Raw genomic sequence first — 112,878 nt, forward strand, 5'->3', positions numbered from 1 at the left:
CAGATACGTACTCACACCGATCAACGGTCGTGCGCTCACGCGCGCCTCCCCGGGTTTCAATGGATCCTCTTCATACCTTTGTGGGGCATGCTCACGCCAGGAATCCCCGCAGCAGTGCCGCCGTCCCCGCGCAGTGCTCCCGCATCATCTCCCGCGCCCCGTCCGAGTCCCCGTCGAGCACCGCCTCCACCAGCGCCTCGTGCTGCCGCTGTGAGTGCTCCAGGTTCCGCACCAGCAGCGGGATGCAGTCCAGCAGGTCGTTCACCGTCGCCCGTACGGCCGCGTACTGCGCCGTCAGCGACGGCGACCCGCACAGCTCCGCCAGCGTGAGATGCAGGAGCGTGTCCAGCCGCCGGTACTCCGACAGTGGCGCGTCCTGAGTGTGCGCCAGCGCCTCCCGCAGCCGCCCGGCCTGCTCCCCGGTGAGTCCGTGCGCAGCGCACAGGCCCGCCGAGCCCACCTCCAGCACCTCCCGGAACCGCAGCACGTCCTCTATGTCGACCTTCTCGATGCGCCGCCGCAGCTCGTCCTCGCCGCCCGCGTCGACGCGCGGCCGCACGAACGTGCCGCCGTACCGACCGCGCCGCGACTCCACCAGACCCTGGTCCTGGAGCACCTTCAGCACCTCGCGCAGTGTGACCCGGCTGATCCCCAGCCGCTCCGCCAACTCCCGCTCCGCGGGCAGCCGTTCGCCGCCCGGCACCAGCCCGAGGCGGACGACCTGGAGGATCTGCTCCAGTGCCTCCTCGAAGCCGTTGCCGGCCCGCACCGGCCGCAGCACCGGCGTCAACCGGTCCCGCGGGCCGCCGGGGTCGCCGTCGATTTCCGCCTGCGACATCTGGCCCCGCCCCCTTCCCAAGCAATGGTTCTCGGAAATACCTTATGACTCTCGGCGGACCGAAGGAGACTTCCCGTGGCAGACCGCACACCCCCGCTCGGTGTCGAGGAGCTGCACGCCCTCGTCGCGGGCGGCGAGATCGACACTGTCGTCCTGGCCTTCCCCGACATGCAAGGGCGCCTCCAGGGCAAGCGGTTCGCCGCGCGATTCTTCCTCGACGAGGTGCTGGAGCACGGCACGGAGGGCTGCAACTACCTCCTCGCCGTCGACACCGAGATGAACACGGTCGACGGCTACGAGATGTCCTCCTGGGACCGCGGATACGGCGACTTCGCCCTGCACCCGGACCTGAGCACACTGCGCCGGGTGCCCTGGAACGAGGGTACGGCCATGGTCATCGCCGACCTCGCCTGGGAGGACGGCTCGCCCGTGGCCGCCGCGCCGCGCCAGATCCTCCGCCGCCAGCTCGACCGCCTGGCCGCCCTCGGCCTGACCGCCCAGGTCGGTACCGAGCTGGAGTTCATCGTCTTCAAGGACACCTACGAGCAGGCCTGGGACGCGAACTACCGGGGCCTGACCCCGGCCAACCAGTACAACATCGACTACTCCGTGCTCGGCACGGGACGGATCGAGCCCCTCCTGCGCCGCATCCGCAACGAGATGGCGGGCGCCGGCCTCACCGTCGAGTCCGCCAAGGGCGAGTGCAACCCCGGCCAGCACGAGATCGCGTTCCGCTACGACGAGGCCCTGGTCACCTGTGACCAGCACGCCGTCTACAAGACCGGCGCCAAGGAGATCGCCGCCCAGGAGGGCGTCTCGATCACCTTCATGGCCAAGTACAACGAGCGCGAGGGCAACTCCTGTCACATCCATCTCTCGCTCGCGGACGAGCACGGACGCAACGTCATGGCGGGTGGGGCCGGCGAGCCCGGCGGTATGTCGGAGCTCATGCGGCACTTCCTCGCCGGCCAGCTCGCCGCCCTCCGCGACTTCTCGCTCCTGTACGCACCCAACATCAACTCGTACAAGCGCTTCCAGCCCGGATCCTTCGCCCCGACCGCGGTCGCCTGGGGGTACGACAACCGCACCTGCGCCCTGCGGGTCGTGGGCCACGGCCGCTCACTGCGCTTCGAGAACCGGCTGCCCGGCGGCGACGTCAACCCGCACCTCGCGGTCGCCGGGATGGTGGCGGCCGGACTCCACGGCGTCGAGCAGAAGCTGGAGCTTCCCGAGCCCTGTCCGGGCAACGCGTACACCGCCGAGTACGCCCACGTGCCCACCACGCTGCGCGAGGCCGCCGAGCTCTGGGAGACCAGCCCCATCGCCAAGGCCGCCTTCGGCGACGAGGTGGTCGCGCACTACCGCAACATGGCCCGCGTCGAGCTGGCCGCCTTCGACGCCGCGGTGACCGACTGGGAGCTGCGCCGCTCCTTCGAACGCATGTGAGAGGTCTTCCCTTGTCCGACCAGCATGAGCTGCAGGTACTCGATCCGGCGACCGAAGAGGTCGTGGCCACCGTTCCGGCCGCCACCACGGCCGACGTGGACGCGGCGGTCGCACGGGCCGCGCGGGCCCAGAGCCAGTGGGCCGCCCTCGCGCCCGGCGACCGCGCCCGCCTGCTGCGCCGGTTCGCCGTCACCGTCGACGAACACCGAGACGAGCTGGCGCGGTTGGAGGTGCGGGAGGCCGGACATCTCATCGGCAACGCCCGCTGGGAGGCGGGCAACGTCCGGGACCTGCTCGACTACGCGGCCGGGGGAGTGGAGCGGCTCACCGGCCGTCAGATCCCGGTCCCGGGCGGTCTGGACGTCACGATCCTCGAACCGCTCGGCGTCGTCGGCGTCATCGCGCCCTGGAACTTCCCGATGCCGATCGCCGCGTGGGGCACGGCCCCCGCGCTCGCGGCGGGCAACGCGGTGATCCTCAAGCCCGCCGAGACGACCCCGCTCACGGCGCTGCGCCTGGCCGAGCTGGCGCTGGCGGCGGGGCTGCCGGACGGGCTGTTCCAGGCGCTGCCCGGCTTCGGGCCCGTCGCCGGCAACGCGCTCGTCGAGCACCCCGGCGTCGCGAAGATCGTCTTCACCGGCTCGACGGCCGTGGGCAGACAGGTGCTCGCGAAGGGCTCCGCGCACCTCAAGCGCGTCACCCTGGAACTCGGCGGCAAGAGCCCGAACATCGTCTTCGCGGACGCCGACGTCGAAGCCGCCGCGGCCGCCGCCCCCATGTCCTTCCTCGACAACTCCGGCCAGGACTGCTGCGCCCGCACCCGCATCCTCGTCCAGCGTCCGGTGTACGAGCGCTTCCTCGACCTCCTCGCCCCCGCCGTCGAGTCGGTCCTGGTCGGCGACCCAGCCGACGAGAGCACCCAGATGGGCCCGCTGATCTCCAAGTCCCAGCTGGAACGGGTCCGTTCGTACGTCGCCGCGGACGCCCCCGGCATCCGCGGCAAGGCCCCCGAGGGCCCCGGCTTCTGGTTCCCGCCGACCGTCCTCACCGATGTCGACCCGCACGCCCGCGTCGCCGTCGAGGAGGTCTTCGGGCCGGTCGCCGTCGTCCTGCCCTTCGAGGACGAGGCCGAGGCGATCCGCCTCGCCAACGACACGTCCTACGGCCTCTCCGGCTCCATCTGGACCCGCGACGTCGGCCGCGCGCTGCGCGTCTCCCAGGCCGTCCGCGCGGGCAACCTGTCCGTCAACTCCCACTCCAGCGTCCGCTACTGGACCCCCTTCGGCGGCTTCAAGCAGTCGGGGATCGGCCGCGAACTCGGCCCGGACGCCCTGACCGCCTTCACCGAGACCAAGAACGTCTTCATCAGCACGGAGGGCCCCGCACAGTGACCGCATCCAGCGAAGACATCGTCTGCCGCCGTCTGGTCGGCCGTACCGCCGTCATCACCGGTGCCGGCAGCGGCATCGGCCTCGCCACCGCGCGCCGGCTCGCCGCCGAGGGCGCCCATGTCGTCTGCGGCGACGTCGACGAGACCCGCGGCAAGGCGGCCGCCGAGGAGGTCGGCGGGCTGTACGTGAACGTGGACGTCACCGACGCCGCGCAGGTCGAAGCGCTCTTCGAGGCCGCGTACGACACCTACGGCTCCGTCGACATCGCCTTCAACAACGCGGGCATCTCGCCGCCCGACGACGACTCCATCCTGGAGACCGGCCTGGAGGCCTGGAAGCGGGTGCAGGAGGTCAACCTGACCTCGGTCTACCTGTGTTGCAAGGCCGCGATCCCCTATATGCGGCGCCAGGGCAAGGGCTCCATCATCAACACGGCGTCGTTCGTGGCGCGCATGGGCGCGGCCACCTCGCAGATCTCGTACACGGCCTCCAAGGGCGGTGTGCTCGCCATGTCCCGCGAACTGGGTGTGCAGTTCGCCCGGGAGGGCATCCGGGTCAACGCACTGTGCCCCGGCCCGGTCAACACCCCGCTTCTGCAGGAGCTGTTCGCGAAGGACCCCGAGCGGGCCGCCCGCCGCCTGGTGCACATCCCGGTCGGCAGGTTCGCGGAGGCCGAGGAGATCGCCGCGGCGGTGGCGTTCCTCGCCAGCGACGACTCCTCCTTCGTGAACGCCACCGACTTCCTGGTGGACGGCGGCATCTCGGGGGCGTACGTCACGCCTCTCTAGACGGCGTGCGGCTTGCGCCGCGTGGCCGCGACGGCCACGCGGCGCCTCCGCGGTCCGCGTACCGCGCTCCCCGAAGGAGCGCTTATGGTGCCTGGATGAGCAGTGCGCCCCCGCCCGGCTGGTACCGCGACCCGACGTACCCGCTCACCGAACGCTGGTGGGACGGGACCGCGTGGACCGACCACCGGCGTCAGCCCGAGGTGCCCGTCCCGCCCCAGGTGCCCGCGCAGCCGCCCGACGGCCGGGGCTCCCGGCGCGTCAAGGCGGTCGCTCTCACCGTGGCCGGGGCCGTCCTGGTCGCGGCCATCGTCACGGGCGCGGTCCTCCTCGGCCACCACGGCGGCGCGGCACAGACCAGGCCTTCGCCCACCACGGCGCGTTCGGCGGCCACGGGCGCGTCGCGATCGGCCGCCCCCTCCACGTCCGCCACCGCCGCCGGGGACCCGAACGTCGTCCTGGACGACCTCAACGGCATCACCTTCCCCGTGCCGCGCGGTTGGGCCAAGCCCGAGAACGTCGCCGAGGACGACGTCGTACTGACCACTCCGGGCACCTACGACTGCCCGGGCGACCCCGGCTTCTGCCGCCACGGCCGGGTGATCTCGCGCACCGCCACGGCCGACCTCGGCACCTCGCCGGAAGCGCTCGCCAAGGGCGACATCGCCGACGCCGCGAACGCGGAGTACGACCGCGACACCCTCGGCAACCGGCCCTTCGGCGGCATCACGTCCCACCGGTTGCTGACGTCCGGCCAGATCGCGGTCGCCGGCCGCGTCGGGTACTTCGTGCGCTGGCGTGTCACCACCGCCAAGGGGCCCGGCGGCTACGTCCAGTCGCTGGTCTTCCCCTCCAGCGTGGGCTCGGGGGCGCCCGTCGTCGTCCGCTTCGCCTTCGACGCGGGCCCGGGCGGGCCCCCGCTGTCCGACATGGACAGGATCGCCAAGGGGATCCGGCCGGTCGGCGACGCGGCCACGGACGGGGGAGTGGGCAGCAGCATCGGTCCCGGGCACTGACCCGCAGGACGCCGAACCGTCAGAGGAAGGTGTGCCCCTCGCCGCGATACGTCGGCACGGTCGCCGTCACCTCGTCGCCCTCCACCAGGCGCAGCACGTCGAACCGTTCGCACAGCTCCCCGGCCTTGGCGTGGCGGAACCACACCTTGTCGCCGATGAGGAGGTCGTCGGCGGGCGCGCCCAGCAGCGGAGTCTGCACCTCGCCCGGCCCCTCCTGGGGGTCGTACCGCAGGCCCGCGGGCAGATACGGGACGGGCAGCCGGTCGCGACCCGCGGCCCCCGACGCGGGATAGCCGCCGCCCAGCACCGTCACCACCCCGACCCCCGGCCTGCGCACCACCGGCTGGGCGAACAGGGCGGCCGGACGCCCCTGGAACGAGGTGTAGTTGTCGAACAGCCGCGGCACGTACAGCCCCGAGCCCGCCGCTATCTCGGTCACCGCGTCCTCCGCGGCCGTGTACTGCACGCTACCGGTGCCGCCGCCGTTGACGAACTCCAGGTCCGGCGCGACCGCCCGGACGGCGCGCACCACGTCGGCGCGCCGCCGGGCCAGCTCCCGGCGCGCCGCGGCCTGCATCAGCCGGATGGCCCGGGAGCGCACCGGCCGCCCCGCCACCGTGTCGCCCACACCGGCGACATGGCCCTCGTACGCCATGATCCCCACCAGCCGGAAGCCGGGCGTGCGCGCCACCACGCGGGCCAACTCGGCGACCTGCGCGGGGGAGTGGAGCGGGGAGCGCCGTGCGCCGACCCGGACACGTCCGCCGAGCATCTTCAGCGAGGTGTCCAACTCCAGGCAGACGCGCACCACTTCGGTGCCGCCCTGGCGGGCCTGGTCGATGAGCCGAAGCTGGGCCGGGTCGTCGATCATCACCGTGACGGTGGCGGCGAGCTTGGGGTCGGCGGCCAGTTCCGCGTAGGCCTGCCGGTCGGCCGACGGGTAGGCGAGCAGGACGTCGTCGAACCCGGAGCGGGCCAGCCACAGGGACTCGGCGAGCGTGAACGACATGATGCCCGCGAAACCGTCCCGGCCCAGGACGCGTTCGAGCAGGGCGCGGCAGCGGACGGACTTGCTGGCGACGCGGATCGGCTTGCCGCCGGCCCTGCGGAGGAGGTCGTCGGCGTTCGCGTCGAACGCATCCAGGTCCACGATCGCGACGGGGGCGTCGAGGTGAGCGGTGGCCCGGTCGTAACGGACCCTGTCTGCGGCGCGGGCAGTCATGAACGCAGCCTGCCAGATGCGATTACCGCAGGGTAGGGGGACGATCCGGGCAGATGCCCCGGTGCCGTGGACTGGTTCCCGTTCGAGGGGCATCAACCCGTAGAGTGACGCGCACGTGGGAAGCGGTGGCTCCGCCCGGGCGCGTACGCCTGGGATGGGTGTCCGCGCGCGCGGGTATGCCTGCCAGGACGGGCGGGGCGTCCCGCACCACGCGTACCGGCCGCTCCGCAGGGGCGGTCGGACACCCCGGCGGACCCCGGGGGCGGCCCGGCCACAACGAAACGGGGGGTGCATGAGCACGGAAGCGCGCCGCGCCTCCATACCCCCGCGCCCCACGACCCCGCCCCGCCCGTCGGCCCCGCCGGACGAACCGTCCGAGGAGCCGGACCGCACGTCTTCCGCCGCGCAGGATGCGCCCTGGCCGGCGCCGCGCAACCGCACCGCCGGGACGGTCCCGCCCCGCCCCGGGCACCCGCCCACCGCGGAGGGTGCACGCGCGCCTCGGGAGGCACGATCCGCCCGTACGTCCTCGGTCCCGGCTCCGCCCCGACCGGAGTGGCCGCCCAGGACCGGGACCGTGCCCGCGCCCGGCGTGCCCGACGCGCCTCCACGGCCCAGTGGTCCGCCCCGCAGGACGCAGGCACCCCAGGAGGGGCTTGCCGCGCGCCCGGTTGCGCGACGCCCCGAGCGACCGCCGACGAACGGGAAGAACGCATCGCCGTCCACCCCGGCCGACGGCTCGCCGGAGCGGACGGACACGAACGGCTCCGCCGAGCGCTCGGGCGTGCTGGATGCGCCGGGCAGCCGGTCCGCCGCGGCCGGGTCCTCCACGAGCGTGAACACCACGTCCCAACGCCCCGACACGGGCGCCTCGTCCGTCCGGTCGGGTGCGGTCGGGTCTTCGGCTCGGTCCGCGGTGGACGGCTCCTCGGGTGCCTCGGGTCCGGCCCGCGCGTCCGGCCGGTCCGGTGTGGCCGGTCCGGTCGGCCGGTCCCGTGCCGTGGTGCGGCCGTTCCGGATCGAGGCGCCCGACTCCCTGGGGTCCGCGGGCGTAGCCGGTGACACGGCGCCGCCCGCCTCCGGTGGCGGCCCGGACACCCGGGCACGGCACACCTCCGCGCCCGGGCGGTTCCCCAGCCTCCGCCCCGACCGCGACGCCGAACCCGTCGACCCGCCCCCGCCCGCGGCCTCCGCCCGCTTCCCGGACGCGCCGCCCACGGCCGGCGTCCCCCCGCGCGGCGCCGAAGCGGATGTCGTGCCGTCGCCGCGCACCCCCCTGCCCGCCGAGGGCATCGTGGAGACGACCGCGCGTCTGGGGCACCAGCACGACGACGAGTCCCGGCACGACATCTCCAGCCGCCCTTTCGTGACCCTCGCCCGGCCCGACACGCGTGGCGTCGGCGCCGTGCGCCCCTGGCCCTTCGGTGGCCGGCCGCGGCCCCGTGCCGCCGCGGCCGCCGCCTGCCTCGTCCTCGGACTCGGGCTCATAGGCGGTGCCGTGACCGGAAGCTGGCTCACCGGAGACGGCCCGGCAGACGGGGCGCGGGGCGCGTTCACCGTCGCCGCGAGCCTGTGGCACAGCGTGCCCGTCGACCAGCTCTTCCCGCCCTCCGTCCAGGGCCCGGGCGCGGGCCCGGGCGGCTCCGACCGCAGTTGGACGCGTATCGCCGTCGCCCCGGACAGCGGCTGCAAGGACGCCTTCGACTCCCTGCTGGGCAAGGCGCTGGCCCCCGTCGGCTGTCTGCGGCTGCTGCGCGCCACCTACACGGACGCCACCCGCAGCCATGTCACCACGGTGGGGCTGTTGTTCACCCGGGCCGACGCCGCCGCCATGGCCGCCGTGAACAGCCGCTTCAAGAAGGAGGGCCTCGACCGGCGCACCGACCTGATGCCCCGTCCATACGCCGCGAAGGGCACCGTCGCCGAGGGCTTCGGCGACGCCCAGCGCGCCTCCTGGACGATCTCGGTGCGCACGGACGTCCCCGTCGTCGTCTACGCCGTCTCCGGTTTCGCCGACGGCCGTACCGTCACCGAACCACAGCCCGCCGCCGACGCCATGGCGACCGGCGCCACCACGGCACCCGCCCAGGCGGGTCTCGGCAACGAGGCGGTGGGCCTGGCCGACCGCATCGAAGGGGCCCTCCGCGAAACCGTCACCTCGGCCTCGGAGAAGCCGTCATGAGCGCCCGTACGACCGGCGCCCGCCTCCTGACCCTCCTCCTCGCCGGCTCCCTCGCCGTGCTGCCCTCCACCGCCGCGCACGCCGACGGCATCCGCGCCCAGGAGTGGGCCCTCGACGCCCTGCACAGCCAGGAGGCCTGGCAGACGACCAAGGGCAAGGGCATCACCGTCGCCGTCCTCGACACCGGTGTCGACGCCACCCACCCGGACCTCACCGGCAACGTCCTCGCGGGCAAGGACATGGTCGGCTTCGGCGCCCAGCGCGGCGACCGCCCCTGGGCCCGGCACGGCACCGCCATGGCGGGCATCATCGCCGGTCATGGGCACGGCATCGGCAACGCGGACGGTGTCATCGGCATCGCTCCCGAGGCGCGGATCCTCCCCGTCCGCGTCATCCTGGAGGACGGCGACCCCGCCCGGACGAAGGCCCGCAACTCTCGCGGCAACGCCCTCGCCGAAGGCATCCGCTGGGCCACCGACCAGGGCGCCGACGTCATCAACCTCTCCCTGGGCGACGACTCCAACTCCGCGCACCCCGAAGCCGCGGAGGACGAGGCGGTGCAGTACGCCCTGAAGAAGGGCGCCGTCGTCGTCGCCTCGGCCGGCAACGGCGGCGAGAAGGGCGATCACATCTCGTACCCGGCGGCCTACCCCGGCGTCATCGCCGCGACCGCCGTCGACCGCTACGGCACCCGCGCCTCCTTCTCCACCCGCCGCTGGTACGCCACCGTCAGCGCGCCCGGCGTCGACGTGGTCATCGCCGACCCCGACCGCAAGTACTACGAGGGCTGGGGCACGAGCGCGGCGTCCGCGTTCGTCTCGGGGGCCGTCGCGCTGATCAAGGCCGCCCATCCGGGGCTGACCCCGGCTCAGATCAAGCAGCTCCTGGAGAAGACGGCCCGCGACGCCCCCACGGGCGGCCGCGACGACTCCCGCGGGTACGGCCTGGTCGACCCCGCGGCGGCCATCAAGGCGGCGGCGAGCCTGAGACCGGAGGGGCTGCACGTGGCCGCGTACGGCCGCAGGTACTTCGGCACCGGTCCGGACCCGACCGCCGACCCGACGGACTCCCCGGGCTGGGCGGGCGCCCTGGCGGGCGGCCTCGGCGTGGCACTGCTGGTGGGGTCGGTGGCGCTGTGGCGGGGCCGCGGCAGGACGCGCCGCGCCCCGTGAGTGGGGCCACTCAGACGAACACCGAGACGGCCGCGCGCGCTGCCGCCTCCACCAGCGCGATCCCTTCGGCCTTCGTGGAGTTGCCGTTCGACAGCGCCGCCACCAGGTAGTCACGGCCGTCGGCAGTGATCCGCCCGATGCTGTTGACGTCCCACAGGCCGGTCGTGCTGCGCGGCAGCCAGCCGTTCTTCAGCGCCCAATCGGAGCCGTCGGCGGCCGCCGACACCCCCCAGTCCTGGTCCTCGGCGATGGTTCCCATGAGCCCCTGCAGATACGTCCGTGAGGCCTCGCTCAGCCGGGAGCCGTCCCCGAACACCTGCTGGAGCAGGGTGAGCTGATCGGCCGCCGTGGTCTGGGTCAGGCCCCACAGCGCGCCGTCACCGCCCGTGGTGTCCGTCAGGCCGAAGCGCTTGTTGGCGCTGTCCAGGCCGTCCGCCTGCCCGATCGCGACCCACAGCGCCGACGCGGAGGCGTTGTCGCTGTTCTCGATCATCGCGGTGGCATACGTCCTCTCCTGGGCGGTCAGATGCCGGTCCGCGTCCTGCGCCTGGAGCAGCAGCGCCGCCAGGATGTCCACCTTCACGATGCTCGCCGTGTCGAAGGTGCCATCGCCGTATCCGGCGCTTCTGCCGGAGTCCAGGTCCAGCACCGCCACGGCCACGTCCACGCCGTCCTCGACGGTCACCGTGCTCATGGCCTTCTCCAGCAGTGCGTCGCGGTCCGCCGAGGGCTCCGCCGCAGGTTCCACCGATGCCTCCCGACTCACCGAGGACGACGCCGAGGGCGTCACCGACGGCTGCGACGATACGGCTCCCGCGTCGGCGTGCGCCTGCGCGTTCACATACGCCGTCCCCGCGGCCGTACCGCCGACGACGACCGCCGAGGCCAGCGCCGCGCAGAGCAACGGGCGGCGGCGGGAGGGGCCGGCGCGGCGGCGGGGGGCTCTGTGTGTTCCAGGGGCGGCACCGGGACGGCCGGGACCCCCCGACAGGGGGCCGGGACCCCCCGATAGGGTCGGTGACCGTGGCGAACAAGAACATTCCCGACTCCGGCTTCTCCGACGACGACGGTTCCGCCGACCCCCGGCTGAGCGCGGCGCTCGCCGCCTGGGCCGAGGACCGCACCGCCGTGGGGCCCGTCCTGGAGGCTCTCAGGGGCGCCCGGCTGCTCGTCCCGGTGGTGGCGCTGCTCGGTGAGGTGGAGGAGGACGGGAACGGACTGCGCCGTGAGAAGACCAGCGAGATGGCCGTACCGACCCTGAAGGCCGCCGGCCGCACCGCCCTGCCCGCCTTCACGTCCACCGACTCGCTGGCCCGCTGGGACCCCGCGGCCCGCCCCGTCGCCGTTCCCCTGCACCAGGCGCTGCAGGCGGCCGTGCACGAGAAGGCCGACACCATCGTGCTGGACATGTCCGGGCCGGTGCCGTTCGAGCTGTCGGGCCCCACGCTGCTCGCTCTCGCGGAGGGCCGTACGACGACCGATCCGCTCGCGGACCCGGCCGTGGCCGGTGCCGTACGGGCCGCCGTGGCCGCCGAGCCGGCGGTGGTGCGTGCCTACCTCGGCCCGGGACAGGCGGACGGCATCCTGGCGCTCGTCCTGGACCCGGCGGCGGCCCCGGCCGAGGCCGCTCGCGCCGTGGCCGAGCGCATGGCCGCCGACGAAACACTGAGGGCCCGCCTGGTGCGCGGCCTCGATCTGGCAGTGCTGCCGACCGGGACGACGCCGCCGGGCGAGCCCTTGTTCAGCCGTGGATGACCGAGGGCCCTAGCCGTAGACGGGCCCGGTGTACTTCTCACCGGGCCCCTGGCCGGGCTCGTCCGGGACGATCGACGCCTCTCGGAACGCCAGCTGGAGCGACTTCAGGCCGTCGCGCAGCGGGGCCGCGTGGAAGGAGCTGATCTCCGTGGCGCTCGCGTCGAGCAGACCGGCGAGGGCGTGCACCAGCTTGCGGGCCTCGTCCAGATCCTTGTACTTGTCGCCCTCCTCGGTCAGACCGAGCTTCACGGCGGCGGCGCTCATCAGGTTGACGGCGACCGTCACGATCACCTCGACCGCGGGGACCTCCGCGATGTCACGGGTCATGGCGTCGAAGTCGGGGCTTTCGGCGGCAGCCGGGGATTCGGCGGCAGCCGGGGATTCTGCGGCAGCCGGGGATCCCTCGGGGGAGGTGTCACTCATGCCCCACACGATAGGCCCCGGCACGCAGGGTCCCGCTCACGGGAGGGGCGCCCCGGAGTCGGGGAGGCGGGGCGCCGGCGGCCCGGTACACGCCGGTTCGCACCTCTCCCGGGGAGCTGCTAACCTTGTGTGACGACCGGCCGGACACGGACGTGCCCGGCCCACAAGTGGAGGCTCCGATCTCCCACCTGACCGTCCTCCGGGACGGCGGGTCACCGGTCAGGCGGCCACCACCGTTCCGTACGGACGGTGGAGTCGCCCGAGAGCGCGCCCCGCGGTCACCGCGGCGGTGCTCCGGAATGTTCGGAGTCCCGCCTGTGTACCGTCCGGGGCATTTTTCATGTGCTGCGATGGTTGGTCCTTATGTCAACCGGACATACGCGGCTGCCCGCCAGGCGGTCGTATGGTGCTACCGAGGAGGATCCATCAGCACCGAGCCCCGCATCAACGACCGGATTCGCGTTCCCGAGGTGCGACTTGTCGGTCCCAGTGGCGAGCAGGTGGGCATTGTGCCGCTTGCCAAGGCCCTGGAGCTTGCGCAGGAGTACGACCTGGACCTGGTCGAGGTCGCGGCGAACGCCCGTCCGCCCGTGTGCAAGCTCATGGACTACGGGAAGTTCAAGTACGAGTCGGCCATGAAGGCCCGTGAGGCGCGCAAGAACCAGGCGCACACGGTCATCAAGGAGATGAAGCTCCGGCCGAAGATCGACCCGCACGACTATGACACCAAGAAGGGTCACGTCGTTCGGTTCCTCAAGCAGGGCGACAAGGTCAAGATCACGATCATGTTCCGTGGTCGCGAGCAGTCCCGCCCCGAGCTGGGCTACCGGCTGCTGCAGCGGCTCGCGGAGGACGTCCAGGACCTCGGTTTCGTCGAGTCGAACCCGAAGCAGGACGGCCGCAACATGATCATGGTTCTCGGTCCGCACAAGAAGAAGACCGAGGCGATGGCCGAGGCCCGTCAGGCGCAGGAGGCTCGCAAGGCGGAGGCGAAGGCCCACCCCGGCCGCTCGCAGAACGCCGCTGAGGCCGAGACCACTGAGGCCTCGGCCGAGGCTTCCGCCGAGGCGTGATCCCGGGGCCGAGGCCCCGGGGGAGCACCGGACGTACGGACGTACGGCCCGCTGCGAGGCGGACGTACGGACCCCGGAAAGCCCGGGACAGCAGTCCCAGGATGTAACCGATACAAGAGACGCTCCATCGTGCCCGGTTCTCACAACCGGGCACCGGAGCGCCACCGACGAGGAGAGAACGGCGCTATGCCGAAGAACAAGACGCACAGCGGTGCCAGCAAGCGCTTCAAGATCACCGGCTCCGGCAAGGTGCTCCGCGAGCGCGCCGGCAAGCGCCACCTGCTCGAGCACAAGTCGTCCCGTCTGACGCGTCGCCTCACCGGCAACGCCGAGATGGCCCCGGGCGACGCCAAGAAGATCAAGAAGCTTCTCGGCAAGTGACGCATCGGCGCCTGAGCGCCGTACGTCTGGACCGGGACCCAATCGTTTTCCGGGCCGCGTGAGGTCAACCGCGGCCCCGCTACAAGGAGTCAACAAGTGGCACGCGTCAAGCGGGCAGTCAACGCCCACAAGAAGCGCCGGGCGATCCTCGAGCAGGCCTCCGGCTACCGCGGTCAGCGTTCGCGCCTGTACCGCAAGGCCAAGGAGCAGGTCACCCACTCGCTGGTCTACAACTACAACGACCGCAAGAAGCGCAAGGGCGACTTCCGTCAGCTGTGGATCCAGCGCATCAACGCCGCTGCCCGCGCCAACGGCATCACCTACAACCGCTTCATCCAGGGTCTGAAGGCCGCCAACGTCGAGGTCGACCGCAAGATCCTCGCCGAGCTGGCGGTCAACGACGCGGGCGCGTTCGCCGCCCTCGTCGAGGTCGCGCAGAAGGCGCTGCCGGCGGACGTGAACGCGCCGAAGGCGGCGTGAGCTGCGCCGGCTCCGGCCGGATGTGAAACGGACCCGCAGGCTGAGGCAGCCTGCGGGTCCGACTGTGTTCCGCGGACCGTTCGACCACCCTTCCGTACTCCAGAGAGTGACCTGATGCCCCCGGCCCCCGAGCTGATCTCCCCCCGTTCGCCCCGTGTCGCCGCCGCCCGGCGGCTGGCCAAGCGGAACTTCCGGGGCAAGGAGCGGCTGTTCCTCGCGGAGGGGCCGCAGGCCGTGCGGGAGGCGGCGGCCCATCGGGCCGGCGGTACGGCGACGCTCGTCGAGCTGTTCGCCACCCCCGACGCCGCGGAGCGGTACGCCGACATCATGGGCGAGGCGCGTGACGCCGGTGCCCGCGTGCACCTGGCGACCGAAGAGGTCATCGCCGAGATCTCCACCACCGTCACCCCGCAGGGCCTGGTGGGGATCTGCCGGTTCCTCGACACCCCGTTCGAGGAGGTCCTGATGAACCGGCCCAGGCTCGTCGCCGTGCTCGCGCATGTGCGGGACCCCGGGAACGCCGGGACCGTGCTGCGGTGCGCCGATGCCGCCGGCGCCGATGCCGTCGTGCTCACCGACGCCTCCGTCGACCTCTACAACCCCAAGGCCGTGCGCGCCTCCGTCGGGTCCCTGTTCCATCTGCCCGTCGCCGTCGGTGTCCCCGTCGAGCGCGCGGTGGCGGGCCTCAAGGACGCCGGTGTGCGCATCCTCGCCGCCGACGGCGCGGGGGAGCACGACCTAGACGACGAGCTCGACAAGGGCTCCATGGGCGGCCCCACCGCCTGGGTGTTCGGCAACGAGGCGTGGGGGCTGCCGGAGGACACCCGCACGCTCGCCGACGCCGTCGTCCGCGTGCCCATCCACGGAAAGGCCGAGAGCCTGAACCTCGCGACCGCCGCCGCCGTATGTCTCTATGCGTCCGCCCGTGCACAGCGCGCGGCCGGAGGGTGCCGTTCCGTGACCCCCGGCTAGTAGGGTGGCGGGCTCGGGGGGCCTCCCCCAAGCTCTCGGCTTCCCCCCTCCCGGCTTCGCTCGACGGGAGGGGACCCTCATGAGCAGGGAGGTGTCCCCATGCCAGAGGAGAGGTGGGGTACGGGCATGGGTGTCGGCACGAGCAGAGCACCGGGCGTACGCGACGCGCACCACGCGCCCGCGTCCCGGTGCGGTGATCTCGCCGAACTCGGCATCGACCCGGACGACCTCCCCGACGGACTCGTGATCGCCGACGAGCACGGCCGCGTGATCTGCTTCAACGCCGCGGCCACCCGCATCACGGCCGTCCCCGCCGCCGACGCCATGGGCCGGCGCCTGGAGCGGGTGCTGCCGCTGGAGGACCTGGAGGGACGCCGCTGGTGGCAGCTGACCGATCCCTACGGCGGGCTCGCCATCCGCGTACGGCAGCCGGAGCGCAACCTGCTGCTGCCCGGCGGCCGGGAGATCCTGGTGTCGGCGCGGTACGTGCGCACCCGGCCCACCGGGCCGATCCGCCGCGTCGTCGTCTGCCTGCGCGACACCGAGGCGCGGCGCCGCACCGAGCGCAGCCACGCCGAGCTGATCGCCACCGTGGCCCATGAGCTGCGCTCGCCCCTCACCTCGGTCAAGGGCTTCACGGCCACGCTGCTGGCCAAGTGGGAGCGCTTCACCGACGACCAGAAGCGGCTGATGCTGGAGACCGTCGACGCCGACGCGAACCGGGTCACGCGACTCATCGCCGAGCTGCTGGACATCTCGCGGATCGACTCCGGGCGGCTGGAGGTGCGCCGTCAGCCCGTCGACATAGGCGCGGCGGTCGGCCGGCACATCCAGGCGTACGTCGCCGCCGGCCAGCCCGCCGACCGGTTCCTGCTGCGCATGGAGCAGCCCCTGCCCGCGCTGTGGGCCGATCCGGACAAGATCGACCAGGTGCTCAGCAACCTCCTGGAAAATGCGGTGCGCCACGGCGAGGGAACCGTCACGATCGAGGTCATGCCCTCGGTGTCCCCCCGCGAAGGGGAGGAGGCCTGCACGTCGGTCACGGTGAGCGACGAGGGCCCCGGCATCCCGGAGGAGTCCATGAACCGCGTCTTCACCCGCTTCTGGCGGGGCAGCAAGCGCGGCGGCACGGGCCTTGGTCTCTACATCGTCAAGGGCATCGTCGAGGCTCACGGCGGCACCATCACGGTCGGCCGCGCCCGCGGTGGCGGAGCCGAGTTCCGATTTACCCTGCCCGTGGGCGCCCCGGCGTATCTCCAGTAACGCCGTCCGGGCCCACGGGCTCCCCCACATCCCCGGGAGCACCGGCGGGCCGCTCATGGACACCCGGTCCGGCAGCCGCTCCCACCCCGTTAGACTCGGCCTTTGGCACCTTTGCGTCCCGAAGTCGGCGACGATTCGTCATCGGACCGGCGACGATCCGTCATCGGACCAGTGTCAGGACCAGTGACGGGGACCTTCAGCCAGCCAATCGGAAGCACGGGAAGAGATGTCGGCACCCAATAAGTCGTACGACCCTGTTGAGGTCGAGGCCTTGAAACCGGAAGAGATCGAGCGCATGCGGGACGAGGCGCTCGCCGCCTTCGCCGCCGCGGACTCCCTCGACGCGCTCCACGAGGCCAAGGTCGCCCACACCGGCCCCGCCTCGCCGCTGGCCCTCGCCAACCGCGAGATCGGCGCCCTGCCCCCGCACGCCAAGGCCGAGGCCGGCAAGCGCGTCGGCATGGCCCGAGGCGCCGTGAACAAGGCCCTCGCCGTCCGCCAGGCCGAGCTGGAGGCCGAGCGGGACGCCCGCGTGCTGGTCGAGGAGTCGGTGGACGTCACGCTGCCCTACGACCGCGTCCCGGCCGGCGCCCGGCACCCGCTGACCACGTTCATGGAGCGGGTCGCGGACGTCTTCGTGTCCATGGGGTACGAGATCGCCGAGGGCCCCGAGGTCGAGGCGGAGTGGTTCAACTTCGACGCCCTGAACTTCACGCCCGACCACCCGGCCCGGCAGATGCAGGACACCTTCTTCGTCGAGGGTCCCAAGGGCGATCACGGCGAGTCCGGTGTGGTGCTGCGCACGCACACCTCGCCGGTGCAGGCCCGCTCCCTGCTCGACCGCGAGCCCCCCGTCTACATCGTCTGTCCCGGCCGTGTGTACCGCACCGACGAGCTGGACGCCACGCACACCCCGGTCTTCCACCAGATCGAGCTGCTCGCCGTCGACGAGGGCCTGACGATGGCCGACCTGAAGGGCACCCTGGACCACATGGTCCAGTCGCTCTTCGGGCCGGAGATGAAGACCCGGCTGCGGCCGAACTACTTCCCCTTCACCGAGCCGTCCGCCGAGATGGACATGCTCTGCTACGTCTGCAAGGGCGAGTCGGTCGGCAACCCCGACCGGCCCTGCCGCACCTGCTCCAGCGAGGGCTGGATCGAGCTCGGCGGCTGCGGCATGGTCAACCCGCGGGTGCTGGTCGCCTGCGGCGTCGACCCGGAGAAGTACAGCGGATTCGCCTTCGGGTTCGGCATCGAGCGGATGCTGATGTTCCGCCACAACGTCGAAGACATGCGAGACATGGTCGAGGGTGACGTCCGGTTCACCCGGCCGTTCGGGATGGAGATCTGATGCGGGTCCCGCTTTCTTGGCTGCGGGAGTACGTCGACCTGCCGGCGACGGAGACCGGGCGCGACGTCCAGGAGAAGCTGATTTCGGTCGGTCTCGAGGTGGAGACCGTCGAACAGCTCGGTGCCGACCTCAAGGGGCCGCTGGTCGTCGGTCAGGTGCTGTCCATCGAGGAGCTGGAGGGCTTCAAGAAGCCGATCCGGTTCTGCACGGTCGACGTCGGCCAGGCCAACGGCACGGGTGAGCCCCAGGAGATCGTCTGCGGCGCCCGCAACTTCTCCGTCGGCGACAAGGTCGTCGTGGTCCTGCCGGGCGCCGTGCTGCCCGGTGGCTTCGCGATCTCCGCGCGCAAGACGTACGGCAAGACGTCGCACGGCATGATCTGCTCCGGCGAGGAGCTGGGCATGGGCGACGACGGCAGCAACGGCATCATCGTGCTGCCGCCCGAGCACGAGGTCGGCGCCGACGCCATCGAGCTGCTCGAACTGGCCGACGAGGTGCTCGACATCGCGGTCACCCCCGACCGCGGCTACGCGCTCTCGCTGCGGGGCATCGCCCGCGAGACCGCCATCGCCTACGGTCTGCCGCTGCGCGACCCGGCGCTGCTCGACGTACCGGCGCCGAACGCGTTCGGCTACCCGGTGAAGATCTCCGAGCCGTTCGGCTGCGACCGCTTCACCGCCCGCACGGTGACGGGCATCGACCCGGAGGCGAGCTCCCCGATCTGGCTGCAGCGCCGGCTGCAGAAGGCGGGCATGCGCCCGATCTCGCTGGTCGTCGACATCACCAACTACGTGATGCTGGAGCTGGGCCAGCCCCTGCACGCCTACGACCGTTCCCGCATCCAGGGTGCGATCGGCGTGCGCCGGGCCCAGCCGGGCGAGAAGCTGACCACCCTCGACGGGGTCACGCGCACGCTGGACGCCGAGGACCTGGTCATCACCGACGACCGCGGCCCCGTCGGCCTCGCCGGCGTCATGGGCGGCGCCGACACCGAGATCGCCGACACCGACCACGAGGCCGGTGCCACCACCGACGTGGTGATCGAGGCCGCCCACTTCGACCCGATCTCGATCGCGCGCACGGCCCGGCGTCACAAGCTGGCCTCCGAGGCGTCCCGCCGCTTCGAGCGCGGTGTCGACCCGCTGGCCGCCTCCGCGGCCGCGCAGCGCACGGTCGACCTGCTGGTGCTGCTCGCGGGCGGCACCGCCGAGCCGGGTGTCACCGAGGTCATCGCGCCGTCCGCGCCGCGCACCATCACCATCCCGGCCAACCACCCGGACAAGGTCGCGGGCGTCGACTACGGCCGCGAGACCGTCGTACGACGGCTCCAGCAGGTCGGCTGCGACGTCTACGGGCAGGACGAGCTGATCGTCACCGTCCCGTCCTGGCGGCCCGACCTGACCGATCCGAACGACCTGGCCGAGGAGGTCATCCGGCTGGAGGGCTACGAGAACCTGCCCTCCACGCTGCCCAAGCCCCCGGCGGGTCTCGGCCTGACCGACCGCCAGCGGCTGCAGCGCCGCGTCGGCCGTGCGCTGGCCGGTGCCGGCTATGTCGAGGCGCTGAACTATCCGTTCATCGGCGAGCAGATCTTCGACCAGTTCGGCCTCGCCGAGGACGACCCGAATCGCAAGGTCGTCAAGCTGGTCAACCCGCTCTCCGACGAGGAGCCCGCCCTCCGTACGACGCTGCTGCCGGGCCTGCTCGGCGCGCTGCGCCGCAACGACGGCCGGGGCACGCACGACCTGGCGCTCTTCGAGACCGGGCTGGTCTTCCACCCGCGCGAGGAGCAGCGCGTCGCCGGACGTCTGCCCGTCGACCGCCGCCCCACCGACGAGGAGATCGCGTCGCTCACGGCCGCGCTCCCCGAGCAGCCGCGGCACGCCGCCGTCGTCCTCGCGGGCGCCCGCGAGCAGGCCGGCTGGTGGGGCAAGGGCCGCTCGGCCGACTGGGCGGACGCCGTGGAGGCCGCGCGGATCATCGCCCGCGAGCTCGGGGCCGACCTGATCGTGCGCAAGGGGCAGTACGGTCCGTGGCACCCGGGCCGCTGCGCCGAGCTCGCCGTGGAGGTCGACGGGACCGAGCGGGCCATCGGGTACGCCGGTGAGCTGCACCCCGGTGTCCTGAAGACCCTGGGGCTGCCCGCCCGCACCAGTGCGATGGAGCTGGACCTGGATGTGCTGGAGCGGGCGAGCGCCGGCCTGGTGAAGGGGCCGCGGATCTCCGCGTTCCCGGTCGCCACCCAGGACGTCGCCCTGGTCGTCGACAAGAGCGTCCCGCACGTGGAGGTCGAGACGGCGCTGCGCGAGGGCGCCGGTGAGCTGCTGGAGTCCATCCGGCTGTTCGACGTCTACGAGAGCGAGCAGCTGGGCGAGGGCAGGAAGTCGCTGGCGTACGCGCTGCGCTTCCGCGCCCCCGACCGCACCCTGACCGTCGACGAGGCCTCCGCGGCCCGCGACGCGGCCGTCGCGCTGGCGGCGGAGCGCACGGGCGCGGCGCTGCGGAGCTAGTGCTGCGACCGGAAAGGTTCACCGGCTCGCGACGCCCGGCACGGCACCTCGCCGCGTTGTCGCATCGCCCGAGTACATCCAGTACGCGGGCGACGCTCCGCCTTGCGATGCACCGCACCGGACGCCGCGAGCTTCCCGGCAAACCTTTCCGGCCACAGCACTAGCCAGCTCCGCGGGGAGTGCCGGGGAACTGCGCCTGTTCGTCTGTTTCGTCGGCTGCGGGTGTCTCCGTGGCCGACTGCGCAGTTCCCCGCGCCCCTTTCGGGGCGCACCCCCGAGCCTTGGCGATCAGCTCACTCATTTGGGTGGCAAGTCCGGGCGATACGGGCCGAACGGGGCGTGCGGTGGACACAATCGGACCGGCCCCAGGGGTGCGAGGTGGGATCCCGGGGGCCGTTTCTGCGCTCACAGGGCTCTCATGGGGGGCCGATCGGCATGATCCGTATCAAGGCTGGGCCTCCCCGCAGGTCACGGCCCCGAGCACATCCCCGGCATCTGCGGCTCGCGCTCGTGATCGGGCCGCCCGCCGTCTGGGGCGCCTGCGCGATCACGTACAAGCTGGCCTGTCCGGCGGCTCAGGAGAGCGGACTGGGCGCGCGGATCGCCGCCGGCGCGATGTTCTTCGCCGTCGGCACCGGGCTGCTCCTCAACGTCCGGCGTGTCCTTCTGCGGGAGCTGAGACAGGCCCGCAAGGTCGCGGACGCCGCCCAGAGCGTGCTGCTGCGCCCGCTGCCACCGAGGATCGACGGGCTGAGCGTGGCCGCCGCCCAGCTCTCCGCCGAACGCGGTGCCACCGTCGGCGGCGACCTGTACGAGGTGATCGCCACCGAGCACGGCGTCCGCGTCGTGATGGGCGACGTGCGCGGACATGGGCTCGGAGCCCTTGCCGCCGCCGCCGCCGTCCTCGGCAGCTTCCGCGAGGCCGTGCACGACGAGCCCGAACTCGACCGTGTACTGCGCAGATTGGAGCGCGCGCTGGCCCGGCACCTGCGTGAGCGGGCCAGGGCCGAGCATCCCTCGGCCGGCCGGGAGCCCGACACGCCGGTCGCCGAGGAGTTCGTGACGCTCCTCCTCCTGGAGATCGGCCGCGAGGGAGAGCTGCGCGCCCTCAACTGCGGTCACCCCTGGCCGTATCTGCTCGAACCGGGCCGGGCCGAGCCACTCGCCCGCGCCGAACCACTGCCGCCGCTCGGGCCGTTCCCGCTCCCGGACGACCTGCCCGCCACCGACTGCGGCCGACTGGGGCCCGGTCAGGCGCTGTTCGTGCACACCGACGGCGCCGAGGACGCCCGCGACCCGCGTGGCCGGTTCTTTCCCCTGTCCCACGCTCTGGAGGAGGCGGTGCGCGACCGTCCCACGGTGGTACCCCAAACGGTGCTGCGCACCGTCTTCACCCGCCTGCTGCGCCACACCGGCGGCCGTCCCGCGGACGACGTGGCCCTTCTGGTCCTGCGCAACGACCGCCGGAGCTGTGCCCAGACAGCGGCGCGGGCGACTGCGCGACAAGCCACGACCAACCCGCACCCGACCAACCACCGGTAGTCACCCGGCGGTCCGAGCGGAGCGCGGCGGCGCCGTCCGCCCCGCCACGGAGTGTCGGGCAGGCAGCTGGGCGGACGGCGCGGAAACGGGCCACCGCACTGTGCGAGGGGGAGCCGGCGGCCCGGCCGGCCTCTTACGAGGGATTTCAGTCAACCGGCCGGAAACTCTCCGCGACAGCGCACGCACAGCCCGGATTCGCGCACTCCGTTCACACCCCGTGTGAACCCGGACGCACTACCCTGTCGACACCGAGCCACCGGAGGGCACCCATGCAGCCCAACACCCTGCTCGACGCGATCCTCGACGAGGCCGGGATCTCCCACGCGGGGCTGGCCGCCCATGTCAACCAGGCGGGCCGGGCGCGGGGCCTCGCGCTCAGGTACGAACACACCGCCGTGGCACGGTGGTTGAAGGGCCAGCGCCCGCGTGGTCAGGTACCCGACCTGATCTGCGAGGTCCTCGCCGCCCGGCTGCACCGCCCGGTGACCCTCGACGACATCGGCCTCGGCGTGCCCGGCGAACCGGTCGCCCCGCACAGCTCCACCCTGTCGGGATTCGTCGAACGGGCCACCGCCCTGTGGCGCTCGGACGAACAGCAGCGCCCCCACATCCTGGGCGCTCCGGCCGTCACCGGGACGCCCGCCGTGATGCCCGTGTGGGAGTGGGAGAACCCGCCCGAGGACGTGGACGTCTCACGCGGCGGCCGGCACCGCGTCACCCCGGCCGACATCGACATGCTGCGCGCCGCCCGTGCCCACTACGAGCAGATGTACCGCAAGGCCGGCGGCATAGCGACCCGCGTCCGTATCGTCGGCTTCCTCAACTCCGAGACGGCACCCCTGTTGCGCGGCAGCTACACCGACGCGATGGGCCGTCAACTGCACCGCGCCACCGGTGGTCTGGTGGCGGTCGCCGGCATCTGCGCGTACGACTCGGACGCCCACGGTCTCGCCCAGCGCTACTTCCACCAGGCCCTGCGCCTGGCGAAGGCCAGCGGGGACCGGGGACTCGGCGCCTATGTGATAGCGCTGCTGGTCAACCAGTCACTGTTCATGAAGGAGTACCGTCAGGCCGTCGCCTTCGCCGAGGCGGCGCTGCGCACTGCGGGCAGGCACATCACCCCGGCGCTCGCCTCCGATCTGTACGCGATGCAGGCGAAGGCGTACGCGCACCTGGGCGATGCCACGAGCGCGCTGTCCTGCATCCGGCGGGCCGAGTCGGCCGCCGAGCGCATCCGGCGCGGCTACGAACCGGACGAGACCGGCTATGTCCAGCCCGGCCTCGTCAACGTCCAGGTCGCGGAGGCGCTGCTGAGCCTCGGTGATCTGGTGGCCGCGGGGGAGCACGCCACGGCCGCCGTGGGCACGCCCGCGCACGACCGCGGCCGGGTGCACCGACTCGCCATGCTCAGCCAGATCGAGCTGCGCCAGGGCAACGCCGACAAGGCGGTGGCCACCGCGGTCGAGATGGCGGAGCGGGCCCGGGGAATGGAGTCGATGCGCCTGCGCGACAGACTGCGGGCGGTGCGCGAACACCTCGTACGCAGCGGTTGTGCCGGGACGACAGAGGCGGCCGAACTCATCGACGGGGCACTGCGCGTACCGCTGTAGACACCGCCCCACAGCTCCGCTTCCCCACCGGGCGGACCACCGCGCCCGCCGTTGCGCCGGACATGCGCCGCCGTGAGCACTGCTGAGTGGACGCTCCTGCTGCGATATTGCCCCTTACTCGGCGGAAGGTGGCAGTACCGTGCAGTGGACGAAACAGAACGAGCAGACTGTGTATGCAAACCGCTGGTTCAGCGTCAATCTCGCAGACGTCGGGTTGCCGGACGGCCGGCATCTCGACCACTTCCTGATACGGCTGCGGCCCGTCGCCGTGGCCACCGTCGTCAACGAGGCGAACGAAGTGCTGCTGCTGTGGCGGCACCGCTTCATCACCGACAGCTGGGGGTGGGAACTCGCGGCGGGCGTCGTCGAGGACGGCGAGGACATCGCCGAGGCGGCGGCCCGCGAACTCGAGGAGGAGACCGGCTGGCGGCCGGGACCTCTGCGCCATCTCATGAGCGTCGAGCCCTCCAACGGACTCACCGACGCCCGGCACCACGTCTACTGGGCCGACGAGGGCGAGTACATCGGACACCCCGTGGACGACTTCGAGTCCGACCGTCGGGAATGGGTTCCCCTCAAGCTGGTCCCCGACCTGGTCGCCCGCGGAGAGGTCCCGGCCGCCGGCATGGCGGCCGCGCTGCTCCTCCTGCACCACCTCAGGCTCGGACAGGACGCATTGCCCTGATCCCCCACGCGTCCGTCAGAAGGGCCCTAGCGGCCCAGGGCCTGCCACACCGCCACGACGAGCGCGCCCACCGCCGTGAGGGCGGCGACCGCGGGCAACGGCCAGCGGCTGTGTTCCAGCGCGACGACGCGCACGTTCAGCTCGTCGAGATCCTTGGCGGTCTGTTCGGCGCGGTGGCCCAGCAGGGCCAGCCCTCCCTCGACCCGCGCGTGCGCCACATCGAGGCGACGGCGTAACTCTGCGACTTCTCCTTGGACCACGGGACGCTCGGGGTCGGCGGTCACGAGTCCGCTCCTTTCCGTAGTCGACACATCCCTTGCATGGGCATGAAGAGTCAACTCGCCTGGTGGACGCGCGGGGAGAGTGTGCGAACGGCATATGCGGGTCCGATGCGCACACGGTGTGTGAATGGCACGGGCCCGGCACCCCGTGAGGGGCGCCGGGCCGCGGGAGCCTGAACCTTACGGTGAGTGATCAGGGGTACGTGTAGAAGCCCGAGCCCGTCTTGCGGCCGAGCCGGCCCGCCTCCACCATGCGCTGCAGCAGCGGGGGAGCGGCGTAGAGGGGCTCCTTGTATTCCTCGTACATCGAGTTGGCGATCGAGACGACGGTGTCGAGGCCGATCAGGTCGGCGAGCTTCAGCGGGCCCATCGGGTGGGCGCATCCCAGCTCCATGCCGTTGTCGATGTCCTCGCGGCCCGCGATGCCCGACTCGAACATGCGGATGGCGGAGAGCAGATAGGGCACGAGCAGCGCGTTGACCACGAAGCCGGAACGGTCCTGGGCGCGGATCGCGTGCTTGCCGAGGACCTTCTCGGCGAACAGCTGGGCCCGGCCGAGGGTGCCCTCGGAGGTGGTGAGCGCCGGGATCAGCTCGACCAGCTGCTGCACCGGGGCAGGGTTGAAGAAGTGGATGCCGATGACCTGGTCCGGCCGCGAGGTGGCCACCGCCAGCTTCACCAGCGGGATCGAGGAGGTGTTGGAGGCGAGGATGGCGTCCGGGCGGGTCACCACCTGGTCGAGCACCTGGAAGATCTCGGTCTTCACCTGCTCGTTCTCGACCACGGCCTCGATCACCAGGTCGCGGTCCGCGAACTCGCCGAGGTCGGTGGTGAAGGTCAGGCGCGCCTGCGTCGCGTCCCGCTCCTCCTCCGAGATCTTGCCGCGCTCGGCCGCCTTGGACAGGGAGTTGAACAGACGGGTCCGGCCGATCTCCAGGGCCTCGCCGGTGGTCTCGGCGACCTTCACGTCCAGTCCGGACCGGGCGCACACCTCGGCGATTCCCGCTCCCATCTGGCCGCAGCCCACCACTCCGACGCGTTCGATGTCGGTCACATCGTCCCCTTCGCTGATCATCGGGCCTGATGAGGAGTCCTGTGGATCATGCCGGGCTCGCGGCACGACGGGACGCCCTCCGGCAGGTCCCCCGTGGTTCGGTGCCTGCTCCGATCGTGCACGTTACCTCCGAGGCACCGATGATCGATCGTCCGGGTCCGGCATGCTGTCCCGGGAGACGATCCGTGACCGAACGGATCCGCAGCGTATGGGGATGAGTGCATGGGACGGATGTCACGCCGGGCGTTCACGGTGGCCGCACTGTCTACCCTGGTCGCCGCGGGCGACGCCGGGGCCGTGCCAGGGCGCACGGTGACCGCCGGGACCCCCGCGTCCGGCGGGATGCCCACGGCGTCCGGCGAGATGCGGGGCATGTGGCTGGCGACCGTGGCCAATCGCGACTGGCCCTCCCGCTCCGGCCTGACGGCATCCGCGCAGCGCGCCGAGCTGCTCGCCCTCCTCGACACGGCGGTACGGCACCGGCTGAACACCGTCTTCTTCCAGGTGCGGCCCTCGGCCGACGCGCTGTGGCCCTCGACGTACGAGCCGTGGTCCCAGTACCTCACCGGCACACAGGGAGCGGACCCGGGCTGGGACCCGCTCGGCACGGCCGTCGAGGAGGCGCACGCACGAGGGCTTCAGCTGCATGCCTGGTTCAACCCGTACCGGGTCGCCACCCACGCCGACCCCGAGCGGCTCGCGCTCTCGCACCCCGCCCGCAGACACCCCGACTGGGTCGTGGCCTACGGCGGCAAGCTCTACTACAACCCCGGGCTGCCGCAGGTGCGCGTCTTCGTCCAGACCGCGATCCTCGACGCCGTGCGCCGCTACCCGGTCGACGGCGTCCACTTCGACGACTACTTCTACCCGTACCCGGTGGCGCATGAGACCTTCGACGACGACGCCGCGTACGCGGCCCACGGCCGTGGCTTCCCGAGCCGGGCCGCCTGGCGCCGCGACAACATCGACCAGCTGGTACGAGAGACCGCGGCCCGCCTGCGGGCGCTGCGTCCCGCCGCCCGGTTCGGCATCAGCCCCTTCGGGGTGTGGCGCAACGTCGAGACCGACTTCCGCGGCTCGCACACCCGGGCCGGGGTGCAGACCTACGACGACCTGTACGCGGACACCAGGAAGTGGGTGAGGTCCGGCTGGCTGGACTACGTCTGCCCGCAGCTCTACTGGAACGTCGGCTTCGCCGACGCCGACTACGCGGAACTCGTGCCCTGGTGGGCGCGGGTGGTGGACGGCACGAGAACACAGCTGTACCTGGGGGAGGCGCTGTACAAGGCCGGTGACCCGGCGCAGCCCGCCGCATGGCAGGACCCGGCGGAACTCTCCCGGCACCTCACTCTCGCCCGGCGCTACCCCCAGGTGCGCGGTCATGTCTTCTTCGCCGCCAAGGAGGTGGCGGCGGACCCCATCGGCGCGATGGCGCGGGTGGTCGCCGACCACTACGAGTGGCCGGCGAAGCCCCCGCGCTGAATGTTCACCCGATCTGCCGGCTCATGTCCTTGTGGCGGATCTCCGAGTCCGGGCCCGGGCAGCACACCGCCTCCTGCCCGTCCTGGAAGCGAACGCGGTACGGAGGCGTGCCTTCCGCGCCCATCACCTCGACGATCTCGGCGACCTTGTCGTGCTGCCCGACGACCCTGCCGTGCTGCACCAGCTTGTCGCCCACAGTTGCGTGCATCTGATTGGGCCTCCTCGTCATGTGCGGGAGTATCGGCCCGGGGCCGCAGGTCCACGGCCGGGGGCGCCGGTCGACCCGGTCCGCGCGCATCTCTCCGGTCAGCCTCGCGCCCGCTGCGTGACCGCGATGCAGATCAGTACCGCGGCGGCCGTGAGCGGTGCGGCCGGGGTGAGGTGCTCGCCGAGGAGCAATACCGACGACACCAGTGTGAGCAGCGGCTGCGCCAGCTGCAACTGGCTGGCCTTGGGTATTCCGATGGCGGCCATGCCCCGGTACCAGACGACCAGACCGAGGAACTGCGAACCGGCCGCCACCCACAGCAGCCCCGCCACGCCGTGCACCGTGAGCCGGATCGGTTCATGCGACAGGGCGACCAGTGCGCCGGGGACGGTGAGCGGCAGGCACAGCACCAGCGCCCAGCCGATGACCTGCCAGCCGGGCATGATCCGAGCCAGCCGTCCGCCCTCCGTGTAGCCCGCGGCGCACACCAGCAGCGCGCCGAAGAGGTAGGCGTCCGCGACCGTCAGCGCGCCGCCGCTCTGCTGCACGGTGAACGCGATGACGGCGGCGGCACCGGCCAGGGCGGCGACCCAGAAGGTGCGCGAGGGGCGCGCGCCGACACGCAGGGCCGAGAAGACGGCCGTGGTGAGCGGGAGCAGCCCGACCACCACGGCGGCGTGCGCGGTGGTCGAGGTCTGCAGGGCGAGGGTGGTCAGCAGCGGGAAGCCGAGCACGACCCCGGCCGCGACGACGGCGAGACCGGCCCAGTGCGTCCGCGCCGGCAGGGGAACGCGCAGTGCGAGCAGACAGCCGCCGGCGATGACGGCGGCCAGCACACTGCGCACCCCCACGAGTGACCAGGGACCGAACCCTTCCAGCCCCCACGCGGTCGCGGGGAAGGTGAGCGAGAAGGCGACGACCCCCAGCGCGGCCTGCACGGTCCCGGCCCGCCGGACGCCTCCGGCGCGGTGCCCCGTCGACGCTGCTATCGGGAGATCTGCGGTAGCGCTATCCTGTGCTCTCATGCAAGAGCGTAGCAGTGTCGGCGACCTGGCGAACTCCCTGCGGACCGAGATGAAGCGCTACTCTCCGGGTGAGAAGCTGCCGTCCAGTCGCGCGCTCGTCGAGCGATTTCGGGTCAGTCCGGTGACCGTGACACGGGCCCTGGCTCAGCTGGCCGCGGAGGGCCTCGTGGTCACCCGCCCCGGGGCGGGAGCGTTCCGCGCCGAGCCGCGCGCCGCCTCCCCCGCGGTGGGGGACACCGCCTGGCAGGAGGTGGCGCTCAGTGCCGACGCCTCCGCCGAACTCGTGCCGCGGAGCGTGGACGCCTCCGGTGTGGTGGTCTCGCTGACCGCCCCGCCCGCCGGTGTCGTCGAGTTCAACGGCGGCTATCTGCACCCCTCGCTGCAACCGGAGCGCGCGATGGGCGCGGCCTTGTCGCGTGCCGGACGCCGTCCCGGCGTATGGGCCCGGCCGCCCGTCGAGGGGGTCCCCGAGCTGCGCGAGTGGTTCGCCCGCGGCATCGGCGGCGCGATCACCGCGGCCGACGTACTGATCACGGCGGGTGGCCAGTCCGCGCTGACCACCGCGCTGCGGGCCCTGGCACCTCCGGGCGCCCCGGTCCTGGTCGAGTCGCCCACCTACCCCGGCATGCTGGCGATCGCCCGCGCGGCGGGCCTGAGGCCCGTGCCCGTCCCGGTCGACGCGGACGGTGTGAAGCCCGCCCTGCTCGCGGACGCCTTCCGGGCGAGCGGCGCCCGCGTCCTCGTGTGCCAGCCGCTGTTCCAGAACCCCACCGGTGCCGTCCTGGCGCCCGAACGCCGGCGGGAGGTGCTGCGCATCGCGCGCGACGCCGGAGCGTTCGTGATCGAGGACGACTTCGTACGACGCCTGGTGCACGAGGACGCCGGTCCGCTCCCGCCCCCGCTCGCCGCCGAGGATCCCGACGGTGTCGTGGTGCACGTCTGCTCGCTCACCAAGGCCACCTCGCCCAGCTTCCGGGTCGGAGCTCTGGCCGCCCGTGGCCCGGTCCTGGAACGGCTGCGCGCCATCCAGATCGTCGACACCTTCTTCGTTCCGCGCCCGATGCAGGAGGCCGCGCTCGAACTCGTCGGCTCGCCCGCCTGGCCCCGCCATCTGCGCGCCGTCTCCACCGAGTTGAAGCACCGCCGCGACACCATGACCGGAGCCCTGCGCCTGCGGCTGCCCGAACTCGCCCTGCCCCACGTCCCGTCCGGCGGCTACCACCTCTGGGTGCGCCTGCCCGAGGGCACCGACGAGTCAGCTCTCGTCGCGGGCGCACTGCGCGCGGGGGTGGCCGTCACCCCCGGCCGCCCCTACTTCAGTGCCGAACCTCCCGCCGCCCACCTGCGGTTGAGCTTCGCGGCCGTCGCGGGGGCGGGCGAGATCACGGAGGGCGTACGCCGTCTGCGTGCCGCCTGGGACGCGGTGCTCCGACGGCCGAGCGCGGGCACGGTGCGCGCGGGAACGGCCGAGCGGCCCTGACCACTGCCCGGGGGGAAATACGCACGACGCCGGCGCCCGTGGGCTGCGAGTCTCGCGCCATGACTGACGTACCACCTCCGCCCGACGGAAGACCAGGTGGCGTACGCGCGCGTGGTGACCGACGGGGCGGTGTTCGCCTGGCTCTGCGCTGTGTACGTCGACCGGTCGGTGCGCGGCAAGGGCATCGGCACCGCACTCGTCGTCGCGGTCCGCGACCACCTGGCCCCGCTCGGGTAACTCCTGAGTAACGCCCCTTGACCTGCACACTTGCGCGGCCCACGATCGCCGCATGCATCTTCGGGTCACGTTCGTCGCCGCCGCGCGCAGCTCCTCGCTGCTCGCGGAGCGCTTCGAGGACGACCGGCCGCTCGACCAGGCCGGCTGGGACGAGGTGCAGCGCGTCGCCGGGGAGCTGGTGCCGCTCGCGGCGGCCGAGCTGCGCTACTGCTCGCCGACGCCTCGGAGCCGGGCGACCGGGGACGCGCTCGGGTACGCGCCGCTGGTGCAGCCGGCGCTGCGGGACTGCGACATGGGCCGCTGGCGCGGGTTCACGCTGGGCGAGGCGATGGCCCGGGAGCCCTCGGCGGTGGACGCCTGGCTCGCCGACCCCCGTTCCGCACCGCACGGTGGCGAGTCGCTGACGTCGTTCATCTCGCGCATCGGAGGGTGGCTGGACACGCGTCCCGTGGACGACGGCGGCCGCGTCGTCGCCGTGGCGGAGCCGTCGGTGGTGCGGGCGGCGCTGGTGTACGCGCTCAGGGCGCAGCCGGCGTCGTACTGGAACATCGACGTCCGGCCCCTGTCGACGGTGACGCTCGCCGGGCACCACGGGCGCTGGAACCTCCGCCTGGAGGCCGTGTCACAGCGGCGGGACTGACGTCCCGGGCTCGCGTGCGTAGTCGGTGGTCAGGACGAGGTCCTTCGCGGGCCCGCCGACCCGCCACACCGTGCGCCAGCGGTCCTGGTCCAGGGCCGTGAACTCGCCCCGGTAGAGGTCGGCGGCGCAGGGATGGTCGGCGACGTGGTGGCCGGTCGTGAGGTCGAGATCGTGGAACGGGCGGCCGTCGGCGAAGCGCACGTGTGATGTGCCGGGGCGGTCGCCGGGCAGGAACCACAGCGTCCGCTCGGCGGGACGGGAGGCGCCCTGCCAGACGAACAGGCCCGACTCGTGGTGCAGGAGCCCGTCACCGCCGTCCTCCAGGGGTGAGAAGACCGTCGTCCCGCTGAAGTGCCCGTCCTGACCGCTCGCGAGGTCACGCACGGTGCGCTCCACCCGCCAGCGCCCGGCCAGATGGGCCAGCACGTCCTGCACGGGCCAGTACGCGCCCATCGCCATTCCCTCGTCTCCTCATGGGTGCCTGCACGCCCGATCGACGCGCACACACCCCTCTCCATCTTGCCGTTCGAAGTAGGGGCCAGTGTCCGATGTCTCGGACACTGTAGAGAGCCGCGAAGTATCCATGTCACGCACCCGCACCCGCCGGAGACTCGGTCTCACCGCCACCGCGTTCCTGGTGGCCGCAGCCGCCGTCGTCCTGCGGATCAGGCAGAGGTGGTGGGGTCCTGAGCGGGCTGCTGTCCGAGCGGCAGCAGTCCGCGCTCGACGAAGACCTTCTTCGCGGCGAACGTGGCGTTCAGCGCCTTGGGTATGCCGCAGTAGACGGCGGAGTGCAGCAGCGCCTCGACGATCTGCTCCGGCGTGAGGCCCACGTTGAGCGCCGCGTTCACGTGCACGTCCAGCTGGGCCTCGCAGCCGCCGAGCGCGGTGAGCATGCCCAGGGTGACCAACTGGCGGTCGCGCGGGGCGAGTCCGGGGCGGTCGTAGATGTCACCGAAGGCCCAGGCGACGATCTGGTGGCCGAGTTCGGGGTTGATGTCGGCGAGCGAGTCGACGACCCGCTGCCCGGCCTCGCCGTCGACCTGCTTCAGGACCTCAAGGCCGTGGGCGAAACGCTCTTCACGGGTGGTGCTCGCGCTCATGCCGGTTCGTCCGTTCCCAGCTGCCACTCGTGGAGCAGCCGTTCGTAGTGATGGATCTTGTCGTCCAGCGCCGCCGCGTTCCGCCGCAGGGCGCGGATCCTCTGCGCCAGTTCGGCGCGGTGCTCCCGGAGCATCGCCAGCCGGTCGGCGACCGTGATGTCGCCCTGGGCCCGCAGCCGGGCGAAGCGCTGCATGTCGGCGATCGGCATGCCCGTCTCGCGCAGCCGCAGCAGGAACTCCAGCCAGGCCAGGTCGGCCGCCTCGTAGCGCCGCTGGTTGCCGGTGGTGCGGCCGACCCGCTCGATCAGGCCGGCCTTCTCGTAGTAGCGCAGCGTGTCGTGCGAGAGGCCGGTGCGCTCGGCCACCTGGGCGATGGTCAAAGACGGCTCCCGGTCCTGTGGGAGCGGCTGTCCGCTGGTCATGACACGACGGTAGAACCTGGAGCGCGCTCCAGGTCGAGGCCGTGGCCGACCGCCTGGGCCGTCATCGGTACGCCCGCCTCGAAGTGCTGCGGGGGCGGCGGATCGCCTCAACGCCGTCCGCATCCACGGCGGCTACGTCCACTCGACCGAGTTCGGCGTCGGCCGCTACTTCCGCGACGCCCGCCACGGGAGGAACTTGTCCGTCCACGGCGGACGACAAAAGGTAAAGGCAAGGAGGTTACCCACTCCTTGCCACTCTCAACGTATAGCGCACCGGGGGCCTTGCGGCAAGCCCCTGGTCGTGCTGCAGAATCTCCGCTCGAAACCAGAACCTGCGGAAATCAGGGATTCGCGAAGTATGTGCGCATCGCGGGGCAGCTGGCCGAAATGCAACCTTGTTGAGTGGGGGGTTCATGATTGACGTGATCGTTGCCGGCGCAGGACCGACCGGCTTGATGCTGGCCGGCGAGTTGCGGCTGCACGGCGTGCACGCGGTCGTGCTGGAGAAGGACGCGGAGCCGACCGGGCAGTCCCGCGCGCTCGGCCTGCACGCACGCAGCGTCGAGGTGATGGACCAGCGCGGTCTGCTGGAGCGGTTCCTTCCGCTCGGCGAGCAGTTCGCGGCCGGCGGCTTCTTCGCCGGCATCGGCAAGTCGTGGCCTGAGCGGCTGGACACCGCGCATGCGTACGTCCTCGGCATCCCGCAGACCACCACCGAGCGCCTGCTGACCGAGCACGCCACCGAGCTCGGCGCCGAGATCCGGCGCGGCTGCGAACTGGTCGGGCTGAGCCAGGACGAACACGGGGTGACCGCCGAGCTGGCCGACGGCACGCGGCTGCGCTCGCGCTACCTCGTCGGCTGCGACGGCGGCCGCAGCACGGTGCGCAAGCTGCTCGGCGTCGGCTTCCCCGGCGAGCCCTCCATGGTCGAGACGCTGCTGGGCGAGATGGAGGTGGCCGTGCCGCCGGAGACGCTCGCCGCCGTCGTGGCCGAAGTCCGCAAGACCCAGCTGCGGTTCGGCGCCATGCCCCTCGGGGACGGGGTGTACCGCATCATCGTGCCCGCCGAAGGGGTGGCCGAGGACCGTGCGACTGCGCCGACCCTCGAGGAGTTCAAGCAGCGGCTGCGGGTGTTCGCCGGCACCGACTTCGGCGTGCACTCACCACGCTGGCTCTCGCGCTTCGGCGACGGCACCCGGCTGGCCGAGCGCTACCGGGTCGGCCGGGTGCTGCTGGCCGGCGACGCGGCGCACATCCACCCCCCGACCGGCGGGCAGGGGCTCAACCTCGGCGTCCAGGACGCGTTCAACCTCGGCTGGAAACTGGCCGCCGAGGTGGGCGGCTGGGCACCGGAGGGGCTGCTGGACAGCTACCACATCGAACGGCACCCGGTGGCCGCCGATGTGCTGGACAACACCCGCGCGCAGATGCAGCTGCTGGCCACGGAGCCGGGTGCCCGGGCAGTGCGCCGGCTGGTGTCGGAACTGATGGACTTCGAGGAGGTGAACCGGTACCTGATCGAGAAGATCAGTGGGATCGGGGTCCGCTACGACTTCGGCGAGGGACATGCACTGCTCGGCCGGCGGTTGCGGGACGTGGAACTGAAGCGGGGGCGCCTCTACGCGCTGATGCACGCCGGCCGCGGGCTGCTGCTCGACCAGACCGGCCGGCTCTCGGTGGCGGGCTGGGCAGACCGGGTCGACCACGTCGTCGACGTCAGCGCGGAGCTGGATGTGCCCGCGGTACTGCTGCGGCCGGACGGTCACGTGGCGTGGGTCGGCGAAGATCCGGCGGATCTGCTCGGCCGGCTGCCGAGGTGGTTCGGCGCGCCCGTCACCACTTGATGGAGGCAAGTGCGCCGGCCGTCAGGCGTCGAAGCGGCGGCGGGCGGTCTCGATGTGACCGAGGTACCGCTGGGTCCAGTCGCACATTCCGTCGACCACCGCTCGCAGGGCTCGGCCCGCCTCCGTGAGGGTGTACTCGACCCGCGGCGGCACGGTGGGATGCACGCACCGCTCGACCAGGCCGTTGCGCTCCAGCACGCGCAGGTTCTGGGTGAGCATCTTGTGACTGATGCCCTCGATCTCGTTACGCAACTCGGTAAAGCGCAGGGTGCGTTCGCCCACCGCTTCGATGATCAGGAACGCCCACTTGTTGGCGATGTCCGAGAAGATCTCCCGCGCCAACGAGTCCGCGCGTGTCAGGTCTGCTTCGTCCTTGGGCGAGCCCTTGAACGGCTTGGTCACCATGAGGTTCCCCAGTCACCGAAAAGTGCGTTCTTCCACGTCAGCGGCCACTCTCCTACGGTTCCTGAGTAACCACAAGAGACCAAGGGCGTCTCTCACGACAAGGAGGCCGGCAGCATGGCCATCACCCTGGTGAATCCCGGCGGATTGCCCAAGATCGACGTCTACCGGCAGGTGTCGATCGCATCCGGTTCGAAACTGGTCTTCATCGCCGGGCAGGTCGCCTGGGATGCCGAGGGAGTCACGGTCGGCGAAGGCGACCTCGCCGCGCAGGTCGAGCAGTGCTACCTCAACATCGGCACCGCCCTGGCCGAGGTCGGCGGTTCCTTCGACGACGTGGCGAAACTGACCGTCCACGCCGTCGACTGGACCCCCGACAAGATGCCCCTACTCCTGGAGGGGATCTCCCGGGCGGCCGCGAAGCTGGGGGGCACCCCGGTCCCGCCGGCCACGCTGCTGGGCGTAGCGGCGCTGGACGTCCCCGACCATCTCGTGGAGATCGAAGCCACCGCGGTCCTCGACTGAACAGACGCTCTTCGTCCCGCTGGGCGCCGAAGTGCCGACTACGGTGCTCAGTGGCCGACCAGCGCGCTCGGTCACCGACGATCCAGGCTCCCTGATCCCGGATTGCATAACCGTGCACTGCAACGTATAGTCATGCCATCCAGGAGGAGGTTCCATGACGGTACGTGCGGCGGTGGCCGGGGCGAGCGGATACGCGGGTGGGGAGCTGCTGCGTCTGCTCCTGGCGCATCCGGGGGTCGAGATCGGTGCCCTGACCGGGAACTCCAACGCCGGGCAGCGGATCGGCGCGCTACAGCCGCATCTGCTGCCGCTCGCCGACCGTCTGCTGGAGGAGACCACACCCCAGGTCCTCGCCGGGCATGACGTGGTCTTCCTCGCCTTGCCCCACGGGCAGTCCGCGGCCGTCGCCGAGCTGCTCGGACCGGAGGTGCTCGTGATCGACATGGGCGCCGACTTCCGGCTGAAGGACGCGGCCGACTGGGAGCGCTTCTACGGCTCGCCGCACGCCGGGACCTGGCCCTACGGCCTCCCCGAACTGCCGGGTGGCCGCGCTGCGCTGGAGGGGTCCAAGCGTATCGCGGTGCCCGGTTGCTACCCGACCGCCGCCTCGCTCGCACTCTTCCCCGCGTACGCGGCCGGGCTCGCCGAGGCCGAGGCCGTGATCGTCGCCGCCTCCGGCACCTCCGGCGCCGGCAAGGCACCCAAGCCGCACCTGCTCGGCAGCGAGGTCATGGGCTCCATGTCCCCCTACGGCGTCGGCGGCGTCCACCGGCACACCCCCGAGATGATCCAGAACCTCAGCGCTGCCGCCGGGGAGCGCGTCTGCGTCTCCTTCACCCCCACCCTGGCGCCCATGCCCCGCGGCATCCTCGCCACCTGCAGCGCCAAGGCCAGGCCCGGTGTCACGGCCGAGTCCGTCCGCGCCGCCTACGAGAAGGCCTTCTCGGACGAGCCCTTCGTGCACCTCCTCCCCGGCGGTCAGTGGCCGGCCACCGCGTCCGTCTACGGTTCCAACGCCGTTCAGGTGCAGGTCGCGTACGACGAGAGTGCGGGCCGCATCATCGCGATCAGCGCCATCGACAACCTGACCAAGGGCACCGCGGGCGGTGCCGTACAGAGCATGAACATCGCCCTCGGGCTCGACGAGACCACCGGACTCACCACGATCGGAGTCGCACCGTGAGCGTCACCGCCGCCAAGGGCTTCACCGCCTCCGGCATCGCAGCAGGCATCAAGGGGAACGGGAACCCCGACCTGGCCCTCGTGGTCAACAACGGGCCCCGTCGTGCCGCCGCGGGCGTCTTCACCTCCAACCGTGTGAAGGCCGCGCCGGTGCTGTGGTCCGAGCAGGTCCTCAAGAGCGGCCGGCTCTCGGCGGTCGTCCTCAACTCCGGCGGAGCCAACGCCTGTACGGGCCCCAAGGGATTCCAGGACACCCACGCCACCGCCGAGAAGGCCGCCGAGGTCCTGGGCCTGGGCGCCGCCGAGGTGGCCGTCTGCTCCACGGGTCTCATCGGCGTGCTGCTCCCCATGGACAAGCTGCTCCCGGGAGTCGAGACCGCGGCCGCGTCGCTGAGCGAGCACGGCGGCGAGAAGGCCGCCATCGCCATCAAGACCACCGACACCGTCCACAAGACGTCCGTCGTGACCCGGGAGGGCTGGACCGTCGGCGGCATGGCCAAGGGCGCGGGCATGCTCGCGCCGGGCCTGGCCACCATGCTCGTCGTCCTCACCACCGACGCCGACGTCGACAGCGCGACGCTGGACAAGGCCCTGCGCGGCGCCACCAAGGTCACCTTCGACCGGGTCGACTCCGACGGATGCATGTCCACCAACGACACCGTGCTCCTGCTGGCCTCCGGGGCCTCCGGAGTGGCCCCGGAGTTCGAGGAGTTCGCCGACGCCGTCCGCGCCGTCTGCGACGACCTCGGACAGCAGCTCGTCCGGGACGCCGAGGGTGCCAGCAAGGACATCAAGGTCGAGGTGGTGGGCGCCGCGACCGAGGACGACGCCGTCGAGGTGGGCCGCTCCATCGCCCGCAACAACCTCCTCAAGTGCGCCATCCACGGCGAGGACCCCAACTGGGGCCGGGTCCTGTCGGCCATCGGCACCACGAGCGCCGCCTTCGAACCGGACCAGCTCAACGTCGCCATCAACGGCGTCTGGGTCTGCAAGAACGGCTCCGTCGGCGACGACCGCGAGCTCGTCGACATGCGCTACCGCGAGGTGCACATCCTCGCCGACCTCGCCGCCGGCTCCGAGACCGCCACCATCTGGACCAACGACCTCACCGCCGACTACGTCCACGAGAACAGCGCCTACTCCTCATGAGCAATGGAACGACGCGCAAACACACAGCGCTGCCCAAGGCCCAGATCCTCATCGAGGCGCTGCCCTGGCTGACCCGGCACCACGGCAAGACGGTCGTGATCAAGTTCGGCGGCAACGCCATGGTGAACGAGGAGCTGAAGGCCGCCTTCGCCCAGGACGTGGTCTTCCTGCGGCACGCGGGACTGAAGCCGGTCGTCGTGCACGGCGGCGGCCCTCAGATCAGCGCCGCCCTCGACCGGCACGGCATCGTCAGCGAGTTCAAGGCGGGTCTGCGGGTCACCAGCGACGACGCCATGGACGTCGTACGCATGGTCCTCGCCGGGCAGGTGCAGCGCGAGCTGGTCGGGCTGCTCAACCAGCACGGGCCGCTCGCCGTCGGACTGACCGGCGAGGACGCGCACACCATCACCGCCACCAAGCACCAGCCCGAGATCGACGGTGAGTTGGTCGACATCGGGAGGGTGGGCGAGATCACCGAGATCGACACGGGCGCGATCGAGGCGCTGCTCGCCGACGGCCGTATCCCGGTCGTCTCGTCGATCGCCCGAAGCCAGGACGACGGGGATCTGGGACATGTCTACAACGTCAATGCTGATACGGCGGCTGCGGCACTCGCTGCGGCACTGGGCGCGGAAACCCTCATGGTCCTCACGGATGTCGAAGGCCTCTACGAGGACTGGCCGCACAGCGACGAGGTGATCAGCCGCCTCACCGCTTCCCAACTGGAGAAGCTGCTGCCGGAGCTGTCCTCCGGCATGGTGCCGAAGATGGAGGGCTGCCTGCACGCCGTGCGCAACGGTGTCCGCACCGCCCGCGTCATCGACGGCCGGGTCCAGCACTCGATCCTGCTGGAGATCTTCACCGACGAGGGCATCGGCACGATGGTGCTGCCCGACGAGCACGAGGGGGACCGGGAATGACGGGCACGACGGGCAACCAGGAGCTCACCCAGCGGTGGCAGGGCGCGCTCATGAACAACTACGGCACCCCGCGGCTCCCCCTCGTCCGCGGCGCGGGCACCCGGCTGTGGGACGCCGACGGCACGGAGTACGTCGACTTCGTCGGCGGCATCGCGGTCAACGCGCTCGGCCACGCCCACCCCGCGGTCGTCGAGGCCGTCAGCAGGCAGATCGCCTCCCTCGGCCATGTCTCCAACCTGTTCATCGCCGAACCGCCCGTCGCACTCGCCGAGCGGCTGCTCCAGCTCTTCGGCCGGGACGGCAAGGTGTTCTTCTGCAATTCCGGGGCCGAGGCCAACGAGGGCGCCTTCAAGATCGGCCGGCTGACCGGCCGCACCCACATGGTCGCCACCGAGGGCGGCTTCCACGGCCGCACCATGGGCGCCCTCGCGCTCACCGGCCAGCCCGGCAAGCAGGAGCCGTTCCGGCCACTGCCCGGTGACGTCACACACGTCCCGTACGGCGACGCCCAGGCCCTGGCCGGCGCGGTCACCGAGGACACCGCCCTCGTGATCATCGAACCCGTCCAGGGCGAGAACGGGGTCGTCGTGCCGCCCGCCGGTTACCTCAAGGCGGCCCGTGCGATCACCGCCGCCACCGGGGCGCTGCTCGTGCTCGACGAGGTGCAGACCGGCGTCGGCCGTACCGGGCACTGGTTCGAGTACCAGGCCCACGAGGGCGTCCTGCCGGACGTCGTCACGCTCGCCAAGGGCCTCGGCGGCGGGCTGCCGCTCGGCGCCACCGTCGCCTTCGGGCGCGCCGCCGAGCTGCTCCGGCCCGGCCACCACGGCACGACCTTCGGCGGCAACCCCGTCGCGTGCGCCGCCGGGCTCGCCGTCCTGGACACCATCGCGGCCGAGGGCCTGCTGGAGAACGTGAAGCGGCAGAGCGAGAAGCTGCGGGACGGAATCGAGGCGCTGGCGCACCCGTTGATCGACCATGTCCGGGGCTCGGGCCTGCTCCTGGGTATCGTGCTCACCGAGCCGCTCGCACAGCAGGCGCAGCAGGCGGCTCAGGACGCCGGTCTCCTGGTGAACGCGCCCGCCCCGAACGTCGTACGGCTGATGCCGCCGCTGAACCTCGGCGACGACGACGTGGCGGCGTTCCTCCAGGCGCTCCCCGGTGTCCTCGACGCAGTGAACGGGGACGGACGATCCGGAGAATGAGACGACGATGAGTCAGGCACAGGACCACGAGCACGCGGGGCCCTCCGTGCCGCAGACCCGCACCGCACGCCACCGCCGGATCGTGGACATCCTCAACCGGCAACCGGTGCGCTCACAGAGCCAGTTGGCGAAACTCCTCGCCGACGACGGGCTGACCGTCACCCAGGCGACGCTCTCCCGGGACCTGGACGAGCTGAACGCGGTGAAGATCCGCAACACCGACGGTGACCTCATCTACGCGGTTCCGAGCGAGGGCGGCTTCCGCACCCCGCGCGCACCGCTCGGCGAGTCGGCCAAGGAGGAGCGAATGCGGCGGCTGTCCCAGGAGCTGCTGATCTCCGCGGAGGCCTCCGCCAACCTCGTGGTCCTGCGTACCCCGCCAGGCGCGGCCCAGTTCCTGGCCTCGGCCATCGACCAGGCGGAACTGCAGGACATCCTCGGCACCATCGCGGGTGACGACACGCTGCTGCTGATCAGCCGGGATCCGGACGGCGGCCAAGCGCTCGCCGACCACCTGCTGCGGCTGGCGCAGAACGGGAACTGAGACGTACGGGGCCGTCGTACCGGAACCGGGGCGCCGACCCGCGCGCAGTCATCCCAGCCGCGCCGCCAGTCCTCCCGTGCAGCGCACCTCGTCGCCCGCCGTGATCAGCAGCGCCTCCACGTCCGGCAGGGACTCCAGCCAGGCCAGGCCCTCCCGCGACCCCATCGCGAACGCGGCGGTCGCCCAGCAGTCGGCCCAGGTCAGCCGTGGGGCCACCACGGTCACGGCCACCAGGTCGGTGACTGCGGAACGGCCGGTGCGCGGGTCCACGATGTGCGCGCCCCGCTCCGCCGTGCCGGAGGTGGCCACGGCCAGTTCGTCGGCGCCCGCGGCGGAGACCACCGCCGCCAGCCCACCGGGCCGTAACGGATCCGACACGCCGACCCGCCAGGGGCGGTGCGGCCCGGGCACGCCGTACACCTGCACGTCCCCGCCGCCGTTGACGCTCACCCCGCTCACCCCGGCCGCCGCCAGATGCCGGGCCGCCCGTTCGACCGCCCAGCCCTTGACGATCCCGGTCGGATCGATGACCCCCTCGTACCGCGTGCTGAACCAGCCGTCGCTGAGCCGCTCCGCCTCGGCGCCCAGAGCGAGCACCTCGGCCACTTCCGGGTCGCAGTCCTCGACCGTGACCTCGCCGCGGGCGAGCCGTGACATCTGGCTCCGCTCCCGGTAGGTGCTGAACACCTCGTCCACCCGGTGCAGCCCGGCGATCGCCTCCCCGAGCGCGGTCCGCACGGCCTCGCAATCGCCGCCGCGCACGTCGAAGGAGACGACGGTGCCCATCACCTCCTCCGCGTGGCGCAGCGCGGGCGGTGCCCCGGCGGGGTCCGTCACCTGATCGACCACTCAGCCACCGGCCTTGTCCAGGGCCGACTGCAGGGACTGCTTGTATCCGGTGCTGGTATAGGTCGCACCGGAAACCGCGTCGATGTTCGCACTCTGTGCGCTCACCGCCTCCTGATTGAGTTTGGGGACGGAGATGGCGGTCTTCTGGTCGCTGAGGCCGCCCTTGGGTGCCTGGACGGCCTCGGCCTTGGTGATCTTCCCGCCGCTGAGGGTCAGGCGCACCTGGACATTGCCGTACTGGGTCTGCGCCACGTTACCCGTCACCGTACGGGCCTGTGCCGACGACCCCGACGAGCCGGACGACCCCGACGAGCCCGACGACCCCGACGAGCCGGACGACGCCTTGCCGCCGGCGGACCCCGACGAGCCGCTGCCCGCGGAGGTGGCCTTCGCCTTGTCGAGCGCCGACTGCAACGACTTCCTGTATCCGCCGCTCGTGTACGTGGCGCCCGAGACCGCGTCGATCTGCGCGCTCTGTGCGGCGACGGCCTCCTGGTTGAGTTTGGGGACGGAGATGGCGGTCTTCTGGTCGCTGAGGCCGCCCTTGGGGGCCTGGACGGCCTCGGCCTTGGTGATCTTCCCGCCGCTGACGGTGAGGCGCACCTGGACGTTGCCGTACTGCGTCTGCGCCACGTCACCGGTGACCGTCCGCGTGCCCGCCTGCCGCGAGCTGCCGCCCTGCGGTGCCTCCTGGGCGGCCGCGGTCTGCTGCGGTGCCGCTCCGCCCGCCGCCTGCGCGGAGGCCGGACCGGACGCCGGCTTCAGCGAGAGCAGCAGCACGATCCCGGACACGGTGGCGGCGCCGGCGAGCACGACGCGCCGGATGGGGTGGCTCTTCCTCATCGTTCCTGAGCTCCTGATTCCCGTCGCTCACATCTCGAACGACTCGTGATGGATGCGGCGGGCGGGGACCCCCGCACCGCGCAGTGCTTCGTACACCTGCTGCGCGAAGCCGGGCGGCCCGCACATGAAGACGTCGTGCTCGTCGATGTCCGGCAGCTTGCGGCGCAGAGTGTCCGCGGAGATGTCCGGGCGCTCCCCGTCGGGGCTGTTGACCGCGTACATGAGCCGGGCGCCGCGCTCCTCGGCGATCTGGGCCAGCTCGTCCCACAGGGCCAGGTCCTGGGTGGTGTTGGCCCGGTACAGCAGCGTCAGATCGCCGGCGGCCCCGGGCAGCGTCTCGAACAGCGCCCGCATCGGCGTGATACCGACCCCACCGGCCACCAGCAGCACCTTGCCGCGGCTGCGCCGGTCCGCGGTCAGCGCCCCGTAGGGGCCCTCCGCCCACACCCGGGTGCCGGGCTCCAGGTCCCGCAGCGCCGAGCTGTGGTCGCCGATCGCCTTCACCGTGATGCGCAGCATGTTGGGGCGGGGCGCCGCCGAGAGCGAGTACGGGTGCGAGCTGAAGCGCATACCGGGCGCCAGGAACCGCCAGCGGAAGAACTGACCGGCCTCCGCACCCATCCGGTGCAGCTTCCGGCCGGTCATCAGCACCGAGACGATCCCGGGCGTCTCCTCGATGACCGCCTCGACCCGCAGCCGGTGGCGCATGTTCAGCCGGATCGGCGTCAGGATCCGGTACCAGATCACCAGCGCGGTCACCGACCCGTACAGCGCGTACCAGGCGGTCTTCGCCTCCGGCTGCCCGGCGAACTCGTTGCCGGTCGACAGCTGGTGCCAGAACGACAGGTACGTGGCCGCGTAGGTGAGCAGATGGACGTGGTACCAGAGGTCATAAGGGATCCGGCGGCGGATCGGGCCGATCGAGATCAGGCCGATGAGCACCAGCAGACCCGTGCCGATGGCCGCCTTGCCGACGTCCGGCAGCTGGTTGACGGAGTCGATGGTCTGCTGGACGATCCCGCCGAGCCCCTTGCCGGACTGCAGGGCGTAGGCCCACATGGTCAGGAAGAGATGGGCGAGGACCAGGCAGATGGTGTACCGGCCGGTCATCGCGTGCCAGCGCGCGACCCGGTCGGAGCCGACCCGGCGCTCCAGCGCGGGCACCCGGGCCATCTGCAGCACCACCAGCGCCATCAGATAGCCGGCGAGCAGACCGGTGATCCGCCCCGCGTTGAGGATCCTGGTGTTGTTGTCGGCGATGGACGGGGTGTTCGTCCACCACAGCCAGATGACGCCCGCCGCGCCCGCCCAGAGGGCGACCACCAGCGGGACGGCGGGGGAGCGGCGTGGGCGAATGCGGCGCATCGTCTGGCGCCGCGCGGCGCGGCCACCGGCGATCGTGGACACGGTCTCCTCCGTGGTCCTCCGTGGGACGGGTGAGGCCAGCGGCCCCCTTGGCCCAGTGGTACGTGGCGCGGCGCCCATGCGTTCAACGGCTCGCGGAGTCCAGCGCCGACTGGAGTGACTGGCGGTAACCATCGCTCGTGTAGGTGGCGCCGGAGACGGTGTCGATGCTCGCGCTCTGCGCGGCCATCGCCTCCCGGGTCAGCTGCGGAACGGCGTAGCTGTTGATCTCCTGGTCCCTCGGGTTGTCCTGGGGATAGGTCACCGCCGTGACGTCGGTGAGCTTGCCGTTCCTCAGCGTGATCCGGACCTGGACGGGACCGTAACGGGTCTGGACCGATTCACCGGTGACGGTCTTCGTGGCCTTCGTCGTGCCCGGACCGCCCGACGCGCTCGCGCCGGTCCCACCGGATCCGGCCGACGCGCTCGCACCGCTCGACGCGGCGGGCGAGGGCGCGGCCACGGCGACGCCCGGCGTGGAGTGGGGCTTCATCGACAGCAGCAGCACCATCCCGGAGACGGTCGCGGCGCTCGCCAGCACGATCCGCCGCAGCGGGCTCTTCCTCTTCAACGCGTGCACGACGGCCTCACAGCTCGAACGACTCGTGGTGGATACGGCGGTCGGGGACCCCGGCCGCGCGCAGCGCCTCGTACATGTCCTCGGCGAAGCCGGGCGGACCGCACAGATAGACGTCGTGGTCGACGAGTTCGGGTACGGCGGCATGCAGCCGGCCGGGTGTGACGCGCGGGCGTGAGCCGTCCTCACCGTTGAGCAGGTACATCACCCGGGCGCCCCGCCAACGCGCTATGGCCTCCAGTTCGCCGCCCAGCGCCAGGTCCTCGGGCGAGCGCGCCCGGTACAGCAGCGTCACCTCACCCGGCAGTGTCTCGAACAGGGCGCGCAGCGGGGTGACTCCGACGCCGCCCGCGATCAGCAGTGCCTTGTCCGTGGTCTGCCGGTCGGCGGTCAGCGACCCGTAGGGGCCCTCCGCCCACACCCGGGTGCCGGGTCGCAGCGTCGCCACCGATGCGCTGTGGTCGCCGAGCGCCTTGGCGGTGATGCGCAGCCGGTTGCCGCGGGGCGGCGCCGACAGGGAGTACGGCGTGGACGTCCAGCGCAGACCGTCGGTGCGGAACCGCCAGCGGAAGAACTGCCCCGGTTCGGCGCCGAGTTCCTCAAGGTGCCGGCCGCGTATGACGACGGACCACACGCCCGGCGCCTCCCGCTGGACCGACTCCACCCGCAGCCGGTGGCGCAGGTTCAGCCGCACCGGGCTGAGGACGCGGAACCACATCACCAGGGCGGCGACGCCCAGGTACAGCGCGTACCACGCGGCCTGCGCCACCGCGTTCCCGGTGAACTCGGCGCCCAGCGCGAGCTGGTGGCCGAAGGCGAGGAAGACCGCGGCGTAGGTGAGGAGGTGGACGTAGTACCAGAACTCGTGGCTGATCCTGCGGCGGACCGCACGCGCCGAGGTGATTCCGACGGCGAACAGGATGAGGGTGCCGAGGGTGGCCTTGAGCATCTCCGGGTAGTCGAGGACCACGGTGAGCGTCTCGCGCACGAGCGAGGCCCGGTCCTGGGCGGCGTACCCGGACAGGATCAGGACGATGTGCGCCACCAGCAGGCAGACCGTGTACCGCCCCGCCATCGCGTGCCAGCGGGCCACCCGGTCCGAGCCGATCCGCCGCTCCAGGAGCGGCACGCGGGCCATCAGCCCCACCAGCATGGCGCAGGCGTATCCGCACAGCAGTCCTGCGATCCGCCCGGCCCCGGTCAGCCAGCCGGCCGTGCCCACCACGGAGCCGGTGTCCTGCCACCACAGGGCCACCACTGCGGCCGCCCCCGCCCACAGGAGGGCCAGCAGCGGGACCGCCGGAGAGCGCCTGACGATCGGCGGCAGGGGCGGCGCCTGCTGCTGGTACACCGTGGTCATGGTCCGTTCCTTTCGGCCGTCGGGGACGCAACTGTGCAGGCGCAACCTCTGAGCCTGCTCTGAAGGGAACGGGGCAGGGGGCCCTGGGCAGGGAACTTCCGGCGCGGGGGCCCCGGCACTCATAGGGAACTCAGAGGCTCCGGGGTCCTCGGCCGCCCTCGGCAGGGGGGATCCTGGTAAGCGCGATGAAGACATCCCGCTCCGGCCGCCCCGCCCTCACCCGCCCCGACGGCACACCCCTGCGCGTCCTCGTCGTCGACGACGACCCGGATCTCGCCGAGGTGCTCTCCGGGGCCCTGCGCTACGAGGGCTGGGACGTGCGCACGGCCGGCGACGGCGCCGCTGCCGTCGCGGAGGCCCGCGATCTGATGCCCGACGCCGTCGTCCTGGACGTGATGCTTCCGGACACCGACGGCTTCCAGGTGCTGCGCTCGCTGCACAGCGTCCAGCCGGGCGTGTGTGTGCTCTTCCTCACCGCGCGCGACGCCGTCGAGGACCGTATCGCCGGGATCACCGCGGGCGGCGACGACTACGTCACCAAGCCGTTCAGTCTGGAGGAGGTCATCGCCCGGCTGCGCGGGCTGCTGCGCCGCGCCGGCATGGCCCGGCAGCTGGAGGAGGGCCCCCGGATGACCGTCGGGGACCTGGTCATGAACGAGGAGGCCCGTGAGGTGACCCGGGCCGGGGAACTGATCGAGCTGTCGCCCACCGAGTTCGAGCTGCTGCGCTTCCTGATGCGCAACCCGCGGCGCGTGCTCAGCAAGGCACAGATCCTCGACCGCGTGTGGTCCTACGACTTCGGCGGCCAGGCCCATGTCGTCGAGCTGTACATCTCGTACCTGCGCAAGAAGGTGGACGCGGGCCGCGAGCCCATGATCCACACGGTGCGCGGGGCCGGGTACGTGCTCAAGCCGGTGGTCCGGTGAGTCGGGCGCCCGGGCGAGCGGTGCGGTGGGTGCGGCGCCTGCCCCGGCCGCGCACGCTCCGTGGCCGGCTCATCGCCGGCCTCGTGGTGCTGCTGGCGATCAGCTGCGCGGCCGTCGGCGTGGCCGCGGTCCTCGAACTGGACGGCTTCCTCACCCGCCGCCTCGACCAGCAGCTGCAGACGACGGGCACGAGCTTCCCGCAGAGCCTGGAACACGGCACGGCCAAGCCGTCGGACCGCGACGGCGACGAGCACGGCGACACCCGCCGCCAGGCCGCCGAGACCTTCGGCGCCCGTCTGCTGCACGGCACGGTCACCCAGGCGGCCGTGGTCCCCACCGGCTCCACCGCCGATCTCGGCATCACGCTGACCGCAGCCGACCGCAGGGCCCTGGCCGCGGTCCCGGTGGACGGGAAGGGCCACACGGTCTGTCTGTCCGCCCTGCACGACTACCGGCTGACGGCGTGGCCGGGCAGGGACGGCGACGTCCTGATCACCGGACTGCCGCTGGAACCGGTCCAGGCCACGGTGCACCGCCTGGAACTGGTCGCCGCGATCGTCTTCGGCGCGGCCCTCGCGGTCACCGGCGTCGCGGGCGCCGTCTGGGTGCGCTGGTCCCTGCGCCCGCTCAGCCGGGTGGCCGCCACCGCAACCCGGGTCAGTGAACTTCCGCTCGCCAGCGGCGAGGTCGCGCTCCCGCCGCGCGCACCCGAGAGCGATCCGCGCAGCGAGGTGGGCCGGGTCGCCACCGCCTTCAACCGCATGCTCGGCCATGTCGAGGACGCGCTGACCAAGCGGCACGCCGGCGAGGAACGGCTGCGCAGCTTCGCCGCCGACGCCAGCCATGAGCTGCGCACGCCGGTCGCGTCGGTGCGCGGCCACGCCGAGCTGGCACTGCTGCACCCAGGGCCGGTCCCGGCGCAGGTGACCCGTGCCCTGGAGCGGATCACCGCTGAGTCGGCGCGCATGGGGGAGATGGTGGACGACCTGTTGCTGCTGGCCCGGCTGGACGCCGGCCGTCCCCTGGAGCGCCGCCCCGTCGACCTCACCCGGCTGGTGCTGGACGCGGTGACGGACGCGCGCGCGTCCGGTCCCGAGCACGGCTGGACCCTGGAGCTGCCCGAGGAGCCGGTGACCGTGACCGGCGACGAGCACCGCCTCCACCAGGTGCTGGCCAACCTGCTGGCCAACGCGCGTCTGCACACCCCCGTGGGCACCAAGGTGACCGTCTCGCTGGAGACCGACCGCACGACGGCCGTCCTCACGGTCCATGACGACGGCCCGGGAGTCCCCGACGACATCCAGCCGGGCGTCTTCGAACGCTTCACCCGGGCCGACCACCGCCGCCGCCCGGACAACCGGGGCGGCGGCGCCGGTCTGGGCCTGTCGATCGTGGCCGCGGTGACGGAGGCGCACGGGGGGAGCGTGCGGCTGGAGAGCCGCCCGGGCACGACGACCTTCACGGTCCGACTCCCGGCGCCCTAGTTCTAGTACCGAGTGATCGCAGTCGTCCCGCTCGCCGTCCCGATCGCGATGTGCGGCCGGCGCGAAGGATCCGCCCACGTGAGGATCCTTCGCATCGCATCCCCCGGCACCGACACACACCCCGCCGTCGCCCCCTTGCCGTCGACGTGCAGGAAGATGCCGGCGCCGCGGCCACGCACCGGCTGCCGGTAGTTGAACCCGATGACGAAGGCATAGCCGTACTGCGGGTCGTACGAGATCAGATGCTCCGACTCGGATGCGCGGCAGTCGCCCGGGAGGGGCTCCACCCAGCGGTTGTAGGAGGCGGAGCCAGTGTCCTGGCACCACCACGAGTTCTGGTGCACCCGGCGGTACGCCGCCTTGGTACCCCCGGGCGCGGCCTTGATCCCGAACGCGTAGGGCAGGTCGTACAGCCCGGTGGGCGTGGTGTTCGTGCCCTGCTCGCGCGAGGTGCCCTCCGCGAGCCCGTTCGCCCCGAAGCGGGCCGACGCGGAACCGGTCCTGGACCAGTGCCCGTCGCGCCGGTCCCACCACGTCACCGTTCCGGACGTCGCATCCGGGCGGCGCGCCTCCGCGGTGATCAACTGGCTGCCACCGCCGGTGTCCGCCATCCGCTCCGGAAGCGGGGCCTCCCCGGCGGTACCCGGCGCGGCGCCGAACACGAGGAGGGACATGGAGGCGAGGGCGACGACACCGGGGCGCATGGCTCAGAAGGTAGAGGGCGGCAGTGGCAACGGCAGCCCCGGCAGGCCGTCCAGGCTGGCTTCGATGTGCGGTTTCCCCCGGAAGTATGCGTCGAGGGAGGCGTCGTCCTCGCGTGCGAACCGCCTTGCGTGCAGATCGCGGTCCTCTTCGTATGCCATGAAGGGCACCGCGTACCCGCACGTGTCACGGACCAGTTCGGCCGTCACGACGATGATCGCGCGCAGGCCGTGCGGGATCGGGTCGATGTCCGCGAACCGGGTGAGGAGTTCCCTGAAGCGCGGGTCGTCGCGGAAGACCGGCTCCCCGTGCCCGTGCACCCGCACGATGTTCGGCGGCCCCTGGAACGCGCACCACATCAGGGTGATCCGGCCGTTCTCCCGCAGGTGCGCGATGGTCTCCGCGTTGGACCCGGCGAAGTCGAGATAGGCGACGGTGTGTTCGTCGATCACCGCCAAGGAGCCCCTGAGGCCCTTGGGGGAGAGGTTGACCGTCCCCTCGGCCGCCAGCGGAGCGGTCGCGGTGAAGAACAGGGGCTGTTCCTCGATGAAGGCGCGGAGTCTGCCGTCGATGCGCTCATAGGTCTTTCCCATGTCCGAGGATTATCGAAGAGAGTCTTTCGTCTGTCTAAGGAATTGCGGGGGCCGGGTGTGTCGGGGTGTCCCCGTGGAGTCCATCGCGGACCCGGCCGGCACGCGATCGTCGCCGCCGCCACGCCACACCGTCGTGGATTGACGAACCATGCAGACTCCTGCATACTCATGCATGTCAGCGAATGCACTGTGAGGGAGAAACCCGTGACCGAGCGCGTCGTACTCGCCTACTCCGGCGGTCTGGACACCTCCGTCGCCATCGGCTGGATCGCCGAGGAGACGGGCGCCGAGGTCATCGCCGTTGCCGTGGACGTCGGCCAGGGCGGCGAGGACCTGGACGTCATCCGCAAGCGCGCGCTCGCCTGCGGTGCCGTCGAGGCCGAGGTCGCCGATGCCAAGGACGAGTTCGCCGACGAGTACTGCCTCCCGGCGATCAAGTCCAACGCCCTCTACATGGACCGCTACCCGCTGGTCTCCGCCCTCTCCCGGCCGACGATCGTCAAGCACCTCGTCGCCGCCGCCAAGAAGCACGGCGCCACCACGGTCGCCCACGGCTGCACCGGCAAGGGCAACGACCAGGTCCGGTTCGAGGCCGGCATCGTCGCCCTCGCCCCCGACCTCAAGTGCATCGCCCCGGTCCGCGACTACGCCATGACCCGCGACAAGGCGATCGCCTTCTGCGAGGCGAAGGGCCTGCCGATCGCGACCACCAAGAAGTCGCCGTACTCCATCGACCAGAACGTCTTCGGCCGGGCCATCGAGACCGGCTTCCTGGAGGACATCTGGAACGCCCCGATCGAGGACATCTACGAGTACACCTCCAACCCGGCCGAGCCCCGCGACGCCGACGAGGTGGTCATCACCTTCAAGGAGGGCGTCCCGGTCGCCATCGACGGCAAGCCCGTCAGCGTCCTGCAGGCCATCCAGCAGCTCAATGAGCGCGCCGGCGCCCAGGGCATCGGCCGGATCGACATGGTCGAGGACCGGCTGGTGGGCATCAAGTCCCGCGAGGTGTACGAGGCTCCGGGCGCGATCGCCCTGATCACCGCCCACCAGGAGCTGGAGAACGTCACCGTCGAGCGCGAACTCGCCCGCTACAAGCGGCAGGTCGAGCAGCGCTGGGGCGAGCTGGTCTACGACGGCCAGTGGTTCTCCCCGCTCAAGCGCGCCCTCGACGGCTTCATCGACGAAGCCAACCAGCACGTCTCCGGAGACATCCGGATGACCCTGCACGGCGGCCGCGCGGTCGTCACCGGCCGGCGCTCCCAGGAATCGCTGTACGACTTCAACCTGGCGACCTACGACACCGGCGACACCTTCGACCAGTCCGCGGCCAAGGGCTTCATCGACATCTACAGCCTCTCGTCGAAGATCGCTGCCCAGCGCGACCTCGCCTGACAGCCTCCGGGCACCTCACACGCATTGGCCTGACAGCCGCCTCCTCACCCTTGCCGTGGGGAGGCGGAGGCACATCCACACCTCCGAGGAGCAACGCAAGTGAGCAGCAACAGCGGTGACGTACGGCTCTGGGGCGGCCGTTTCGCCGACGGTCCCGCCGAGGCCCTGGCGAAGCTGTCCGCGTCCGTCCACTTCGACTGGCGGCTCGCGCCCTACGACATCGCCGGTTCCCGTGCCCACGCGCGCGTGCTGCACAAGGCGGGGCTGCTCACCGACGACGAGCTGACCCGGATGCTCGCGGGGCTCGACCGGCTCGAAGCGGACGTGGCCTCGGGCGAGTTCACCGGCACCATCGCCGACGAGGACGTCCACACCGCCCTGGAGCGCGGCCTGCTCGAACGCCTCGGCCCCGACCTCGGCGGCAAGCTCCGCGCGGGCCGCTCCCGCAACGACCAGGTCGCGACCCTCTTCCGTATGTACCTGCGCGATCACGCCCGCATCATCGGCGGCCTGATCGCCGACCTCCAGGACGCACTGATCGGCCTGGCGGAGGCCCACCCTGACGTGGCGATGCCCGGTCGTACGCATCTGCAGCACGCCCAGCCGGTCCTCTTCGCGCACCACGTCCTCGCGCACGTCCAGGCACTGTCCCGGGACGCCGAGCGGCTGCGCCAGTGGGACGAGCGCACGGCCGTGTCGCCGTACGGCTCGGGCGCGCTCGCGGGCAGCAGCCTCGGGCTCGACCCGGAGGCGGTCGCCCAGGACCTCGGCTTCGAGCACGGCAGCTCCGCCAACTCCATCGACGGTACGGCGTCCCGTGACTTCGTCGCCGAGTTCGCCTTCATCACCGCGATGATCGGTGTCGACCTCTCCCGGGTCGCGGAAGAGGTCATCATCTGGAACACGAAGGAGTTCTCCTTCGTCACGCTCCACGACGCCTTCTCCACCGGCTCGTCGATCATGCCGCAGAAGAAGAACCCCGACATCGCGGAGCTGGCGCGCGGCAAGAGCGGGCGTCTCATCGGCAACCTCACGGGGCTGATGGCCACGCTCAAGGCCCTGCCGCTCGCGTACAACCGCGACCTCCAGGAGGACAAGGAACCGGTCTTCGACTCGATCGATCAGCTGGAGGTCCTGCTCCCGGCGTTCACCGGCATGATGGCCACGCTGACCGTGCACCGCGAGCGGATGGAGGAGCTGGCCCCAGCGGGCTTCTCGCTCGCCACCGACATCGCCGAGTGGCTGGTCAAGCAGGGCGTGCCGTTCCGCGTCGCGCACGAGGTCGCCGGCGAGTGTGTGAAGGTCGCCGAGGCCGAGGGCAAGGAGCTGGACCAGCTCACGGACGAGCAGTTCGCCAAGATCTCCGTCCATCTCACCCCCGAGGTGCGGTTCGTCCTCGACGTCCCCGGCGCCCTCGCCTCCCGCGACGGCCGCGGCGGCACGGCACCCGCGGCGGTCGCCGTCCAGCTCGCCGAGGTGAAGACGGACGTGGCGGCGCAGCACGCGTGGGCCACCGCGAAGCGGAAGAAGTAACAGGTCGCGAATCCCGGGGGCATCGCGGGTTACGTTGGTCGGCAGCCGCAAGGAGCCGACCGAACGGAGCCGCGATGCCCTTCGCACGCCTCGCCTCAGCGACGACTCCCACCTGCCATATCGGCCTGGGCCTGGCCGCCGTGGGCCGCCCCGGTTACATCAACTTGGGCCGTGAGCAAGACCTCCCGCCGGTGCGCACCGTCGACGCCCTGCGCGAGCGCACCCATGAACTCCTGGACGCCGCCTACGCCCAGGGCGTCCGCTACGTCGACGTGGCCCGCTCGTACGGGCGCTCCGAGGAGTTCCTCGCCGACTGGCTGAACGCACGCCCCGACATCGCGGACGTCGTCGTCGGCAGCAAGTGGGGCTACACCTACACCGCGGGCTGGAGCACCGAGGCCGAGCGGCACGAGGTCAAGGACCACGGCGTCGCCACCTATGAGCGGCAGCGCGCCGAGACCGCCGCCCTGCTCGGCGACCGGCTCGACCTCTACCAGATCCACTCGGTGACCCCCGACAGCCCGGCCCTCACCGACAAGGAACTCCATGCCAGGCTCGCCGAGGCCGCGGCGCAGGGCATCACGATGGGCTTCTCGACCAGCGGGCCGGCCCAGGCCGACGCCATCCGCGCCGCGCTCGCCGTGACGGTCGACGGCGAGCCGCTGTTCCGTACGGTCCAGTCCACGTACAACCTGCTGGAGACCTCGGCGGCGCCCGCGCTCGCCGAGGCCCACGACGCCGGCCTCACGGTGATCGTCAAGGAGGGCATGGCCAACGGGCGGCTGGCGGACCCGCACGCGCCGGAGGCCCTCAAGGCCGTGGCCGCGGAGACGTCCCTCGGCTGCGACGCGATCGCCCTCGCCGCGATCCTGCGCCGGCCGTGGGCCGGCGTCGTCCTGTCCGGCGCGGCGACCACCGGCCAGCTCGCCTCGAACCTGCACGCCGCCGCCGTCGACCTCGACGAGGATCAGCTGGCCCGCCTGGAGACGCTCGTCGAGGAGCCGGCTGCCTACTGGGAGCGGCGCGGGCAGCTGCCCTGGCACTGACACACTCCTGCTGACCAGCAGCTGTGAGTCACGCATGCCTGTGGTGAGACAATGATGTCTCATATGGGGTATCGTTGTCTCATGGCCCTCGATCGTGACCATGTGCTGCGCAGTGCAGCCGCCCTGCTGACCCGCAGATCCACCGCGACCATGGACGAGGTCGCCAAGGCCGCCGGGATCAGCCGGGCCACGCTGCACCGCCACTTCGCCGGACGTGACGCGCTCGTACGGGCGCTGGAGTCGCTCGGTATCGAGGAGTGCGAGGCCGCCCTGGACGCGGCCCGCCTGGACGAGGGCCCGGCGAGCGACGCCGTACACCGGCTGGTGCGCGAGATCGAACCAGCCGCAGGTCTGCTGGCCTTCCTCTACACCGAGAACCAGCTGTTCGAGGGCGAGGAGCAGAACGAGGGCTGGGCCCGGATCGACGCCCGGGTCGCCGCGCTGTTCCGGCGCGGCCAGGCGAGCGGCGAGTTCCGTATCGACCTCACCCCGGCGTGGCTCACCGAGGCGCTGTACGGGCTGCTGGCCTCCGGTGCCTGGGCCGTGATGGAGGGCCGGGTCGCTCCGAAGGACTTCACCCACATGATCGTCGAGCTGCTGCTCGGCGGCGCACTACGGAGAGAGGAATCATGACCAGCACCTTGCAGCCGGCGCTCGCGAGGGCACAGAGGCGTCCGGGCCGGTGGCTCGCGCTGAGCGTCCTGGTGCTCGCTGTGCTGCTGGTGGCCGTCGACGCGACCGTCCTCGGTCTCGCCACCCCCTACATCAGCGAGGACCTGAACCCCTCGGGCACCCAGCTGCTGTGGATCGGAGACGTCTACTCGTTCGTCATCGCGGGTCTGCTCGTGTCCATGGGCAGCCTCGGCGACCGCATCGGTCGCAAGCGGATCCTGCTCGGCGGTGCCACGGCCTTCGGCGTGATATCCGTCCTCAACGCCTATGCGTCGACGCCGGAGACGATGATCCTGGCGCGGGCGCTGCTCGGTGTCGCGGGCGCGACCCTGATGCCCGCCACGCTCGCCCTGATCCGCAATCTCTTCCTCGACCCGCGCGAGCGCAGCCTCGCCGTCGGCATCTGGGGCGCCACCGCCTCGGCCGGCACGGCGGTCGGCCCCATCGTCGGCGGCTTCCTGCTCGAACACTTCTGGTGGGGCTCGGTCTTCCTGATCAACCTGCCCGTCATGGTGGTCCTCGTGCTGGTCGGCGTCAGGACGCTGCCCGAGTCGCGCAATCCGAACCCCGGCCCGTGGGATTTGATCAGCGTCGTCCTGTCGCTCGTCGGCATGGTCGCCATCGTGTACGCCGTCAAGGAGGCGGCCGCTCACGGATTCACCTGGTCGGCCGCGGCCACCGGTGTCCTCGGTGCCGCCGCGCTGTACGGCTTCGTGCGCCGGCAGCTGACGCTGCCGGTACCGCTGCTGGACATGCGGCTGTTCCGCCGCCGCGGCTTCAGCGGTGCGGTGCTCGCCGACCTGCTGACCGTCCTCGGCATGTCCGGGCTGGTCTTCTTCCTCTCCCAGTACCTGCAACTGGTCCAGGGCCGACGGCCGTTCGAGGCGGGCCTCGCCGAACTGCCCGCCGCCGTCGGCGCGGTGGTGGCGGGCATGGTCGCGGGTGCGGCGGCCCGGCGCTTCTCGGTGCGGGCGGTGGTCTCGGGTGGGCTCGCCGCGGTGGGACTGGCGCTGGCGGCCCTCACCCTGATCGACCGGTCCACCGGCTACCCGCTCATCGGGACCGCGCTGCTGGTCGTGGGTGTCGGCGCGGGACTGTCGTTCACGGTGACCGCGGACGTGATCCTCTCCAGCGTGCCCAAGGAACAGGCGGGCGCCGCCTCCGCGGTCTCCGAGACGGCGTACGAACTCGGCGCGGCCCTCGGTATCGCCCTGCTCGGCTCGATCGTGACCGGCGTCTACCGGGGCTTCAGGGGCCCGGCGGGCACCCCGGCCGCGGCGCACGAATCCCTGGGCGGCGCGGTCGAGGCGGCCTCGGCCATGCCGACGGCCACCGGCCAGGCCCTGGTGTCATCGGCCCGCGAGGCCTTCGTCGACGGCCTCACCCTCGCCACGGGCGCGGGCGCGGCGGTCCTGCTGGCCACGGCGGTGGCGTCGTGGTTCCTGCTGCGCGGCCAAAGGCTCGAGAGCGTCTCGTGATCGGGGTCGGTGCGCCCCGCAGGGGCGCGGGGAACCGCGTGGGCGATCACGGACGACCCGTACCCGACAACCGGCCGAACCCGCCGGAGGTGCTACGCGGCCTTCGCCTTGGTCGCGTACATGTCCACGTACTCCTGCCCCGACAACCGCATGACCTCCGTCATCACGGAGTCGGTCACCGCGCGCAGCACATAGCGGTCGCGGTCCATCCCCTCGTACCGGGAGAACTCCATCGCCTCACCGAAGCGAACGGTGACCCGCCCCGGGCGCGGCATGCCGCGCCCGCCCGGCTGCAGCTTGTCCGTGCCGATCATCGCGAACGGCACGACCGGGGCGCCGGTCATCAGGGTGAGGCGGGCGATGCCGGTGCGGCCGCGGTACAGACGCCCGTCGGGGGAGCGGGTGCCCTCCGGGTAGATGCCGAAGATCTTGCCCTCCTCCAGCACCCGGCGGCCGGTCATCAGCGCGGCCACGCCGCCGCTCGCGCCGTCCCGGTCCACCGGGATCATGCCCACGCCCGTGAAGAACCAGGCCATCAGCCGGCCCTTGAAGCCCTTGCCGGTGACGTACTCGTCCTTGCCGATGAAGAACACCTGCCGCTTGGTCACCACCGGCAGCACGATCGAGTCGATGAACGTCAGATGGTTGCCGGCCAGGATGACCGGACCGTCGGCCGGGATGTGCTCCGCGCCCTCCACCCGTGGGCGGAACATCAGGCGCATGATCGGTCCGAGCACTGCCTTGATGAGCACGAAGCGGGACAACGGGCCCTCCGGTGTCAAGGGATTCGGTATGAGTCTGTGCAGGTGAGGACGATACTCGTGGCCCCCGGCGGATCGCACATCGGGTCACCGAGTGGATACATGTCATTGACGAGTGTTTACCTGCGACGACCTCGTGTTGCACGTTCGTCATCCGCCGGACGGCTGTGACGGACATCGCGCCCAGCCCATGACGGGCCGTCACTCCCCGAGTGTCCCGTGCGCCGTCACCCATGCATTCCGTAGGACGGACCACGTCCGCCGCGCGTTCCCGCGTACGTCTCCCGGCGGTCACCCGTACGCACCTACGATCAACCCGATTCGACAGGTGCGGCGGGAGGAACTCATGGCGACGCAGGAGTCGTACGAGCAGGGACGAGGGACGGGCCGGCGGGCGCTGCTCGGGGCCGCGGTGCTCGGCGCGGGCGGAGCGGTCCTCGGACTGCCCGGCACCGCGACGGCGGACGCGCGGCAGGGCGGACTCAAGAGCCTGCCCGTGCCGGCGATCATCGGGCACCGAGGGGCCAGTGGATACCGGCCGGAGCACACGTTCGGCTCCTACGACCTGGCGCTCGACCTCGGCGCCGACATCGTGGAGGCCGGTGACCTGGTCCCCACCAAGGACGGTCATCTCGTGTGCCGGCACGAGCCGGAGATCGGCGGCACCACCGACGTCGCCGATCACCCCGAGTTCGCCGGCCGCAGGACCACCAAGGTCCTGGACGGCGTCTCCACCACGGGCTGGTTCACCGAGGACTTCACCCTCGCCGAACTGAAGACCCTCCGCGCGATCGAGCGCATCCCCGCCACCCGCCAGCACAACACGATCTACAACGGCCGCTGGGAGATCCCCACCTTCGAAGAGGTGCTCCACTGGCAGGACGAGCAGACCCGCAAGCGCGGCAAGCAGGTGTGGATCTACCCCGAGACCAAGCACCCCACCTACTTCCGCAAACAGGGCCTCGACATCGAGCAGTTGCTCGCCAAGAGCCTGCGCCGGCACGGCAAGGACAGGAAGAACTCGCCGGTCCTCATCCAGTCCTTCGAGCCGAGCAGCATCCAGCGTCTGAACAAGCTCGTCGGCAACCCACTCGTGGTGCTCCTGTCCGCCGCGAACACCCGCCCCTGGGACTTCGTCGAGGCGGGCGACCAGCGCACGGTCGCCGACCTCGTCACGCCCAAGGGACTCAAGGAGATCGCGTCGTACGCGCAGGGCATCGGCCCGACTCTCGACCTGGTCATTCCGAAGGACGCGAACGGCAACCTCACCAAGCCGTCCACCCTCGTCGCCGACGCGCACGCCGCGGGCCTGATCCTGACCCCGTACACCATGCGCGACGAGAACACGTTCCTGCCGACGAACTTCCGGAAGGGCACGGACCCGGCGGCGTACGGGGACGTCTTCGGCGCCTTCAAGGCGTACTTCGCCACCGGTATCGACGGTGTCTTCACCGACAACGCCGACACCGGAGTACTCGCCCGCGAGGACTTCCTGCGCCGCTGAGGTCAACCGCCGACGTACAGACCCCGATTCGGGTGACTTTCGGCCGCCCCGGCAACCCATTGCCGGGGCGGCCGCGTCAGGCCGCATATGACCCACGAGATGCTCGCGGCCCTGTGTCCGCTGCTCGCGGCCGAAGCCTCGGCGGAGGCATATGCGTGCGGGATGGAGTCGAACGACCTGGAACAGGCGGTGTGGCTACGGTTCCTGGAGCGGCTGGAGGTGGACCGACCCCTCGTCGATCCGCAGGGTTGGCTGCGCCGGGCCGTCCGTTCCGAGGCGCGCCGCGGGCGCCGCGCCGCTCGCCGCGAACTGCCGTACGGCACCGAGCCCGCCGACGACATCGGGCCCGATCCCGAGCAGCAGGCCCTGATGGCCGCCCGCCGCCGGGCACTGCACGCCGCCGTGCGCCGCCTGCCCGGCCGCTGCCCCCGTCTGATGGCGGCGCTGCTGTCCCCGCAGGATCTGACCTACCGGGAAATCGCAGGGGAGTTGGGTATCTCACAGGGCAGTCTCGGCCCGGAACGCTCCAAATGCCTGGGATGTCTACGGCGATTGCTCGCGGCGGAGGTTGCGGCCTCCGAACCGCGGGGATAGGAGTGAGGGACGACCGGCGATCAGGTGAGCGGGAGGCGTGCGCACATGGGCATGAGCGTGACCATCTCTGTGGCGACCGAGCAGGACGCCGAGCAGATCTTCAGGCTGCAGTACCTCTGCTTCCAGAGCGAAGCCGCGCTCTACGGCAACTACCGCATCGACCCGCTCGTCCAGAGTCTGGACTCGGTCCGCCAAGAGGTCGCCACCGACTGTGTCTTCGTGGCGCGGCTGGGCGACGAGGTGGTCGGCTCGGTGCGCGGCAGCGTGACCGAGGACGGCCCGGCGTCCATCGGCAAGCTCTGCGTGCACCCGCGGCTGCAGGGCCACGGCATCGGCGCCCGGTTGCTGCGCGCGGCCGAGACGGCGCTGGTCGAGGAGCGCGGCGCGAAGAAGTTCCGCCTCAGCGCGGGCCACCGCAGCGAGGGCAACCTCCGTCTGTACCGCCGCGTCGGCTACGAGACGGTCGGCACGTCCCAGGGCGACGACGGCGTGCCGATGATCGTCCTGGAGAAGAACGTCACGGCGGGCTCGTACGCGACGACGGCGTAGGGAGAACGCGCCCCGCAAGGGGCGCGCCCGGCCGAGGCGAGCGGCAGGCAGCGCGCAACGACCTCAGGCCGCGTCCCCCCGGCGCGCGGATGCCTTCCGCAACCAGTACATGGCGGACAACGGCAGCAGCACCGGAATGAAGACGTACCCCATGCCGTAGTCCGACCACACGGTCGCGTCCGGAAACGCGGACGGCTCGACCAGCGTCCACGTGCCCACGGTCAGCACACCCACCAGCTCCGCCGCGCAGCACACGAGCGCCGCCCTGCGCGCCGTCTCGCCGCCGCGGACCAGGGAGTAGGTGATGAATCCGTAGACGACACCGGCGACCGCGGACAGGGAGTACGCCAGCGGAGCCCTGTCGAACTGCGTCGAGATCTGCACGACCGAGCGCGACACCGCTCCGACCACCATCACGCCGTACAGCCAGACGAGCAGCATGCCGGGCCCGCTGATGAGCCGTGCCTTCGCCGGCCGCTCCTGCGTGGCCGTCATCTCAGCCTCCCCAGATGTCATAGAGCCGCACCTCCAGCACGGCGAGGACCACACCGCCGGCCGCGACCGTCACGGAACCCCATCGTGTGCGCTCCGCCAGCGACATGAAACCCGACGCCGGGATGCACGCGAAGGCGCCGAGCAGATACGCCACGAAGATGGTCGTGCCCTGCGCCGGCTTCTCGCCCCGTGCCAGCTGGACGATGCCGACGACCAGCTGCACCACGGCCAGCAGCGTCACCACTGCCATGCCGATGAAGTGCCAGTCCTTCGTGGGCTGATCACGGTGGGCCGCCCAACCGCACCACGCGGCGAGCAGCAGCGCGGCGACACCGGTCGCCAGCGTCAGGGCATCAAGCATGCCGTGACCCTATTACGGGCCAAACGCCCCGATGCGATCGGCCCCGGCCCGTCCCCGTAGGGTCGAGGGCATGGAGATCCACGCCGACGCCCTGCTGTTCGACAACGATGGAACGCTCGTCTCATCCCTTGAGTCGGTCCGCCGGTGCTGGACGCGATGGGCGCATGAGTACGGGATCAGCGCGCAGGAGTTCGGGCGCATCGAACTGCACGGCCGTCCGGCCGCCGAGATAGCCGCCGACCTGCTGCCGGCCGAGGTCGTGGCGGAGGCCGTCGCGCGCATCGAGCGGCTGGAGGTCGAGGACGTGCCGGGCGGGGGCGTCCACCTGCTGCCGGGCACCCGGGAGTTCCTGGACGCGCTGCCGTCCGACCGCTGGGCCGTCGTCACCTCCGCCACGCGGCGCCTGGCCGAGGCCCGGCTGGAGGCGGTCGGCGTCCGGCCCAAGATCCTGGTCACCGCCGACGACGTCACCCGAGGCAAGCCGGACCCCGAGCCCTATCTCCTCGCCGCCCGGGAACTGGGCGTCGAGCCGTCCCGCTGCGTCGTGTTCGAGGACGCGCCCGCCGGCCTCGCGGCCGGCCGTGCCGCCGGAATGACCACCGTGGCGTTGGCCACAACCCACCGGGCCCAGGAACTGGACGCCGACCTGGTGGTGAAGGACCTCTCGGCCTTGTGCGCCCTGGTCACCGGCAGCGCCGTGGAGATCTCCGTCCGCGCCTGAATGCCGTCCACGGCTGTCCGCTATTCGGACAGCCATGGCAGGCCCCGGCTGTGTGTCTGCTTTACTTGCACCCATGACCACGACGAGCAACCGCGCCCTTGCGACCGAGGCGACCATGACGCCCGGTGCTCGTTGTCTGTGTCGAATGTGCGCCTGCTAGAGGGCCCCCGCACCACCTTGAGCCTCGCGCCCCGAAGCGAGACCGCCGTGGCGTGTCCGTACGACTGCGTCGTACGGACTGAGCCTCCCCCACTGCCGGAACGGCGCGGGGGATCCCCATCGCGCACATGTTCTCCCCGGTTCCATCGCCCAGCGAGAACCGTGCCGCGTCCCCATGCACGCACCCGTGCCCGGCGCACACCCACGCCCTGCACTCGACAGTGACGGAAACCCCAGTGATCACCACATCGGGCCTGACCAAGGTCTACCGCTCGCGCGGCCGCGAGGTGACCGCCCTCGACGGCGTCGACCTGCACGTACGCGAGGGCGAGGTGTACGGCGTCATCGGCCAGTCCGGCGCCGGCAAGTCCTCGCTCATCCGCTGCGTCAACCTCCTGGAGCGCCCCACCGCCGGCACGGTCACCGTGGCCGGCCAGGACCTCACCGCGCTCGCCGGCCGCGGACCGCGCGCCGGCCGGGAGCTGCGGCAGGCGCGCAGCCGTATCGGCATGGTCTTCCAGCACTTCAACCTGCTGTCCTCGCGTACCGTCCAGGACAACGTCGAGCTGCCGCTGGAGATCCTCGGCACTTCCGGGAAGGAACGTTCCCGCAGGGCGCTGGAACTTCTCGATCTCGTCGGCCTCGCCGACAAGGCCAAGGCCTACCCGGCCCAGCTCTCCGGCGGCCAGAAGCAGCGCGTCGGCATCGCCCGCGCTCTCGCCGGCGACCCCAAGGTGCTGCTCTCCGACGAGGCGACCAGCGCCCTCGACCCGGAGACCACCCGCTCCATCCTTCAGCTGCTGCGTGACCTGAACCGGCAGCTCGGGCTGACCGTCCTGCTCATCACGCACGAGATGGACGTCGTCAAGAGCATCTGCGACTCGGCCGCCCTCATGGAGAAGGGCCGCATCGTCGAGTCCGGCACCGTCAGCGAGCTCCTGGCGACCCCCGGCTCCGAACTGGCCGCCGCGCTCTTCCCCGTCAGCGGCGATGCCTCCGGCGACGACCGCACCGTCGTCGATGTCACCTTCCACGGCGACGCCGCGACCCAGCCCGTCATCTCACAGCTCGCGCGCACCTACAACATCGACATCTCGATCCTCGGCGCCGCGATGGACACCGTCGGCGGCAAGCAGGTCGGCCGCATGCGCATCGAACTGCCCGGCCGCTACGAGGAGAACGTCGTGCCGATCGGCTTCCTGCGGGAGAAGGGCCTCCAGATCGACGTCCTCGGTCAGGAGCCCGCGCTGGTGAAGGCAGGTGCCAAGTGACCTGGTCCGAGATGCAGCCGCTGCTGTCCCAGGCGTGCGGGGACACGCTCTACATGGTCGGCTGGTCGACTCTGATCGCGATCGTCGGAGGCCTGCCGCTGGGCATCCTGCTCGTGCTGACCGACCGCGGCGGACTGCTGCAGAACGTCGTCGCCAACAGACTCATCGGGCAGATCGTGAACATCGCCCGCTCGATGCCGTTCATCATCCTGATGGTCGCGCTGATGAGCTTCACGCGCTGGATCACGGGTACGACGATCGGCCGAGAGGCCGCGATCGTGCCGCTCGCCATCGGCGCGATCCCGTTCTTCGCGCGGCTCGTCGAGACGGCCGTGCGTGAAGTGGACGGCGGGCTCGTCGAGGCCGTCCAGGCGATGGGCGGCAACACCTGGACCGTCGTGCGCAAGGTCCTCGTACCGGAGGCGCTGCCCTCGTTGATCTCCTCGGCCACCACCACGGTCGTCGCCCTCATCGGCTACTCGGCGATGGCCGGCACGGTCGGCGCCGGCGGCCTCGGTGACATCGCCATCCGCTACGGCTACCAGCGCTTCGAGACCCAGATGATGTGGATCACCGTCGGCATCCTCGCCGTCGTCATCTCCCTGATCCAGTTCGCCGGCGACTACGCGGCCCGCGCACTGCACCGCCGCGGCGGCCGCTCGGGCGCCGCGCCACGACTGCGGCTGCTGAAGGCCGAGGAGCCCGCGACCGCGGACGTGCGCAAGGCCGCGTAAGCACCCCACACACTCCCCGCACCACCACCCGCGGGGTCGCTCCACCATAAGGAAAGGCACTTTTCGTGCGTAACACCGCCAAGATCACCACCGCCGTCCTCGCCGCCGGAGTCCTCACCTTCGGGCTCACCGCGTGCGGCGGCTCGAACAAGAGCTCCGCGTCCGCCGACACCAGCGGCCCGCTCGTCGTCGCCGCGAGCCCCACCCCGCACGCCGAGATCCTCAACTACGTCAAGGACAACCTGGCGAAGAAGGCGGGCCTCGACCTGCAGGTCAAGGAGTTCACCGACTACGTCACGCCGAACACGGCGACCGAGGACGGGTCCGTCGGCGCCAACTACTTCCAGAACCAGCCGTACCTCGACGACTTCAACAAGAAGAACGGCACCCACATCGTGCCCGTCGTCACGGTGCACCTGGAGCCGCTCGGTCTGTACTCCCACAAGGTCAAGAAGGCCGACGAGCTGAAGAGCGGTGCGACCGTCGCCATCCCGAACGACACGGTCAACGAGGCGCGGGCGCTCAAGCTGCTCGACGCCAACGGTCTCATCACGCTCAAGAGCGGTGTGGGCAGCGAAGCGACCCCCCAGGACATCGCCAAGAACCCGAAGAACCTGAACTTCAAGGAGCTGGAGGCGGCCCAGACCCCGCGCTCCCTGGACGACGTGGACGCCGCGGTGATCAACGGCAACTACGCCATCTCCTCCGGCCTCAAGCCCGCCAAGGACGCCCTCGTCCTGGAGTCCGCGAAGAACAACCCGTACGGCAACTTCCTCGCGGTCAAGAAGGGCGACGAGAAGGACCCGCGGGTCCAGAAGCTCGCCAAGCTCCTCACCTCGCCCGAGGTGAAGAAGTTCATCCAGGACAAGTACCAGGGCTCGGTCATCGCCTCCTTCTGAACCGGCTCCGCGTACACCGCGTACACCGCGTATCGCCACGCACGGGGTCCGCTCCCTCACCGGGGGTGGACCCCGTGGTGCGTTTCGGTGCCTCCATGTTGCATGCTGGGCAGCTCAGCAGGCCTTGACGGTTTCCGAAGGTTACGGAGCGGCGCAATGACAAGCACCTTTCCCAACGTCTCCATCAGCACGGAGCGGTTGGTACTGCGCCCTCTCGACGAGGACGACGTTCCGGCGCTGGCCGAGATGATGAACGACGAACTGGTCGGCGCCTGGACCGACGTGCCCCAGCCGTTCACCGAGGAGGGTGCCCACACCTGGATCACCGAGTACGCGCCCGCCGAGCGCGCCGCGGGCCGTGGACTCGACCTCGCCGTCACCGAGTTCCTCACCCAGCGGCTGGTGGGTGTCATCCAGCTCGGCAAGACCAACTGGCACATCCGGTCCACCGAACTGTCGTACGTCATCGCCTCCTGGGGGCGCGGCGAGGGGTACGCCTCCGAGGCGGCGCTCGCCACCGCCCAGTGGCTCTTCGGGGACCAGAAGTTCGAGCGGATCGAACTGCGCACGGCGGCCGACAACACCGCCTCCCAGCAGGTCGCCCAGAAGATCGGCTGCATCAGCGAGGGCGTCCTGCGCAACGCCTGCATAGCGCACGTCCGTACCGAGGACGGCACCTGGACCGACGTACGGACCGACTTCATCGTGTGGAGCCTGCTGCCGGAGGACCTCGACGGGGTCAGCGACGAGCTGGCCGACACCGGCGGTTTCACGTCGTTCTCCAACTGGAACTGATGGCGGGGAAGCGCTCCCATCGGGCGGACCCCGGACCGCCGCCCGCAGCGCAACCAGGTACTCTCACGGAGCCCGCCGTGCGGGCTTCTCCCTGACGACCTGCGCAAACCTCCTGGAGACTGACGACGATGGCCGACCGGGTCACGGTGATCGGCTGGGACGGCTCGCCGCTGACCGCCGCGGCGCGCTCCGCCCTCGGGGCCGCCACGCTCGTCGCCGGCGCGGCGCACCACCTCGCGCTCCCCGACGTGCCGAGGACGGCAGAACGCATCCGTCTCGGCAGCGTCGACCTCGCCGCCCGCCGCATCGCCGCCCACCGCGGAACCGCCGTCGTGCTCGCCGACGGCGACCCCGGCTTCTTCGGGGTCGTACGCACCTTGCGGGACCCCGAGTTCGGCCTGGAGGTCGAGGTCGTCCCGGCCGTGTCCTCGGTGGCCGCCGCCTTCGCGCGCGCCGGGATGCCCTGGGATGACGCACAGGTGGTCGTGGCACACCGCCGCACCCTGCGACGCGCGGTGAACGTATGCCGTGCCCACACCAAAGTCGCGGTGCTCACCTCACCGGGCGCCGGGCCCGCCGAACTCGGGCTGCTGCTGGACGGAGTGCACCGCACCTTCGTCATCTGCGAGGAACTCGGCACCGAACGCGAGCAGGTCACCGTCGTCACCTCCGACAAGGCCGCCGACCACGCCTGGCGCGACCCCAATGTCGTCATCGTCATCGGCGGCGCCGTGACCGCGGCCGGCGGCGGCTGGATCGCCGGCCGTGACCCGGGCGCCGGACCGCGCGGCTGGGCACTGCCCGCCCAGGCCTACGGCGGCGTGCTCGGCGAAGGGGAAACGGATCTGCTGCGGGCCGCCCAACTCGCCCGTCTGGGGCCGCGGGTGGGCGACCTGGTGTGGGACATCGGCGCGGGCAGCGGGGCCTTCGCCGTGGAGGCCGCCCGCTGCGGCGCCGCCGTCATCGCCGTCGACCGCGACCCGGACGCCTGCGGCCGCACGGCCGCCGCCGCCCGCCACTTCGGAGTCCAGCTCCAGGTCGTGCACGGAACCGCCCCGCACATCCTGGAGAACCTGCCCGAACCGGACGTCGTGCGCGTCGGGGGCGGGGCAGCCGCGGTGGTCTCGGCCGTCGCCGACCGCCGCCCCCAGTGCATCGTCGCGCACGCCGCCACCCGCGACGAGGCCGAACTCGTCGGCAGGGACCTGTCGGAACACGGCTACGACGTCGAGTGCGCCCTGTTGCAGTCCGTGGAACTCGACACGCGGGCCTGGACGGAGAAGGAACGGAGTGTCGCGTTCCTGCTCAGCGGGCGATTGGCCGAACGCGCCCCGTGATCCGGTTGTCGTACCGGCGCGGTAGGCTGGCCGATCGTTGTACCGCACTTGGGTGATCCGGCACTTCGTCAGTCAATGTCCGGAAAGCTCGGCCCTTTTGGGGCGAGTGTGGTAGGGCAGAACCGGAGGACGCGCAACGTGGCGCAGTCCACAGCGGGCCGTCGCGGATCAAGCTGTCGCGGCGGCGGGACGACCGCGACAATGCCATTCAATGGCTTTGTCGTCTTTGTTGGCGGGTCGTTCGTGCCGCTGGGCACGCACGCTCGTTCTTCACTGCGGGCGGTCGGCGCGACGTTCCGGGCGAGCTGGTCGTAGGAGCACTAACCGATGGGCGAGGGGTACGCATGACCGACACCGGCCAGGTCCCGGGCGAGGGGCTGCCGGAGAACGCAGGCATGGTGGAGCAGCCGGGCGTCCTCGCGCCGGGCGCGTACACCTACCTCGACCCCTCCGAGGCCCCCGCCGACGATGACGACCTGCTTCTGATGCCCGGCCAGCAGGGCGCGTGGGGCACCGAGATGCCGCAGCCCGCCACGGCCCCCGCGTCCTTCGGTCACGAGCCCGATCCGCACGAGACGGCCGGCCGGGACAGCGGCTCGATCGACCTCGGCGCGGTCCGCACGCCGCCTTCGGCACACATGCCGCAGCCGACGCCGCGCCGTCCGCTGCACCTCGGACCGCCCATGCCGGACACCTCGTCCAGTCCGGTCCGTTCGCTCTCCGACCGCGGTCCCGCGGACGCCCCGCTGCGCCCCTCCGGGCCCCCGACGACCGGCCCCGAGTATCTCGACGTACCGCAGCTCGGGGAGAACTCCCCGCAGGGCGCGGTGCCGTGGGGTGCTCCACCGCAGACGCAGACGGTCCCGTCGGTGAGCCCCGGGGGGATGGCCGCAGAAACGGTCGCTCCGGCGCCCGGGCCGGTGTCGGCACCGGCCGTCGCCGAGGCACCGGCCGTCGCCGAGGCGGCGTCCTTGGCCCCGGAGGGCTCCGGGGTTCTCCCCGGGCAGGTGCATCCGGCGGGTTCCGAGGGACTCCAGGACTCCGGAGCGCACCTGGGCTCCGAGCCGTCCCAGGACGCCCAGGGCGCGTGGGCGGCCCAGGCGGTCACGCCGCAGGTTCCCGACGCCGGCCATGTGGTACCGGCGGCCGAGGGTGCGCTCGGCGCGCCCGGGGGTGTGCCGAGCGCCGAGACCGGCCATGCCCCGGAGGGCGCGCCCGCCCCGGCCGCCCCGCAGATCCCCGAAGCGGCCACGCCGGACGGTGCGCCCGCTGCCCTCGCTCCGCACGCTCCGCAGGCCCAGGACGCCGTGCCGGACGCGCAGATGCCGGACGCCGTACCCTTCGTGGCCGTGCCGGACGCCCCGCAGCCGGCGGGCGACGCGACGCACACGGGCATGGGACCGTCCACGGCCGAAGCGGGCGCGCCCCAGCAGTCCGCCGACGCCCACGTGACCGCCTTCCCCGGCGCCACGGTGCGGCCCGCCCAGGAGGCCCCCGAACCCCTCGCGCCCGCCGAGGGCCGACACACTCAGAACCCGGCCGAGGGCGTGGCGCCCCCACCGGACCAGCAGGCGCCCGAGCCGTACCCCGGCGCGCAGGCCGCCGACATCGAGGACACCGCGCTCCAGGTCCCGCACGCCGCCGCCCAGTTCGCGGAGCCGACCGGCGACGAGGAGGCGCAGCCCGGCGTCGCCGAGTCCGTGCAGGCCGTCCCGGTGGGTGTCGCCGCCGCCCAGGCCGGGGCGCCCACGTCCGCCGGGCAGGCGCACGGCGAGCAGCCCACGCGCGCGGAACCGACCGCCACTGCCGGGAACCCCACGGAGTCCGCGGACACCCCGGCCGACCAGTCGCTCGGCGAGTTCCTGCCGGTCGACGGCACCGTGCCGACCGCCCCGCACCTGACGCCCACCCCACCGCACGCCCTCAGCGTGCCGCCCCTGCCCGCCCAGGAGCAGCAGGCCGCCGAGGAAGCCGCTCCGGCCGCCGCCGAGTACGACGAGCCGGTGGCCGGCCGACCGGCCGCGGAGGAACCCGTCGTCATGGTCCCCGCCCCCCGCGAGGGCGAGGCACCCGCCCCGGAGCCGCTTGCCGCGGGCCCGGAGCCCCACGTCGCACAGCAGGCGGACGACCTGGACACCAGGGCCGCCGACCAGGAAGAGAGCACGGCCGCAGTGGCAGACGCAGCAGAGTCCAGCGGCCCGGCGGCGCCCGGATACGACGACGCCGAGCGCGAGGCGGTGCTGCGCGTGATGCGCGAACGCCGCGACATCCGCAACGGCTTCCGCAGCGACCCGATCCCGCACGACGTGCTCCTGCGCGTCTTGGAGGCCGCCCACACGGCGCCCTCCGTGGGCCACTCCCAGCCGTGGGACTTCGTCGTCATCCGCTCGGCCGACACCCGCCGCACGATGCACGAACTGGCCCAGCGCCAGCGTGAGGCCTACGCCAAGTCGCTGCCCAAGGGCCGGGCGAAGCAGTTCAAGGAACTGAAGATCGAGGCCATCCTCGACACCCCGGTGAACATCGTGGTCACCGCCGACCCGACGCGCGGCGGCCGCCACACCCTCGGTCGGCACACCCAGCCGCAGATGGCCCCGTACTCCTCCGCGCTCGCCGTCGAGAACCTGTGGCTCGCGGCCCGCGCCGAGGGCCTCGGCGTCGGCTGGGTCAGCTTCTTCGACGAGCGCGAGATGGTGCGCGCCCTCGGCCTGCCCGAGCACCTGGAGGTCGTGGCCTACCTCTGCGTGGGCTACGTCGACGAGTTCCCGGAGGAGCCCGAGCTGATGCAGGCGGGCTGGTCCAAGCGCCGCCCCCTGTCCTGGGTCGTGCACGAGGAGACGTACGGCCGTCGCGCGCTGCCCGGCGAGGAGCCGCACGATCTGCTCGCCGAGACCGTGGCGGGCATCCGCCCGCTGGACGCCAAGGCCCTCGGCGAGGCCTGGGAGCGGCAGAAGCGCATGACCAAGCCCGCGGGCGCGCTCGGCATGCTGGAGATCATCTCCGCGCAGCTGTCCGGCCTGTCCCGGCAGTGCCCGCCGCCGATCCCGGAGCCCGCGGCCGTCGCGATCTTCGCGGGCGACCACGGTGTGCACGCCCAGGGCGTCACCCCCTGGCCCCAGGAGGTGACGGGCCAGATGGTCGCCAACTTCCTGGGCGGCGGCGCGGTGTGCAACGCCTTCGCCCATCAGGTGGGCGCCGAGGTCTGCGTCGTCGACGTGGGTGTGGCGGCGGATCTGCCCGCCACCCCGGGTCTGCTGCCGCGCAAGGTCCGCGCGGGCACGGCGGACATGACGACCGGGCCCGCGCTCACCCGCGAGGAGGTCAAGCAGGCGATCGAGGTCGGCATCGAGACGGCCCGCGACCTCGTGGCGGCGGGCAACAGAGCGCTGCTCACGGGCGAGATGGGCATCGCGAACACGACCGCCTCGGCCGCCCTGATCTCGGTCTTCACGGACACCGACCCGTCCGAGGTGACGGGCCGCGGGACGGGCATCAACGACGAGACGCTGGTCCGCAAGACGGAGGTCGTCCGCCGCGCCATCGAGCTCCACCAGCCGGACCCGGCCGACCCGATCGGCGTTCTGGCCGCGTTCGGCGGCCTGGAGCACGCGGCGATCGTGGGCCTGCTGCTCGGCGGCGCGTCCCTGCGCACGCCGGTGATCCTGGACGGGGTCAGCGCCGGTGCCGCCGCCCTGGTGGCGCGTGCGATCGCCCCCGAGGTCCTCGCGGCGTGCATCGCCGGCCACCGCAGCGCGGAGCCCGGCCATGTGGCCGCCCTCAACAAGCTGGGCCTGCGTCCCCTGGTCGACCTGGACCTGCGCCTGGGCGAGGGCACGGGCGCCCTGCTGGCGCTGCCGCTGGTGCAGAGCGCGGCGAGGGCCATGCACGAGGTGGCGACGTTCGACTCGGCCGGTGTGACGGAGAAGTAGGGCTGCGCGAAGTGGGCGTGAGGGCCCTGGCCCGCTCGTTCCGCACGGCGGAACGGGTGGGCGCAGCCCCCCCCGCGGTCCAGCACCCGACGGCGGCGCTGGGCCCCGACGGGTTCAGCGCTGACCGGCGCCGCATAAAATTCCCACGTCAGGGCCGCTCCAACGCCGTAGAGGCCCCTTCCGACCCGCCTGGACGAGGAGCCGCACCTCCATGGCCGAACACCCCCCTTACCCCGTAGGGCTCCGCCTCTCCGGCCGCCGCGTGGTGGTCCTCGGCGGCGGCCAGGTCGCCCAGCGCCGGCTCCCCGCGCTGATCGCGGCGGGCGCGGACGTCCTCCTCGTGTCTCCCGAGGCGACCCCCTCGGTCGAGGCCATGGCGGCCTCCGGCGAGATCACCTGGCTGAAGCGCCGGTACGAGCCGGGGGACCTGGAGGACGCCTGGTACGCCCTCATCGCCACCAGCGATGCCGAGGCGAACCGGCGGGCATCGGCGGAGGCCGAGGCGAACCGCGTGTGGTGCGTCCGCTCCGACGACGCCGACGCGGCCACCGCCTGGACCCCCGCGACGGGCCACAGCGAGGGCGTCACGGTCGCCGTCCTCACCACCGCCGCGAAGGGCCGCGACCCCCGTCACACCGCCGCCATCCGCGACGCCGTGGTCGAGGGCCTGCGTGACGGCACGCTCGTCGCCCCGCACCACCGCACCCGCACCCCCGGCGTCGCGCTCGTCGGCGGCGGTCCCGGCGACCCCGACCTCATCACGGTCCGCGGTCGCCGTCTGCTCGCGGAGGCGGACGTCGTCATCGCGGACCGCCTCGGCCCTCGCGATCTGCTCGCCGAACTCCCTCCCCATGTCGAGGTGATCGACGCGGCGAAGATCCCGTACGGCCGCTTCATGGCCCAGGAGGCCATCAACAACGCGCTGATCGAGCATGCCAAGCAGGGCAAGTCCGTCGTCCGGCTCAAGGGCGGCGACCCCTATGTCTTCGGCCGTGGCATGGAGGAGGTCCAGGCGCTCGCCGAGGCGGGCATCCCGTGCACGGTGGTTCCGGGCATCTCCAGCTCGATCTCGGTGCCGGGCGCGGCCGGCATCCCCGTCACCCACCGCGGTGTGGCACATGAGTTCACCGTGGTCAGCGGTCATGTCGCCCCTGACGACGAACGCTCGCTGGTCGACTGGCCGTCACTGGCCAGGCTCACCGGCACCCTCGTGATCCTCATGGGTGTCGACAAGATCGGGAAGATCGCCGAGACGCTCGTCGCCCACGGCAAGTCGCCGGACACCCCCGTCGCCCTCGTCCAGGAGGGCACCACAGCCGCCCAGCGCCGCGTCGACGCCACCCTCGCGACGGTCGCCGAGACCGTGCGGGTCGAGGACGTGAAGCCGCCCGCCGTCATCGTCATCGGCGAGGTCGTGAACGTGGGGCCCAGGCCGGTCGAGTAACCCGGGGTAACCCGTCCCGTTCCAGCCGTTGGCACCGCTCCCAGGACAAGGCAGTATCACCCTGTGGCCGATCTCATCACCGTTGAGGACCCCGACGATCCGCGCCTGCGCGACTACACGGGCCTGACCGACGTGGAGCTGCGCCGCAAGCGCGAACCCGCCGAGGGCCTGTTCATCGCCGAGGGCGAGAAGGTCATCAGACGGGCCAAGGAGGCCGGTTACGAGATGCGGTCCATGCTGCTGTCCGCCAAGTGGGTCGACGTCATGCGGGATGTCATCGACGAACTCCCGGCCCCGGTCTACGCGGTCAGCCCGGAACTCGCCGAGCAGGTCACCGGCTACCACGTGCACCGGGGCGCGCTCGCCTCCATGCAGCGCAGACCGCTGCCGACGGCGGACGAGCTCCTGGCCACCGCCCGCCGGGTCGTGATCATGGAATCCGTGAACGACCACACCAACATCGGCGCGATATTCCGCTCGGCGGCAGCCCTCGGCATGGACGCGGTCCTGCTCTCGCCCGACTGCGCCGACCCGCTCTACCGCCGCAGCGTCAAGGTGTCCATGGGCGCGGTCTTCTCGGTGCCGTACGCCCGCCTCGACACCTGGCCCAAGGGCCTGGAGTCGGTCCGCGAGGCGGGCTTCACGCTCCTCGCGCTCACTCCCGACGAGAAGGCCAAGACCCTCGACGAGACGGCGCCGCACAAGATGGAGCGCGTCGCGCTGATGCTCGGCGCGGAAGGTGACGGCCTGTCCACCCAGGCCCTGGTCGCCGCGGACGAATGGGTACGCATCCCCATGGCCCACGGGGTGGACTCCCTCAACGTCGGCGCGGCGGCCGCCGTCGCCTTCTACGCGGTGGCCACCGGCCGCCCCGAGCTCTAGGAGTCCCATGGACCGGCGGGAGGCGATCGTCGCCGTGCTGCGGCGCGCCGATCGGGTGCTGGTCATCAGGCGTGGTCCCGAGGCCCGTCGCTCGGGCTACTGGGCGCCGCTCAGCGGCAAGCTCGAACCGGGCGAGACCCAGGCGGAGGCGCTGGTCAGGGAGGTACGTGAGGAGGTCGGCCTGACGGTCTCCCCAGGGGCGAAGGTCTGGGAGTCCGAGACGGACGACGGGCTCTTCCGCCTCCACTGGTGGACCGCCGACCCGGGCACGGGCGATGTGGCCCCGGATCCGGGGGAGGTCAGCGAGGCCCGCTGGGTCACGGCGGAGGAGTTCCTCGCGATGGATCCGGTCTTCGACGGCGACCGGGAGTTCTTCGAACGGATCCTGCCACGGCTGTGACGGCCGCCGGTCCCGGTCACACGAGGGCCGGGTGGAGCGACGGTCAGTGCTCCTGGCCCGGTGCGCTCCGGTACGACTCGGCCATCGGTCCGTCGGGCAGGGGAGCGTACGCCTGCTCGCCGGGCGGGGGAGCGTACGCCCGCTCCTGTCGTACGTCCCGGTGGACGCCCCCGTCCTCCAGCCCGCGCGCCGGACCCTGGCAGCCCTGGGCCGCCGCGATGCCCAGCGCCACCAGCAACGTCACCACGACGAACACGAAGAGCCGCTGACGCAGCAACCGCGGGTTGGCGGGGCGCCGACCGGTCCCTGTGGTGCGGGGTGCCGGCCGTCCGGCACCGCTGCGTGGCGCGGGCCGCCCGCCCGATCGGGTCGTGTTGCGCTGCGCGGGCGTCGAGCGTGCCCCGGGCCGGGAGCCGTGGCCGCGGGGCGGGGGAGTGCCCGGTCCCGGGGGACGACGCACGGTGCGCTGCTCGGCGTACTGCTCAGCCAGCCGCCCCGTCGGCCGGTCCGGCTCGCCGCGCGGGGCGGACGGCCGTACGTCCGTGAGCCCCCCTGCCTCCCGAGCCGCGATCTCCTTCAGGCGCAGCGAGAGTTGGAGTGTGCTGGGCCGCTCCTCGGGGTCCTTCGCCAGACAGGCACGGACGAGCGGTGCCAGCGCGTCCGGTACGCCGTGCAGCTGCGGCTCCTCGTGCACCACGCGGTAGAGCATCACCTCGGAACTGCCTTGCCCGAACGGCGAGTCACCGGTGGCCGCGTACGCCAGCGTGGCACCCAGCGAGAACACGTCCGTGGCCGGGGTGACGGCGGCCCCGCGCACCTGCTCGGGGGCGAGGAAGCCGGGCGACCCGACGGCCGTGCCCACGTGCGTGAGCGTCGAGGCGCCCGTCGCCCAGGCGATGCCGAAGTCGATGATCCGCGGCCCCTTCGGGGACAGCAGGATGTTGGACGGCTTCAGATCGCGGTGGACGACCCCCGCCTCGTGCACCGCCACCAGACCCTCGGACAGCGCGGCACCCACGGCGGCCACTTCGGCGGCCGTGAGAGCCCCGTCCTCGGCGACCTTGTCGTGCAGGGAGGGCCCGGGCACGTACTGCGTGGCGAACCACGGACGGTCCGCCTCCAGGTCGGCGGCCACGAGCCGTGCGGTACAGCCGCCGCGAATCCGCCGTGCCGCCGAGACCTCACGCGCGAACCGCGACCGGAACTCCTGATCCTCCGCCAGGTCCGGCCGGATCACCTTCAGCGCGACCCGCTGCCCCCGCTTGTCGGAGCCCAGGTACACGACGCCCATCCCGCCCGCGCCGAGCCGCCGGTGAAGCCTGAACGAGCCGACGACACGCGGGTCCTCACGCCTCAGGCGCATCATCGCCATGTCCATCCCCGCTGCCCGGTCCGTCTGACGAGCCACAGCTTACGTTTCCACGGCCGGGCGCGCGCAGAGGCCGCGCCCTCTCCCCCCGATCGATTGTCAGTGCCGGGTGGGAGACTTGAAAGGTGGTCAGGGGTGGTGCGAACAGGACGGCGATGCGCCGCCCGTGATACCAACCACCGGCTGCGGAAGGGGGATTGAACCCGTGAAGGGTGATCGTGTCGAGATAGTCGTGGACGCCGGGGACACGACGCGCACCTACGAGGTGGTGGCGAGCAGGGCGGGCCGCCGCGTGGAGACGGCGGTGCGCAGGGGAGTCGTGGAAGTGAGCGAAGTCACCCGAAGCGGTTCTGTGGTACGGACCGCTCGCTTCATGGCGAACCGGGTGCTCGCGCTGGTCGAGCAGCCGGTTCCACGGGAGGACGACTCGGAGCAGAAGGGACACACCGGGCGCCCCCTCCGGGAAGACCCCGAGACCTAGGACCTCCTCTCCACCCAGGGGAGTACACCGCAGGTCATCGCTCATCCTCCGGGAGGCCAGGCAATCGATACGCGGGCATGACGACCCAGGGCCGCCCGGCGCCTAGATTTGAGGTCAAGCGGCGGGTGCAGCACTCGTCCCCCGAGGTCAGACACCCGCCGCTGCCAAGGACAACAGCGCTACGGTCAGGAGAGGGACCATGGCCCAGACGGCACCGCGGACACTGATCCGCACGCAGGGACGCAGGGCGTACGGCGCCGCGTTCGGCGGCCGTCCGGGCCGCCGTCACCCACTGGTGGCGACCGCGATGGTCCTCCCCCTGGCGGCCCTGCTCGTCTACGCCTTCGGCGGTTGGGACGCAGTGGTCGCACAAGCGTCGTCCGTGGGCGTGATGCTGGGGCGCTGAGCGGCCCCCCAGGCCCGGAAGAGCGGTCCGGGCGGGGACATCCACCCATGAAACCCCGTGGGGACGGGGGTGCGGCGGACGGCACAAACGCCCGCGCAGCTGGGGAGCTGCGCGGGCGTTGCCCTGTGCGCGTGACCGCCGGCGGTCGTGCCACCGGACCGGCCGGAGCACCGGGGACCCCCCACCGCCAGCCGATGCCGGCCGCGTAGGTTCCCCGGCACGGCAGTACGACCCCGAGGGGACCCGTGAACGCCCTCCTGCCCGTGCTTCACGCCCAGGCGCGCGCCGCAGTGCCGCAGTGCGCCCGACACGACCACGGCCTGCCACTGCCGAGCCTCCGACACGGTCCTCACCGACCGCTCGGACGACGCCACGGTCCTCACCGACCGCTCGGACGACGCCACGGTCGTCCGCCACGCTGGGCCGGCCCCCGTCGACCTCCATGGCCGTCCCATGACCTTCTGGCCGTACGGCACTCCCGTGGACCCCGGCACCTCGAGGCCGCCCCTGGGCCTGAACGACGTGGACGACCTCGGCGTGGGCGACCCGGCCTGGGTCCGGCCTGGGATCTGGCCCGCCCCGGACGTCCCCGCCCGCGCCCGCACCGTGCAGACGGCGGCCCGGGTGATCGCCAAGTCGGTCGCCGCGGAGCACGCCTTGGACGCCGTCGAGCGGGCCGTGGTCGGCGCCTGTGTCCGAATGGGCGCCATTCCGCCCGAGTTGGCGTAAGGATGTGCGCCCCAGGGTGCGACCGGACAGAACCGGAACGAGTCCTTCTCTGGCGAAGCACCACCGACCGGCGAGGAGTTGAGCCGACCATGCGGTGTCCGAAGTGTCATGCGCCGATGCACACGTACAACCGCAACGGCGTTCAGATCGAGCGGTGCAGCGGCTGCCGCGGCACCTTCCTGGTCGTCGGGGAGCTTGAGCCGCTGACCCGCCTGGAGGCCCAGTGGGCGGGGCCCGCCCCGCCGCCCCGGCCGCTCTTCTCCAGCCGAGCCCACGAGGAAGCCCCCGGCCGCGGGGCCGGGGGCTTCGGTGTGTGGACGATACTGGGATTGAACCAGTGACCTCTTCCGTGTCAGGGAAGCGCTCTCCCGCTGAGCTAATCGTCCTCGGGCCATGGCCACTCGGTGCGGAGGGCCAGGGGTGCTACGTGCGCGATACTGGGATTGAACCAGTGACCTCTTCCGTGTCAGGGAAGCGCTCTCCCGCTGAGCTAATCGCGCGGGGATCCTCGGGGATCATACAGACCCTTGCGGGTCAGGGTCCCTGCGGACCAGTGGACGATACTGGGATTGAACCAGTGACCTCTTCCGTGTCAGGGAAGCGCTCTCCCGCTGAGCTAATCGTCCTTGGAGGTGGAGACGGGATTTGAACCCGTGTAGACGGCTTTGCAGGCCGTTGCCTCGCCTCTCGGCCACTCCACCAGGAGTGCGGGGAATCGGGAGGATCCCCTGCTTCCTTCGAGCGGACGACGAGGCTCGAACTCGCGACCTCAACCTTGGCAAGGTTGCGCTCTACCAACTGAGCTACGTCCGCTTGTCGTTTCGGACCGCTTCCACGTCCCGGCGACGAGTTGAACTCTAGCGGATTCCCGGGCCAGTACAAAAACGCGTTTGCGCAGCGTGCTGCGCTGCGCCTGGTCAAGGACATGGTCAGGGCACCGCGGGGACATGCCCAGGCCACGGGCAGGACACCCGCCATAGACTCGACTGCGTGCTCGACCTGCCTCCTCTTGCCCGTTTCGGCGACCGCGTCGCCACCGGTCTCCTCGATGTCACCAGCGACCCCGCGGCCCTCGACTCCACCGGCTTCTGGGCGGTCTGCGCGGACTACGAGGGCCGTCTGACCTGCGCCCGGTTCGGGGACGTACGGGTGGAGCCCGTGCCCGCCCCCGTGCCGGGCCGCTGGCGGGGACCGGCGGTCGGTGACTGGACGTCCTCTCTTGACCGCGCCGCGTACACGGCGGGGGTGCGGCGGATCCGTGAGCACATCGCGACCGGCGAGGTCTACCAGGTCAACCTCTGCCGTGTGCTCTCCGCGCCGGTCGCGCCCGACGCCGACGTGGACGCCCTGACGGCCGTGCTGGCGCGCGGCAACCCGGCGCCGTATGCAGGAACGATCCGCCTGCCGGAGCACGGCGTGGAGACGGCCACCGCCTCCCCCGAGCTGTTCCTGCGCCGTGACGGCCGTACCGTCGAGTCCGGCCCGATCAAGGGCACGGCACGCACCGAGGCGGAGCTCCTGGAGAAGGACTACGCCGAGAACGTGATGATCGTCGACCTGGTCCGCAACGACCTCGGCCGCGTCTGCACCACCGGCAGCGTGACGGTCCCCGACCTGTGCGCGGTCGAGAAGCATCCCGGCCTGGTCCACCTCGTGTCCACGGTCCGCGGCGAGCTGCGCGCGGACGCCGGGTGGCCCGAGCTGCTCGCCGCCGCGTTCCCGGCCGGATCGGTCACCGGCGCCCCCAAGTCGAGTGCGCTGCGGATCATCGACGCGCTGGAGACCGCCCCCCGCGGCCCCTACTGCGGCGGCATCGGCTGGGTCGACGCGGACAGCGGGGCGGGCGAGCTCGCCGTCGGCATCCGCACCTTCTGGATGGACCGGGCCGCCGGGGGCACGGCAGTCCTTCGCTTCGGCGCCGGCGCGGGCATCACCTGGGGCTCCGACCCCGAGGGTGAGTGGGACGAGACCGAGCTGAAGGCCGCCCGGCTGCTCGCGGTAGCGTCGGGGGAGTACCAGGACGCATGATCGAAGGGAGAACGGAAGGAGCCCCGTCATGTGTCATGCCCAGCCGGGGGGACGCCGTCTCCGGCCGGACGCACTCGTCGCACGGCGCTTCCGTCACCATCTTGTGAGGTAAGGACCAGTGAAGCTCTGGCTCGACGGCGGGCTGCAGGACATCGAGTCCGCCCGCGTCTCCGTCTTCGACCACGGACTGACCGTCGGCGACGGCGTCTTCGAGACCGTCAAGGCTGTCGAGGGACGCCCCTTCGCGCTGACGCGCCATCTCGACCGGCTCACCCGGTCGGCACGCGGACTGGGCCTCGTGGACCCCGACCTGGACGAGGTCCGCCGCGCCTGCGCCGCCGTCCTGGAGGCCAACCCGATGCCGCTCGGGCGTCTGCGCATCACCTACACCGGCGGCCATGGCCCGCTCGGTTCCGACCGCGGAGACCTGGGGCCGACGCTCGTTGTCGCCCTCGGTGCGACCGCCCGGCGCCCCGACTCCACCGCCGCGATCACCGTGCCGTGGACCCGCAACGAACGCGGCGCCGTGACCGGGCTGAAGACCACGTCGTACGCGGAGAACGTCGTCGCCCTCGCGCGTGCCTCCCAACAGGGCGCCTCGGAGGCGCTGTTCGCGAACACGGTGGGACAGCTCTGCGAGGGCACGGGATCGAACGTCTTCGTCGTCCTCGACGGCGAGATCCACACTCCGCCCCTCGCCTCCGGCTGTCTCGCGGGCATCACCCGCGCGCTCACCATCGAGTGGGCCGCGGCCAAGGAGACCGACCTGCCGCTGGACGTCCTGGAGCACGCGGACGAGATCTTCCTCACGTCCACGCTGCGGGACATCCAGGCCGTCCACCGGGTGGACGGCCGTGCGCTGCCGGCCGCGCCCGGCCCGGTGACCGCGAAGGCCATGCGCGTCTTCGACGAGCGCTCCGGGGACGACCTCGATCCCTGAAAGCCGGAGCTGGGCGGCTGACCTGGGGCTCGGGGTGGGTAGAACACCCCTGATGACCACGACCCTGCGGCCGGTGGAGCCGCTTCGGCACCATGCGGACGGGACGCGTACCAGGCGGTACCAGGTGTGTGTGAACGGCCGCCCCGTGGGCGCGATACGTCTGTCCACGTGCCCGGCCCACGGGCCCGGCGTGGCCCGTATCGAAGACCTGCGGATCGAGGAACCGGACCGTGGCAGGGGCCGGGGCACCGTGGCCGCGCTCGCCGCCGAGGAGGTCGTCCGCGGCTGGGGCTGCGACCGCGTCGACGCGTCGGTGCCGGGCGACGCCGAGGTGGCCCTGCGGCTCGCGACCGCACTGGGGTACGTCCCGCGCAGCCGGACCATGGTGAAGCACCTGGTGGGCAGCCCGCCGACGCTGCCGGCGGGCAGCGTCGCCCGGCCGATGCTGGAGCCCGAGTACGGTCCCTGGCTGGCGCAGGAGCGGGAGCGCTTCGCGCGCAGCCTGGTCGAGCGGGGCGTGCCCGAGGCCGAGGCGTACGCCGAGGCGGACCGGGGGCACGCCCGGTTCCTGCCGGCCGGCGGGGCGACCGAGAGCACGCTGATCAGCGTGCTGGAGCACGAGGGGGAGCCGGTCGGCATCCTCTGGCTGGGGCTGCGGCCGGAGACCGCGTACGTGCACTACGTCGACGTCCACGCGCGGCAGCGGGGCCGCGGCCACGGCCGCACCCTGATGCTGCTCGCGGAGGAACAGGCGGCCGCGTGCGGCAAGGACCGCATCGCCCTGGCCGTCTTCGCGGGCAACACCGCGGCCGAACGGCTCTACGCCTCACTGGGCTACGAGACGACCGCCCATCACCTCTTCAAGAAGCTGACATGAGGGGCTGACATGAGGGCCGGCTCAAGGAGCTGACCCGAGGACGCGCCCTGGAAGCTGATCCGGGCTCACTCGCTCCCGGTCCCGGCCAGCAGCCGGTCCGCGATCTCCTCGATGCGCTCGCGCAGCCCCTCCTGGCTCTTGCCGCCGTCGAGGCGCTCGCCGCCGATCACATACGTCGGGGTGCCGGTCACACCGATCGCCGTGCCCTCGGCCTGGTCCGCGTCGACGACCAGGATGTGCCGGCCGTCGATCAGCGCCGTGTCGAACTCCTCGGCGTCCAGACCGAGTTCACGGGCCACCTCGACGAGGAACGGCTCTCCCTTGCGGTCCAGCTCCTCGACCCGGCCCAGCACGGCCTCCACGTAGGGCCAGCCCTGCCCCTGCATCAGCGCTTCCTCGGCGGCCTGCGCGGCGGCGAACGCGTGCCGGTGCTTCTCCAGCGGGAAGTGCCGCAGTCGCAGCTCCAGCCGGTCGCCATAGCGGGCGCGCAGCGCCCGCAGGTCGTCCAGGGCGCTACGGCAGTCGGGGCACTGGAGTTCGCACCAGACGTCCAGGACGGGGGCGGCGGTGTCTGCGGGGGAGGAGTCGCTCATGGTCACCAGTCTCCCAGCACCGGCGAGTGCGCCCAAACGGGCCCTGGTGGCTGGAGGTGGAGGCACGGGTGGAGAGATGACCCGGACCTGTCGAGGGCCGGGTGGAGACGGGAGCGCACCCTGAGGAGGAGGCGACCCGGGGCCCGACCCGGAGATGTCCCTGAGGTCCGGTCGGACCGTGGCCTGCCGGGCGAGGGGCGGTGCAGGATGGAAGGGACGAACCGACCCCGACCGATCACCGCTGGAGGACCGGATGATTGCCGAGACCGTCTGTTCCGCCGTCTCCGCGGCCGGCCTCGGCATCGCCGCGGTCACGGCCTACCGTAAGCGCTTCCGGGCGGCGGCCCGGATCGCCGCGTACGCGCTCGTGCCGCTCGGGCTGGTCATGACGGGAGCCGTGGGCTGGCTGGCGCACACGGCGTTCAGTCCCGTGGCATGGGCGGGCTTCGGCGTGCTCGGTGCCGCCTGGCTGCTGTTCGCGGCCGCACGGGCCGTGGAGCGCCGGGGCGGCGGGACCCGCAAGGAGCGCAAGGAGGCGCGGGCCGCGCAGCGCGAGGCGGTGGCTCCCGCGTCCCCGGCGCCCGCTTCCTCGTCCGCGCCGGCGCTGGGCACCGGGGGCCGTGCGGCGGTCGGGCCCGCGGACACCTCCAGGAAGGCCACAGCCAAGGACGACTTCAGCGACATCGAGGCCATCCTCAGGAAGCACGGCATATGACGGTTTGAAACGACACAGCGGCCGGCTACCCGTCGTGATCGTCGATCAAGGGCGCTCACGCGGAGATCACCTTCGTTCGGGACGTCGCGGATATTGGCGAACTCCCCGCCACTACGGGCGTGTTGATCGCATTGCCGCTGTCACCTGCGTCATCATCGCCGCGAGATGCTGGACAGAACCCAGAGCGACGCCGTTGTTCCTCCCGAGGAGCGCCGGGGTTGTCTCTTCGCGCTTTCCCAGCCACCGCTGATGATCTTCCTTGCGGTGATCGGCTGCCTGCTGCTCATGGCATCACTGCACGATCTGCTGCTGCTCTGAGCCGTATGCGGAACCCCTGGCGCCACCCGTCAGGGGCTCCGTCGGGCCGCCGCCGGAGCGCCGGAAGGATCTTCAATCGGTTCGTGTTTCGGTGACGGAGAGTAAGAGGGTTCCGCTTCGGATGGTCACCGTCCGGTGACGGTGAGTGCGATGACTCCGGTTTCCCGGCCGAGCGCCGCACCGCAGAGCGATGCCCGGAGATCTGAGAACGTGTGCGTACCCCGTACTCACGGAGAGAGCACGCAGAGAGGCGGATGTGTCACGGTAGGAAGCGGGGGCCCGCCGAGAGGAGACACGTGCGCGGCGCCCGCGGGAGCGGTCCTCCGCTCAGCCCGCCGCTTCCTTCCGACGGGCCCGGTACGCGGCCACGTGCAGGCGGTTTCCGCACGTACGGCTGTCGCAGTAGCGGCGCGACCGGTTGCGTGAGAGGTCGACGAAGGCCCGCCGGCAGTCGGGTGCCTCGCAGCGGCGCAGCCGCTCCTGCTCCCCGGCCACCACGAAGAACGCCAGCGCCATGCCACAGTCCGCGGCGATGTGATCGGCGAGGGAGGCGCCGGGCGCGAAGTAGTGCACATGCCAGTCGTAGCCGTCGTGGTCCGTCAGGCGCGGCGTCGTCCCAGCCGCCGCGACCAGTTCGTTGATCAGCCCGGCCGCGGTCCGGGCGTCCGTCTCGGCGAAGACGGCCGCGAATCGCCCGCGGATCTTGCGGACCGCCGAGAGGTCGAACTCCGACAGGACGCCGATATCGCTGAGATCGCGCTTGCGGGCGAAGTCGTCGAGGGCGGCGACATCCGGGAGTCCGTCTGTCTCGTCGCCTTCGGGGGTGGTGTTCACCAGATCCACCACGAGGTCGAGCGCGCACCGGGTGTCGTGGGTGATCAGCACGTGTCGCTCCCTGGACTGGGGGTCGGGCCGACGCCCGCCGATGCTCGCCGAGCCTAGCGGCTCACCGCCGCCACGGGGCCGCGGCAGATCAAGCCAGGCACGCCCCGTGACTACCGCAACGCCTCGTGACGCCCACGGGCGAGGCGGGGCCCGTCACGGCCCGGAATCCTACCGTCACGTGCCGTACACGCCCGAGCGCCGCCTCCGCGAGGGCTCGCGGCGACGGCGCCCGGGTGTGCCGTATGCGGTTGTCCTGACCCGAGCCGTCTCCCCGAGTGGACGGCGCCGGGCGGCTTGCGGTCGGGGACTAACTCTCGGCAAGGATGTGGGAGAGCTCCGTGTCGAGATCGAAATGGCGATGCTCCGTGCCTGGCGGCACGGCCGCGTCCGTCCGCTTCAGGAACGACTCCAGGGCCCGCGCCGGGGCCTCGAGCAGGGCCTCGCCCTCCGGGGAACTGAGGGCGATGCACACGACGCCCTGACCGTGACTGCGGGACGGCCAGACGCGGACGTCACCGGTCCCTGTGGGCCGGTGCAGGCCCTCCGCCAGGAGGTCGCGGGCGAACACCCACTCGACGGTCTCCTCGGCTCCGGTGTGGAAGGTGGCGTGCACGGCGTAGGGATCGGCCGTGTCATACCGCAGTCCCGCGGGTACAGGCAGTGAGGACTCGCTCGACACAACGAGGCGCAGGTGCAGCTCGCAGCTGACCGTGGTGTTCATAAGCGCCAGGGCCTTTCGCTCAGTGTGCGCTCGGGGATTCGCACGTCGGCGAAATCGACATGCCACCTACGGTGCCGTTGTAAACCCCTCTGAGTGTTTTGCCTGTCTTTACGTAGCTCATCCGGCCGAGACATCGTTCGCCCCGTACGTCCATTCCGGTGACTGGTTTCTCTCCGGTAGGTTTCGGCGTATGAATACGGGGAGTGACGAACGGGGCGAGATCGCCGCGCGTGAGGGGGACTCGGCGGCCGAGGCGCACTCGGATCCAGGGCGCCGCAATTCGGCAAGGCGCGACGGGCGCTGCATGTCAGCCGGAAGGTCGCCGTTCTCATGGTCGGCCTCGGGGTGGTCGTCGCCGGCGTGTTCATGCTTCCGCTCCCCGGGTGGCCGGCTCACCGAGGAGACCCAGCGAGCGCTCGACCCCGGGGTGCGGCGCCGTGACATCGTCCTGACGACGGCCGGTGCGGCGATCGTCCGCTCTTGTCGGCGTCCACGTCCGGAAGTTCGGCCTCGCGGTGCCCTGGAACGTCAGGGATCAGTGATCCGGTGCGTGGTCGGAGGTACGCCCTGACATGGGGTAATGTTCTCCCTGCGCCCGGGCGATTAGCTCAGCGGGAGAGCGCTTCGTTCACACCGAAGAGGTCACTGGTTCGATCCCAGTATCGCCCACAGAACCGAGGGCGGCGTGTATTCGCGGACGACGCGCGCCACGCCGTCCTCGTTGCGTACCCGGCGGGGGTCGCGTGCGAAGGGCGGATCTCCCGAGCCGCTGGGGGAGCCGAATCATTGACGTGCCCGGAGGGCCTCGTGCCCTGTGTCGGCAAGCGCTTGCTTGAAACGATTCACGAACGCCTGACGCAACGTCGTGGGAGAGTTGAGCGGCGAACGGCCCTGAAGGCGGCCAGCGCCTCGGTGGCCGCGCTGGGGCCGGCCGCGACGACCGGCAGTGGCGGCGACAGTGGCGCGGGGAACGGTACGGTCACCATCCGCTGGGCCTGGTGGGGCGCCGATGAGTGCGCGAAGAGGACCAACCGGTCGATCAAGGTCTTCGAGAAGAAGTATCCGAAGATCAAGGTCAAGGACGGACTTCAAGGATTACGTGGCCTTCTGGGAGAAGTTCCGGACCCGGGCGATGGGCGGAAGTCTCCCGGACGTATTCCAGAACGCCCTGGGATTTCTGCGGAAGTACGACAAGAGAGGTGTTCTTCTCGACCTCAAGTCCCAGGTGGCCGCGGGAATGTGCGGACGGACGACTTCCGCGTGGGCCTCGCCAAGGTGGGACGGGTGGACGGAAAGCGGCTCGGCATTCCCGTCGGGCTGGGACGAGTACTTCAAGGCGCTAAGAGTTCGCCACCCCGTACGGCATCGCCCGCACCTCCGAACTCCTCTTCTGCGTCAACCAGTCGACGCCCACCCCCGAGCAGCTCGCCCCGCAGATCGAGGCGGTCCGGGTCCTGCCCCAGGTCGCCGCCCCGCCCGGGCAGCCGATCAAGGCCAAGGTCTTCGGCCCCGGTCTCCACTCCGAACCCGACCGCTCCACTCCCGCCACACCGGCGAAATCGCTGTCTACCACCAGGGCCCTGCGGGCCTCGCGTCGCCGTAGCCCGGCGTCGGGGATCCGCAACTCCTCGGGTGAGGGCGGCAGATGGGTCATGGTGCAGTGTGGTGCACATCACGTCACTTGCCGTGAGTGCGCGCACTCGGAGCCGTACCGAGGTGCCGCCCCGCGGTGGCCCGCACCGGCAGACTCGCCCCATGGACTGGAACCACTACCGCTTCCGCAGTGTGTGGGCGCTGCCCGTTCCACCCGCCCGCGCGTACGCCGCGCTGGAGCGGGCCGAGGACTATCCTCGCTGGTGGCCGCAGGTTCGCGCGGTGCACCGGGTCGACGACACGCGTGCCGTGATCACGATCCGGTCCCTGCTGCCGTACGACATGACCTTCACCGCACAGGAGACGCGGCGCGATCAATTCGCCGGTGTGCTGGAGGTCGCGATGTCCGGCGACATCGAGGGCTGGGCGCGCTGGACCGTCACCGCGGCCGGTGCCGGCTCCGTCGCCCGCTACGACCAGGTGGTCGACGTGCAGAAGCCGCTGCTCAAGCGGTTCGCCGTGGTGGGGCGGCCCTTCTTCCGCGCCAATCACCGGCTGATGATGCGGGCCGGACGGCGGGGACTCGTGGCGCACCTCGAAGCGGTTTGAAGGGAACCCGCCGGGACCTGTATTGTTCAGTGCGTTCCCGGGCGATTAGCTCAGTGGGAGAGCGCTTCGTTCACACCGAAGAGGTCACTGGTTCGAACCCAGTATCGCCCACCCGGAGAAGACCGGTCCGTCACCGATGGACCGGTCTTCGCGTTGCACCGGGTGCTTCCCCACGCTTCTCGACGCGGTGCGTCATGGTCAGGCCGCCGCCGGAAGCTCCGGGCGCAGGGGCCAGGCCGGGTTCACCGACTCCTCCAAGCCGCTGCGTGCGAACCACGCCTGCAGCCCGCGCGCCTGCGCCGCGTGCCAACCCCTCTGCAGCGTGTGCAGCTCGGCCGGTGTCAGCCGCTCCAGCCGGCCCGCGAAACGGCGCCCCACCGCCCGTACGACCTCCATCGCGGCCAGCGCGTCCGCCCCCGCGTCATGTGCCCCCTCCAGCGCCACCCCGTAGTGCGCGCACAGGTCCGTGAGCGTGCGGCGGCCCTTGCGGTAGCGGTCCAGGTGCTTGTCCAGGACCCGGGGGTCGAGCACGCACAGCGGCGCCGACGCGAACCAGTGGTCGAGCGAGGACGCCCGATGCCGGCGCAACTCCCGGTCCAGGAGCGTCAGATCGAACGGCGCGTTCATCACCACCAGCGGCCGGGCCATCGCGGCCTGTTCGGCCAGTTCCCTGGCTATCTCCTCCATCACCGGCGACGGCCAGCGGCCGTTGCGCTGCAGATGCTCCTGCGTCAGCCCGTGCACCGCCGTCGCCTCGGCGGGCACCGGCACTCCCGGGTTCACCAGCCAGCGGCTCACCCTCGGCCGGGTGCCCGGCGCGTCCTGGACGACGACGGCGGCCGACACGATCCGGTCGGCCTCCACGTCCACGCCCGTGGTCTCCGTGTCGAAGGCGGCCAGGGGCCCCTCGTACCAGCACGTCATGCGTCCCCAACTCCTCGATCACTCTCGGCAGTTGACGTACCGTCTTCTGCCCGATTCGGTGATACCCGGGCTGTTTGCGCCGTACGCCGGAAGGACACAACAGGAGTACGGGTCTTTGCAGTTCAGGGACCCATCACGGGGACTCACGAGGCATGGAAGGCTGTTGGTCATGGCGATAGCGCAGCCCGAGCGGGGCGGGCTGCTGCCCGAGCGGACGGCACCCCAGCGCGGCACACTCGCCACCACCGCCTGCATGGAGACACTGCAGGTGGGCTATCTGCACGCGGTCGCCGCGGCGGCCGGCTGCTCGCTGTCGCAGCCCTTTCCGGACAACGGCATCGACTGGCACGTCAGTCACAGCGCGCCCGGCCACACGGTCGACGACGAGGTCACCATCAAGGTGCAGCTCAAGTGCACCTACCAGATCCCGCCCAACCCGCCGGGCCGCTTCTTCTCCTTCACGCTCGACAACGACCACCTGGCGAAGCTCGCCCGCACCCCGGTCTCGGTGCACAAGATCCTCGTCGTGATGATCGTCCCGCGTTCCCAGGAGCAGTGGCTGCGGGCCGGCCACGACCGCCTCGACCTGCGGCACTGCTGCTACTGGATCAACCTCGCCGGACACCCGATCACGGGCCGGCACCGCACCACCGTGCGCATCCCGACCGCGCGGATCTTCGACGACCGCGCGCTGTGCGAGATCATGACCCGGGTCGGAACAGGAGGCAGACCGTGACACACCGTCCCCTCGACGAGCCGGCCCGCATCGTCCGGCCGCACCCGGTCGAGCCGCTCTGGAACCAGCCGCCCGACCCCGCCCAGGTCGACCCGGCCGTGCTCAGCGCCCTCCTGCACCGCCACGGCTGGCAGCGCCGCGGCGGAGCCCCCGGACGTTACGGTCGGTGGACCCCGCCGGGTCCCGGCGGCAGCGGTACGAGCCTGCTGGTACCGGAGACCCGGGCCTTCCCCGACAGCGAGGACCTGCTCGGCGAGGCCCTACTGGCCCTGTCCCGCAGCGGCTCCCCCTCGGCCCGCGACGTGCTGGTCGGGCTCGCCGTGCCCAGCGACGAGATCCGCTGGTGGCGAGACGTGCCCACGGGACCCGTCGACGCGGCCCCCTGGGCCGTCGAGGACCAACTGCGCACGGCCGCCCGCCAGATGCTGCTGGCGGGTGCGCTCGCCACCCGCGCGCGTGTCGGCTACTACGGCGCCCGGCACCGGCGGCCCGCCGCCGCGGCCCTGGAGAACGTCCTGGTCGGAGCGGCCCCCGGCGGCCGTCGGCTCACCGCCTTCGTGCCCGTCGGCACGGGGCGGCCGCTCGCCGTACGTCTGCACGAGGCGCTGTACGCGGCCCGGGAGGCCATCGACTACCAGCGGGCCACCGGCGGCATGGACGCCTTCGACGCGGCCGTCGAGGCGGGCGTGAGCCATGAGCTGACCGAGGCGCTGGTCGCCCTGGTGCGTGGCTCCGAGGGCGCCCGCATCGCCGTCGAGTGGGCGCCCGGGGCCGGCGTCCCCGAAGGCTGTGCGACGCAGGCCGAGCCGGTCGAGTTCTCCCCGGGCGACCTGCCGGCGCTGCGCGAGGCCGGGGCCCGCTATCTGCGCGCGGAGCCGTCCGTGCCGGTGCGGATCACCGGGACCGTCGTCCGTCTGCGCAGGTCGGGGCCGCGCGGCGAGGGCACCGTACGGCTGCGCGTCATCGCCGGGGCCGAGGTGCCCCACGTACGGATGACGCTGGACGAGGAGGCGTACCGGATCGCCGGCCACGCCCACCTGGTCGGGCTGCCGGTGCGCGTGCACGGACGGCTGGAGAGCCGAGGCGGCTTCCGGCGCCTCGTGGCCGCGTCCGGGGTGACGCCCGTACAGGTCGACGAGGCCGAGCGGGACCGGCTGATGAAGTCGCTCCAGGAGAACCTCGACTTCTTCGAGGAGGCCTGCGGAGGGGAGTGACGGTAACCGTTTCGCGGAGCGTGGCCACGGGTCGGTACGATCCCAGTCATGCGCGCGCTCCAGGTATGGCGCCGCATCCATCAGCAGTCAGGAGAGACCGGTGTCAGACGTCCGTGTGATCATCCAACGCGATTCCGAGCGGGAAGAGCGCACGGTGACGACGGGCACTACGGCCGCCGAGCTCTTCGCCGGCGAGCGCTCGATCATCGCCGCGCGCGTGGCCGGCGAGCTCAAGGACCTCGCGTACCCGGTGAAGGACGGTGAGACCGTCGAGGGCGTCGAGATCTCCTCCGAGGACGGTCTGAACATCCTGCGCCACTCCACCGCGCACGTCATGGCACAGGCCGTGCAGGAGCTCTTCCCCGAGGCCAAGCTGGGCATCGGCCCGCCGGTCAAGGACGGCTTCTACTACGACTTCGACGTCGAGAAGCCGTTCACGCCCGAGGATCTCAAGGCCGTCGAGAAGAAGATGCAGGAGATCCAGAAGCGCGGCCAGCGCTTCTCGCGCCGCGTCGTCACCGACGAGGCCGCCCGCGAGGAGCTGGCCGACGAGCCGTACAAGCTGGAGCTGATCGGCCTCAAGGGCTCGGCGTCCAGCGAGGACGGCGCGGACGTCGAGGTCGGCGCGGGCGAGCTGACGATCTACGACAACCTCGACGCCAAGACCGGCGAGCTGTGCTGGAAGGACCTCTGCCGCGGTCCCCACCTGCCCTCCACCCGGAACATCCCGGCGTTCAAGCTGATGCGCAACGCCGCCGCGTACTGGCGCGGCAGCGAGAAGAACCCGATGCTCCAGCGCATCTACGGCACCGCCTGGCCGTCCAAGGACGAGCTCAAGGCGCACCTCGACTTCCTCGCCGAGGCCGAGAAGCGCGACCACCGCAAGCTGGGCACCGAGCTGGACCTGTTCTCCATTCCGGAGCAGATCGGCTCCGGCCTCGCCGTCTTCCACCCCAAGGGCGGCATCGTCCGCCGGGTGATGGAGGACTACTCGCGGCGCCGCCACGAGGAGGAGGGCTACGAGTTCGTCTACACCCCGCACGCCACCAAGGGGAAGCTCTTCGAGACCTCGGGCCACCTGGACTGGTACGCCGACGGCATGTACCCGCCCATGCAGCTCGACGAGGGCGTGGACTACTACCTCAAGCCCATGAACTGCCCGATGCACAACCTGATCTTCGACGCGCGCGGCCGCTCGTACCGTGAACTGCCGCTGCGCCTCTTCGAGTTCGGGACCGTGTACCGGTACGAGAAGTCGGGCGTCGTGCACGGCCTGACCCGCGCGCGTGGCTTCACCCAGGACGACGCGCACATCTACTGCACGCGCGAGCAGATGGCCGACGAGCTCGACAAGACGCTCACCTTCGTGCTGAACCTCCTGCGCGACTACGGCCTCACGGACTTCTACCTGGAGCTGTCCACCAAGGACCCGGAGAAGTTCGTCGGCTCGGACGAGGCCTGGGAGGAGGCCACCGAGACCCTGCGTCAGGTGGCCGAGAAGCAGGGCCTGCCGCTGGTCCCCGACCCGGGTGGCGCGGCGTTCTACGGCCCGAAGATCTCGGTCCAGGCGAAGGACGCGATCGGCCGGACCTGGCAGATGTCGACGGTCCAGCTGGACTTCAACCTGCCGGAGCGCTTCGACCTCGAGTACACCGGCCCGGACGGCTCCAAGCAGCGGCCGGTCATGATCCACCGCGCCCTCTTCGGCTCGATCGAGCGGTTCTTCGCGGTGCTCCTGGAGCACTATGCGGGCGCGTTCCCGGCGTGGCTGGCCCCGGTGCAGGCGATCGGCATCCCGATCGGCGACGCGCACGTGGAGTACCTGGAGAAGTTCGCGGCGGCGGCCCGGAAGAAGGGCCTGCGCGTCGAGGTGGACTCCTCCTCGGACCGTATGCAGAAGAAGATCCGCAACGCCCAGAAGCAGAAGGTGCCCTTCATGGTCATCGCGGGCGACGAGGACATGTCGGGCGGATCGGTCTCCTTCCGCTACCGGGACGGCTCGCAGGAGAACGGCATCCCGTTCGACGAGGCCCTCGCGAAGATCGCGAAGGTCGTCGAGGAGCGGGAGCAGGTCTGACCGCGACGGAGGGCCCCCGGGGGAGTTCAGCTCCCCGGGGGCCCTTCGCCGTCCTGCCGGAGCGCGAACCGTTGCGTCAGCCACGACGAGAAGTGGCGGCGGCACGACAGCGAGCCGCACAGAGCGGCGCCCTCGTCCACCGCTCCCAGCGGGCCGTACGGCTGTCGTCGTCCATCGGCCGAGCGTGACCCGGGACCGATTTGTCCGAGCCCCGCCGACACGCCGCGAACGGGCGAAGCCATATGCTGCACTGCATGACGAGTGAGCCGGAGCAGCAGATCGGAGTGGGGACGCAGGACGCGTTCCAGCGCCTGTGGACGCCTCATCGGATGGCCTACATCCAGGGCGAGAACAAGCCGACCGGTCCGGGGGCCGAGGACGGCTGCCCGTTCTGCGCGATCCCGGCCAAGTCCGACGAGGACGGTCTGATCGTCAAGCGCGGCCAGCAGGTGTACGCGGTCCTCAACCTGTACCCGTACAACGGCGGCCACCTGATGGTGGTGCCCTACCGTCACGTCGCCGACTACACGGACCTGACGGAGCCGGAAACCGCGGAGCTCGCCGAGTTGACCAAGCAGGCGATGACCGCTCTGCGCACGGCCTCCGGGGCCCACGGCTTCAACATCGGCATGAACCAGGGCACGGTCGCCGGCGCGGGCATCGCCGCCCATCTGCACCAGCACGTCGTCCCGCGCTGGGGCGGCGACACGAACTTCATGCCGGTGATCGGCCACACGAAGGTGCTGCCGCAGCTGCTGGCCGACACGAGGAAGATGCTGGCGGAGGCTTGGCCTACGGCGTGAGTCCAGGGCGGGGCCGGCGAATCTCGGCCGGTCCGGCGATCGAGGACGAGGCCGTTCAGGCCCGAGCGGGGGTCTGAGGGGCGGCAGCCCCCAGGTGCGGTGGCCCCGGCGGCACGGACCCCGCCCACCGCCGGAGGCACTAGGCGTCGTAGGCGTCCGCCTTCCGCGGCGACACGTCCTGCACCTGAGTGCTGAGGAACGACGACCGCGTGCCGAACTTCTCCACGTCCACGCCGTTGTCCCTGAGCGTCTTGATCGCCGCCGCATGCACCACCCGCAGCACGGGAGTGGCGGCACGCAGGGCGTCGTCGGCCATGAAGCGGTGGCGCCAGGGCTGGTCGGCCCACGCGTGACGCAGACCGAACGGCTCCGGAAGCGTCAGGCTGCCGCCCAGCCAGTTCAGCAGCGGTGGGTACCAGGTGAGCGGGGCGCGCGCGGCGAGCCGTACCACCTCGTCGGTCTCGACCAGGGGGAGCTTCACCTTGCGGGTCTCCCAGAACTTGAGCGCCTTCTGCACCTCCTTCTCCTTGGCCGCAGGCTTCTCGTTGAACAGGGGATTGACCGGGCCGAGGGCGTGCCCGGTGACCTCGATGCGCAGGGTGTCGTGCAGCACCGTCACGGTGATGAGCATGGTGATCACCAGGTGGCCGTCCCAGAGCGTCCACTGCACGCCCAGGTAGTGCCGGTCGCCGCTGCCGAACTGCTGCTTGTTGCAGATGTCCTGTATGGCGTGCGTCTTGACGGTGTACGTGTCCACGTCCGTGCCGCTCGGCCGGGACACCTCCTTCGCGTTCTCCCCGATCGGCGTGACGATCCAGTGGGCGATGGACGGCTTGGGGAAGCCGCCGGTGTTGACGGGAGTGCGTTCGAGCATCGCCAGCCCGCCCTGGATCGCGGTGATGACGTCCCAGCTGCGGAAGGGGTGGAAGTCCTTGCCCGGTTCGGCGGAGACCAGGTCCTCGGCGAGCTGCCAGCTGCCCCACCGCGTGCCCATGCCGAGGATGCCCTTGGGCCCGGCGTAGAAGACCGAGTTGGACCGCTGCTCGGCCGTGAGCCGGGCGAGCTCCTTGCGCACCTGCTCGGCCGCGTCGCCGGGGTTCCCCGGCACCGCCTCGGGGATCTTGGCGCCCAGGCCTCCGCCCGCCAGCAGGCTCTCCCAGCGCTCCCGCAGGTCCCGCGCAGTGCGCTCGCAGATCTGCTTGGCCCAGAACCAGCCGACCACGGGCATGACGACCGCCGCGCGCGCGTACCACGCCCAGAAACCCGTGAAGGGCATCTTGATCAGGAAGAGCACGGCGAGCACACCCACCGCGACCAGCAGGGTCGTCCCCAGGGCACCGGCCCGTCGGTCCTCACGCCTGCTGACGGTGGTGCGGATGGAGAACACCAACAGCGACACCAGGAAGCCGGGCAGGAAGAGCACTCCGCAGAGCACCGTGACCGCAGTGAGCCAGTTGTCGCGCTCCCGGCGGATGCGGTGCGCCGCCAGGCAGTGCTCCACGACGACCTGGGGCTCGATGCCGAAGGACTGGATGAGCGGCTTGCGGCCGGCGCCCAGCATGCGGTCGATCACCGCGCGGGAGTAGGCCTCACCGAACCTGGGGCGCAGGATCTTCGCCCACGGGCGCGGAAGCGTCACCGTCGACTGATGCCACTCGTTGTCGGCGTCGAGGATCTTGGTCACCTCGTCGTCCCGGTACGCCGCCGACGCCAGGGCGTAGGTCGCCGCCGTCTGACCCGCCGAGCCCGACAGGGGCACCTGAGCCCCGGGGCTGAAATCGAATCCGTCCGTCACTGCCGCCCCCATTGCCGCCGCACCTGCACCTGCGGCCTTCCCGACTTCCTTGCCGCGCACACCTGTTGATCAGGTCATCAGCGTATCGGCAGGCACGGACATTCGTCGGCGGACGGCCAAGAAGCCGCCCACCGACGGAGGAAGGAACCCCCCGGCCCAACTACGAGGCCTCGCGCTCCTGTTCGCGGATCTTCGCGGCCAGCTGCGGGGGCATCGGCTCGTGCCGCGCGTAGGAGCGGCTGAAGCGCGCCGTGCCGTGCGAGAGCGAGCGGAGGTCGACCGCGTACCGGCCGATCTCGATCTCCGGCACCTCGGCCCGTACCAGGGTGCGGCCACCGGTCGTCTGCTCGGTGCCCAGTACCCGGCCGCGCCGCCCGGACAGGTCGCTCATCACAGCGCCGACGTAGTCGTCGGCGACGAGCACGGTCACCTCGGCGACCGGTTCCAGGAGGTGGATCGTGGCGTCGGCCGCCGCCTCGCGCAGGGCGAGCGCGCCCGCCGTCTGGAAGGCCGCGTCGGAGGAGTCCACGGAGTGCGCCTTGCCGTCGAGGAGCGTGATGCGGACGTCGACGAGGGGGTAACCGGCGGCCACGCCCCTGGCGGCCTGGGCGCGGACACCCTTCTCCACGGACGGGATGAACTGCCGGGGGACCGCCCCGCCGACCACCTTGTCCACGAACTCGATGCCGGAACCGCCCGGCAGCGGTTCCACCTCGATCTCGCAGATCGCGTACTGGCCGTGGCCGCCGGACTGCTTCACATGACGGCCGCGCCCGGCCGACCTGCCGGCGAACGTCTCCCGCAGGGAGACCTTGTGCGGGACCACGTCGACCTGGACGCCGTACCGGCTGCGCAGCCGCTCCAGGGCGACGTCCGAGTGGGCCTCGCCCAGGCACCACAGCACCACCTGGTGGGTGTCCTGATTCTGTTCGAGCCGCATGGTCGGATCCTCGGCGACCAGCCGCGCCAGCCCCTGGCTGAGCTTGTCCTCGTCCGCCTTGCTGTGCGCCTGGATGGCGCGCGGCAGCAGCGGGTCGGGCATCGCCCAGGGCTCCATCAGCAGCGGGTCGTCCGTGGCCGACAGCGTGTCGCCGGTCTCGGCCCGGTTCAGCTTCGCCACGCACGCCAGGTCGCCGGCGATGCAGTGCGACAGGGGCCGCTGCTGTTTGCCGAACGGGGCGGACAGGGCGCCGATCCGCTCGTCGACGTCGTGGTCCTCATGGCCGCGGTCGGCCAGCCCGTGCCCGGACACGTGGACCGTCTCGTCGGGGCGCAGGGTGCCCGAGAACACACGGACCAGCGAGACGCGGCCCACGTACGGGTCGGACGACGTCTTGACGACCTCCGCCGCGAGGGGCCCGTCCGGGTCGCAGAGCTTCAGATCGCGCGGCCTGCCGTCCGGTGTGGTGACCGTGGGAGCCTCCCGCTCCAAGGGGGTCGGGAAGCCGCCCGTGACCAGTTCCAGCAGCTCGATGGTGCCGAGGCCCTGCCGGGCGCCGTCGGCGGCGGGCGCGGCGGCCAGGACGGGGAAGAAGCTGCCGCGCGCGACGGCCCGCTCCAGGTCCTGCACCAGCGTGTCGAAGTCGACCTCCTCGCCGCCCAGATAGCGGTCCATGAGGGTCTCGTCCTCGCTCTCCGCAATGATCCCCTCGATGAGCCGGTTGCGGGCCTCCTCCATGAGCGCCAGCTGGTCGGGCCCCGGCTCGGCCTCCTTGCGCTCGCCGGACGAGTAGTCGAACAGCTTCTGCGACAGCAGCCCGGTCAGACCGGTCACGGGTGCGTGCCCGTCCGGCCCCTGCGGGCCGCGCAGCGGCAGGTACAGCGGCAGTACGGCATCGGGGTCGTCCGCCCCGAACGCCTCCGCGCAGACCCGGGTCATCTCCTCGAAGTCGGCCCGGGCCGACTCCAGGTGCGTGACCACGATGGCGCGCGGCATGCCGACGGCCGCGCACTCGTCCCACACCATGCGGGTCGAACCGTCCACCCCGTCCGAGGCCGAGACGACGAAGAGGGCCGCGTCCGCGGCGCGCAGACCGGCCCTGAGCTCCCCGACGAAGTCGGCGTATCCAGGAGTGTCCAGCAGATTGATCTTGACCCCGTCCCATTCGACGGGGACCAGGGAGAGCTGCACCGAGCGCTGCTGGCGGTGCTCGATCTCGTCGTAGTCGGAGACAGTGCCGCCGTCCTCCACACGGCCCGCCCGGTTCACCGCTCCCGCGGTCAGCGCGAGAGCCTCCACCAGAGTCGTCTTGCCCGATCCGCTGTGGCCGACCAGCACCACATTCCGTACGGACGCGGGGTGGTCGGCCGCCGTTGCCCTGCCGGCGGCCCCGGGGTGTGCATTCGCCTTGTCGCCCATGGCCTTGCCTCCCGTGCACGGTGAGGTCACTGTGGGCGCGGACGTGCCGATCCTCCCCCAGACTTCGTCTGGGAGGTGCCCCCGGCGATGGCGGCTCCGACGACGCCCGCGGTGTCTTCGAGCTTTGCACTCCCGTCACGGTGCGTCCATACGGAGGACGCGATCCCGCCGCCCGGCCGTGCTCCGGGCGATGCGATCGCGCCGTCGCCCCGATGCCGTCGGGGCGGACACGGGGTGCGGGTGCCCGGCCGTCGCGCATACGCGCGCGTGGCTACGATGGGCCAGCCGGTGGCCAGCAGGGCCGCGCGGCGCACCGACCGTCGGGAAGGCCATGCTGAACAAGTACGCGCGTGCATTCTTCACGCGTGTCCTCACACCGTTCGCCGCGTTTCTGATCCGGCGGGGCGTCAGCCCCGACGCGGTCACGCTCCTCGGTACCGCCGGAGTGGTCGCGGGCGCGTTGGTCTTCTACCCCCGGGGCGAGTTCTTCTGGGGCACGGTCGTCATCACCCTGTTCGTGTTCTCGGACCTCGTCGACGGCAACATGGCCCGCCAGCTCGGCCGCTCCAGTCGCTGGGGAGCCTTCCTGGACTCCACGCTCGACCGGGTCGCCGACGGCGCGATCTTCGGCGGCTTCGCCCTCTGGTACGCGGGCAAGGGCCACGACGACGTCCTGTGCGCGGTCTCGATCTTCTGCCTGGCCAGCGGCCAGGTCGTCTCCTACACCAAGGCCCGGGGAGAGTCGATCGGCCTGCCCGTCGCGGTCAACGGGCTCGTGGAGCGCGCCGAACGTCTGGTGATCTCGCTGGTCGCGGCCGGTCTCGCGGGCATGCACAAGTTCGGTGTGCCCGGCATCCAGGTGCTGCTGCCGATCGCGCTGTGGATCGTCGCCGCCGGCAGCCTGGTCACGCTGATCCAGCGTGTCGTCACGGTGCGGCGCGAGGCGGCCGAGGCGGACGCCGCCGCGGCGGAGGCGGGGAAGAACGAGAATGCGTCGCACGGGAGCGAGGCGGCCAAGTGAACGGCGAGCGGGAGAGCGGGGCGGCGGCGTGAGCAACCTCCGGGAGCGCCTGACGGACGGGCTCTACGGCCTCGGCTGGAGCACGGTCAAGAAGCTGCCCGAACCCGTGGCCACCCGGCTCGGCCGGAGCATCGCCGACCTCGCCTGGAAGCAGCGCGGCAAGGGCGTACGACGGCTGGAGAGCAACTACGCGCGTGTGGTGGCCGACGCGAGTCCCGAGCGGCTGGCCGAGCTCTCCCGGGCGGGCATGCGCTCCTATCTGCGCTACTGGATGGAGTCCTTCCGGCTCCCGGCCTGGAGCGCGGAGCGCGTCAGGAACGGCTTCGACCCCAAGGACCTGCACCACCTCACCGACGGACTGGCCGCAGGCAACGGCGTCGTCCTCGCGCTGCCGCACCTGGCCAACTGGGACCTCGCGGGAGCGTGGGTCACCACCAGACTGGAGACGCCGTTCACGACGGTCGCCGAGCGGCTCAAGCCCGAGACGCTCTACGACCGGTTCGTCTCCTACCGCGAGGGCCTCGGCATGGAGGTGCTGCCGCACAGCGGCGGCTCCGCGTTCGGCACGCTGGCCCGGCGGCTGCGCGACGGGGGACTGGTCTGCCTGGTCGCCGACCGCGACCTGTCCGCCTCCGGCGTCGAGGTCGACTTCTTCGGCGCGACCGCCCGGATGCCCGCGGGACCGGCGCTGCTCGCCCAGCAGACCGGCGCGCTGCTGCTGCCGGTGACGCTCTGGTACGACGACTCGCCCGTCATGCAGGGGCGCGTGCATCCCCCGATCGAGGTACCTAAGACAGGTACCCGGGCCGAGAAGACGTCTGTGATGACACAGGCGCTGGCCGACGCCTTCGCCACGGGGATCGCCGAGCATCCGGAGGACTGGCACATGCTGCAGCGCTTGTGGCTCGCCGACCTGGATCCCGGCAAGGACCCCCGGAAGGGGACGCCATGAGGATCGGCATCGTCTGCCCGTACTCCTGGGACGTGCCGGGCGGCGTCCAGTTCCACATCCGCGACCTGGCCGAGTACTTCATCCGGCGGGGGCACCACGTGTCCGTCCTCGCCCCCGCCGACGACGACACGCCTCTGCCGCCCTACGTCGTCTCCGCGGGCCGCGCGGTCCCGGTGCCGTACAACGGTTCGGTCGCCCGCCTGAACTTCGGCTTCCTGAGTGCGGCGCGGGTGCGGCGGTGGCTGCACGACGGCGAGTTCGACGTGATCCACATCCATGAGCCGACCTCGCCGTCGCTGGGCCTGTTGGCCTGCTGGGCGGCACAGGGCCCGATCGTGGCCACCTTCCACACCTCCAACCCGCGCTCCCGGGCGATGGTCGCCGCGTACGCGATCCTCCAGGCGGCGCTGGAGAAGATCAGCGCGCGTATCGCGGTGAGCGAGTACGCGCGCCGCACCCTCGTCGAGCACCTGGGCGGCGACGCGGTGGTGATCCCGAACGGCGTGGACGTCGACTTCTTCGCGAAGGCCAAGCCCCATCCGCAGTGGCAGGGTGACACCATCGGCTTCATCGGGCGCATCGACGAGCCCCGCAAGGGGCTGCCGGTCCTGATGAGGGCGCTGCCGAAGATCCTGGCCGCGCGCCCGGGGACCCGGCTGCTGGTCGCCGGCCGGGGCGACGAGGAGGAGGCGGTGGAGACGCTTCCCGCCGAGCTGCGCTCGCGCGTGGAGTTCCTCGGGATGATCAGCGACGCGGACAAGGCGCGCCTCCTGCGCAGCGTCGATCTGTACGTGGCGCCCAACACCGGTGGTGAGAGCTTCGGGATCATCCTGGTCGAGGCGATGTCGGCCGGGGCCCCCGTGCTCGCCTCCGACCTGGACGCCTTCGCCCAGGTCCTGGACCGGGGAGCGGCCGGCGAGCTGTTCGCCAACGAGGACGCCGACGCGCTCGCCCAGGCGGCGGTGCGGCTGCTGGGGGACCCGAAGCGGCGCGCGGAACTGCGCGCACGGGGAAGCGCCCATGTGCGGCGCTTCGACTGGTCGACCGTCGGGGCGGACATCATGTCGGTCTACGAGACGGTGACGGACGGCGCGGCCGCGGTGGCCGCCGACGAACGAACGGGGCTGCGCGCCCGCCTCGGCCTGACCCGGGACTGATCCCGGCCCACCACCGCCCGCGAGTGTGGGAGCCGCAGGGAGCCCGAGGGAGCCGGAGCCCGGACCGGTAGCCTTGCCGCCCGTGACCGCAACCCTCATCTGGATCCTCGTCGCACTAGTGGCGATCGGCCTCTACCTGAGCTGGACCGCGGGGCGCCTGGATCGGCTGCACTCCCGTATCGACGCGGCGCGCGCCGCACTCGACGCGCAGCTGCTGCGGCGGGCCTCGGTCGCCCAGGAGCTGGCTACCTCCGGGGTGCTCGACCCTGCCGCGTCGATCGTCCTGTACGAGGCCGCGCACGCGGCCCGGCAGGCGGAGGAGGAGCAGCGTGAGGTGGCCGAGAGCGAGTTGAGCCAGGCGCTGCGGGCCGTCTTCGGCGAGGCGCAGCAGGTTGAGGCGGTCCGGGAGGCACCCGGCGGGGAGGCCGCGGCCCGGGAGCTGACCGAGGCGGTGCGAAGGGTGCCGATGGCCCGGCGGTTCCACAACGACGCGGTGCGGGCGGCGCGGGCGCTGCGGCGTCACCGCAAGGTGCGTTGGTTCCGGCTGGCCGGCCACGCGCCGTTCCCGATGGCCTTCGAAATGGACGACGAACCCCCGGTGGCGCTCACGGACCGGTCGGGGGCGTGAGCGCAGGCGCCCTGCCGGGGCGGTGACGGCGGGCGGGACTCCCGCACGCCCGGGACGTACCCACGACAGGCCGCAGAACGATCCACCGTCTCCCTATTGGCCCTTGCTGTGGCCTGCTGCTCTCCCGTTTCCTCGGTCCAGCAGCAAACCCTCTTCCCCAGAGTGAGGTCCAACCCGTGTCCAGCACGCTCTCCACCCCCCAGACCCCCGAGACCGGCACCGCCCGCGTCAAGCGCGGCATGGCCGAGCAGCTCAAGGGCGGCGTGATCATGGACGTCGTCACGCCGGAGCAGGCGAAGATCGCCGAGGACGCGGGCGCCGTCGCCGTCATGGCTCTGGAGCGGGTCCCGGCCGACATCCGCAAGGACGGCGGGGTGGCCCGCATGTCCGACCCGGACATGATCGAGGGCATCATCGACGCCGTCTCCATCCCGGTGATGGCCAAGTCGCGCATCGGCCACTTCGTCGAGGCGCAGGTCCTGCAGTCCCTCGGCGTCGACTACATCGACGAGTCCGAGGTCCTGACCCCGGCCGACGAGGTCAACCACTCCGACAAGTGGGCCTTCACCACGCCGTTCGTCTGTGGCGCCACCAACCTGGGCGAGGCCCTGCGCCGCATCGCCGAGGGCGCCGCCATGATCCGTTCCAAGGGCGAGGCCGGTACCGGCAACGTCGTCGAGGCCGTCCGTCACCTGCGCCAGATCAAGGGCGACATCGCCCGTCTGCGCGGCCTGGACAACCACGAGCTGTATGCCGCCGCCAAGGAGCTGCGCGCCCCGTACGAGCTGGTCAGGGAGGTCGCCGAGCTCGGCAAGCTCCCGGTCGTGCTGTTCTCCGCCGGTGGCGTCGCCACGCCCGCCGACGCCGCCCTGATGCGCCAGCTCGGCGCCGAGGGCGTCTTCGTCGGTTCCGGCATCTTCAAGTCCGGCGACCCGGCCAAGCGCGCCGCCGCCATCGTGAAGGCCACCACCTTCTACGACGACCCCAAGATCATCGCGGACGCGTCCCGCAACCTCGGCGAGGCCATGGTCGGCATCAACTGCGACACCCTGCCCGAGGCCCAGCGCTACGCCAACCGCGGCTGGTAAGCCACCCCGAGGACTGCACGTACACATGACTGACGCACCCGTCATAGGCGTCCTGGCCCTCCAGGGCGACGTACGGGAGCACCTCATCGCCCTGGCCGCGGCCGACGCCGTGGCCAGGCCGGTGCGGCGCCCCGAAGAGCTCGCCGAGGTCGACGGCCTCGTCATCCCCGGCGGCGAGTCCACCACCATCTCCAAGCTGGCCGTCCTCTTCGGAGTGATGGAACCCCTCCGCGCGCGCGTGCGCGGCGGCATGCCCGTCTACGGAACCTGCGCGGGCATGATCATGCTCGCCGACAAGATCCTCGACCCGCGCTCGGGCCAGGAGACCGTCGGCGGCATCGACATGATCGTGCGCCGCAACGCCTTCGGGCGCCAGAACGAGTCCTTCGAGGCGACGGTCGACGTCAGGGGGGTGGAGGGCGATCCTGTAGAGGGCGTCTTCATCCGCGCCCCCTGGGTCGAGTCCGTCGGGGCCGGGGCCGAGGTGCTCGCCGAGTACGACGGTCACATCGTCGCCGTACGCCAGGGCAACGCGCTGGCCACGTCGTTCCACCCGGAACTGACCGGCGACCACCGCGTGCACGCCCTGTTCGTGGACATGGTGCGCGCCGACCGGACACCGTAGTCCTTGTAGGATCTCTGGCGTTCGTTGCAGAGATGGGTTACGCGAAGGAGACAGGCAGATGTCCGGCCACTCTAAATGGGCCACGACGAAGCACAAGAAGGCCGTGATCGACGCCAAGCGCGGCAAGCTCTTCGCGAAGCTGATCAAGAACGTCGAGGTCGCGGCGCGCATGGGCGGCGCCGACGTGGAGGGCAACCCGACGCTGTACGACGCCGTGCAGAAGGCGAAGAAGCAGTCGGTGCCGAACAAGAACATCGACTCGGCGATCAAGCGCGGGGCCGGCCTTGAGGCCGGTGGCGCCGACTACGAGACGATCATGTACGAGGGCTACGGTCCGAACGGCGTCGCTGTGCTCATCGAGTGCCTCACCGACAACCGCAACCGCGCCGCCTCCGACGTCCGCGTCGCCATGACCCGCAACGGCGGCTCCATGGCCGACCCCGGCTCCGTCTCGTACATGTTCAGCCGCAAGGGCGTCGTGATCGTCCCCAAGGGCGAGCTGACCGAGGACGACGTCCTGGGTGCCGTGCTCGACGCGGGCGCCGAGGAGGTCAACGACCTCGGTGAGTCCTTCGAGGTGATCAGCGAGGCCACCGACCTGGTAGCGGTGCGCACCGCCCTCCAGGGGGCCGGCATCGACTACGACTCCGCCGAGGCCAACTTCGTGCCGTCCGTCCAGGTCGAGCTGGACGAGGAGGGCGCCAAGAAGATCTTCAAGCTGATCGACGCGCTGGAGGACAGCGATGACGTACAGAACGTCTTCGCCAACTTCGACGTCAGCGACGAGGTCATGGAGAAGGTCGACGCGTAACCCCACGTGGACTCGACGGGCCGACGGGACACACCCCGTCGGCCCGTCGCTCTGTCAGTGGCACCCGATAGCCTGCACAAACAGGCGATCGAAGGGAGGGGGACGCGCGTGCGTGTACTGGGGGTGGACCCGGGGCTGACGCGGTGCGGTGTCGGTGTGGTCGAGGGCGTGCCCGGAAGGCCCCTGACCATGCTCGGCGTCGGCGTCGTCCGTACGCCCGTGGACGCCGACCTCGGCCACCGCCTCGTCGCCGTCGAGCAGGGCGTGGAGCAGTGGCTGGACGAGCACCGGCCCGAGTGCGTCGCCGTGGAGCGGGTCTTCAGCCAGCACAACGTACGCACGGTCATGGGCACCGCCCAGGCCAGCGCCGTCGCCATGCTGTGCGCCGCCCGCCGCGGGATCCCCGTCGCCCTGCACACCCCCAGCGAGGTCAAGGCCGCCGTCACCGGTACCGGCCGCGCCGACAAGGCGCAGGTCGGCGCCATGGTCACCCGGCTGCTCCGGCTCGACGCCCCGCCCAGACCCGCCGACGCGGCGGACGCCCTCGCCCTCGCGATCTGCCACATCTGGCGCGCGCCCGCCCAGAACCGACTCCAGCAGGCCGTCGCCCTGCACACATCGAAAGGCCGTACCGCATGATCGCCTTCGTCAGCGGCCCGGTCGCCGCCCTCGCCCCGGACGCCGCCGTGGTCGAGGTGGGCGGTATCGGCATCGCCGTCCAGTGCGCGCCGAACACCCTCTCCGCGCTGCGGATCGGACGGCCCGCCAAGCTCGCCACCTCTCTGGTGGTCCGCGAGGACTCGCTGACGCTGTACGGGTTCGCGGACGACGACGAGCGCCAGGTGTTCGAGCTGCTGCAGACCGCGAGCGGCGTCGGCCCCCGGCTGGCCCAGTCGATGCTGGCCGTGCACACCCCGGACGCCCTGCGCCGTGCCGTGGCGACCGGTGACGAGAAGGCGCTCATGGCCGTCCCCGGCATCGGCAAGAAGGGCGCCCAGCGGCTGCTCCTGGAGCTGAAGGACCGCCTGGGCGAGCCGGCCGGCGCTCCCGTCGTCGGCGCACCGGTCACCTCCGGCTGGCGCGACCAGCTGCACGCCGCCCTGATCGGCCTCGGGTACGCCACCCGCGAGGCGGACGAGGCCGTCGCCGCCGTCGCACCGCAGGCCACGGCCGCCGGGGGCACGCCGCAGGTGGGCGCACTGCTCAAGGCGGCCCTGCAGACCCTGAACAGAGCGCGCTGACCGAGGGGCGCCGAGCCGGGCCGCGGGTCACGGCCCGCCGGCCTCACCCCGCCCCCGTACGACCCCAACCGACCGCGACCCCGAGGCACACGCAATGAACTGGGACGACACGACCGGCACCCCCGCCCCCGAGCGGCTCGTCGGCTCGTCCGCCGACCGTGAGGACCAGGCCGTCGAGGCCGCCCTGCGCCCCAAGGACCTGGACGAGTTCATCGGCCAGGAGAAGGTCCGCGAGCAGCTCGACCTGGTCCTGCGCGCGGCCCGCGCCCGGGGCGCCACCGCCGACCATGTGCTCCTGTCCGGCGCCCCCGGTCTCGGCAAGACGACGCTGTCGATGATCATCGCTGCCGAGATGGGCGCCCCCATCCGCATCACCAGCGGCCCCGCCATCCAGCACGCGGGCGACCTCGCAGCGATCCTCTCCTCCCTCCAGGAGGGCGAGGTCCTCTTCCTCGACGAGATCCACCGCATGTCCCGGCCCGCCGAGGAGATGCTGTACATGGCGATGGAGGACTTCCGCGTCGACGTGATCGTCGGCAAAGGCCCCGGCGCCACCGCCATCCCCCTCGAGCTGCCGCCGTTCACCCTGGTGGGCGCCACCACCCGGGCGGGCCTGCTGCCGCCCCCGCTGCGCGACCGCTTCGGCTTCACCGGCCACATGGAGTTCTACGAGCCCGCCGAGCTGGAGCGCGTGATCCACCGCTCGGCGCACCTCCTCGACGTCGAGATCGACTCCGCCGGCGCCGCCGAGATCGCCGGCCGCTCCCGGGGCACGCCCCGGATCGCCAACCGTCTGCTGCGCCGCGTCCGGGACTATGCGCAGGTCAAGGCCGACGGAGTGATCACGCGCGAGATCGCCGCGGTCGCGCTCGGTGTCTACGAGGTCGACGCCCGCGGCCTCGACCGCCTGGACCGAGCGGTGCTGGAGGCCCTGCTCAAGCTGTTCGGCGGCGGTCCCGTCGGCCTGTCCACGCTCGCCGTCGCGGTGGGGGAGGAGCGTGAGACCGTGGAGGAGGTCGCCGAGCCCTTCCTGGTCAGGGAGGGGCTGCTGGCCCGTACACCGCGCGGCCGTGTGGCGACCCCGGCGGCCTGGGCGCACCTCGGCCTGACCGCGCCACGCGGGGCGACCGGCGGAAACGGACAACAGGACCTGTTCGGGGCGTGACGGCGCGGGACTCGCATCAGCAGGAACCCGGGTGCCATGCTGAGCGTTGTTCCATGTGTGCGGACTCGCTTAGACTCCGCCGATGCCGCCCTTGTGGGCGGTGCCGACCACCCCCATCCACCAGGCCGCCGATCGAGCGGTCGTGCGAAGGAAACTCCGTCCCGTGAATATCGTGACCCTCCTCCCGTTCATCGTGCTCATCGCGGCGATGTTCCTGATGACGCGCTCGGCCAAGAAGAAGCAGCAGAAGGCCGCGCAGATGCGCAACGAGATGCAGCCCGGCAGCGGCGTGCGCACGATCGGGGGTATGTACGCGACGGTCAAGGAGGTCCACGAGGACACGGTCCTCCTGGACGCGGGCCCGGGCGTGGACCTGCTCTTCGCGAAGAACGCGATCGGCGCCGTCCTCTCCGACGACGAGTACAACCGCATCGTCCACGGCATCGAGCACGAGCTGAAGGGCGAGGGCGCCGTCGTGCCGGACGACGCCTCCTCTCTCACGGAGACCGATCTCACGGAGACCGATCTCACGAAGACCGATCTCTCGAAGACCGACGAGCGCGCCGCCGACGCCCACTCCGACGCCCCTTCCGACGCCTCCGACGACAAGGCCGTCGACCTCGGCAAGAAGGACACGGCCGAAGCGGCCGGCGAGGTGACCGACGTGAAGGCCGGCGAAGCAGAGCCGACGAAGACCGACGGCGAGTCCGAAGCGAAGTAGTCACGCCCCGGGAGCACGGCGCGGATCGCGACCGCCCGCGCCACATGCCTCCCGGGACGTGTGTCTCTCGCACGGAGTCCCGACACCATGCCATGGCCGCCCGCGCGCACATCCGGTGCCGGGCGGCCCGAGAGGGAGTACGAGAAGGTGGCAGCACCGAAGAAGGGCCGGAGCGCCAGCGCCCAGAGCAGGCCGGGGCGCGCACTGGCCCTCATCCTGATCGCCATCGTGGCGCTCACCGGGGGAATGTTCGCCTCGGGACACACCACTCCGCGTCTCGGTATCGACCTCGCCGGCGGTACGAGCATCACGCTGGAGGCGGTCAACGAGCCCGGCCAGCCCAACGCGATCAACAAGACCAACATGGACACCGCGGTCGAGATCATGAACCGCCGGGTCAACGGTCTGGGCGTGTCCGAGGCGGAGGTCCAGACCCAGGGCGATCGCAACATCATCGTCAACATCCCCCGGGGCTCCAACTCGAAGGAAGCCCGGGACCAGGTCGGCACCACCGCCAAGCTCTACTTCCGTCCGGTCCTGATGCGCCAGGCCTCGGGCGCCGCGTCCTCGGCCAGCCCGAGCGCCGGCTCCAGCGCGGGCAGCAGCGCCTCGCCGAGCCCGTCCAACTCGTCCGGCGCGCAGAAGGCGACGTCCGGCTCCGCCAGCCCGAAGGCCTCCGCCAGCCCCACGGCCTCGGCGACCTCGCAGGGCCGCGCAGTCACCGACGCGCTGAAGGCCGGTGCCACGCCGTCCGCGAGCGGCTCCGCGTCCGCCAAGGCGTCCCCCAAGGCCTCCACCAGCGCCTCGCCGTCCGCGAGCGGCTCCGGCAGTGCGGGCGGTGGGGTCCAGGCCCAGTACGCCGCCCTCGACTGCGCCAACCCCGAGCAGCGCGCCACGGCGGGCAAGGGCGCCAAGACCGGTGAGACCACCGTCGCCTGTGGCAAGGACGGCACGGTGTGGACCAAGTTCCTGCTCGGCCCGGTCGCGGTCGACGGCACGGAGGTCTCGAAGGCCCAGGCCGTCTACGACACCCAGGGCGCCTCGGGCTGGCAGGTCCAGATGAACTTCAACTCCACCGGCTCCAAGAAGTTCGCCGACGTCACCGGCAAGCTCTCCCAGATGACCTCACCGCAGAACGAGTTCGCGATCGTCCTCGACGACCAGGTCGTCTCCCACCCGTACGTCCGGACGGCGATCACCGGCGGCAGCGCGGAGATCTCCGGCAGCTTCACCCAGCAGGAGGCCCAGGGCCTCTCCAACATGCTGTCGTACGGTGCGCTGCCCCTCTCCTTCAAGGAGCAGAGCGTCACCACGGTGACCGCCGCGCTCGGCGGTGAGCAGCTGCACGCCGGTCTGATCGCCGGTGCCATCGGCCTGGCCCTGGTCGTGATCTACCTGGTCGTCTACTACCGCGGCCTGTCGATCATCGCCGTGGCGTCCCTCCTGGTCTCCGCGGTCCTCACCTACGTGATCATGTCGCTGCTCGGCCCGACGATCCACTTCGCGCTGAACCTGCCCGCCGTGTGCGGTGCCATCGTCGCGATCGGCATCACGGCGGACTCGTTCATCGTGTACTTCGAACGCGTCCGGGACGAGATCCGGGAGGGCCGCTCCCTGCGCCCCGCCGTGGAGCGGGCCTGGCCGCGCGCCCGGCGCACCATCCTGGTCTCCGACTTCGTGTCCTTCCTCGCCGCCGCCGTGCTCTTCATCGTCACCGTCGGCAAGGTGCAGGGCTTCGCGTTCACGCTCGGTCTGACCACCCTGCTCGACGTGGTGGTGGTGTTCCTCTTCACCAAGCCGCTGCTGACGCTCCTGGCCCGCCGGAAGTTCTACGCGAGCGGCCACCGCTGGTCCGGCCTCGATCCGAAGCGACTGGGTGCCAAGCCTCCGCTGCGGCGCACCCGCCGTCCCTCCGCCCCCGTCGAGACGAAGGAGGCGTGAGATGTCGAAGCTCGGCAACCTCGGCGCCCGACTGCACCGCGGCGAGGTCGGTTACGACTTCGTCGGCAACCGCAAGATCTGGTACGGCATCTCCATCCTGATCACCATCACGGCCATCCTCGGCCTGGCGGTGCGGGGCCTGAACATGGGCATCGAGTTCCAGGGCGGGGCGGTCCTCACCACTCCGAGGACGAACGTCTCGGTGGCCCAGGCCGAGTCCTACGCCCAGGAGGCCTCCGGTCACACGGCCGTGGTCCAGAAGCTCGGCTCGGGCGGCCTGCGGATCCAGATCGCCGGGATCGACACCGGCAAGTCCGACCAGATCAAGGACGCGCTGGCCAAGGACCTGAACGTCGGCCCCGAGAAGATCAACGCCGACCTGGTCGGCCCCAGCTGGGGCCAGCAGATCGCCAACAAGGCCTGGGAAGGCCTGGCGATCTTCATGGTGCTGGTCGTGATCTACCTGGCGATCGCCTTCGAATGGCGCATGGCCATCGCCGCGCTCGTCGCCCTGGTCCACGACATCACCATCACGACCGGCATCTACGCCCTCGTCGGCTTCGAGGTCACGCCCGGCACCGTGATCGGTCTGCTGACGATCCTCGGTTACTCGCTCTACGACACGGTCGTCGTCTTCGACAGCCTCAAGGAGCAGACGAAGGACCTCACCAAGCAGAGCCGCTGGACCTACAGCGACGTCGCCAACCGCTCGATCAACAGCACCCTGGTCCGCTCCATCAACACCACGGTGGTCGCGCTGCTGCCGGTGGGGGGCCTGCTGTTCATCGGTGGCGGCGTCCTCGGCGCCGGCATGCTCAACGACATCTCGCTGTCGCTGTTCGTCGGCCTCGCGGCCGGTGCCTACTCCTCGATCTTCATCGCCACACCGCTCGTCGCCGACCTCAAGGAGCGCGAGCCGCAGATGAAGGCCCTCAGGAAGCGCGTCCTGGCCAAGCGTGCGCAGGCCGCCACCGAGGACGGCCTCGTCGCGGCGCGGACCGACGACGGATCGGGCGAGGACGAGCCGCAGGACGCCGCGGCCGCGGTCGTCGGTCAGCGCAGCCAGCCCGCGTCCCGCAACCGCGGCCGCGGCCGACCCTCGGGGAAGCGTCGATGACGGACATAAGGGAACTCCTGCTCAGCCGCATCCGCGATGTGCCCGACTACCCGGAGCCGGGCGTGATGTTCAAGGACATCACCCCGCTGCTCGCGGACCCGGCGGCGTTCACCGCACTCACCGGCACGCTGGCGGAGCTGACCGTGCGGCACGGTGCGACGAAGATCGTCGGCCTGGAGGCCCGGGGCTTCATCCTCGGCGCCCCGGTCGCCGTCCGCGCGGGCGTGGGCTTCATCCCCGTGCGCAAGGCGGGCAAGCTCCCCGGAGCCACCCTCAGGCAGGCGTACGACCTGGAGTACGGTTCCGCCGAGATCGAGGTGCACGCCGAGGACCTGTCCCCGGCCGACCGGGTGATGGTGATCGACGACGTCCTCGCCACCGGTGGCACCGCCGAGGCGTCGCTCCAGCTCATCCGCCGGGCGGGCGCCGAGGTCGCCGGTGTGTCCGTGCTCATGGAGCTGGGCTTCCTGGGCGGGCGCGACCGGCTGGAGCCGACCCTGGACGGTGCGCCGCTGGAGGCGCTGCTTCAGGTCTGAGACCCGCGCGGTACACCCCCGCGCAAGGCCGGTGACGGCCGCAGGACACCGTGAGGCGGGCCCGGAGGAATCCTGTGCCCGCCCCGTGCGTTTCTCCCGTAGAAGGCCGTCTCAGCGGCCTGCAGGCGAGCCCGGAGCCCCGGATCGCTACCATGGGGTTTCCGGAGCCTGACCGGGGGACCCGGATCGCGCACGAGGAGCCCTCTTGGCAGACGAGGCCCAGCACCTGACCGCCGCCAAGCCCGACCCGACGTCGAAGGCGGCGGCCAAGCCCGCGCGGAACGCGAAGGAAGCCCCGCACGAGCCGGTCGAGCATGCCCAGTCGGCGCCCGTCGACCAGGCGGCCGAACAGCCGCGCCCCAAGCCGGTCGCTCCCGAGCGCGCCCCGGGCGTCCGCCCCGCTCCTGCCCCGCCCGCCCGCTCCGGCTCCTCCAACCGCGTCCGCGCCCGCCTGGCCCGGCTGGGCGTGCAGCGCGCCAACCCGTACAACCCGGTCCTCGAACCCCTGCTGCGGATAGTGCGCAGCAACGACCCGAAGATCGACGCGTCGACGCTCCGCCAGATCGAGCGCGCCTACCAGGTCGCCGAGCGCTGGCACCGCGGCCAGAAGCGCAAGAGCGGCGACCCGTACATCACCCACCCGCTCGCCGTCACCACCATCCTCGCCGAGCTCGGCATGGACCCGGCGACCCTCATGGCGGGGCTCCTGCACGACACCGTCGAGGACACCGAGTACGGCCTGGACCAGCTGCGCCGCGACTTCGGCGACACCGTCGCGCTCCTCGTCGACGGCGTCACCAAGCTGGACAAGGTCAAGTTCGGCGAGGCCGCGCAGGCCGAGACCGTCCGCAAGATGGTCGTCGCCATGGCCAAGGACCCCCGCGTCCTGGTCATCAAGCTCGCCGACCGCCTGCACAACATGCGCACCATGCGCTACCTCAAGCGCGAGAAGCAGGAGAAGAAGGCGCGCGAGACGCTGGAGATCTACGCGCCGCTCGCCCACCGGCTGGGCATGAACACCATCAAGTGGGAGCTGGAGGACCTCGCCTTCGCGATCCTCTACCCCAAGATGTACGACGAGATCGTCCGCCTGGTGGCCGAGCGCGCCCCCAAGCGCGACGAGTACCTCGCGATAGTGACCGACGAGGTGCAGGGTGACCTGCGCGCGGCCCGTATCAAGGCGACCGTCACCGGCCGGCCCAAGCACTACTACAGCGTCTACCAGAAGATGATCGTCCGCGGCCGGGACTTCGCGGAGATCTACGACCTGGTCGGCATCCGGGTCCTGGTCGACACGGTCCGCGACTGCTACGCGGCCCTGGGCACGGTCCACGCCCGCTGGAACCCGGTTCCGGGGCGGTTCAAGGACTACATCGCGATGCCCAAGTTCAACATGTACCAGTCGCTGCACACGACGGTGATCGGCCCCAACGGCAAGCCCGTCGAACTCCAGATCCGCACGTTCGACATGCACCGCCGCGCCGAGTACGGCATCGCCGCGCACTGGAAGTACAAGCAGGAGGCCGTCGCGGGCGCCTCCAAGATCCGTACGGACGCGCCTCGTTCGAACGCCAAGGACAAGGACGCCGTCAACGACATGGCGTGGCTGCGCCAGTTGCTCGACTGGCAGAAGGAGACCGAGGACCCGAGCGAGTTCCTGGAGTCTCTGCGCTTCGACCTGTCCCGCAACGAGGTCTTCGTCTTCACCCCGAAGGGCGATGTCATAGCGCTCCCGGCCGGTGCCACCCCGGTCGACTTCGCCTACGCGGTGCACACGGAGGTCGGCCACCGGACGATAGGGGCCAGGGTCAACGGCCGTCTGGTCCCACTGGAATCCACCCTGGACAACGGCGACCTGGTGGAGGTCTTCACCTCCAAGGCGACCGGCGCGGGCCCGTCCCGCGACTGGCTCGGCTTCGTGAAGTCGCCGCGTGCCCGCAACAAGATCCGCGCCTGGTTCTCCAAGGAGCGGCGCGACGAGGCCATCGAGCAGGGCAAGGACGCCATCGCCCGGGCGATGCGCAAGCAGAACCTGCCCATCCAGCGCATCCTGACCGGCGACTCGCTCGTGACCCTCGCCCACGAGATGCGCTACCCGGACATCTCCTCGCTGTACGCGGCGATCGGCGAGGGCCATGTCGCCGCGCAGAACGTCGTGCAGAAGCTGGTGCAGGCGCTCGGCGGCGAGGAGGCGGCCACCGAGGAGATCGAAGCCGTTCCGCCGTCGCGGGGCCGCGGCCGCAAGCGGCGCCGCAGGGAGGATCCCGGCGTCGTCGTCAAGGGCGTCGACGACGTCTGGGTCAAACTGGCCCGCTGCTGTACGCCCGTCCCCGGCGACCCCATCATCGGCTTCGTGACACGCGGTAGCGGCGTATCGGTTCACCGCAACGACTGCGTGAACGTGGAGTCACTGTCGCGCGAGCCCGAGCGCATCCTCGACGTGGAGTGGGCCCCGACGCAGTCCTCGGTCTTCCTGGTCGCGATCCAGGTGGAGGCGCTGGACCGCTCGCGTCTGCTCTCGGATGTCACCCGGGTCCTGTCCGACCAGCACGTCAACATCCTCTCGGCGGCGGTCCAGACGTCCCGCGACCGCGTGGCCACCTCCCGCTTCACCTTCGAGATGGGCGACCCGAAACACCTGGGCCACGTCCTGAAGGCGGTACGCGGCGTGGAGGGCGTGTACGACGTGTACCGCGTGACGTCGGCCCGCAGGCCGTCGTAGCCGCCGACGGCACACGGGCAAGGGCTCCCGTACGCACCGTACGGGAGCCCCTTGCGTACACGGCGAGACGGCTGTTCAGCCGCCGAACTCCTGCAGGCCCTTCAGCGCCTGGTCCAGGAGCGCCTGGCGGCCCTCCAGTTCCTTCTCCAGCTTGTCGGCCTTGGCGTTGTTGCCCTGGGCCCGAGCCTGCTCGATCTGGCCCGTCAGCTTGTCCACGGCCGCCTGCAGCTGGCCGGTGAGGCCCTCGGCGCGCGCCCGTGCCTCCGGGTTCGTCCGCCGCCACTCGGTCTCCTCGGCCTCCTGGATGGCCCGGTCGACCGCGTGCATCCGCCCCTCGATCCTCGGGCGCGCGTCGCGCGGCACATGACCGATGGCCTCCCAGCGCTCGTTGATCGAGCGGAAGGCGGAACGCGCTGCCCTCAGGTCCATGATCGGCAGCAGCTTCTCCGCCTCCGCGGCCAGCTCCTCCTTGAGCTTGAGGTTCTCGGCCTGCTCGGCGTCCCGCTCCGCGAAGACCGAGCCACGGGCGGCGAAGAACACGTCCTGCGCGCCGCGGAAGCGGTTCCACAGGTCGTCCTCGTGCTCGCGCTGGGCGCGGCCCGCCGACTTCCACTCGGCCATCAGCTCGCGGTAGCGCGCGGCCGTCGGACCCCAGTCCGTCGAAGCCGACAGCGCCTCGGCCTCGGCGACCAGCTTCTCCTTGGTCTTGCGGGCCTCTTCGCGCTGCGCGTCGAGCTGGGCGAAGTGCGCCTTGCGGCGCTTGGAGAACGCGGACCGGGCGTGCGAGAAGCGGTGCCACAGCTCGTCGTCCGACTTCCGGTCGAGCCGCGGCAGACCCTTCCAGGTGTCCACCAGCGCCCGCAGCCGCTCGCCGGCCGCCCGCCACTGGTCGGACTGCGCCAGCTCCTCCGCCTCGGTGACCAGCGCCTCCTTGGCGTGACGGGCCTCGTCGGACTGCCTGGCGCGCTGCGCCTTGCGCTCCTCGCGGCGCGACTCGACGGTCTCCACGAGCTTGTCCAGGCGCGCCCGCAGCGCGTCGAGGTCGCCGACCGCGTGGTGCGCCTCCACCTGCTCCCGCAGGTGGTCGATGGCAGTCTGGGCGTCCTTCGCCGACAGGTCGGTGGTCTGCACCCGCTTCTCGAGGAGTCCGATCTCGACAACCAGGCCCTCGTACTTGCGCTCGAAGTAGGTCAGCGCCTCCTCAGGGGAGCCGGCCTGCCAGGAACCGACGACCTTCTCGCCATCGGCCGTTCGCACGTACACGGTCCCCGTCTCGTCGACGCGGCCCCACGGGTCGCTGCTCACAGCGCCTCCTCCACATGATGCCTGCGAGGAGCCTCAGCACCCCCGGCATCGTCCACAGTTTCGTCACGGCCAACATAGGCGACCGGCGGGGCGGCTGTCCGCATCCCGCGCGACCGAAATTTCGCAGTTGGGCGGTCAGGATTTCGTCACTGTCGCCTTGTTGATCACGACGGTCGCGTTCGGTGCTCCGTCGCCCGCCCCCGTGCTCTCGCCGGCGGCCGCGATCTTCTTCAGAACCGCCAGACCCGCCGCGTCGACAGTCCCGAACGGTGTGTAGCTGGGCGGCAACTGACTGTTCTGGTACACCAGGAAGAACTGGCTGCCGCCGGTGTGCTTCTGCCCGGTGTTCGCCATGGCGATGGTGCCCGCCGGATACACGTTCCCCTTCAGGCTCGCGTCCTTGAGGTTCTCGTCCGGAATGGTGTAGCCGGGGCCGCCGGTGCCGGTGCCCTTCGGGTCGCCGCACTGCAGCACGTAGATGCCGTTGGTGGTGAGCCGGTGGCACTTGGTGTGGTCGAAGAAGCCCTGGCCCGCGAGGAAGTTGAACGAGTTCACGGTGTGCGGGGCGGCGTCCGTCTTCAGTGCGATGCCGATGTCACCGCACGTCGTCGCCAGCTTCATCGTGTACTTCGCGGACGTGTCGATGGTCATCGCCGGCTCGTTCTTCCAGCTCAGCGACTTGACCTTGCCCTCGGCGGGCTTCTGGCAGGGGTCCGGAGCCTTGCTCGGCGCCGAGGCGCTCGGGGACACCTCCGCGCCCGCGTTGGCCTTCTTGTCGTTCTTGAAGACTCCAGCCGCGAACGACACCACGCTGCCCACCAGAACCACACCGAGGACCGACGCGATCACGGAATTGCGCACACGCGCCTTGCGCCGCGCCTCCGTGCGCCGCTGCTGCTGCCTCAAGAACTTCTCCCGGGCGAGCTGTCGCCGCCGCTGTTCCTGGGTGACCACGGGGTTGTCTCCTCATGCGTCTCGTACGCCAACCGGTACGCGTGCGGCTGGTGTGCCGACCGCATGCGCGTGCCCCGTACCGTATATGGGTTCGCTGAGGAATCGGCAGCGCCGGTAGGCTCTGACCTACAGCCAGTGACCCCCGTACGACACAACGAAGGACGATCGTGCTGATTGCCGGGTTCCCCGCCGGGGCCTGGGGGACCAACTGTTACCTGGTCGCCCCCGCCACGGGTGAGGAGTGCGTGATCATCGACCCGGGCCACCAGGCCGTCCAGGGAGTCGAGGACGCCCTCGAGAAGCATCGGCTCAAGCCCGTCGCCGTCGTCCTCACCCATGGCCACATCGACCATGTGGCCTCGGTCGTCCCGGTGTGCGGCGCGCACGGCGTGCCGGCCTGGATCCACCCCGAGGACCGGTACATGATGAGCGACCCCGAGAAGGCGCTCGGGCGTTCCATCGGGATGCCGCTGATGGGTGAGTTGACCGTGGGCGAGCCGGACGACGTCAAGGAGCTCACCGACGGTACGAGGCTGGAGCTGGCCGGTCTGGAGCTGTCCGTCGCCCACGCGCCCGGCCATACCAAGGGGTCGGTGACCTTCCGGTTGCCCGAGACCGCGGACATCCCGTCGGTCTTCTTCTCGGGCGACCTGCTGTTCGCCGGCTCCGTCGGACGCACCGACCTGCCCGGCGGTGACATGGCCGAGATGCTCGACTCGCTGGCCCGTGTGTGCCTGCCGCTCGACGACTCGACCGTGGTGCTGTCCGGCCACGGCCCCCAGACGACCATCGGCCAGGAGCGCGCCACCAACCCCTATCTGCGGCAGGTGGCAGCCGGCCTGGGAGCGAACGTCGACAACGCTCCCCGACGAGGAATGTGACGAGAGACCTTCCGTGAGCACCTTCAAGGCCCCCAAGGGCACGTACGACCTGATCCCGCCCGAGTCCGCCAAGTACCTCGCGGTGCGCGAGGCGATCGCGGGCCCGCTGCGCAACTCCGGCTACGGCTACATCGAGACGCCCGGCTTCGAGAACGTCGAGCTGTTCGCGCGCGGCGTGGGCGAGTCCACCGACATCGTGACCAAGGAGATGTACGCCTTCGAGACCAAGGGCGGCGACAAGCTCGCCCTGCGTCCCGAGGGCACGGCCTCGGTGCTGCGCGCCGCCCTGGAGGCCAATCTGCACAAGGCGGGCAACCTGCCGGTCAAGCTCTGGTACTCGG

Annotated in this window: 110 protein-coding genes, 7 tRNA genes and 4 pseudogenes (2 of these 121 only partly in view); 83 read left to right on the forward strand and 38 right to left on the reverse strand. The window is 71.5% G+C overall.

Features of this window, described 5'->3' with window-relative positions; all coding sequences use genetic code 11:
• Together ASC56_RS19615 and ASC56_RS19620 are read right to left on the reverse strand one after the other, a co-directional pair.
• Positions 1-39: the 5' portion of a gamma-glutamyl-gamma-aminobutyrate hydrolase family protein gene (locus ASC56_RS19615; protein WP_055492767.1), read on the reverse strand. It extends 651 nt beyond the left edge of the window; the window shows 39 of its 690 coding nt (coding positions 1-39); its start codon is at positions 37-39; its stop codon lies off the left edge, out of view.
• Positions 40-91: 52 nt separating this feature from the next.
• On the reverse strand, positions 92-838 hold the full coding sequence (locus ASC56_RS19620) for a FadR/GntR family transcriptional regulator (protein WP_055492768.1): 747 nt from the start codon (positions 836-838) through the stop codon (positions 92-94).
• 75 nt (positions 839-913) lie between these two features.
• Here ASC56_RS19620 and ASC56_RS19625 point away from each other — a divergent pair, with 75 nt between their 5' ends.
• The 4 genes from ASC56_RS19625 (at position 914) to ASC56_RS19640 (ending at position 5,476) form a co-directional block, all read left to right on the forward strand.
• Positions 914-2,284, forward strand: coding sequence for a glutamine synthetase family protein (locus ASC56_RS19625; RefSeq protein ID WP_055492769.1), 1,371 nt, complete (start codon positions 914-916; stop codon positions 2,282-2,284).
• A gap of 11 nt (positions 2,285-2,295) precedes the next feature.
• A complete protein-coding gene (locus ASC56_RS19630) occupies positions 2,296-3,675 on the forward strand; it encodes an aldehyde dehydrogenase (RefSeq protein ID WP_055492770.1) in 1,380 nt (459 codons plus the stop codon).
• Positions 3,672-4,463: a 3-oxoacyl-ACP reductase gene (locus ASC56_RS19635; protein ID WP_055492771.1), complete on the forward strand. Its 792-nt coding sequence runs from the start codon at positions 3,672-3,674 to the stop codon at positions 4,461-4,463. Before ASC56_RS19630 ends, ASC56_RS19635 begins: the two co-directional genes overlap by 4 nt.
• A 95-nt stretch (positions 4,464-4,558) precedes the next feature.
• Positions 4,559-5,476 carry a DUF2510 domain-containing protein gene (locus tag ASC56_RS19640; protein WP_055492772.1) on the forward strand — a complete coding sequence of 306 codons (918 nt, stop codon included), beginning with the start codon at positions 4,559-4,561 and terminating at the stop codon, positions 5,474-5,476.
• Between the two features lie 19 nt (positions 5,477-5,495).
• Here ASC56_RS19640 and ASC56_RS19645 read toward each other — a convergent pair whose 3' ends face one another.
• A complete protein-coding gene (locus ASC56_RS19645; RefSeq protein WP_055492773.1) occupies positions 5,496-6,698 on the reverse strand; it encodes an amino acid deaminase/aldolase in 1,203 nt (400 codons plus the stop codon).
• Positions 6,699-7,275: 577 nt separating this feature from the next.
• Between ASC56_RS19645 and ASC56_RS41995 the strand changes: the two genes are divergently transcribed.
• Together ASC56_RS41995 and mycP are read left to right on the forward strand one after the other, a co-directional pair.
• Positions 7,276-8,880, forward strand: coding sequence for a hypothetical protein (locus tag ASC56_RS41995; protein WP_234376999.1), 1,605 nt, complete (start codon positions 7,276-7,278; stop codon positions 8,878-8,880).
• Positions 8,877-10,052: a type VII secretion-associated serine protease mycosin gene (gene mycP / locus ASC56_RS19655; protein WP_055492774.1), complete on the forward strand. Its 1,176-nt coding sequence runs from the start codon at positions 8,877-8,879 to the stop codon at positions 10,050-10,052. The genes ASC56_RS41995 and mycP overlap by 4 nt, the downstream gene beginning before the upstream one ends.
• 10 nt (positions 10,053-10,062) lie before the next feature.
• On the opposite strand, the gene ASC56_RS19660 is transcribed toward mycP, so the two are convergent.
• Complete coding sequence (locus ASC56_RS19660; protein WP_107309293.1) at positions 10,063-10,956, reverse strand: serine hydrolase; 894 nt, start codon at positions 10,954-10,956, stop codon at positions 10,063-10,065.
• 119 nt (positions 10,957-11,075) lie between these two features.
• Here ASC56_RS19660 and ASC56_RS19665 point away from each other — a divergent pair, with 119 nt between their 5' ends.
• On the forward strand, positions 11,076-11,807 hold the full coding sequence (locus ASC56_RS19665; RefSeq protein WP_055493000.1) for an SseB family protein: 732 nt from the start codon (positions 11,076-11,078) through the stop codon (positions 11,805-11,807).
• A 9-nt stretch (positions 11,808-11,816) separates the two neighbouring features.
• Here ASC56_RS19665 and ASC56_RS19670 read toward each other — a convergent pair whose 3' ends face one another.
• Positions 11,817-12,230, reverse strand: coding sequence for a DUF1844 domain-containing protein (locus ASC56_RS19670; RefSeq protein ID WP_055492776.1), 414 nt, complete (start codon positions 12,228-12,230; stop codon positions 11,817-11,819).
• 350 nt (positions 12,231-12,580) lie between these two features.
• On the opposite strand from ASC56_RS19670, the gene infC reads away from it, so the two are divergent.
• The 10 genes from infC (at position 12,581) to ASC56_RS19720 (ending at position 24,097) form a co-directional block, all read left to right on the forward strand.
• Positions 12,581-13,303: a translation initiation factor IF-3 gene (gene infC / locus ASC56_RS19675; protein WP_079102605.1), complete on the forward strand. Its 723-nt coding sequence runs from the start codon at positions 12,581-12,583 to the stop codon at positions 13,301-13,303.
• Between the two features lie 186 nt (positions 13,304-13,489).
• Positions 13,490-13,684, forward strand: a complete 195-nt coding sequence (gene rpmI, locus ASC56_RS19680; RefSeq protein ID WP_030560333.1) for a 50S ribosomal protein L35 — start codon at positions 13,490-13,492, stop codon at positions 13,682-13,684.
• 96 nt (positions 13,685-13,780) lie between these two features.
• Entirely contained in the window at positions 13,781-14,164 is a 384-nt protein-coding gene (gene rplT, locus ASC56_RS19685) for a 50S ribosomal protein L20 (protein WP_055492778.1), read from the forward strand.
• A gap of 114 nt (positions 14,165-14,278) precedes the next feature.
• On the forward strand, positions 14,279-15,136 hold the full coding sequence (locus ASC56_RS19690; protein WP_055492779.1) for an RNA methyltransferase: 858 nt from the start codon (positions 14,279-14,281) through the stop codon (positions 15,134-15,136).
• A 126-nt stretch (positions 15,137-15,262) separates the two neighbouring features.
• The gene (locus tag ASC56_RS19695; RefSeq protein ID WP_055492780.1) at positions 15,263-16,399 is read left to right on the forward strand and encodes an ATP-binding protein; all 1,137 of its coding nucleotides are present in this window, start codon (positions 15,263-15,265) and stop codon (positions 16,397-16,399) included.
• 226 nt (positions 16,400-16,625) lie between these two features.
• Positions 16,626-17,750 (forward strand): phenylalanine--tRNA ligase subunit alpha, encoded by a 1,125-nt coding sequence (pheS, locus tag ASC56_RS19700; RefSeq protein ID WP_055492781.1) that lies wholly within the window; start codon positions 16,626-16,628, stop codon positions 17,748-17,750.
• Positions 17,750-20,260 carry a phenylalanine--tRNA ligase subunit beta gene (gene pheT, locus ASC56_RS19705; RefSeq protein WP_055492782.1) on the forward strand — a complete coding sequence of 837 codons (2,511 nt, stop codon included), beginning with the start codon at positions 17,750-17,752 and terminating at the stop codon, positions 20,258-20,260. Before pheS ends, pheT begins: the two co-directional genes overlap by 1 nt.
• Before the next feature lie 435 nt (positions 20,261-20,695).
• On the forward strand, positions 20,696-21,802 hold the full coding sequence (locus tag ASC56_RS19710) for a PP2C family protein-serine/threonine phosphatase (RefSeq protein WP_055492783.1): 1,107 nt from the start codon (positions 20,696-20,698) through the stop codon (positions 21,800-21,802).
• 269 nt (positions 21,803-22,071) lie between these two features.
• Positions 22,072-23,412, forward strand: coding sequence for a hypothetical protein (locus ASC56_RS19715; RefSeq protein ID WP_055492784.1), 1,341 nt, complete (start codon positions 22,072-22,074; stop codon positions 23,410-23,412).
• A gap of 139 nt (positions 23,413-23,551) precedes the next feature.
• On the forward strand, positions 23,552-24,097 hold the full coding sequence (locus ASC56_RS19720; protein WP_055492785.1) for an NUDIX domain-containing protein: 546 nt from the start codon (positions 23,552-23,554) through the stop codon (positions 24,095-24,097).
• A gap of 26 nt (positions 24,098-24,123) precedes the next feature.
• On the opposite strand, the gene ASC56_RS19725 is transcribed toward ASC56_RS19720, so the two are convergent.
• Together ASC56_RS19725 and ASC56_RS19730 are read right to left on the reverse strand one after the other, a co-directional pair.
• Complete coding sequence (locus ASC56_RS19725; protein ID WP_055492786.1) at positions 24,124-24,381, reverse strand: hypothetical protein; 258 nt, start codon at positions 24,379-24,381, stop codon at positions 24,124-24,126.
• A gap of 190 nt (positions 24,382-24,571) precedes the next feature.
• Positions 24,572-25,432, reverse strand: coding sequence for a 3-hydroxybutyryl-CoA dehydrogenase (locus ASC56_RS19730; protein ID WP_055493001.1), 861 nt, complete (start codon positions 25,430-25,432; stop codon positions 24,572-24,574).
• A 222-nt stretch (positions 25,433-25,654) separates the two neighbouring features.
• Between ASC56_RS19730 and ASC56_RS19735 the strand changes: the two genes are divergently transcribed.
• Positions 25,655-26,914, forward strand: coding sequence for a family 10 glycosylhydrolase (locus ASC56_RS19735; protein ID WP_079102606.1), 1,260 nt, complete (start codon positions 25,655-25,657; stop codon positions 26,912-26,914).
• A 4-nt stretch (positions 26,915-26,918) separates the two neighbouring features.
• Here the strand turns inward: ASC56_RS19735 and ASC56_RS19740 are convergent, their stop codons facing one another.
• Entirely contained in the window at positions 26,919-27,122 is a 204-nt protein-coding gene (locus tag ASC56_RS19740) for a DUF1918 domain-containing protein (protein WP_055492788.1), read from the reverse strand.
• A gap of 98 nt (positions 27,123-27,220) precedes the next feature.
• Positions 27,221-28,147 (reverse strand): DMT family transporter, encoded by a 927-nt coding sequence (locus ASC56_RS19745; protein ID WP_055492789.1) that lies wholly within the window; start codon positions 28,145-28,147, stop codon positions 27,221-27,223.
• Here ASC56_RS19745 and ASC56_RS19750 point away from each other — a divergent pair.
• The 3 genes and pseudogenes from ASC56_RS19750 to ASC56_RS19755 all read left to right on the forward strand — a co-directional run bounded on the left by ASC56_RS19750 (position 28,146) and on the right by ASC56_RS19755 (position 30,504).
• On the forward strand, positions 28,146-29,627 hold the full coding sequence (locus ASC56_RS19750; protein WP_055492790.1) for a PLP-dependent aminotransferase family protein: 1,482 nt from the start codon (positions 28,146-28,148) through the stop codon (positions 29,625-29,627). The two genes, ASC56_RS19745 and ASC56_RS19750, sit on opposite strands and share 2 nt — an antisense overlap.
• 90 nt (positions 29,628-29,717) lie before the next feature.
• Positions 29,718-29,861: pseudogene (locus ASC56_RS38195) on the forward strand (GNAT family N-acetyltransferase); the annotation flags it as partial.
• Positions 29,862-29,916: 55 nt separating this feature from the next.
• Positions 29,917-30,504: a histidine phosphatase family protein gene (locus ASC56_RS19755; protein WP_055492791.1), complete on the forward strand. Its 588-nt coding sequence runs from the start codon at positions 29,917-29,919 to the stop codon at positions 30,502-30,504.
• Here the strand turns inward: ASC56_RS19755 and ASC56_RS19760 are convergent.
• The 3 genes from ASC56_RS19760 to ASC56_RS19770 all read right to left on the reverse strand — a co-directional run bounded on the left by ASC56_RS19760 (position 30,487) and on the right by ASC56_RS19770 (position 32,029).
• Positions 30,487-30,957 carry a DUF6314 family protein gene (locus ASC56_RS19760; protein WP_055493002.1) on the reverse strand — a complete coding sequence of 157 codons (471 nt, stop codon included), beginning with the start codon at positions 30,955-30,957 and terminating at the stop codon, positions 30,487-30,489. The two genes, ASC56_RS19755 and ASC56_RS19760, sit on opposite strands and share 18 nt — an antisense overlap.
• Before the next feature lie 212 nt (positions 30,958-31,169).
• Positions 31,170-31,607, reverse strand: coding sequence for a carboxymuconolactone decarboxylase family protein (locus ASC56_RS19765; RefSeq protein ID WP_055492792.1), 438 nt, complete (start codon positions 31,605-31,607; stop codon positions 31,170-31,172).
• Positions 31,604-32,029: a MerR family transcriptional regulator gene (locus tag ASC56_RS19770; RefSeq protein ID WP_055492793.1), complete on the reverse strand. Its 426-nt coding sequence runs from the start codon at positions 32,027-32,029 to the stop codon at positions 31,604-31,606. The genes ASC56_RS19765 and ASC56_RS19770 overlap by 4 nt, the downstream gene beginning before the upstream one ends.
• A 413-nt stretch (positions 32,030-32,442) precedes the next feature.
• On the opposite strand from ASC56_RS19770, the gene rox reads away from it, so the two are divergent.
• Positions 32,443-33,873: a rifampin monooxygenase gene (rox, locus tag ASC56_RS19775; protein ID WP_055492794.1), complete on the forward strand. Its 1,431-nt coding sequence runs from the start codon at positions 32,443-32,445 to the stop codon at positions 33,871-33,873.
• 21 nt (positions 33,874-33,894) lie between these two features.
• Here the strand turns inward: rox and ASC56_RS19780 are convergent, their stop codons facing one another.
• A complete protein-coding gene (locus ASC56_RS19780) occupies positions 33,895-34,278 on the reverse strand; it encodes a helix-turn-helix domain-containing protein (RefSeq protein ID WP_055492795.1) in 384 nt (127 codons plus the stop codon).
• Between the two features lie 114 nt (positions 34,279-34,392).
• Between ASC56_RS19780 and ASC56_RS19785 the strand changes: the two genes are divergently transcribed.
• The 6 genes from ASC56_RS19785 (at position 34,393) to ASC56_RS19810 (ending at position 39,800) form a co-directional block, all read left to right on the forward strand.
• A complete protein-coding gene (locus ASC56_RS19785) occupies positions 34,393-34,800 on the forward strand; it encodes a RidA family protein (RefSeq protein WP_055492796.1) in 408 nt (135 codons plus the stop codon).
• Positions 34,801-34,954: 154 nt separating this feature from the next.
• Positions 34,955-35,983: an N-acetyl-gamma-glutamyl-phosphate reductase gene (argC, locus tag ASC56_RS19790; RefSeq protein WP_055492797.1), complete on the forward strand. Its 1,029-nt coding sequence runs from the start codon at positions 34,955-34,957 to the stop codon at positions 35,981-35,983.
• Entirely contained in the window at positions 35,980-37,131 is a 1,152-nt protein-coding gene (argJ, locus tag ASC56_RS19795) for a bifunctional glutamate N-acetyltransferase/amino-acid acetyltransferase ArgJ (protein WP_055492798.1), read from the forward strand. Before argC ends, argJ begins: the two co-directional genes overlap by 4 nt.
• Positions 37,128-38,051 (forward strand): acetylglutamate kinase, encoded by a 924-nt coding sequence (gene argB / locus ASC56_RS19800; RefSeq protein ID WP_055492799.1) that lies wholly within the window; start codon positions 37,128-37,130, stop codon positions 38,049-38,051. The genes argJ and argB overlap by 4 nt, the downstream gene beginning before the upstream one ends.
• Complete coding sequence (locus tag ASC56_RS19805) at positions 38,048-39,256, forward strand: acetylornithine transaminase (RefSeq protein ID WP_055492800.1); 1,209 nt, start codon at positions 38,048-38,050, stop codon at positions 39,254-39,256. The genes argB and ASC56_RS19805 overlap by 4 nt, the downstream gene beginning before the upstream one ends.
• A gap of 7 nt (positions 39,257-39,263) precedes the next feature.
• The gene (locus ASC56_RS19810) at positions 39,264-39,800 is read left to right on the forward strand and encodes an arginine repressor (RefSeq protein ID WP_055492801.1); all 537 of its coding nucleotides are present in this window, start codon (positions 39,264-39,266) and stop codon (positions 39,798-39,800) included.
• A gap of 48 nt (positions 39,801-39,848) precedes the next feature.
• Here the strand turns inward: ASC56_RS19810 and ASC56_RS19815 are convergent, their stop codons facing one another.
• From ASC56_RS19815 to ASC56_RS19835, 5 genes are all read right to left on the reverse strand, one after another.
• Entirely contained in the window at positions 39,849-40,637 is a 789-nt protein-coding gene (locus tag ASC56_RS19815) for an FAD:protein FMN transferase (RefSeq protein ID WP_055493003.1), read from the reverse strand.
• A gap of 12 nt (positions 40,638-40,649) precedes the next feature.
• Entirely contained in the window at positions 40,650-41,492 is an 843-nt protein-coding gene (locus ASC56_RS19820; protein WP_199836029.1) for an FMN-binding protein, read from the reverse strand.
• A gap of 27 nt (positions 41,493-41,519) precedes the next feature.
• Positions 41,520-42,857: a ferric reductase-like transmembrane domain-containing protein gene (locus tag ASC56_RS19825; protein ID WP_055493005.1), complete on the reverse strand. Its 1,338-nt coding sequence runs from the start codon at positions 42,855-42,857 to the stop codon at positions 41,520-41,522.
• Positions 42,858-42,981: 124 nt separating this feature from the next.
• Entirely contained in the window at positions 42,982-43,476 is a 495-nt protein-coding gene (locus tag ASC56_RS19830) for an FMN-binding protein (protein ID WP_055492802.1), read from the reverse strand.
• Positions 43,477-43,483: 7 nt separating this feature from the next.
• Positions 43,484-44,833, reverse strand: a complete 1,350-nt coding sequence (locus ASC56_RS19835) for a ferric reductase-like transmembrane domain-containing protein (RefSeq protein WP_055492803.1) — start codon at positions 44,831-44,833, stop codon at positions 43,484-43,486.
• 185 nt (positions 44,834-45,018) lie between these two features.
• On the opposite strand from ASC56_RS19835, the gene ASC56_RS19840 reads away from it, so the two are divergent.
• Positions 45,019-45,759 (forward strand): response regulator transcription factor, encoded by a 741-nt coding sequence (locus tag ASC56_RS19840; protein WP_055492804.1) that lies wholly within the window; start codon positions 45,019-45,021, stop codon positions 45,757-45,759.
• Between the two features lie 29 nt (positions 45,760-45,788).
• Entirely contained in the window at positions 45,789-47,243 is a 1,455-nt protein-coding gene (locus tag ASC56_RS19845) for a cell wall metabolism sensor histidine kinase WalK (protein ID WP_055493006.1), read from the forward strand.
• Between the two features lie 2 nt (positions 47,244-47,245).
• On the opposite strand, the gene ASC56_RS19850 is transcribed toward ASC56_RS19845, so the two are convergent.
• Complete coding sequence (locus ASC56_RS19850; RefSeq protein WP_055492805.1) at positions 47,246-47,947, reverse strand: L,D-transpeptidase; 702 nt, start codon at positions 47,945-47,947, stop codon at positions 47,246-47,248.
• A gap of 3 nt (positions 47,948-47,950) precedes the next feature.
• Positions 47,951-48,538, reverse strand: coding sequence for a pyridoxamine 5'-phosphate oxidase family protein (locus ASC56_RS19855; protein ID WP_055492806.1), 588 nt, complete (start codon positions 48,536-48,538; stop codon positions 47,951-47,953).
• A gap of 204 nt (positions 48,539-48,742) precedes the next feature.
• Between ASC56_RS19855 and ASC56_RS19860 the strand changes: the two genes are divergently transcribed.
• The 5 genes from ASC56_RS19860 (at position 48,743) to ASC56_RS19880 (ending at position 54,665) form a co-directional block, all read left to right on the forward strand.
• Positions 48,743-49,936 (forward strand): argininosuccinate synthase, encoded by a 1,194-nt coding sequence (locus tag ASC56_RS19860; RefSeq protein ID WP_107309297.1) that lies wholly within the window; start codon positions 48,743-48,745, stop codon positions 49,934-49,936.
• Positions 49,937-50,035: 99 nt separating this feature from the next.
• Positions 50,036-51,469: an argininosuccinate lyase gene (argH, locus tag ASC56_RS19865; RefSeq protein WP_055492808.1), complete on the forward strand. Its 1,434-nt coding sequence runs from the start codon at positions 50,036-50,038 to the stop codon at positions 51,467-51,469.
• A 74-nt stretch (positions 51,470-51,543) separates the two neighbouring features.
• A complete protein-coding gene (locus ASC56_RS19870; RefSeq protein ID WP_055492809.1) occupies positions 51,544-52,515 on the forward strand; it encodes an aldo/keto reductase in 972 nt (323 codons plus the stop codon).
• Positions 52,516-52,596: 81 nt separating this feature from the next.
• Entirely contained in the window at positions 52,597-53,148 is a 552-nt protein-coding gene (locus ASC56_RS19875; protein WP_234377000.1) for a TetR/AcrR family transcriptional regulator, read from the forward strand.
• Positions 53,145-54,665, forward strand: a complete 1,521-nt coding sequence (locus tag ASC56_RS19880) for an MFS transporter (protein ID WP_055492811.1) — start codon at positions 53,145-53,147, stop codon at positions 54,663-54,665. Before ASC56_RS19875 ends, ASC56_RS19880 begins: the two co-directional genes overlap by 4 nt.
• A 92-nt stretch (positions 54,666-54,757) precedes the next feature.
• Here ASC56_RS19880 and ASC56_RS19885 read toward each other — a convergent pair whose 3' ends face one another.
• Positions 54,758-55,447, reverse strand: coding sequence for a 1-acyl-sn-glycerol-3-phosphate acyltransferase (locus tag ASC56_RS19885; RefSeq protein WP_079102608.1), 690 nt, complete (start codon positions 55,445-55,447; stop codon positions 54,758-54,760).
• A 325-nt stretch (positions 55,448-55,772) separates the two neighbouring features.
• On the opposite strand from ASC56_RS19885, the gene ASC56_RS19890 reads away from it, so the two are divergent.
• The 3 genes from ASC56_RS19890 to ASC56_RS19900 all read left to right on the forward strand — a co-directional run bounded on the left by ASC56_RS19890 (position 55,773) and on the right by ASC56_RS19900 (position 58,073).
• Positions 55,773-56,930, forward strand: coding sequence for a glycerophosphodiester phosphodiesterase (locus ASC56_RS19890; protein WP_055492813.1), 1,158 nt, complete (start codon positions 55,773-55,775; stop codon positions 56,928-56,930).
• A gap of 87 nt (positions 56,931-57,017) precedes the next feature.
• Complete coding sequence (locus tag ASC56_RS19895; RefSeq protein WP_055492814.1) at positions 57,018-57,524, forward strand: RNA polymerase sigma factor; 507 nt, start codon at positions 57,018-57,020, stop codon at positions 57,522-57,524.
• Positions 57,525-57,569: 45 nt separating this feature from the next.
• Positions 57,570-58,073: a GNAT family N-acetyltransferase gene (locus tag ASC56_RS19900; protein ID WP_055492815.1), complete on the forward strand. Its 504-nt coding sequence runs from the start codon at positions 57,570-57,572 to the stop codon at positions 58,071-58,073.
• A gap of 63 nt (positions 58,074-58,136) precedes the next feature.
• Here the strand turns inward: ASC56_RS19900 and ASC56_RS19905 are convergent, their stop codons facing one another.
• Positions 58,137-58,568 carry a hypothetical protein gene (locus ASC56_RS19905; protein ID WP_055492816.1) on the reverse strand — a complete coding sequence of 144 codons (432 nt, stop codon included), beginning with the start codon at positions 58,566-58,568 and terminating at the stop codon, positions 58,137-58,139.
• A 1-nt stretch (position 58,569) separates the two neighbouring features.
• The gene (locus tag ASC56_RS19910; RefSeq protein WP_055492817.1) at positions 58,570-58,929 is read right to left on the reverse strand and encodes a hypothetical protein; all 360 of its coding nucleotides are present in this window, start codon (positions 58,927-58,929) and stop codon (positions 58,570-58,572) included.
• 70 nt (positions 58,930-58,999) lie between these two features.
• Here ASC56_RS19910 and ASC56_RS19915 point away from each other — a divergent pair, with 70 nt between their 5' ends.
• The 10 genes from ASC56_RS19915 (at position 59,000) to ASC56_RS19960 (ending at position 71,500) form a co-directional block, all read left to right on the forward strand.
• Positions 59,000-59,650, forward strand: a complete 651-nt coding sequence (locus ASC56_RS19915; protein ID WP_055492818.1) for an HAD-IA family hydrolase — start codon at positions 59,000-59,002, stop codon at positions 59,648-59,650.
• A gap of 395 nt (positions 59,651-60,045) precedes the next feature.
• The gene (locus tag ASC56_RS19920; RefSeq protein ID WP_055492819.1) at positions 60,046-61,080 is read left to right on the forward strand and encodes a methionine ABC transporter ATP-binding protein; all 1,035 of its coding nucleotides are present in this window, start codon (positions 60,046-60,048) and stop codon (positions 61,078-61,080) included.
• Entirely contained in the window at positions 61,077-61,814 is a 738-nt protein-coding gene (locus ASC56_RS19925; RefSeq protein WP_055492820.1) for a methionine ABC transporter permease, read from the forward strand. The genes ASC56_RS19920 and ASC56_RS19925 overlap by 4 nt, the downstream gene beginning before the upstream one ends.
• Positions 61,815-61,879: 65 nt before the next feature.
• Positions 61,880-62,713, forward strand: a complete 834-nt coding sequence (locus ASC56_RS19930; RefSeq protein ID WP_055492821.1) for a MetQ/NlpA family ABC transporter substrate-binding protein — start codon at positions 61,880-61,882, stop codon at positions 62,711-62,713.
• 156 nt (positions 62,714-62,869) lie between these two features.
• Entirely contained in the window at positions 62,870-63,508 is a 639-nt protein-coding gene (locus ASC56_RS19935; RefSeq protein WP_055492822.1) for a GNAT family N-acetyltransferase, read from the forward strand.
• Between the two features lie 128 nt (positions 63,509-63,636).
• Entirely contained in the window at positions 63,637-64,845 is a 1,209-nt protein-coding gene (gene cbiE, locus ASC56_RS19940; protein WP_055492823.1) for a precorrin-6y C5,15-methyltransferase (decarboxylating) subunit CbiE, read from the forward strand.
• 344 nt (positions 64,846-65,189) lie between these two features.
• On the forward strand, positions 65,190-68,774 hold the full coding sequence (cobT, locus tag ASC56_RS19945; protein ID WP_055492824.1) for a nicotinate-nucleotide--dimethylbenzimidazole phosphoribosyltransferase: 3,585 nt from the start codon (positions 65,190-65,192) through the stop codon (positions 68,772-68,774).
• Positions 68,775-68,985: 211 nt separating this feature from the next.
• Positions 68,986-70,218, forward strand: a complete 1,233-nt coding sequence (gene cobA, locus ASC56_RS19950) for a uroporphyrinogen-III C-methyltransferase (protein WP_055492825.1) — start codon at positions 68,986-68,988, stop codon at positions 70,216-70,218.
• Positions 70,219-70,281: 63 nt separating this feature from the next.
• On the forward strand, positions 70,282-71,100 hold the full coding sequence (locus ASC56_RS19955; protein ID WP_055492826.1) for an RNA methyltransferase: 819 nt from the start codon (positions 70,282-70,284) through the stop codon (positions 71,098-71,100).
• Between the two features lie 7 nt (positions 71,101-71,107).
• The gene (locus tag ASC56_RS19960) at positions 71,108-71,500 is read left to right on the forward strand and encodes an NUDIX domain-containing protein (protein WP_055492827.1); all 393 of its coding nucleotides are present in this window, start codon (positions 71,108-71,110) and stop codon (positions 71,498-71,500) included.
• A gap of 43 nt (positions 71,501-71,543) precedes the next feature.
• On the opposite strand, the gene ASC56_RS19965 is transcribed toward ASC56_RS19960, so the two are convergent.
• On the reverse strand, positions 71,544-72,878 hold the full coding sequence (locus tag ASC56_RS19965; RefSeq protein ID WP_234377006.1) for a serine/threonine-protein kinase: 1,335 nt from the start codon (positions 72,876-72,878) through the stop codon (positions 71,544-71,546).
• Between the two features lie 196 nt (positions 72,879-73,074).
• Here ASC56_RS19965 and ASC56_RS19970 point away from each other — a divergent pair, with 196 nt between their 5' ends.
• The 4 genes from ASC56_RS19970 (at position 73,075) to ASC56_RS43150 (ending at position 74,826) form a co-directional block, all read left to right on the forward strand.
• Positions 73,075-73,350: a hypothetical protein gene (locus ASC56_RS19970; protein ID WP_055492828.1), complete on the forward strand. Its 276-nt coding sequence runs from the start codon at positions 73,075-73,077 to the stop codon at positions 73,348-73,350.
• Positions 73,351-73,549: 199 nt separating this feature from the next.
• Positions 73,550-73,756 carry a hypothetical protein gene (locus tag ASC56_RS19975; RefSeq protein ID WP_055492829.1) on the forward strand — a complete coding sequence of 69 codons (207 nt, stop codon included), beginning with the start codon at positions 73,550-73,552 and terminating at the stop codon, positions 73,754-73,756.
• 453 nt (positions 73,757-74,209) lie between these two features.
• The gene (locus ASC56_RS19980) at positions 74,210-74,485 is read left to right on the forward strand and encodes a hypothetical protein (protein ID WP_055492830.1); all 276 of its coding nucleotides are present in this window, start codon (positions 74,210-74,212) and stop codon (positions 74,483-74,485) included.
• Between the two features lie 89 nt (positions 74,486-74,574).
• Positions 74,575-74,826 carry a zf-TFIIB domain-containing protein gene (locus ASC56_RS43150; protein ID WP_079102609.1) on the forward strand — a complete coding sequence of 84 codons (252 nt, stop codon included), beginning with the start codon at positions 74,575-74,577 and terminating at the stop codon, positions 74,824-74,826.
• Here the strand turns inward: ASC56_RS43150 and ASC56_RS19990 are convergent.
• The 5 genes from ASC56_RS19990 to ASC56_RS20010 form a co-directional block, all read right to left on the reverse strand.
• Positions 74,800-74,871: transfer RNA gene (locus ASC56_RS19990), tRNA-Val, on the reverse strand. The genes ASC56_RS43150 and ASC56_RS19990 overlap by 27 nt on opposite strands.
• 42 nt (positions 74,872-74,913) lie before the next feature.
• Positions 74,914-74,985 (reverse strand) — tRNA-Val (locus ASC56_RS19995).
• Positions 74,986-75,039: 54 nt separating this feature from the next.
• Positions 75,040-75,111 (reverse strand) — tRNA-Val (locus ASC56_RS20000).
• 1 nt (position 75,112) lies between these two features.
• Positions 75,113-75,186, reverse strand: a tRNA-Cys gene (locus ASC56_RS20005).
• Positions 75,187-75,225: 39 nt separating this feature from the next.
• A tRNA-Gly gene (locus ASC56_RS20010) sits at positions 75,226-75,298 on the reverse strand.
• A gap of 177 nt (positions 75,299-75,475) precedes the next feature.
• Here ASC56_RS20010 and ASC56_RS20015 point away from each other — a divergent pair.
• From ASC56_RS20015 to ASC56_RS20025, 3 genes are all read left to right on the forward strand, one after another.
• A complete protein-coding gene (locus ASC56_RS20015) occupies positions 75,476-76,513 on the forward strand; it encodes a chorismate-binding protein (RefSeq protein ID WP_055492831.1) in 1,038 nt (345 codons plus the stop codon).
• 118 nt (positions 76,514-76,631) lie between these two features.
• A complete protein-coding gene (locus tag ASC56_RS20020; protein ID WP_055492832.1) occupies positions 76,632-77,453 on the forward strand; it encodes an aminotransferase class IV in 822 nt (273 codons plus the stop codon).
• 52 nt (positions 77,454-77,505) lie between these two features.
• Positions 77,506-78,330, forward strand: coding sequence for a GNAT family N-acetyltransferase (locus tag ASC56_RS20025; protein ID WP_055492833.1), 825 nt, complete (start codon positions 77,506-77,508; stop codon positions 78,328-78,330).
• A 65-nt stretch (positions 78,331-78,395) separates the two neighbouring features.
• On the opposite strand, the gene ASC56_RS20030 is transcribed toward ASC56_RS20025, so the two are convergent.
• Positions 78,396-78,923 (reverse strand): DsbA family protein, encoded by a 528-nt coding sequence (locus ASC56_RS20030; RefSeq protein WP_107309299.1) that lies wholly within the window; start codon positions 78,921-78,923, stop codon positions 78,396-78,398.
• Positions 78,924-79,176: 253 nt separating this feature from the next.
• On the opposite strand from ASC56_RS20030, the gene ASC56_RS20035 reads away from it, so the two are divergent.
• A complete protein-coding gene (locus tag ASC56_RS20035; protein WP_055492835.1) occupies positions 79,177-79,638 on the forward strand; it encodes a hypothetical protein in 462 nt (153 codons plus the stop codon).
• Positions 79,639-79,803: 165 nt separating this feature from the next.
• Positions 79,804-79,956, forward strand: a complete 153-nt coding sequence (locus tag ASC56_RS41240) for a hypothetical protein (RefSeq protein ID WP_199836030.1) — start codon at positions 79,804-79,806, stop codon at positions 79,954-79,956.
• Between the two features lie 327 nt (positions 79,957-80,283).
• Here the strand turns inward: ASC56_RS41240 and ASC56_RS20040 are convergent, their stop codons facing one another.
• Both ASC56_RS20040 and ASC56_RS20045 read right to left on the reverse strand, forming a co-directional pair.
• Entirely contained in the window at positions 80,284-80,841 is a 558-nt protein-coding gene (locus tag ASC56_RS20040) for a CGNR zinc finger domain-containing protein (RefSeq protein WP_055492836.1), read from the reverse strand.
• 307 nt (positions 80,842-81,148) lie between these two features.
• Positions 81,149-81,562, reverse strand: coding sequence for an SsgA family sporulation/cell division regulator (locus ASC56_RS20045; RefSeq protein WP_003959770.1), 414 nt, complete (start codon positions 81,560-81,562; stop codon positions 81,149-81,151).
• A gap of 158 nt (positions 81,563-81,720) precedes the next feature.
• On the opposite strand from ASC56_RS20045, the pseudogene ASC56_RS42005 reads away from it, so the two are divergent.
• The 3 genes and pseudogenes from ASC56_RS42005 to ASC56_RS42010 all read left to right on the forward strand — a co-directional run.
• Positions 81,721-82,104 (forward strand): annotated as a pseudogene (locus ASC56_RS42005) (TIGR02611 family protein).
• A 55-nt stretch (positions 82,105-82,159) separates the two neighbouring features.
• Positions 82,160-82,231: transfer RNA gene (locus ASC56_RS20050), tRNA-Val, on the forward strand.
• Positions 82,232-82,414: 183 nt separating this feature from the next.
• Positions 82,415-82,879, forward strand: a pseudogene (locus ASC56_RS42010) (ABC transporter substrate-binding protein); the annotation flags it as partial.
• Between the two features lie 22 nt (positions 82,880-82,901).
• On the opposite strand, the gene ASC56_RS40655 reads toward ASC56_RS42010, so the two are convergent.
• Entirely contained in the window at positions 82,902-83,216 is a 315-nt protein-coding gene (locus ASC56_RS40655) for a hypothetical protein (RefSeq protein ID WP_055492838.1), read from the reverse strand.
• Between the two features lie 101 nt (positions 83,217-83,317).
• Between ASC56_RS40655 and ASC56_RS20065 the strand changes: the two genes are divergently transcribed.
• Both ASC56_RS20065 and ASC56_RS20070 read left to right on the forward strand, forming a co-directional pair.
• Complete coding sequence (locus ASC56_RS20065) at positions 83,318-83,764, forward strand: SRPBCC family protein (protein ID WP_055492839.1); 447 nt, start codon at positions 83,318-83,320, stop codon at positions 83,762-83,764.
• Between the two features lie 39 nt (positions 83,765-83,803).
• Positions 83,804-83,875 (forward strand) — tRNA-Val (locus tag ASC56_RS20070).
• An 87-nt stretch (positions 83,876-83,962) separates the two neighbouring features.
• On the opposite strand, the gene ASC56_RS20075 is transcribed toward ASC56_RS20070, so the two are convergent.
• A complete protein-coding gene (locus ASC56_RS20075; RefSeq protein ID WP_055492840.1) occupies positions 83,963-84,688 on the reverse strand; it encodes a 3'-5' exonuclease in 726 nt (241 codons plus the stop codon).
• A 169-nt stretch (positions 84,689-84,857) separates the two neighbouring features.
• Here ASC56_RS20075 and ASC56_RS20080 point away from each other — a divergent pair, with 169 nt between their 5' ends.
• The 4 genes from ASC56_RS20080 (at position 84,858) to ASC56_RS20095 (ending at position 89,518) form a co-directional block, all read left to right on the forward strand.
• Positions 84,858-85,424: a DUF4365 domain-containing protein gene (locus tag ASC56_RS20080; protein ID WP_055492841.1), complete on the forward strand. Its 567-nt coding sequence runs from the start codon at positions 84,858-84,860 to the stop codon at positions 85,422-85,424.
• Entirely contained in the window at positions 85,421-86,638 is a 1,218-nt protein-coding gene (locus ASC56_RS20085) for a hypothetical protein (RefSeq protein ID WP_055492842.1), read from the forward strand. The genes ASC56_RS20080 and ASC56_RS20085 overlap by 4 nt, the downstream gene beginning before the upstream one ends.
• A gap of 100 nt (positions 86,639-86,738) precedes the next feature.
• The gene (thrS, locus tag ASC56_RS20090; RefSeq protein WP_055492843.1) at positions 86,739-88,715 is read left to right on the forward strand and encodes a threonine--tRNA ligase; all 1,977 of its coding nucleotides are present in this window, start codon (positions 86,739-86,741) and stop codon (positions 88,713-88,715) included.
• Between the two features lie 242 nt (positions 88,716-88,957).
• Positions 88,958-89,518, forward strand: a complete 561-nt coding sequence (locus ASC56_RS20095) for an HIT domain-containing protein (RefSeq protein WP_055492844.1) — start codon at positions 88,958-88,960, stop codon at positions 89,516-89,518.
• Positions 89,519-89,657: 139 nt separating this feature from the next.
• Here ASC56_RS20095 and ASC56_RS20100 read toward each other — a convergent pair whose 3' ends face one another.
• Both ASC56_RS20100 and ASC56_RS20105 read right to left on the reverse strand, forming a co-directional pair.
• On the reverse strand, positions 89,658-91,325 hold the full coding sequence (locus ASC56_RS20100) for a hypothetical protein (RefSeq protein WP_055492845.1): 1,668 nt from the start codon (positions 91,323-91,325) through the stop codon (positions 89,658-89,660).
• Between the two features lie 148 nt (positions 91,326-91,473).
• Positions 91,474-93,672 carry an elongation factor G-like protein EF-G2 gene (locus ASC56_RS20105; protein WP_055492846.1) on the reverse strand — a complete coding sequence of 733 codons (2,199 nt, stop codon included), beginning with the start codon at positions 93,670-93,672 and terminating at the stop codon, positions 91,474-91,476.
• Positions 93,673-93,948: 276 nt separating this feature from the next.
• Here ASC56_RS20105 and pgsA point away from each other — a divergent pair.
• From pgsA to ASC56_RS20180, 15 genes and pseudogenes are all read left to right on the forward strand, one after another.
• Positions 93,949-94,693: pseudogene (pgsA, locus tag ASC56_RS20110) on the forward strand (phosphatidylinositol phosphate synthase).
• A 28-nt stretch (positions 94,694-94,721) separates the two neighbouring features.
• A complete protein-coding gene (locus ASC56_RS20115) occupies positions 94,722-95,645 on the forward strand; it encodes a phosphatidylinositol mannoside acyltransferase (RefSeq protein WP_055492848.1) in 924 nt (307 codons plus the stop codon).
• Positions 95,642-96,802, forward strand: coding sequence for a glycosyltransferase family 4 protein (locus ASC56_RS20120; RefSeq protein WP_055492849.1), 1,161 nt, complete (start codon positions 95,642-95,644; stop codon positions 96,800-96,802). The genes ASC56_RS20115 and ASC56_RS20120 overlap by 4 nt, the downstream gene beginning before the upstream one ends.
• An 82-nt stretch (positions 96,803-96,884) precedes the next feature.
• Positions 96,885-97,430, forward strand: a complete 546-nt coding sequence (locus ASC56_RS20125) for a hypothetical protein (protein ID WP_055492850.1) — start codon at positions 96,885-96,887, stop codon at positions 97,428-97,430.
• Positions 97,431-97,606: 176 nt separating this feature from the next.
• On the forward strand, positions 97,607-98,518 hold the full coding sequence (pdxS, locus tag ASC56_RS20130) for a pyridoxal 5'-phosphate synthase lyase subunit PdxS (RefSeq protein ID WP_055492851.1): 912 nt from the start codon (positions 97,607-97,609) through the stop codon (positions 98,516-98,518).
• Positions 98,519-98,543: 25 nt separating this feature from the next.
• Positions 98,544-99,143 carry a pyridoxal 5'-phosphate synthase glutaminase subunit PdxT gene (gene pdxT / locus ASC56_RS20135; protein WP_055492852.1) on the forward strand — a complete coding sequence of 200 codons (600 nt, stop codon included), beginning with the start codon at positions 98,544-98,546 and terminating at the stop codon, positions 99,141-99,143.
• 58 nt (positions 99,144-99,201) lie between these two features.
• On the forward strand, positions 99,202-99,954 hold the full coding sequence (locus ASC56_RS20140) for a YebC/PmpR family DNA-binding transcriptional regulator (RefSeq protein ID WP_055492853.1): 753 nt from the start codon (positions 99,202-99,204) through the stop codon (positions 99,952-99,954).
• Between the two features lie 108 nt (positions 99,955-100,062).
• The gene (gene ruvC, locus ASC56_RS20145) at positions 100,063-100,593 is read left to right on the forward strand and encodes a crossover junction endodeoxyribonuclease RuvC (protein ID WP_055492854.1); all 531 of its coding nucleotides are present in this window, start codon (positions 100,063-100,065) and stop codon (positions 100,591-100,593) included.
• Positions 100,590-101,195: a Holliday junction branch migration protein RuvA gene (gene ruvA / locus ASC56_RS20150; protein WP_055492855.1), complete on the forward strand. Its 606-nt coding sequence runs from the start codon at positions 100,590-100,592 to the stop codon at positions 101,193-101,195. The genes ruvC and ruvA overlap by 4 nt, the downstream gene beginning before the upstream one ends.
• Before the next feature lie 94 nt (positions 101,196-101,289).
• Positions 101,290-102,360 (forward strand): Holliday junction branch migration DNA helicase RuvB, encoded by a 1,071-nt coding sequence (ruvB, locus tag ASC56_RS20155; RefSeq protein WP_055492856.1) that lies wholly within the window; start codon positions 101,290-101,292, stop codon positions 102,358-102,360.
• 163 nt (positions 102,361-102,523) lie between these two features.
• A complete protein-coding gene (gene yajC / locus ASC56_RS20160) occupies positions 102,524-103,081 on the forward strand; it encodes a preprotein translocase subunit YajC (RefSeq protein ID WP_055492857.1) in 558 nt (185 codons plus the stop codon).
• Positions 103,082-103,228: 147 nt separating this feature from the next.
• A complete protein-coding gene (secD, locus tag ASC56_RS20165) occupies positions 103,229-105,022 on the forward strand; it encodes a protein translocase subunit SecD (protein ID WP_055493009.1) in 1,794 nt (597 codons plus the stop codon).
• A 1-nt stretch (position 105,023) separates the two neighbouring features.
• Positions 105,024-106,139, forward strand: a complete 1,116-nt coding sequence (secF, locus tag ASC56_RS20170) for a protein translocase subunit SecF (RefSeq protein WP_055492858.1) — start codon at positions 105,024-105,026, stop codon at positions 106,137-106,139.
• Positions 106,136-106,675 (forward strand): adenine phosphoribosyltransferase, encoded by a 540-nt coding sequence (locus ASC56_RS20175; RefSeq protein ID WP_055492859.1) that lies wholly within the window; start codon positions 106,136-106,138, stop codon positions 106,673-106,675. Before secF ends, ASC56_RS20175 begins: the two co-directional genes overlap by 4 nt.
• 205 nt (positions 106,676-106,880) lie before the next feature.
• Complete coding sequence (locus ASC56_RS20180; protein WP_055492860.1) at positions 106,881-109,397, forward strand: bifunctional (p)ppGpp synthetase/guanosine-3',5'-bis(diphosphate) 3'-pyrophosphohydrolase; 2,517 nt, start codon at positions 106,881-106,883, stop codon at positions 109,395-109,397.
• 75 nt (positions 109,398-109,472) lie between these two features.
• On the opposite strand, the gene ASC56_RS20185 is transcribed toward ASC56_RS20180, so the two are convergent.
• Together ASC56_RS20185 and ASC56_RS20190 are read right to left on the reverse strand one after the other, a co-directional pair.
• The gene (locus ASC56_RS20185) at positions 109,473-110,702 is read right to left on the reverse strand and encodes a DUF349 domain-containing protein (RefSeq protein WP_055492861.1); all 1,230 of its coding nucleotides are present in this window, start codon (positions 110,700-110,702) and stop codon (positions 109,473-109,475) included.
• 135 nt (positions 110,703-110,837) lie between these two features.
• Positions 110,838-111,656: a peptidylprolyl isomerase gene (locus ASC56_RS20190; protein ID WP_055492862.1), complete on the reverse strand. Its 819-nt coding sequence runs from the start codon at positions 111,654-111,656 to the stop codon at positions 110,838-110,840.
• Positions 111,657-111,823: 167 nt separating this feature from the next.
• Between ASC56_RS20190 and ASC56_RS20195 the strand changes: the two genes are divergently transcribed.
• Both ASC56_RS20195 and hisS read left to right on the forward strand, forming a co-directional pair.
• Positions 111,824-112,537, forward strand: a complete 714-nt coding sequence (locus ASC56_RS20195; RefSeq protein WP_055492863.1) for an MBL fold metallo-hydrolase — start codon at positions 111,824-111,826, stop codon at positions 112,535-112,537.
• Positions 112,538-112,550: 13 nt separating this feature from the next.
• Positions 112,551-112,878 carry the 5' end (the start) of a histidine--tRNA ligase gene (gene hisS, locus ASC56_RS20200; RefSeq protein ID WP_055492864.1) on the forward strand. The gene runs 935 nt beyond the window's last position, so 328 of the gene's 1,263 nt are visible here — the first part of the coding sequence; the start codon lies at positions 112,551-112,553; its stop codon lies off the right edge, out of view.

It is taken from the genome of Streptomyces sp. TP-A0356 (genome assembly GCF_001417775.1).
In the GTDB taxonomy this organism is placed as follows: domain Bacteria; phylum Actinomycetota; class Actinomycetes; order Streptomycetales; family Streptomycetaceae; genus Streptomyces.

Coding starts and splice junctions, on each gene's coding strand:
- ASC56_RS19620 (WP_055492768.1), bottom strand. CDS start 838: ATGTCGCAGGCGGAAATCGACGGCGACCCCGGCGGCCCGCGGGACCGG.
- ASC56_RS19640 (WP_055492772.1), top strand. CDS start 4,559: ATGAGCAGTGCGCCCCCGCCCGGCTGGTACCGCGACCCGACGTACCCG.
- ASC56_RS19645 (WP_055492773.1), bottom strand. CDS start 6,698: ATGACTGCCCGCGCCGCAGACAGGGTCCGTTACGACCGGGCCACCGCT.
- mycP (WP_055492774.1), top strand. CDS start 8,877: ATGAGCGCCCGTACGACCGGCGCCCGCCTCCTGACCCTCCTCCTCGCC.
- ASC56_RS19670 (WP_055492776.1), bottom strand. CDS start 12,230: ATGAGTGACACCTCCCCCGAGGGATCCCCGGCTGCCGCAGAATCCCCG.
- infC (WP_079102605.1), top strand. CDS start 12,581: ATGGTTGGTCCTTATGTCAACCGGACATACGCGGCTGCCCGCCAGGCG.
- rpmI (WP_030560333.1), top strand. CDS start 13,490: ATGCCGAAGAACAAGACGCACAGCGGTGCCAGCAAGCGCTTCAAGATC.
- ASC56_RS19690 (WP_055492779.1), top strand. CDS start 14,279: ATGCCCCCGGCCCCCGAGCTGATCTCCCCCCGTTCGCCCCGTGTCGCC.
- ASC56_RS19695 (WP_055492780.1), top strand. CDS start 15,263: ATGGGTGTCGGCACGAGCAGAGCACCGGGCGTACGCGACGCGCACCAC.
- pheS (WP_055492781.1), top strand. CDS start 16,626: ATGTCGGCACCCAATAAGTCGTACGACCCTGTTGAGGTCGAGGCCTTG.
- pheT (WP_055492782.1), top strand. CDS start 17,750: ATGCGGGTCCCGCTTTCTTGGCTGCGGGAGTACGTCGACCTGCCGGCG.
- ASC56_RS19710 (WP_055492783.1), top strand. CDS start 20,696: ATGATCCGTATCAAGGCTGGGCCTCCCCGCAGGTCACGGCCCCGAGCA.
- ASC56_RS19715 (WP_055492784.1), top strand. CDS start 22,072: ATGCAGCCCAACACCCTGCTCGACGCGATCCTCGACGAGGCCGGGATC.
- ASC56_RS19735 (WP_079102606.1), top strand. CDS start 25,655: ATGGGACGGATGTCACGCCGGGCGTTCACGGTGGCCGCACTGTCTACC.
- ASC56_RS19740 (WP_055492788.1), bottom strand. CDS start 27,122: ATGCACGCAACTGTGGGCGACAAGCTGGTGCAGCACGGCAGGGTCGTC.
- ASC56_RS19750 (WP_055492790.1), top strand. CDS start 28,146: ATGCAAGAGCGTAGCAGTGTCGGCGACCTGGCGAACTCCCTGCGGACC.
- ASC56_RS19745 (WP_055492789.1), bottom strand. CDS start 28,147: ATGAGAGCACAGGATAGCGCTACCGCAGATCTCCCGATAGCAGCGTCG.
- ASC56_RS19755 (WP_055492791.1), top strand. CDS start 29,917: ATGCATCTTCGGGTCACGTTCGTCGCCGCCGCGCGCAGCTCCTCGCTG.
- ASC56_RS19760 (WP_055493002.1), bottom strand. CDS start 30,957: ATGGGCGCGTACTGGCCCGTGCAGGACGTGCTGGCCCATCTGGCCGGG.
- ASC56_RS19765 (WP_055492792.1), bottom strand. CDS start 31,607: ATGAGCGCGAGCACCACCCGTGAAGAGCGTTTCGCCCACGGCCTTGAG.
- ASC56_RS19770 (WP_055492793.1), bottom strand. CDS start 32,029: ATGACCAGCGGACAGCCGCTCCCACAGGACCGGGAGCCGTCTTTGACC.
- rox (WP_055492794.1), top strand. CDS start 32,443: ATGATTGACGTGATCGTTGCCGGCGCAGGACCGACCGGCTTGATGCTG.
- ASC56_RS19780 (WP_055492795.1), bottom strand. CDS start 34,278: ATGGTGACCAAGCCGTTCAAGGGCTCGCCCAAGGACGAAGCAGACCTG.
- ASC56_RS19785 (WP_055492796.1), top strand. CDS start 34,393: ATGGCCATCACCCTGGTGAATCCCGGCGGATTGCCCAAGATCGACGTC.
- argC (WP_055492797.1), top strand. CDS start 34,955: ATGACGGTACGTGCGGCGGTGGCCGGGGCGAGCGGATACGCGGGTGGG.
- argB (WP_055492799.1), top strand. CDS start 37,128: ATGAGCAATGGAACGACGCGCAAACACACAGCGCTGCCCAAGGCCCAG.
- ASC56_RS19805 (WP_055492800.1), top strand. CDS start 38,048: ATGACGGGCACGACGGGCAACCAGGAGCTCACCCAGCGGTGGCAGGGC.
- ASC56_RS19810 (WP_055492801.1), top strand. CDS start 39,264: ATGAGTCAGGCACAGGACCACGAGCACGCGGGGCCCTCCGTGCCGCAG.
- ASC56_RS19820 (WP_199836029.1), bottom strand. CDS start 41,492: ATGAGGAAGAGCCACCCCATCCGGCGCGTCGTGCTCGCCGGCGCCGCC.
- ASC56_RS19825 (WP_055493005.1), bottom strand. CDS start 42,857: ATGCGCCGCATTCGCCCACGCCGCTCCCCCGCCGTCCCGCTGGTGGTC.
- ASC56_RS19835 (WP_055492803.1), bottom strand. CDS start 44,833: ATGACCACGGTGTACCAGCAGCAGGCGCCGCCCCTGCCGCCGATCGTC.
- ASC56_RS19840 (WP_055492804.1), top strand. CDS start 45,019: ATGAAGACATCCCGCTCCGGCCGCCCCGCCCTCACCCGCCCCGACGGC.
- ASC56_RS19850 (WP_055492805.1), bottom strand. CDS start 47,947: ATGCGCCCCGGTGTCGTCGCCCTCGCCTCCATGTCCCTCCTCGTGTTC.
- ASC56_RS19855 (WP_055492806.1), bottom strand. CDS start 48,538: ATGGGAAAGACCTATGAGCGCATCGACGGCAGACTCCGCGCCTTCATC.
- ASC56_RS19870 (WP_055492809.1), top strand. CDS start 51,544: ATGCCCTTCGCACGCCTCGCCTCAGCGACGACTCCCACCTGCCATATC.
- ASC56_RS19875 (WP_234377000.1), top strand. CDS start 52,597: ATGGCCCTCGATCGTGACCATGTGCTGCGCAGTGCAGCCGCCCTGCTG.
- ASC56_RS19880 (WP_055492811.1), top strand. CDS start 53,145: ATGACCAGCACCTTGCAGCCGGCGCTCGCGAGGGCACAGAGGCGTCCG.
- ASC56_RS19890 (WP_055492813.1), top strand. CDS start 55,773: ATGGCGACGCAGGAGTCGTACGAGCAGGGACGAGGGACGGGCCGGCGG.
- ASC56_RS19895 (WP_055492814.1), top strand. CDS start 57,018: ATGACCCACGAGATGCTCGCGGCCCTGTGTCCGCTGCTCGCGGCCGAA.
- ASC56_RS19900 (WP_055492815.1), top strand. CDS start 57,570: ATGGGCATGAGCGTGACCATCTCTGTGGCGACCGAGCAGGACGCCGAG.
- ASC56_RS19905 (WP_055492816.1), bottom strand. CDS start 58,568: ATGACGGCCACGCAGGAGCGGCCGGCGAAGGCACGGCTCATCAGCGGG.
- ASC56_RS19910 (WP_055492817.1), bottom strand. CDS start 58,929: ATGCTTGATGCCCTGACGCTGGCGACCGGTGTCGCCGCGCTGCTGCTC.
- ASC56_RS19915 (WP_055492818.1), top strand. CDS start 59,000: ATGGAGATCCACGCCGACGCCCTGCTGTTCGACAACGATGGAACGCTC.
- ASC56_RS19935 (WP_055492822.1), top strand. CDS start 62,870: ATGACAAGCACCTTTCCCAACGTCTCCATCAGCACGGAGCGGTTGGTA.
- cbiE (WP_055492823.1), top strand. CDS start 63,637: ATGGCCGACCGGGTCACGGTGATCGGCTGGGACGGCTCGCCGCTGACC.
- cobT (WP_055492824.1), top strand. CDS start 65,190: ATGACCGACACCGGCCAGGTCCCGGGCGAGGGGCTGCCGGAGAACGCA.
- cobA (WP_055492825.1), top strand. CDS start 68,986: ATGGCCGAACACCCCCCTTACCCCGTAGGGCTCCGCCTCTCCGGCCGC.
- ASC56_RS19960 (WP_055492827.1), top strand. CDS start 71,108: ATGGACCGGCGGGAGGCGATCGTCGCCGTGCTGCGGCGCGCCGATCGG.
- ASC56_RS19965 (WP_234377006.1), bottom strand. CDS start 72,878: ATGGACATGGCGATGATGCGCCTGAGGCGTGAGGACCCGCGTGTCGTC.
- ASC56_RS19975 (WP_055492829.1), top strand. CDS start 73,550: ATGGCCCAGACGGCACCGCGGACACTGATCCGCACGCAGGGACGCAGG.
- ASC56_RS19980 (WP_055492830.1), top strand. CDS start 74,210: ATGACCTTCTGGCCGTACGGCACTCCCGTGGACCCCGGCACCTCGAGG.
- ASC56_RS43150 (WP_079102609.1), top strand. CDS start 74,575: ATGCGGTGTCCGAAGTGTCATGCGCCGATGCACACGTACAACCGCAAC.
- ASC56_RS20025 (WP_055492833.1), top strand. CDS start 77,506: ATGACCACGACCCTGCGGCCGGTGGAGCCGCTTCGGCACCATGCGGAC.
- ASC56_RS20030 (WP_107309299.1), bottom strand. CDS start 78,923: ATGAGCGACTCCTCCCCCGCAGACACCGCCGCCCCCGTCCTGGACGTC.
- ASC56_RS20035 (WP_055492835.1), top strand. CDS start 79,177: ATGATTGCCGAGACCGTCTGTTCCGCCGTCTCCGCGGCCGGCCTCGGC.
- ASC56_RS41240 (WP_199836030.1), top strand. CDS start 79,804: ATGCTGGACAGAACCCAGAGCGACGCCGTTGTTCCTCCCGAGGAGCGC.
- ASC56_RS20045 (WP_003959770.1), bottom strand. CDS start 81,562: ATGAACACCACGGTCAGCTGCGAGCTGCACCTGCGCCTCGTTGTGTCG.
- ASC56_RS40655 (WP_055492838.1), bottom strand. CDS start 83,216: ATGACCCATCTGCCGCCCTCACCCGAGGAGTTGCGGATCCCCGACGCC.
- ASC56_RS20065 (WP_055492839.1), top strand. CDS start 83,318: ATGGACTGGAACCACTACCGCTTCCGCAGTGTGTGGGCGCTGCCCGTT.
- ASC56_RS20075 (WP_055492840.1), bottom strand. CDS start 84,688: ATGACGTGCTGGTACGAGGGGCCCCTGGCCGCCTTCGACACGGAGACC.
- ASC56_RS20080 (WP_055492841.1), top strand. CDS start 84,858: ATGGCGATAGCGCAGCCCGAGCGGGGCGGGCTGCTGCCCGAGCGGACG.
- ASC56_RS20095 (WP_055492844.1), top strand. CDS start 88,958: ATGCTGCACTGCATGACGAGTGAGCCGGAGCAGCAGATCGGAGTGGGG.
- ASC56_RS20100 (WP_055492845.1), bottom strand. CDS start 91,325: ATGGGGGCGGCAGTGACGGACGGATTCGATTTCAGCCCCGGGGCTCAG.
- ASC56_RS20105 (WP_055492846.1), bottom strand. CDS start 93,672: ATGGGCGACAAGGCGAATGCACACCCCGGGGCCGCCGGCAGGGCAACG.
- ASC56_RS20120 (WP_055492849.1), top strand. CDS start 95,642: ATGAGGATCGGCATCGTCTGCCCGTACTCCTGGGACGTGCCGGGCGGC.
- pdxT (WP_055492852.1), top strand. CDS start 98,544: ATGACTGACGCACCCGTCATAGGCGTCCTGGCCCTCCAGGGCGACGTA.
- ASC56_RS20140 (WP_055492853.1), top strand. CDS start 99,202: ATGTCCGGCCACTCTAAATGGGCCACGACGAAGCACAAGAAGGCCGTG.
- ruvA (WP_055492855.1), top strand. CDS start 100,590: ATGATCGCCTTCGTCAGCGGCCCGGTCGCCGCCCTCGCCCCGGACGCC.
- ruvB (WP_055492856.1), top strand. CDS start 101,290: ATGAACTGGGACGACACGACCGGCACCCCCGCCCCCGAGCGGCTCGTC.
- secF (WP_055492858.1), top strand. CDS start 105,024: ATGTCGAAGCTCGGCAACCTCGGCGCCCGACTGCACCGCGGCGAGGTC.
- ASC56_RS20175 (WP_055492859.1), top strand. CDS start 106,136: ATGACGGACATAAGGGAACTCCTGCTCAGCCGCATCCGCGATGTGCCC.